The sequence below is a fragment of the Serratia sp. OS31 genome, assembly GCF_014164835.1.
Lineage (GTDB): Bacteria > Pseudomonadota > Gammaproteobacteria > Enterobacterales > Enterobacteriaceae > Serratia > Serratia liquefaciens_A.
The window spans coordinates 1-114,909 of record NZ_JACJFQ010000005.1; the positions used below are offsets into that span (position 1 = coordinate 1).

Genomic DNA, 114,909 nt, shown 5'->3' on the forward strand with positions numbered 1-114,909 from the left:
ATAATAGGATACACCGGCTGGCGTGTGCCGGGGAATGATGTGATGTTGTTTTACTTGTAAAAGCAAATGCTTGCTTTCTGTGACTAGGTTAACAAAAAAACCGCATCGGATGCGGTTTTATTTACTTACTTTTACGTAGTGAAATGAATTTTCTTCACTAACGGCACATAAATTGCAGTTTGTACCTGCATTGATTGATTAATAAGGGGGAAATCCCCCTTTAGTCATCAATATTGTCCATGATTTCATGCCGTTTATTATGATAACCCTCTTCGTTTAGCCCCTCACGCCAGTAAGGGACAGCATAAAGCTGATTACGGTCACATTGGCGCTCGCGGCGCAGGTAACGGCGCAGATCTACCACCAAACGATCTTCCCCGGCCAGCCAATACTGAATTTCTGCCTGTGGCAACGGCAATGAACAAAATTGCGTCACCAACTCGGCGGTTTTTTCGGTGCCGCCGATAATCCAGCTCAGTTCGAAGCCTGCCGGTTTTTTCAGATCTATAACGTCAGCCGCAGTGTCGACGCGGATAAAGGCATGGCCTTCGCTGCGCGCAGGTAAGCCTTCCAGCAAGGCCGCCAGCGCGGGCAAGGAGGAAGGATCGCCGGCCAGACAGTAGAAATCGGCCTCTGGCAGCATTGGTTTAGGGCCGCCGGGGTTACTGATGCCGATTTTATCGCCTGCTTTTGCCGAGCGCGCAAAGTTAACTGCCGGGCCGCTGTGATCGTGAATGGCGAATTCAATGTCGATTTCCGCCAGCTCCGGCCGTACTGCGCGAATTGAATAGGTGCGGACAATCGGGCGTATCGCATCGGCCGCCCAGCGAGGGCCATTTTCGGTCAGCGTCGGCAGGTCCGGCTGCGTCTGGCCTTCAAGCGGCAGGAAAACCTTGATGTGCGCGGCGGCGGCGTTTGCCGGGTAATAACGCAGGTCAGGGGCGGTGAAGGTGATGCGGCGCAGGTGCGGGGTAACATCGCGAATCGCGCTGACAGCAATCAGGTAGGGTGCGCGTGAGCGTGGGGCTTCGGTAGTCACGGGGTTCTCCTTATGTTCGTTTGGCGAGGAGTATAACATGCCATGTGATAATGAGAATTGTTTGCTAATTAAGGCGGCGGTGAAGCAAAGCTACCGCAAAGGTGACGACGACCGCTGGCACAAAAAGTAAGGCTCCCCCGACGCTTTTGTGCGTCGGGAAATCATGAAATCCGCTCCTATGCTCAGGCAATTAATATTATTGCTGCTGAGTACAAATACTTTTTCACTTTTAAGCTCTTTTGAAACTTGATTGCTCACTGAGAAAAGAATAAGGTCATTATTATCGCGGGCAGGTTATTGTATTAATATAATTCCGCACCTAATAAATAAGATTGAACAGTGGCGAGGGAGTATGGGCAATCCTATTCCCGGGAGGTTGTTAAGGTGTTAACGCGAGATTTTCTGCAAAATGCGGATTGCAAAACTGCATTCGGCACCATTGAGGAGTCGCTGTTACTGACATCAGAGCAGCGGGCGGCCTCGTTGGATTGTACTTTATCCCGTCGGCCGGATAACAGCCCGGTGTGGGTCTTCGGCTACGGTTCACTGATGTGGAACCCGGTGTTTGAATCCGAAGAGGTGCGGCCGGCCACGCTGCAAGGCTGGCACCGCGCCTTCTGTTTGCGGCTTACCGCCGGGCGCGGCACCTTGCACCAGCCGGGGCGGATGCTGGCGCTGAAAGAGGGCGGCCATACCACCGGCCTGGCGTTTCGCCTGCCGGAAGCCAAGCTGCGCGAAGAGCTGGAACTGCTGTGGAAACGCGAAATGGTCACCGGCTGTTATTTGCCGACCTGGTGCGATCTTACATTGGCAGACGGCGAAGTGGTGACCGCGCTGGTGTTTGTCATGAACCCGCAGCACCCGCTGTTTGAAGAAGATACCAGCCATCAGGTGATAGCCCCGTTGATCGCCAGCGCCAGCGGGCCGCTGGGGACAAACGCTCAGTACCTGTTCTCGCTGGATAATGAGCTGAAAAATCACGGCATGCAGGACGACTGCATTGGCGATTTGGTCAGCTACGTGCAGCAATGGCTGCAGCAGAATACCTCCGGCCCTATCGGCGGAGAGGCCACCGCCTGATCCCGCTCATATGACGCGTTCGAAAGGCTCAGCTTGCTGAGCCTTTTTTGTTTATATATCTAATGCCTATATTTAATAACTTTATTTTGCATAAGCATTTAATCCACACATGAAAAGTGGATATCTATGTTGTTAATTTTAAAGCCATTAGATAATTAAAGATTAAAAAACAGCTAATTTGCAACGGTGAAAAATTCACTTAGCATGAAAATGCATAACTAAAGGTTATTTCTTATTTGTCCCCTTGCATCAGACTCCGTATCACTGATGTTAACAATATTGCTCGACAGGGGGAGTGGATGAACTTTCAACAATTAAAAATTATTCGGGAATCGGCGCGTTGCAACTACAACCTGACCGAGGTGGCCAATACTTTATTTACCTCGCAGTCTGGGGTCAGTCGCCATATTCGGGAACTGGAAGAAGAGCTGGGCATTGAGATATTTATCCGCCGCGGCAAGCGTTTATTGGGCATGACCGAACCGGGAAAAGAGCTGTTGGTGGTGGCGGAGCGCATCCTGAATGATGCCAATAATATCCGTCGACTGGCGGATGTGTTCAGCAGTAACGACACCGGCCAGCTGCATATTGCAACCACCCATACGCAGGCGCGCTACAGCCTGCCGGGGGTGATCAAGGAGTTTCGTGCGCTGTACCCGCGGGTAAGGGTGGTGCTGAATCAGGGCAGTCCCGAGGAAATCGTCGCGATGCTGGCTTCCGGCGAAGCCGATATCGGCATTGCCAGTGAGCGGCTGATGAGCGATGAATCTCTTGCGGCGTTCCCTTACTACCGCTGGCATCACACCATCCTGGTGCCGGAAGGACACGAACTGACCCGGCAACCGCAGGTGACGCTGGAAATGCTCAGTACCTTGCCGCTGATCACCTATCGCCAGGGCATTACCGGCCGCTCGCGGCTGGATGGCGCCTTCAAAGCCGCCGGGCTGACGCCGGACATTGCCTTAAGCGCGCAGGATTCCGACGTAATAAAAACCTATGTCGAGCTGGGGTTGGGGGTCGGCGTACTGGCGGACATGTCGTATGAGAAAGAGCGCGATCATGGGCTGGTCAGCCTTAACGCCGAGCACCTGTTCGAACCCAATACCGTGTGGTTAGGCTTGAAACGCAGTCAGTTACAACGTAACTATGCCTGGCAGTTTATCCAGCTTTGCAACCCGACGCTGTCACTGACGGAAATCAAAGACAAAGTGTTCTCCTCGCAGTTGGAAACGGTGATCGATTACCAGATTTGAGCATAGGGCGACGGAAACAGCAGCGCAGATAGCAAGCGGGATACATGCTAGGTATTTGCGCTGTCCTGTTTCTACAGGGCCAGAAGTCTGGCGTGCAGAAGTCAATCGCTGATGGAGGTTCTGCTGTTGTACAGGCCTTTATTTTCGAGCCGTTTACTGACACTGCCAATCGCTACTTTCGTCTTTTCATTGATATCACAGCCAGAGATGGCTTGTCCTTTGACCCTTTCCGGGCACTGAAAGAGTATTTTGTTACCGGGAAAGTACCTACTCAGCATTTTGAGCCGTACAAGGTGAGGCTATGACCCCAAACCAGGTGTCTGGTTCGTAAAACAGTCGGACTCTCACGCTTGATGTCACCGTATGAAAATTTGCTAGTGCCTTCGTCGAAAAATTTATGTTCTACTCATTGGCGTCACCACCATTTTATTCCATAAAATCAGCGTGATTCAGACTGACTGGATTTATTATTCCTAAGGCGCCCTATACATGCAAATTATCTATCCTGATGATTATTCGAACTTGTGCAAACCGGATGAAACTTTTGAACTGGAGTATCTGTGTGCCCGGGAGCGCGGGATACATTGCCTGTTACTTGCCTCAGAAGCGGCAGCGATGGGTAAATATCAGTTTTCGGCTCCCTTTGAATCCGATAGCCCAGTGGTCTGGCGAGGGTGGATGCTGAACGTCGATGAATATCGTCAGTTGTACAGTGCCGTGGCTGCACGGGGAGGGAAGATGCTTGAGTCCCCTGAAGAATATATCAGTAATCACTATATAACGGGTTGGTACGAGCGCTGTAAGGCATATACACCGGAAACTATTATAACCACAGCTGATGCTGATTTTGAGAGTCTCGTCAGCCAGCTTCAATGGCCCGCTTATTTTGTTAAAGATTACGTAAAGTCCTTGACGACGTCACGGGGCTCTGTGGCCAAGGATGCACAGGAAATCGCAGAAATTCTCAGCCTTATTGCACATTTTCGAGGGAGTATAGAAGGTGGTGTTAGTCTGAGGCGTGTTGAGAAATTTGTTAATAACACTGAGCGTCGCTATTTTGCGCTTAACGGGAGGGTGTTTTCATCCGACGATCGAATACCTGAATTTGTTAATGCGATTGCGCGCTGCGTGGAGACTCCGTTTTATTCAATAGATGTCGTAGAAAATACCCGGGGAGAATTGCGCCTGGTAGAGATTGGAGACGGGCAGGTATCAGATAGTAAGGAGTGGGAAGCTGAAAAGCTGATTGCAGCTTTTTGCTTGTCAGGAGTTTAATGCATTGAAATATAATAGTTATCCACTCCGTTGAAACTGTGGTGACGGTGATTTCATTCAACCTGGTTGTCGGGACATGTCTGCCCGGCAGCACTTGTAAGGCTTTTGGTTCGTCGTCGTCTGTTACAACGTCAGATTGCCGTTGTCAGTAAAACAGTAAGCCTCTCAAGCGTGATGGAACTTCATGAGGAGGGGTACCGCCTGCATCGAAAAGATATGTTTTGTCGTAGCGCTTGCACAACTGACGCTATCCTCCCGCCTGCTTAATAATCAAAATCTCAGCTATAGACAGAAAAAGAATATCTATAGTTATTTAAGTACCTTCGCCTGCCGAGAGCTCTCACATACACTCGCGAAATTACTATAAATTCCATCCGCTTGGAGAGTTTTGATGAAAGCGTTCGTTCCCTCTTTGGTATTTTTGGCCGTGGCGGCCAGCTTCAACGCACAGGCAGCAACCCCGGCGAACACGTTGGTGATTGCCCAGTCTATCGATGACGTGGTCAGTTTTGATCCGGCCCAGGGTTTTGAGTTAACCACGGTGCAGTCATTCAACAGTCTCTACCAGCGGCTGATCCAGTCCGATCCTAAAAATCCTATCGAACTCAAACCGACGCTGGCCAGCGAATGGCAGGCGGGCAGCGATAACCGCAGCCTGACCTTCACCCTGCGGCCGGACGCCAAATTTTCCAGCGGCAATCCGCTGCGCCCGGAAGACGTGATTTTCTCACTGTCGCGGGTAGTGAAACTGAATCTGGAGCCCTCGTTTATCCTCACCCAGTTGGGCTGGGACGCCAAGAACGTCGACCAGCACCTGACCAAGGTGGATGACCGGCGGGTCAAAATAAGCTGGAGCGAAAACGTCAGCCCGGCCTTTGTGCTTAGCCTGCTTTCGGCGCCGGTGTCTTCTATTGTCGATGCCAAAGAGGCCTTGTCCCATCAGCAGGGGGATGACCTGGGTCATCAATGGCTGAACAGCCATTCCGCCGGCAGCGGCCCGTATAAAATCCGTACCTATGTGCCGCACGAAGTGGTGGTGCTCGACGCCAACCCAGGGTCACCGGAAGGTGCCCCTACGTTGAAGACCATTTTGATCAAGAACGTACCCGATCCGGCAGCCCGCCGTTTGCTGATCGAACAGGGCGACGCCGACATCGCGCGTAACCTCGGAGCGGATCAGATGGCGGCGCTGAAAGGCAAGCCGGGCGTCAAGCCGTTGGCCATCCCTTACGCCTCACTTTATTTCCTGCAGTTCAACGCCAAGGCGTCACCGGCGCTGGGCAATCCGGCGTTCTGGGAAGCCGCGCGCTGGTTGTTCGACTATAAAGGCATTGCCGACGATCTGCTGAAGGGCCAGTTCCAGACCCATCAGGCGTTTCTGCCGGAAGGTTACCTGGGCGCGCTGAAAGACCGCCCATACAGTTTTAACCCGCAAAAGGCCAAAGAGATCCTGGCGAAGGCCGGCCTGACCAACGTCAGCTTTAAGCTGGACGTCAACAATCAGCCGCCGTACCTGGATATCGCGCAGGCATTGCAAGCCAGCTTTGCGCAGGGCGGGGTGAAGGTGGAACTGGTGCCGGGCCTCAGCGCGCAGGTTTCCACCAAGGTGAAATCCCTGAACTATGACGCGACCCTGACCTCCTGGGGGCCGGATTATTTTGACCCGAACACCAACGCCGCCGCTTTCGCCTATAACCCGGAAGACGGCAGCAAAACGCTGGCCTGGCGCGCCAACTGGCAGATCCCTGCGCTGAGCAAGCTGACGTTGGCGGCCACGGCGGAAAATGACACCGCCAAACGAGTCGCGGATTATCAGCAGCTGCAGCAGGCCGTTCAGCAAAGCTCGCCGTTTGTCATCGGCCTGCAGGCACGCAGCCTGATTGCGGTGCGTGACAACCTGAAAGGCTACGAGCAGGGCATCAACCCTGACATGGTGTTCTACAGCAAGGTCAGCAAGTAATGATAAGCCGTACCGCTTCCGCCGGGCTCGCCCGGCACAGTTGGCGTTGGGGACGCAGGCTGTTGACCGGCTTGCTGTCATTGGCGCTGACGCTGCTTGGGCTGCTGCTGTTCACCTTTATGCTCTCGCATCTGGCGCCGATCGACCCCACTTTGCAGATCGCCGGCGATCATGCCAGCGAAGCCACCTATGCACAGGTGCGTCACGATCTGGGGCTGGATCAACCGTTGCCGGTGCAGTTCTGGCGCTATCTGGTGCACCTGGCGCACGGAGATATGGGGATCTCACGCATTACCGCGCAGCCGGTGCTGAGCGATCTGTTGCGTACCTTCCCGGCCACGGTGGAACTGGCGACCTGCGCCATTATCCTCGGCGCGTTCGGCGGCATCACGCTGGCCTTTCTGGCGGTGATCAAACCGGGCAGTTGGCTGGATAACGCCGCGCGCCTGCTGTCGCTGATCGGGTATTCGGTGCCGATTTTCTGGCTCAGTCTGCTGGGGCTGTTGCTGTTTTACGCCACGCTGCACTGGTCGGCGGGGCCGGGGCGGCTGGACGATATCTACCTTTACAGTATGGAGCCACGCAGCGGATTTGTTCTGATCGACACCTGGCTGTCCGGCGATCGTGACATGTTCTATAACGCCATCAGTCACCTGTGGTTACCGGTCGTGGCGCTGGCGCTGTTGTCGATGGCAGGCATCACCCGCTTGCTGCGTGCGGCGATGCTGGAAGAGTGCAATAAAGAGTATGTCACCCTGGCGCGATCCAAAGGGGCCAGCCGTACGCGTATTTTGGTGCGTCACGTGTTTCCCAACGTGCTCGGCACGCTGATCACCGTTTTGTCCCTGTCCTATGCCAGCCTGCTGGAAGGCGCGGTGCTGACCGAGACGGTGTTTGCCTGGCCGGGCGTGGGGCGTTACCTGACCACTGCGCTGTTTGCCGCCGATACCCCGGCCATTCTTGGCGCCACCTTGCTGATCGGCACCTGCTTTGTGGTATTGAACGCGCTGGCCGATGCGCTGACCTATTTAGTGGACCCGCGAACCCGATGAGCCAATATCTTTCTGAACATGAACCCCAGAGCGAACCTGCGGTCGGCTATCGCCCACGCGGCAAGCTGACCACGCTGACGCTGGGGGCGACGCTGGTGGCTGTCTTGATCCTGACCGCGCTGTTGGCCCCCTGGCTGGCCCCTTTCGACCCTAACTTGCAACACATCGAACTGCGCCTGTTACCACCGTCCTCCGGGCATTGGCTGGGGACCGACGGCTTTGGCCGCGACCTGTTGTCGCGCGTGATTTACGGCGCACGGCCAACGTTGATCCTGGTGTCGTTGATCTTGCTGCTGACCATTCCGATTGGACTGCTGGTGGGCATCAGCGCCGGTTATCTCGGCGGCTGGGTCGAGCGTATTCTGATGCGCGTGACCGATATTTTCCTCTCATTGCCGAGCCTGGTGATTGCGCTGGCATTTGTCGCGGTATTGGGCCCGGGGCTGATGAACGGCGCACTGGCGCTGGCCTTGACCAGTTGGCCGGCTTTCGCCCGGCAAGCCCGGGCTGAAACGCTGGCGCTGCGCCGCAGTGACTATCTGGCGGCGGCGCGCATGCAGGGTATCGGTGGGCTACGGCTGATGGCCGGGCATATTTTACCCCTGTGCCTGCCAAGCGCAGTGGTGCGCGCGGCGCTGAGCTTGGGTGGGATTATCCTTTCCGCCGCGGGATTGGGCTTTCTCGGCATGGGCGTGGCCCCGCCGACCGCCGAGTGGGGCTCGATGGTGGCCGAGGGCAGCAAAGTGATTTTTGATCAGTGGTGGGTCGCCGCTGCACCGGGCGGCGCTATTTTGTTCGCCAGCCTGGCCTTTAACCTGCTGGGCGATGGCCTGCGCGATAAAATGGATCCTCGTCATGGACATTGATAACCCATTATTGACCGTCGAACGCCTGTCGGTGCTGTTACCGGCTTCGCCGCCGTTGGTGAAAGGCATCTCTTTCAGCATGGGGCAGGAGCGGCTGGCGCTGGTGGGCGAGTCCGGTTCCGGCAAATCCCTGACAGCCCGGGCCCTGATGGGGCTGTTGCCGCCGCCGTTGCAGGTGCAGGCACAGCGTTTGACGCTGGGCGATGACGATCTGACGCGCTTGAACGAGCGCCAGTGGAACCGGCTGCGCGGGAACAAGGTGGCCATGGTGATGCAGGATCCCAAGCACGCGCTGAATCCGACCCAGCCGATTGGGCGCCAGGTAGAGGAGCCGCTGCTGTTGCATACCCGCCTGGGGCGCGCCGAGCGGCGGGAGAAGGTGCTGGACATGCTGGCAGCGGTTGGCTTGCCCGATCCGCAGACGCTGAGTCAGCGTTACCCCCATCAGCTGTCCGGCGGCATGGGGCAGCGAGTCATGCTGGCCATCGCATTGATCAACGATCCGCAGCTGTTGATTGCCGACGAACCGACTTCGGCGCTGGATCACCAGATGCGCGATCAGGTTTTGCAACTGATCGAAAATCTGGTGCAGCAACGTAATATGGGCCTGATTTTGATCAGTCACGATTTACAGCAGGTGGCGCATTACTGCGAACGGGTGTTGGTGATGTACAAGGGCGAACTGTTGGATCAACTGCCTGCCGATCGTTTGGCCTCCGCGACCCATCCTTACACGCGCACGCTATGGTCATGTCGGCCAAGCCGCGAGACTCACGGCAAAACCTTGCCGGTACTGGATCGCGCACTGCTGGAGTCACTGAAATGAGCCTGATTACCCTGGAAAACCTCAGCGTCAGCCACCGCCAGGGCTATGAGATACGCACCGTGGTGCATGATGTCAATCTGCACATCGAACCGGGCGAATGCTTCGGCCTGGTTGGCCCGTCCGGCTGCGGCAAGTCATCGCTGCTGTGGGTGTTGGCCGGGCTGAATGAAAACTGGAGCGGCGGTTTTCAGCTGCTGGGCCGTGATTTGCAGCCGGGCCGTCCTTTTACCGGAGCTCTGCGGCGTGAGGTCCAGATGGTATTTCAGGACCCCTATGCCTCGTTACATCCCAAGCACCGATTGCTGCGTACGCTGGCAGAACCCCTAAAGTTGCTGAAAGAGAGCCATATCGAGCAGAAAATCAGCGACGGTTTTCGCCAGGTGGGGCTGGATCCCAAACTGTTGGATCGCTATCCGCACCAGCTTTCCGGCGGGCAACGTCAGCGGGTGGCGATAGTGCGGGCGCTGTTGCTGAAACCAAAGCTGTTGTTGCTGGATGAGCCGACTTCGGCGCTGGACATGTCGGTGCAGGCGGAAATCCTCAACCTGTTGAACGAATTGAAGCAGGCGGGCGATCTGACGATGATCCTGGTCAGCCATGATGCCGACGTGATTGACCACATGTGCGATCGTTCGGTGGCGATGGCGCATGGCCGATTGGTGAGCTGAAATCAGCCCGCCGTTCATCCGGCGGGCATATTCATCTGAGTAATAAATAAAGCAATTTATAGTGGTTCTTCTACTAAGTCGCTGCCCCTACACTCGCCAAATAACGCATCCGCGTGATTCTGGAGAGTGCATCAATGAAACGGCTAATCCCAACGTTATTGTTCAGTGCCCTGGCGGCGAGCTTCGGCACGCAGGCTGCCACCCCGAAAGACACGCTGGTGGTGGTCAGTTCCCTGGAAGGCATCATCAGTCTTGATCCCGCCGAAAGCTTTGAAACCGTCAGTTCGGCCAACCTGGTCAATCTGTATCAGCGCCTGCTGACACCGGATCGCACTACGCCGGAAAAGCTGGCACCGGAGCTGGCCAGCGGCTGGCAAGCGGGGGCGGACGGCCAAAGTTTGATATTTACCCTGAAGGCCAACCAGCGTTTCGCCTCCGGCAATCCGGTACGCCCGGAGGATGTGATCTTCTCGCTGGTGCGGGCGGTGAAACTGAACAAGGCGCCGTCGTTTATTCTCGGTGAGTTCGGCTGGACGCCGGAAAACGTCGAGAGCCAGTTGAAAAAACTGAGCGATAACCAGGTGCAACTGAGTTGGTCGGCCAATATCGGCAGTGGGCTGGCGCTGCGGCTGTTAACCGCGCCGGTGGCGTCGATAGTTGATGAAAAGCTGCTCAGCGAGCACGGTCAGCAGGGGGACTTCGGCAATGCCTGGCTGCGTTCGAACTCAGCCGGTGCCGGCCCTTATCGCGTCAGCAACTATGTGCCGCACGAGGCTCTGCTGTTTAGCCGCAACGACTACGCTCAGCCGCAGGCCAAACTGAAAACGGTGCTGCTGAAAAACGTCAGCGACGCCGGTACCCGCCGTTTATTGCTGCTGAAAGGGGACGCTGACGTGGCTTATGATCTGGGGGCCGATCAGTTCAACTCGCTGCGTAACGAAAAAGGCATCAGGATCGAGCAGCGCGATTCGTCCAAAGTCTTTTACCTGGGGTTCAATACCGGCAGCAAGCAGGTGCCGGCTTTGAGTAATCCGGCCTTGTGGCAGGCAGCACGCTGGCTGGTGGATTACCAGACGATTGCCGACAACCTGCTGAAGGGGCAGTATCGCGTACACCAGGCATTCCTGCCGCAGGGGTTGGATGGCGCCCTCGACAGTCAGCCTTTCAAGCTCGACGTCGCCAAAGCCAAACAGATTCTGCATGACGCGGGTATCGCCGAAGGAACGCGTATTGATCTGATCGTCATCAACCAGCCGCCGTATACCGACATCGCCCAGGCGCTGCAGGCCAGCTTTGCCAAGGCCGGCCTGCAGTTGGATATTCATCCGGTGGTGGAGAGCGATCTGTGGGGCAAAATGCGCGGCCGCGATTTCCAGGCCATCTTCACCTACTGGGGGGCCGACTATCTGGATCCTAACACCAACGCCAGCGCCTTCGCCTACAACGTGCCGAATGGGCCGAAAACCCTGGCCTGGCGTACGCAATGGAACATCCCGACATTGAGTGCGGAAACCCGTGCAGCAGCGGCAGAGGGGGATGCTGCAACCCGCGCCGCGCGTTACGTCACGCTGCAGCGTGAACTGCAGGCCAGTTCCCCCTATGTCGTGGCGTTGCAGGGGCAAACCCTGGTAGCACTGCGCGATAACGTTAAAGATGCGCATGTGGATATCGCCAACAGCATGCTGTATCTGGATCGCGTGAGTAAGTAACCCGCCATGGTAACGGTTATTGACCGAAGCGACCGATGATACCTGCACCGCCCTTGGCGTGGCCCTGCAATTTTTCCAACAGCTGTTCGCGGGTTAATCCTGGCCCCAGCGCATGGGGCGGGAGATCGGTGGCGATCAGCACGAAGGTATAGTGGTGCAAGCCTGAACCCGCCGGTGGACATGGACCGTGATACACCGCGGTACCCGGTGAATTCTTGCCACCGATAAAGCCTTTGCCCTGAGTGAGGTCGCCTTCGGCGAAACCGCTGGCCGTGGCCGGGATGCCATAAGCTACCAGATGGCTAACGCCCAAACCGGCGCGGCCTTCGGGGTCGGACACCAGCAGAGCGAAGCTGTTGGTGCCCGCCGGCGGGTGGGTCCAACTCAGCGCAGGTGAAACGTTGTCGCCGGTGCAACTGGCATTGCCGGGTGTTGCTCCGGCATATTTCTGTGCCAGCATGCCGCCGTCCTGAAACGCCGATGAGCTGAGGGTAAAGGTGCCGGCGGCCTGCGCCGCGAACGACAGCGAACCGGTAAGTAATGCCGCGCTGAGCGCGAGTGCGGAGAAACCACGACCGATCATACAGCCTCCTGTGTGTGCTTAAATAAAGCATAGTGGCGCAGAGACAGGCTCGCTATAACAGCCGGGCCAACAGTCGGCTATAACAGCGCCAGCGACGGCATTAATCCGCCATTGGGGTGAAATAAGCTGAAATGAGAGAATTTCCCTTGATGAAGGGCGTGATATCCATGTCGGCCAGCGAAAGCAGGGTAAACCAGCCGGAAAGGGCCAGATAGAGGCCGAAAGGCAGCGGGGCATCTCTGCCGGGGCTGCGGCGTAAACAGGCCAACGTCGCAACGCATAAGCCTGTCACTGCCGCGCCGGTGACCAATATGGGCAGGGCAGACCAGCCGCTCCAGGCCCCCAGGGCCGCCAGCAATTTAAAATCGCCCTGGCCGATGCCCTCCTTTTTTCGCCGCCAGCGATAACCGGCGTTAAGCAACCACAATGACAGATAGCCGACGGTGGCCCCGGTCACCGCCTCGTTCAGCGAGGTAAAGCAGCCTTGCTGATTGGCCAGCAGCCCGGCCCATAACAGCGGCTGCGTCAGGCGATCGGGCAATAATCGGTGCCGCCAGTCGATGCAGGCCAGCGCGATCAACAGGGTTGCCACCGGCAGCAGCCCTGTTTGCTGCAGCGGTGTGAGGTTAAAAGGCAATGCCGTCAGCCCGGCGCTGATGGCTATCAACATCAGAGTGCGGGTTTTTAGCGGCGGCAGGCGTTGCCCCAGATCCCGAGACACGGAATGCATGAGCCATCTGGCGATGACCGCCGACAGTAACATGGCCGGAATAAGCAGGCCGCGATACCACAGATCCCACTGCGGGTCGTTAAACATGAGCATCCTTGCTGAACTGAAATTAGCGTTCAAAATAGCGGCAAAATGAGTTTTACAGCAGAGCAGGTGCCCGGTAATGACGCGCTTTGCGCAGGCGATCGCAATGCGTTGTTTATAGCCAGGTAAAATACGCTGAAATTGAGGGTTTCCACGCATAATCAAAGTATTACTGTGTTTTATGAAAAGATGAATGCTGATTAATCAGGCAAAATCTGCGATGAAATTTAGTGAATTTATCCTGCCCGAATGCCAATGTTCGGGCGCGATCGGGATTGACCCCTCTTGGTAAAGCGATATCAATCGTATTGGTGACGTTGTCACAAGGTAAACTGAGGTTTATCTGATGGTTTATCATCAGAAACCGATTAGACTTTGGGATTCATGATGCACTTTGGCGCCCCGGTGCCGACAGGGCCAATACCCTGGTTGTTCGCTGTGCAAAGGTCGTTGTTCTGCTGCCTGGAGTGGCCGCAGCAAAAAGGTTTATCCGCCCACTCTCGGGATGAGGGAACGGCGGTGGTGTAATGATTGAAGCTATCCCTAAAGCAAGTGACAGAGTGAAGAAAACCGTTCATACCCTCTTGGCCCCTGCCTGTTTACCGGCGGTGGCGTTGGCGTGGCTGCTGGGCAGCTTGCCCGCCGGTGCCGAATCTCCCCCTGCGCCGCCTTCCGTTAGCCATCAAGCGAATACGGACGACGCTTTGCCGGAGCTGGGTGGCAATATCTCGAATGACGCCGAACGCGAGAAAGAGTGGGCCACCATGGCCAAACAGCTGGGGGAACGTAACCTGAATAACGTCTCCGGCCAGCAGGTGCGTACCCGCGCCGAGAGTTACGCGGTGGGACAAGCCGGCGAGGTGCTGCAACAACAGGCGCAGGAGCTGCTGTCGCCGCTGGGGACCGCCAAACTGTCGCTGACTATGTCCGATCAGGGGGATTTTTCCGGCAGCAGCGGCCAGCTGTTCAGTCCTTTGTATGATGTTAATGGGCTGCTGACTTACAGCCAGCTCGGCCTGTTGCAGCAAACCGACGGTGCGCTCGGCAACTTTGGCGTTGGGCAGCGTTGGGTCGCCGGCGATTGGCTGCTGGGCTACAACACGGTGCTCGACAGCGACTTCAAACGCAATCATAACCGCGCCAGTCTGGGGGCCGAAGCCTGGGGCGACTTCCTGCGTTTTTCCGCCAATTATTACTATCCGTTATCGGCGCTGGCGCAACAGAACGATAACGCCGAATTTCTCAGTCGTCCGGCAAGCGGTTACGACATCACCACCCAGGGTTATCTGCCGTTTTACCGCCAGATCGGCGGCTCTCTCAGCTACGAACAGTACTGGGGGGAGAACGTAAACCTGTTCGGCAGCGGTAAAAAACAAAACGACCCGCGAGCGATGCAATTGGGGGTGAATTACACGCCGGTGCCGCTGGTGACGGTGAAAGCGCTGCACAAGATGGGGGAAGGCGGGGTGAGCCAGGATCAGGTTGAACTGGCGCTGAGCTATCGTCTTGGCGTACCGCTGGTAAAGCAGATATCCCCGGAGTATGTGGCCCAGGCCAAATCGCTGCGCGGCAGCCGCTATGACAATATCGAACGGAAAAATGTCCCGGTAATGGAGTTCCGCCAGCGTAAAACGCTGCAGGTCTTCCTGGCCACGCCGCCCTGGAGCCTGCAGCCGGGTGAAACGCTGCCGTTGAAGCTGGAGATTAAAACCACCAATAAAATCACCCGTGTCAGTTGGCAGGGTGACACCCAGGCACTGAGCCTGACGTCGTCGCAAAACAGCAACGATCCGAACGGCTGGAGCCTGATTGTGCCGCAGTGGGATGACACACCGGGGGCGGAAAACCGCTACCGTTTATCGGTCACGCTGGAAGACGACAAGCAGCAGTTGGTGACTTCCAACTGGATCCAACTGCAGGTGACGCCGCCGCTGACGGCCTCTTCCGGGGAGGACGAAGGTTTACCGCCGCCCAAAATGCTGCAAACGCCCACCATTCCGGCAGAGACCGGGCCGCTGAACGGCGCTGACTAGCCGTTTTTGCCCTGCAGTACCCACACGGCGGCCTCAACGCGCGATTTCAGCTTCATTTTCTTCAGCAGGTGTTTGACGTGCACCTTGACGGTACTTTCGGTGATGGTCAGCTTGCGGGCGATCATCTTGTTCGGTAGACCCTGGGCAATCAGTTTGAGAATATCGCGCTCGCGCGGCGTCAGTTGCTGAATATCCCGTTCGGCGCTCGGGCGGTTTTCACGCAGGCTGGCGGCCAGAATTGGGGTTAACGCCTCGCTTAAGACCATCTGGCCTGCGGCGGCCTGGTGCAGCGCCTTCAACAGCTCCTCCGGCTCCATGTCTTTCAGCAGGTAGCCGTCTGCGCCGCGTTTTAGCGCGCTGACCACGTCATCTTCGTGATTCGACACGCTAAACACCACAATGCGGCCAGAAAGCGCGGTCATGCGCAGGCGATCCAACGTTTCCAGCCCGTTGATGCCCGGCATATTCAGATCGAGCAGGATCAGGTCAGGATCGTGCTCCTCGGCCAGCGAAACACCTTGTTCACCGTTGCCGGCTTCGGCAATCACCTGCAGGCGCGGGTCCATGCCGATAAGCTGTTTTACGCCGTTGCGCAGCATCGGGTGGTCGTCAATCAGTAAAATGGTGGCGGCAGTTTCGGTCGTCATGGTTTCTCCCATTAGTCGATGGCGTGGTTGTCCGGCTTGAATACCACCCGGACCTCGGTGCCGCCGCCGTTGCGGGGCAAAATTTCGCAGCGGCCGTGCAGGCTTTTGGCGCGATCGCGCATAATGATCAGGCCGTAGTGGTCGGGGCGAAGGGTATCTTGCGGCAGGCCGCAGCCGTTATCGCAGACGCTCAGGGTGACTTCGCCCCGTTGATTGATCACCTGAATGCTCACCTGGCTGGCCTGGGCATGCTTGTGGATATTGCTTAACGCCTCACGGGCAATTTGCAACAGGTGGATAGCCTGATAGGTGGGCACCGTGCGCGGCGTTAACTGATAGTCGAGGCTGATGGGAATACCGAGCCGTTGACCAAACTCCTGCACCGTCGACTGCAGCGCTGCCAGCAGCCCCGGCTCCGTCAACCGCAGGCGGAAGGTGGTCAGCAGCTCGCGCAGTTGGCGATAAGCAATGTTCAGTTCCTCTCGCATCTGTTGCACCAGCCCCAGATTGGCGGGGGAAAGTTCCGCACCCTGCATTTGCAGGCAACTGAGCTGCATCTTCAGGCACGACAGCGACTGGGCGATGGAGTCATGCAGTTCACGCGCTATCGCCGCCCGCTCTTCCATCAGCATCAGTTGCTGCTGGTGGTCAACCTGGCGTTCAATCGCCAACACGCTGGTCAATTGCTCCACCAGGGTGTTCATCAACTGCTTATGGTCGTCATTCAGCGGGCGCTGGGGCGCATGTTGCGCGACAATCACCCCATAATCTCCCAGCTTGTCGCTCAGGCTCCAGCTCAGTGATGGGTGGCTGGCATGCTGTTGCTCGTCGTCGTTAAGGCAGGCGCTGCACACCGGGTTATTGCAGTATTCCGGCCGCAGCGGCTGGTTGCCGCTCAACTGCACAAACTGCTCCTGACTGTTGTTTTCATACAGCCGCACCTGAATGGCGCGCAACGGCGTCAGGGTTTGCAACTGATTGAGTATTGGCGTCAGGCGGCTGCACAGCGGCTCATTGGCGTGCAGTTGGCGGCTGGCGCGGTACAAAAAGCTTAATACCTGGTTTTTTTGTTGCAGATCGGCGGTCTTCTCCGCCACCCGTTGCTCCAGTCCGCTGTACATAGTGGCCAGTTCGTCGGACATGGTGTTTAACGCCCCGCCAAGCGAGGCCATTTCATCCTGGTGGCCACGTTGGGTGAAGCGGTGGCTGAAATCGCCGCGGCCCACCGACAGCGCCATCGCCACCAATTGCCGCCAGGGATGCAGCAGGCGCCGGCGCAGGTAACAAATGGTGCCCACCAACAGCAACAGCGTCAGGGCGATAAACACCGCCTGCACCAGCGTCACCGTCAGCAACCGGCGTTCGGTATGGCGGTCGATGTCCGAGACCAGCGCATCCAGCAGGGAGACGAAATGTGCCACCTGAGGGGCTGCGTCGGTCGGTTGACGGGCCTGGTGCAATTGCGGCAGCAGCGTCAGTCGCCAGTAGTCGTGCAGCGCCTGAAACTGTTCGGTCAAGCCTTCTTGTTCCAGCGGGTGTTGCAGGTCTGGGCTGTTTGCATCCTGATCCAGTTCGCGTATCAGGATTTCGCTGCGCGCATCCAGCGGCACCTGTGCCAGCAGGCGATAGCTCTGCATCCGCAGTGAACCGGCTTTGTTGATGGCGTGGGCGTTGCCCTGAATGCTCTGTGACATCCAGGCGGAAATGCTCATGCCGGCCACGCCCAGTATGCCGAGCAGCAACATCAAAATGGCCACCTGGTTAACGATGGAAAGCGGAGCTAACAGGCGTTTCATAGGCTTTGGATCCCCGGCGCATAGCAAAATAACGGCTGGAAACCAGAGGGCGAAAGCAGGTGGTGCCAGCGAAGGTGGTAACGATTCCGCGTTATTTTTCATCATACCCAGGCATAACCCCATACCTCTAACGAAGTACCCATTAGTTTCCACCTCGCATTGTGGGTGCGTGGCGGCGGTACGGGGGAATTTTCAATCGCTTGATTTGTTTTGTTTTTAGCGACGTTAGCGGGTTACTCATAAAGGGATGGCGAGCATTTTCCGGCATCCGGCTACCTGCATCTGGGTTGATTTACATCAACTTTGCCGTAGGGGGCGCCGCCTAGGGTGAGCGAAGTTATCATCCTGTGTCTGAGGTTTTTTATGTCGCAATCAGCAACGTCATTATCAAAATCAAAAAAAACAGGCGCGGTTATTCAGGACTGGCAGCCTGAGGATGCCGCATTTTGGCAGCAGCGTGGCCAACGCATTGCTAACCGCAACCTGTGGATTTCCATTCCTTGCCTGCTATTGGCCTTCTGCGTCTGGATGTTGTTTAGCGCAGTGGCGGTCAATTTGAACAAGGTAGGATTCAATTTCACCACCGATCAGCTGTTCCTGCTTACCGCGCTACCTTCCGTTTCGGGTGCCATCCTGCGCGTCCCTTATTCATTTGTGATCCCGATGTTCGGCGGGCGTCGCTGGACGGCCATCAGTACCTGCTTCCTGCTGGTACCCTGTCTGTGGCTGGGCTTCGCGGTACAGGATGCCACTACCCCTTATGGCGTGTTTGTCATTATTTCATTGCTGTGTGGCTTTGCCGGTGCCAACTTTGCTTCCAGCATGGCCAATATCAGCTTCTTCTTTCCCAAGGCTAAGCAAGGCGGCGCTTTAGGCCTGAACGGTGGCTTGGGTAATCTGGGTGTGAGCGTGATGCAGTTGGTGGCTCCGCTGGTCATTTCCGTCGCTGTCTTCGGCGTATTTGGCGGAACGGCGCAGCAGCAGCCGGACGGCAGTTCACTGTGGTTGGAAAATGCGGCCTGGATCTGGGTACCCTTCTTGTTGGTCGGCACGCTGGCGGCCTGGTTCGGTATGAACGATCTGGCGGCCTCTAAAGCGTCGTTGCGTCAGCAGTTGCCGGTACTTAAACGGGGCCACCTGTGGGTGCTGAGCCTGCTGTACCTCGCCACCTTTGGTTCCTTTATCGGTTTTTCCGCCGGCTTCGCCATGCTGTCCAAAACTCAGTTCCCGGACGTGGTCATTTTGCACTATGCCTTCTTTGGACCTTTCCTGGGGGCGCTGGCACGACCGGTGGGAGGCGCGTTATCCGACCGCTTTGGCGGTATCCGCGTCACGCTGATTAACTTTGTGCTGATGGCGGTGTTCGCCGCCTTGCTGTTCCTCACCTTACCGGGGGCAGGGCACGCAGGATCGTTTATCGCGTTTTACAGCGTCTTTATGCTGTTGTTCCTCACCGCCGGGTTGGGCAGTGGCTCTACCTTCCAGATGATTGCCGTTATCTTTCGCAAAATCACCGTCGACCGGGTTAAGGCGGCCGGGGGCAGTGATGAAAGTGCTCAGCGCGAGGCCGTCACTGATTCTGCCGCTGCATTGGGCTTCATCTCAGCGATTGGTGCTGCCGGTGGTTTCTTTATTCCGCAGGCTTTCGGTACCTCGCTGGCGCTGACCGGTTCGCCGGCGGGCGCGATGAAAATCTTCCTGGTGTTTTATGTTGTGTGCGTGTTGGTGACCTGGTTTGTTTACGGCCGTAAAAGATAGCCACGTACTGACAACTTCTGCGCCTGCCCGTCAGGGGAGGCGCTTTTTATCCCACGTTTTAAGTGAAGCTTTTTACCTCCCCAGTGAAATCCTCGTAGTTTTAGGTAATATTCTTATTATTACGTACTGCTTTTTCCTTTGTTTATAGATATATCTCTCCCACTTTGATTTTTTCCTGTCTTTGCGAAAAATGTTATTCCGACATTATTTTTTCATTTCTACGTCGAATTCCTTACGGAAATAACGCACTGTGAATGCTGCCTTACGTGGCAATGAAATTCTGTTTCTTCACGCTGGCGGAGATTCATTTCATCAAGTTAACAATACACCTTTGTATTTGATGCTATATTTTAACTAAGCATTCCGAGAGGGACTAAATCAGATAACTCTCATTCTGTTTTAGCAGGCTTTTTGTAGGCTATCTGACAATCAGATTAGGTGGAAAAACAGATGATATTGTTTGATGGTGGGATGAAATTTCATAATTTCATTTAAATAACATTTTTTTAACATGTGTATAGTTTTTGTTTTAAAACAATAAGGTAATCCAGTTTTATTGCCGGAAATCATGATGAGAAACCATGTTTCCAACAGGGAAATAAAGACATTCAAAGAAACATAGCCTCCTTTTGAGAGGTGTTGTAAAAAATGAAATCAGTAATTTTTTATAAAAATAAATATCCCATGAATGCAACCTGTTGAGTTTACATTTAATTTCTTGAACATTTTTTCATATTTCTATACAAAGTGTGCAGGACAGGCACGCTAAGGAAATTAAAAGTGAATCTTGATAAAAGAATAAAGATTAGGAATCTAGATGTTCTGACACCGTCCAGGGAAAAATTTCGCCTACGTTGGAAGGAGTATCAGATACTTTCACTTCTTGTCGCCAGATCCCCAGAACTGGTTAGCCGTACGGAAATTATAGAAAACATTTGGAAAGGGACTTATTGTTCGGATTCAACGATAAATCAAACAATTAAATCAATTCGTCAAAAGATCGGCGATGCTGAGCATACACTTATCAGAACCATTCCTCGTTTAGGTTATAAGGTGGAGAACAAGGCCGTTTTTCACTTTATTTCTGAAGAGGAGGAATATGTCGACGATGAAATATGGGGTGTCGACAATAACGATAATAAAGATATTCAAGCGGAACTTTCTGAAAGTAACGATAAGCAGGATGAAACTTTAGCTGACGAAATAGAGCTCAATGATGAAAATATGGCTCCTGTTGATCCTCCGGCAACGCCAGTAACGCTTAAAAATACATCAATCAGAAAAAAGATACCGGCTTCAGCGGGTTTTTTCTCCGTACCCGCCGTCAGAGTTGTGAAATACCTGTCGGTATTCGTATCGTTGCTCATTATTTCACATTTTTCCTACGTGCTGGGGAATCAAACCCGCCCGCCGATTATCAATGATATTCAAAACAATACCCGTGTAGTGCTGACGCTGACGCTGAATAACTCCCACACCAACAGTCCGCAAACCCTGCTTTGCCTGTATCAGGGGGAAAGTCTGGAGCAGGCCACCATCGAATGCGTCGATCCTAAACTAGGAAGGTTGAAACAGCCGGTGAAATACGAAACTTCGGATGCGCAAGGGACGGGTAAGATTAATCTCATACTGCCGAATAAAACCATGGAATATCAGGTCGCTTACGATGTTAAAAATTAGCACGCGATGATATTTCACCTTTATCGATAATTTTACATTTGGCACATATTTTTATTTCATTATTTGTTATTTGAAAGCCGGGTTCGTTTTGTCCAGTCTGGTTTCCATGTTCTAACGCGAATTAGCGTCCTGCCTCAATGGTGCGGTGGGGAATAATGGATAAACCGGGCTGAGTGACAAATTATGGATAAGCGTAAAGTAGCGATCATCGGGGGTTCCGGCTTTATCGGAACGCGTTTGGTTAAGCGTCTGAGTACGCGTGACGACCTGGTGTTGACCATCGTGGATAAAAAGCGGAGTGAGCATTTTCCCGAGCTCTATCAGTTTGGCGATGTAACCCAGCCCCAGACCCTGCAGGAGCCGTTGGCAGGGTGTGACGCCGTGATCAACCTTGCGGCTGAGCATCAGGATAATGTTGATCCTATCTCACTGTATTATCAGGTTAACGTTGAGGGGGCGCGCAATGTCTGCATGACAGCATCGGCGCTGAATATCCAACAGATTATCTTTACCTCCTCCGTGGCGGTTTATGGTTTCGTGACCCGGGAGACCGGCGAAGAAGGGGTTTTCGAGCCCTTTAACCATTACGGCAAATCCAAATTGGAAGCGGAATATGTCTATGAAGCCTGGCGTAAAGCCGATGGCAGTAACAAATTAACCATCATCCGCCCGACGGTGGTGTTTGGCGAAAACAATCGCGGCAACGTTTATAACCTGTTCCGCCAAATTGCCAGCGGCCGCTTTGTGATGATAGGCAGCGGCAATAATATGAAGTCCATGGCCTACGTTGAGAATATTGCCGCCAGACTCGAGTACGCACTGGATCAACAGGCCACTTATCAGGTCAGTAATTATGTTGATAAACCTGACTTCACCATGAATCAGCTGGTGGACGTTATTTCTTCATCATTAGGCAGAAATAATAAGACTATTCGCATTCCTTACCTATTTGGGATCTGCGGGGCAACGGCATTAGATGTAGTGAGTAAAATAAGTCGCCGAAAATTTCCTATTAGCCGCGTCCGGGTGCAGAAATTCTGTGCCAGAACACAATTTAAAAGCAATGTGCAATGTGATTTCGTGGCGCCGGTCGAACTTGATTCGGCAATCGAAAAAACAATTAAGCATGAGTTTTCCTAGGGATAACTTTATTACGAGTTAGGGTTATTTATTTTACGCCTCTGACAAGCAGATAAATCTGTATTAAACGGGATTGGCTGATGCTGACTTATATCCTGGGGCTGTCAATTTTATTTTTGTTAATAGCGCATTGGGAGCTGTAACTCAAGGGCGGTAGCGTGCTTATTCGCTGGAGGAACAATGTTATATCAACTGAGCGTGATATTTATTTTGGCGCTGGTGCTGGTGGTTATTGCCCGCCGCGCCGCGTTGGCGGTGGGGTTAGTGGATAAACCCAATGCGCGCAAGCGTCATCAGGGGCATGTTCCGCTGGTTGGCGGGATTGTCATTTACCTCGTGATGACGCTGGTGACCTTTTGGCAGCCCGAATGGTTGCCGCACAGTACCACCTACTTGCTGAGCATTACGGCGCTGGTGCTGCTGGGCGTTCTGGATGACCGCTTTGATCTGCCGGTGACGCCACGCGTCATCGTGCAGGGAGGGATTGCGCTGGCGATGATGCTGGCGGCAGGGATGCAACTCACTTCTTTGGGTTACCTGTGGGGTCATCAGGAACTGCAGCTGGGTTACGCGGCCTTGTTGATCACGCCGTTGGCGGTGTGGGGGGCGATCAACGCCTATAACATGGTTGACGGCATCGACGGCCAACTGGGCGCGCTGTCCTGCGTCACGTTTATGGCGCTGGCCATCCTGTTCGGGCTGGCCGGGCATGAAGAGCAGGCGTTGTGGTGTCTGAGCCTGATTGCGGCGCTGGCGGCCTACCTGCTGTTTAACCTCAGCGTATTCGGTGCGCGCAACAAGATTTTCATGGGGGATGCCGGCAGCATGGTGATTGGGTTTAGCGTGCTGTGGTTGCTGATTGCCGCCACGCAGGGCGAAGACGCTGTGATGCGACCGGTGACCGCACTGTGGCTGATTGCCATTCCGCTGATGGACATGGTGACGGTGATGACGCGTCGTTTGCTGCGTCGACAGAGTCCCTTTAAGGCTGGGCGCGATCACCTGCATCATATTCTGATGCGCCGTGGCCTTAATGCACGCCAGGCGCTGAGCATGAGCTGCATGTTGGCGGTGACGCTGGCCTGCGTCGGGATCTGCAGCGAAGTGCTGCAACTGCCCGATCACCTGATGCTGCTGGCTTTTGTATTTTGTTTCTTCGGTTATTTTGTCCTGCTGCACGAACCCCGTCAGGCCAGAGTTTTTACCGATAACCCTACCGCCGATCGTTAATCCTCCCACGGGCCGCTATGGCGGCCCGTTTTTCACGGTACCGTTATGAACCTTCATTTGCCTCATTTGATGCCACTGGTGCTGTCCAGCGTTTTGCTCAGTGGTTGCACCGCTTTTCCGGGTTCACACCTGCCGACCCATGGCAAAGACACAGTGACTCAACAAGACGACGATTTCGATCTGGATAAACAGGTTCAGGTGTATCGCGTCACGCCGATGTTGCTGGAAAAAATGCGTCGCATAGAGCCGGTAGCGCGCCCCAACCTGGCGTTGGATCAGCGGTTGCAAAGCTATCAGTACCGCATCGGCGTTGGCGACGTGCTCAACGTTACCGTCTGGGATCACCCGGAGCTGACCACCCCGGCAGGGCAATACCGCAGCGCCAGCGATACCGGCAACTGGGTGCATGCCGATGGCGCCATCTTCTATCCGTACATCGGCAGGGTGCAGGTGGTGGGCAAAACCGTTACCGAAGTGCGCAACCAGATTGCCAGCCGCCTGGCAACCTATGTGGAAAGCCCACAGGTGGACGTCAGCATCGCCGCCTTCCGTTCACAAAAGGTGTATGTCACCGGGGAAGTGAAAATCTCTGGGCAGCAGGCCGTGACCAACGTACCGCTGACCATTTTGGATGCGATCAACGCCGCCGGCGGGCTGACTGATAACGCCGACTGGCGCAACGTGGTGCTGACGCATCAGGGCAAAGAACAGCCGATTTCGCTGCAGGCGCTGATGCAGCGCGGCGACATCAGCCAAAACCACCTGCTGACGCCTGGCGACATCCTCTATGTGCCGCGCAACGACGAACTGAAAGTGTTTGTGATGGGCGAAGTCGGCAAGCAGTCGACGCTGAAAATGGACCGCAGTGGCATGACGCTGACCGAAGCCCTGGGCAGTTCCGAAGGGATCAGCCAGACGGTGGCCGATGCTACCGGGGTGTTCGTGATCCGCCCGAACGGCGGCAAGCAGCCAAAACGGCTGGCGTCGCTGTACCAGTTTGACCTGTCGGATGCCGCCGCACTGGCGATGGGCACCGAATTCCAGCTGGAGCCTTACGACGTGGTGTACGTCACCGCGGCACCGATCGCACGCTGGAATCGCTTGATTAGCCAGCTGGTACCGACCATTTCCAGCTTCAACGACCTCAGTGAGGCCACGTTGCGGGTACGTAACTGGTAACCCCGTAACGGTGACTAAAGGAAGACCGATGATGAAGAACAATGCATTGCCGATTGTGATGGCCGAACAGGACGACAAATTGGAGTGGGAGCGCCTGATTGGCCCGCTGTGGGACAACCGCTGGCGCATTCTGCTGGTGACCGGCGTAGCCGGGATCCTGGGCTGTGCCTATGCGTTGATGGCAACGCCAATCTATCAGGCCACGGCTTTGGTGCAGGTGGAAAAACAACTTTCGGGCGACTCGCTGCTGCGCGAAACGCTGGACAGTTCGATCGGCGGAGTCGGTCAGAACTCGGCGACCCAGGACGAGGTGTCGCTGGCGAAATCACGCTACGTGATTGGCAAAACCGTCGACGACCTCGGCCTGACGGTGCGCATCAGTCCGGACTATTTCCCGCTGTTCGGCAAGGGCATTGCCCGCCTGAGCGGCGAAGTGACACCGGTACTGCGTATTTCCTCGATGAAGGTACCGGCGGTGATGCAGGGCCAGGAACTGACCCTGACCGTTGATGATCCGCAGCATTACTGCCTGAGCCATGACGGCAAAACCTTGTTCAGCGGCGTTGTAGGGCAAACGCTGCAGCAGGGCGGTTGGTCGGTCAACGTGAGCGAGCTTGAGGCACTGCCGGGCACCACCTTCACCGTGGTTAACGTGCCGCGCCAAAAAGCGGTGGACGATCTGCGCAATATTCTGGATGTCGCGCCTGGCGGCAAGGAAAGCGGCATCATGACCTTCAGCCTGGCGGGGGAGGATCCGCAGCGTGCGGAAGCGGTGCTCAAAAGTATCACTGATAACTATCTGCAGCAGAATGTGGATCGCAAAACCGAAGAAGCCCAGCGCATGCTGGCCTTCCTGCACGAACAGTTGCCACGGACCCAGACCTCGCTCAATAACGCCGAGAATCAGCTTAATCAATTCCGCCAGCAGAACGACTCGGTAGACCTGTCGCTGGAGGCCAAGTCGGTGCTGGACACCCAGGTGCAGCTTGAAGGGCAACTTAATGAGCTGACCTTCAAAGAGGCGGAAATTTCCAAACTTTATACCCGGGTACATCCGGCCTATCGCGCCCTGTTGGAAAAGCGCGCCACGCTGGAGGCGGAAAAAGCGCGGCTTGGCAAACAGGTGCAAACCCTGCCGAAAACCCAGCAGGAAATTTTGCGCTTAACCCGCGACGTGCAGGTGGATCAGCAGGTCTACATGCAGTTGATGAACAAACAGCAGGAGCTGAGCATCAGCAAGGCCGGAACCGTGGGCAACATTCGCATCATTGATGAGGCGGAAACCGGCCTGCGTCCGGTACAGCCGCAGAAAGCGATGATCGTCTTCTTCGCGCTGCTGATGGGCGGTGTGCTGTCGGCGTCGGTGGTGGTGTTGCGTACGGCGCTTCACCGTGGCATCAGCGACACCGATACGCTGGAAAAGCGCGGTATCAGCGTGTATGCCACGGTGCCGCTTTCGCCCTGGCAGCAGAAACGTAACCGTATTCAACAGCAACTGTTGACCAAACACAGCAGCGACAAACTGCCGATCCTGGCGCAGGAGGAACCGGAAGATTTGTCCGTTGAGGCCATCCGCAGCCTGCGTACCAGCCTGCATTTCGCCATGATGGAGGCCAAAAACAATATTCTGATGGTATCCGGCGCCAGCCCGGCCAGCGGGAAAAGCTTTACCAGCACCAACCTGGCGGTGGTGATCGCTCAGGCAGGGCAGCGGGTGCTGCTGATCGACGCCGACATGCGCAAAGGCTTTCTGCATCGTTGGTTGATCAACAGCGCCAAGGCCGGTCTGTCAGATATGCTGTCCGGGCTGATTGCGCCAGAAATGGCGGTGAAGAAGACCGACATCGCCAATCTGGATTTCGTGCCGCGTGGCCAGGTGCCGCCCAATCCGTCTGAACTGCTGATGCATCAACGCTTTGCCGATTTCCTGCGCTGGGCAGGTCAGAATTACGATCTGGTGCTGATCGACACGCCACCGGTGCTGGCGGTGACCGACGCGGCGATTGTTGGGCATCACGCCGGTACGGCGCTGATGGTGGTGCGTTTTGAGGTCAACACCGTCAGACAGATTGAGACCAGCATCCGACGTTTCGAACAGAATGGCGTTGCCATTAAAGGGGTGATCCTCAACGGCATGGTGAAAAAGACCGCCACCGATGCCGGCTACTATGCCTTTGCTTACCCCAGCCATCAGGAAAAGGTTCAGTAACCCTATGAAAGCGATGCTGATGAACTCCCTGTGGTTAATGTTGGAGCGAGTATCGCTGAGCCTGTCGGGGATTTTCGTTTCGGTTTACGTCGCGCGCTATCTGGGGCCGGCGCAGTACGGGCTGATTAACTATTTGCTGTCGGTGATCGCCATCGCGGTTCCGCTGGTGCAACTGGGGGCCGACGCGGTGTTGTTCAACCGTGTCGCCCGCCAACGGCACAGCGGCATTCGGTTGATGCTGGCCTCTATGCGTCTGCGGCGGCAACTCTTTGCGCTGATCGCGGTGCCGCTGATGGCTTGGGCGCTGTTAACGCAGGATCGCACCAGCCAGATCATGATGGCGCTGATGCTGGCCAGCGCTTATTTCTCGGTGCAGGACGTTTACAAAATCTATTATGACGCCCTGTTGAAATCGAAGCTCAACACGCTGATCAACAATGTGGCGCTGCTGCTGTCGATCGTGGTGCGGCTGGCGCTGGTGAATGCCAAGCTGCCGCTGGAATGGTTTGCGGTGCCCTATGTGCTGAGCAGCCTGATCCCCTATGGGGTACGTTGGTTGCTGTTTCGCCGCGAGAAAGGGGGAATGCGGCCCATCAGCCTGCGTCATCAACGGCGCTATGGCCGCTATCTGCTGAAGGTCGGGCTGCCGTTGGCCGTGTCCGGGCTATCGATTGTCATCTATACGCGTATCGACCAGATCATGATCGGTAACTATCTCGGGGAACACAGCGTCGGGCTGTACAGCGCTGCCATCACCCTGAGTCAGGGATGGGTCTTTGTGCCCATTGCGCTGATTACCTCGATGATGCCGGGGGTGGCCAACGCCGGTTCCCTGACCGAGCAGGAAGGGCGGATCCGGCTGCTGTATCTGGTGGTACTGCTGCTTTCGATGCCGGTGATATTACTGCTGTCGCTATTCCCTGGCCCGATAGTGAAGCTGATGTTTGGCGACAGTTACCGTGAAACTGCCACCATTCTGGCGCTGTGTTCGGTGACATCGCTGTTCTCGGTGATGGGCACCGTCTCTTATCGGGCGATCGTGCTGTTTGGTGGTTATCGGTTTATCGCGATAAAAATGCCATTGGCCGCTTTGGTCAACGTGCTGATGAATCTGGTGTTGATCCCACGTTATGGCATTTTGGGCGCGGCGATATCAACGTTTATCACCGAATTTATTTCATTTTTTGTACTTAATGGCTTTTTTAGAAAAGGACAAATTACCCGGCTGCAGGTCACCTGCTACCGTTGTTTACCGCAACTAATAGGGAAGGTGCGAGAACTTTATGCTAAATAATCTGGTGAAGGGTTTTTACCGTAATATACCCGACGCACTATATCATCAGCTAAAATATGCTCTATTTTTTCGCAAGCTACCGCATCTGGCTAAACCGGTGGGGTATAGCGAGAAACTGATGCGCAGGAAAGTCTATCCTCTGGCGATGTATACTCAATTGTCCGATAAGTATCTGGTCAGAGAGTATATCGAGAAGCTGTGGGGGAAAGAATATCTGATTGAACTCTATGCTCAGGGTGAGAAATTAACTGAGGAAATGTACCAGTCATTGCCTGACGCCTTTGTGATTAAGGCGAATCACGGCAGCGGTTATAACAAGCTGGTGTTTGATAAAAGTCAGACCAGCTTTAATGAATTGCGGGTGCTGACCAACAGCTGGCTGCGACAGAACTTTTATCAGGTCTATCGCGAACGTCATTATAAGGATATTTCGCCGTGCATCATGGTGGAAAAAATGTTGCTGGAAGACGGAAAAACCCCGAATGACATCAAGATCCACTGTTTTAACCGCAACGGGGAAGTGCGTTTTTTCATCCAGATTGATTACCAGCGTTTTATTGACCACCGCCGTGATTTTTTCGATGCCCAATGGAACCGCACCGAGATCCGCATGGGGGTGCCCAACAGCGAAGTGCCTATGGATAAACCCTGTCGCCTGGATCAGATGCTGAAGTTGGCACGCCAGGTAGCAGAACAGTTTTCTTACGTAAGAGTGGATTTCTATCAGGTGCAGGAAAGGATCTATTTTGGCGAGTTAACATTTACTCCCGGAGCCGGCCTGCAACGATTCACACCGGAAATTATTGAACAGGAATGGGGAGGTTATTTCCAGGAGTAGTTGAGTCACCGGTAGGCTGCGCGTATTTCACCGCGTCAGGACGGGGGTGTAACCGGACAAGGATATTCTGGGATAACAAGTTATTCCGTTGGCGTTAGCATTGTTTTGCCAAATGATAATATATTGTTGAGGTAATAAATGGACTTATCGATTGTCATTCCCGTTTTTAATAACTCAGCCAGTTTGGCCACCACATTAGTCAGGATGACCAATGCCTGCTCCGGTTTCGACTACGAAATTATCGTGGTTGATAATGCGTCGGACAAACAAGAGTTGGATAATATACGCAGCCTGCTGGTCGCCAATCGCCGGGCGCGGCTGCATGAAAGTAAAGTACGGCGTAATACGGCAGCCTCTTGCAATGTCGGTTTTCGGTTAGCACGTTCGGACGTGGTTTTTTTTCTCGAGCCGGAGGATTCGTTTAATACCAACTATATTATTCGACGCTTGAAACGTCATCAGGACACCCGAATAGACATTATCTTCGGTAACTACGTCACGGTAAGTGATAAGAATATTCGCAGCTATCGCTTCGATTATAAAGAAGGCGTGGCGGGAGCGGATTTTTTATTTCTCGATATGGGTGATATTCGCACCTCAACCATCAGCCTGCGTAAGAAGGAAGACCGACGTTTTTTATTTCCGGAATTCCTCTACAAGTATCAAGACTGGGGATTTTTGGTCAACGCCACCAATCTGGGGGCCAGGGTGGCCTTCGACGAGGGGCGCGGCGTGTTTATCCGTTGCGGCGATGCCGATACGGACCGCTGCCGGATGAACATCGATGCCAGCGAGCAGTTTATCGATGCTTACCTTAATGCCAGCGGCCGCTATATCAGCGGTTTTGCCTGCAAACACCTGCTGGCCTCGCTGTACAGCGAAAACCTGCAGGCCTTCACCTATTACTCAGCGCGCACCGAGCGCGATGCCCTGAGCAGCAAATTCAGGGCGATCAAACTGTACGGAGACTGTCTGGCCAGACTGGGACTGTTTCCACTCGGCGGGCGACTGTTGCGTACCGCCCGCGAGGGATTTCGGAGATGACATGCAGCAACGAAAAGTAGCGATTGTGATTGAGAACATCGCCGAAAAAGGCGGTACCGAGCGGGTAGCCAGCAGTCTGGCCAATGCGCTGACGACACGCTTGGGGCATCAGGTGGATCTGGTGTCGATCAGCGGCGACCGGGCATTTTACCCGCTGGACGAGTCAGTGACCTTGCGCTTTATGCCGGGCAGAACGCTGTTGTGGCCCTGGCTATTGGCATGGTTTTTACGACGCGGCCGCTATGACGCAATTATCACCGTTTCGATGGGCAAACTGTCGTCGATCATGGTGCCGTACCTGCGCTTGCTGTGCCCCAATAGCCGGTTGTTACTGAGCGAACACGTCAGTTTCCACCAGTATGCCTGGCCGATGAAGTGGCTGAAGGTGCTGGTCTACCGGCTGGGCGACCGCACGGTACTGCTGACGAAGAAAGATTTGGCCACCATTAGCCGCTGGGTGCCCAGCCGTAAATGCCGGGTGATCGAGAACGTTTCGCCATTCCCGGTACAACCGCCGCAACCGACGCTGCAACAGCCGGTGGCGCTGGCGGTGGGGCGGTTATGCCCACAGAAAGGGTTCGACCGGCTGATCGCCGCCTGGCAGCGGATCGCCCCGCAAGCGGGGGATTGGCAACTGCATATCGTCGGCGACGGCCCGGACCGGGGGCCACTGCAACAGCAGATTGACGCGGCCGGCCTGGGCCAGCGGGTGAAGCTGCTGCCGGCAACGGCAGACATCGCCCGTCACTATCGTCAGGCCGCCATGCTGTTGATGACCTCGCGTTACGAAGGCTTGCCGATGGTGTTGATTGAAGCGATGAGCTTTGGCCTGCCCCTGGTGGCCTTCGACTGCCAGACCGGCCCGGCGGAGCTGATCGATAACGGTGAGAACGGTTATCTGGTGGCGGAGGGCGACATCGAGGCCTTCAGCCAATGCACGCTGGCGCTGATTGACGACGCTGAGTTGCGTCAGCGCTTTTCCCTTCACTCGTTGGCACGGGCGCAGCAGTTCATTCCCGAGCGTATTTATCCCCAATGGCAACAGCTTATTGCTGGAGGTTAAGATGGAAAAAGTTTCAGTCATCATGCCGGCTTACAATGCCGCAGGCTTTATCAAAGAGTCGATCCTCGGGGTGCTGAATCAGACATACCAGGATTATCACCTGTATGTGATCGACGATGCTTCCACCGACCATACCGCCGAGGTGGTGAAACCGTTCATTCACGATCGTCTGACTTACATCCGCAACGACACCAATCAGGGCGTGGCCGAGACCCGAAATATCGCGATTGAAGCCGCACGCGGCGATTATATTGCGTTCTGCGACAGCGATGACGTCTGGCACCCGAACAAGCTGGCGCGCCAGGTCGGGATCCTCAAAACCAACCGCTACGACGTGGTGTGCTCCCATTATTACACCTTTGAAGATGACCCGACGCGGGTGAAAAACTACCGTGGCGCCGGTGAGATCATCGCCTATAAAGACATGTTGAAAAGCAACTGGATCGGCAACCTGACCGGCATGTACAACCAGCGTCAGGTCGGCAAGGTGTACCAGAGCAAAGTGGGCCATGAGGATTACGTTATGTGGCTGTCGGTGCTGGAGAAGGCGCGGAACCACATGGCTTACTGCATCCCCGAACCCCTGGCTTTTTATCGCCTCTCCGCGCAGTCGCTGTCCGGCAATAAATTTCGCGCGGCCGATTGGCAGTGGCAGATATATCGCCGTCATCTGGGGCTTTCCTATCAGAAGTCCTGTTATCTGTTCTTCTCCTATCTGTACAGCGCGGTGATGAAAAGACAATGAATTTCAGCAAGCTAACCTTAGCCTGCCTGCTGGCAGGCGCCGGCTGGGCAGGGCTGGCCAATGCGGCCGGCTGCGACGGAAACCTGCTCAAGGATCCCGGCTTCGAGCAGGGGGGCACCGGGTGGTCGTTGGCCTCGGCGCAGGTGGTGGCGGGGGGGCATGGCGGTCAGCGCAGCCTGTTTTATCAAAATCACAACCCGGCCAATTACCACAACATGCTGCAAAGCCTGGCGGTCAAGCCGGGTCAACAGCTGGCGTTTGGTGCCTGGGTACGCGGTGAAAACCTCAGGGGCAAGGGCGAAAATCAGGGCGCCGGCGTGTTTGTCGAAAGTTATGACGACAGCGGGCGTTTTTTGGCGGGCAGCTATCCGCAGGGGCTGCTGGGTACCAGCGGCTGGCAGCCGGTGACCGGCGATTTTCGGGTGCCGCCACGGGCGGTGAATGTGGTGCTGGGGGTCTATTTGCGCCAGGGCACCACCGGCAGTGCCTGGTTCGATGACGTCTACGCCTGCCTGCAGCCCGTGGCACCGGAGTTGTACCAGATGCGCAGCAGTAACGGCGCGGCCTCCAGCCTGATTGAAGTGGTGGATCCGCAGCAGGTGCAGGTGGACAGCACCCTGGTCGATGACAAAAACACCGCAGTGAAACGTGACAGCCGCCGTTATGCCATCAGTGGACAGCAAAAGGTGGAATTCCCACTGCCGGCCGATCTGGCCGCCGGCGAGTATCGTTTGCAGCAGCAGGTGACGGACGTGGCTTCGCAACGCAGCCAGCGCAGCGAAATGCCGATCAGCGTCGGTCGCCCGCAGCCCAAGGTCGCGCTGGATGCTCAGGGTTACGTTTTGAAGCAAGGCAAGCGCTTCTTCCCGCTCGGCATCTACATGTACGGCGAGATGGCGACGGACGAGCACCTGGCGCGCATCCGTGATGCCGGTTTCAATACCTTGCTCAATTACAACTATGGCACCGGACGCGACCCCTATAACTATTTCCGCAAAACCCAGCAATACGGTTTGCAGGTGATTTTTTCACTCAAGGACATGTACGCCGGCACCCGCTTCGCACCGGAAACCAAGATGAGCTATCCGCAGCTGACAGCCAGCTATGTGGAAAAATTCAAGCATCAACCCAACCTGCTCGCCTGGTACATCAACGACGAACTGGGCCCGGAATATGTGCCGCAGATTGAGCAAAAACACCTGCAGGTCAAGCAGCTGGATCCTGACCATCTGACGTTCCAGGTGTTGGACAAGACCGGAACGCTCAATGCCTATTTCAACAGTTCGGACGTGCTGGCCAGCGACCCTTATCCGGTCGGCAGAGACGCCGATCTGACGCGGACGCTGGAGTACAGCCGTATTACCAGTCAGGTGGCGCGCCAGGCCAAAGGGGCGTGGCTGGTGATGCAGATTATGGATCATGCCGCTTACGCGCCTGACCGCAAACCGCGTCAGCCTACCGAGGCGGAGATCCGCAATCAGGCCTGGTTGGGGTTGATCGGCGGGGCCAGAGGCATCCTGTTTTATTCCTATACCGATCTGTTCTACAAGCGCCAGCGCGGCGGGTTCAGCCAGCAGGAATTTGATGCTATCTGGCGCGGCGTCGCCGGTGTAGCGCAGCAGATTGTCAGCTTTGAGCCTTACCTGCTTTCCGGTGAAAGCCGCTTATTGCAAGGCAACAATACCGCCATCCCGGCCCGGCTGTTTATCCAAGGTGAACGGGGCCTGGTGCTGATCGCCAACCCTTACTATCGCCAGATGTCGGCAAGGTTTGATCTGCCTGCGGGTTGGCAGGCCGAGGGGCAGCGGCAGATTGAGGCCGAGTTGCCGTCGATGGGCAGCCGTGCGGTATGGGTACAACGTGAAACAGAAAAGAAAGGATAACCGGTCATGAATATTACCCTGAGCCTGATTATTCCGGTTTACAAGGTTGAGGCTTATATCGAGGCGTGCCTGGATTCGGTGTTGCAACAGCTGCCTGACTGGGCGGAGGCGATCATCGTGGATGACGGCAGCCCGGACGGCGCCATCGGCATTGCCGAGGAAGTGCTGTGTCGCTATCCGCAGCACAGGCTGCGGGTCAGCATTCTGCGCCAGGAAAACCAGGGGTTGAGCCAGGCGCGCAACAACGGCATTGAACATGCCGAGGGGCGCTACGTTGGTTTTTTGGACTCCGACGATGTGCTGCTGGAGGGCTACTTCAGCATTTTGGGCCGCCTGCTGGCGGATAACCCCTTGGCCGACATCGTGGCCTTCAACGCCCAGCGCTTTTCAACCTTCAATAACGGCAAGATCCAACCAGAGGGCACCATGGCTATCGTGCCCGGCAATGCGGCTCCGCAGCAGCGTGATGACCATATGGCGCTGCTGGCAGACAGCTTTAACCGCAGCATGTGGTTCGCCTGGGCGCGGATTTATCGCAAAACGCTGTTCGATGAGGCTCGCTTCCCGGCGGGGCGAAACTTTGAAGATATTCAGCTGATCCCACAGCTTTACCTGAAGGCCGATCGCATCGTGGTCTGCGATACGCCATTGGTGGGATACCGCGCCAACCCTAACGGCATTACGCGCGCGCCAAAGCGACGCGATCTGGACGATCTGGATTACGCACTCGACGGCGCTGACAGCGGGCGACGGCAGGGGCTGGGGCATGGGCTTTACTCGATCCTCTACGTCACCACGCTGAAAGCGCGTTTGTTGGTGGGGCTGGATTTCTTCGGGGCGCGCGACGCGCTGCGCGAAACCCGCGAGCTGAAGCGCCGTTATTCCGGCCTGCGCGGCGAGGAGCGCAAAATGCTGAGCCGTAAAAACCGGCTGTTTTACCGTAGCCCGCTGGCTTACTACCTGATGGCCCGGCTGTACAACCTGCGCGGCTAGCGGCGCACCATTCGCCTCTTTCCCGTTTTCGTTAAAGCAGCGGCATGCTGCACCCATGTCAATTGGGGCGACCCTTTCGCCCCCAACAGGCAGAATAAAACTATGAGTATCACCGTCAGCGTCATCATACCCACCTATGGCCGCAGCGAACTGCTGGCTCGCGCCATCGATAGCGTATTGGCACAAACCCATCGCCCGTTGGAAATCATCGTGGTGGATGACAACCCGCAGGGCGACGCCCATCGCCTGGCGACCCACGAGCGCCTGGCCGGCTACATTGAGCGGGGTGAGATTATTTATTACCCGCGCAAGCGCAATGGCGGCGGCGCGCTGGCACGTAACAGCGGGATCCTGCGTTCGAGCGGGCAGTACATCAGCTTTCTGGATGACGACGATTACTACCATCCACAGAAAATCGCCCGCCAACTGGCATTTATGCAGCAGGGCGATTATGACGTCAGCCTGTGCGATATGGATATTCTGAAAAACGGACAGATCGGCGCCGAGCATTACTACCGCGCGCGCTGCGAAGGGCTGGAGGACTTTATGCTGGCCGGCGTAGCCTACACGCCAATGATCATGATGCGACGCAGCACGGCGATTGCGGTGCGCGGCTTTTTCAACACGCCTCGCTACCAGGACCATATCTTCCTCTACCGGCTGCTGGCGGCCGGAGCGAAGATCGGCACGCTGCATGAACGACTGGCGGTGCACAACGACCATGACGGCGAACGCATCACCTCCAGCCCGAAGGGCATTATTGGCTACCGCAACAAAATGCAGTTTGAGCAGCGGCTGATGCCACAGGTTTCACCTCGGGCACGCAAGATCATGCGCCTGCGCCATACCTGCATTACTTCACGCATCATTACCGACGGCAAGAGTCGCCTGGCAGGCGTTTTCTATGGGCTGAAGGGCATTGTTTACGTCAATAGCGGCTTGATGGCGGGGGTGTATATGAAAAATATCATCCGCAATGTATTTTTCCGCGGCGTGCCGTTCTGAGCTGCGTTTCGCGTGCTCCGTTACCCTTAAGAGACTCCCCCTTTCAGAGGATGATTATGCGCTTTGAACGTTCGACGCTGATCGGCAGCGTACTGTTGCTGACGGTACCGCTTTTCGCTTTGCTGCACAGCATAGGAACGCTGCGGGCAGGAAAGAAGAACTCGGCGGCTTATTTGCTGATTGCGCTGTGTTTTTTCTTTTTCTTCATTAAAATCCCGCCGCTGGCGGATCTTTACCGCCACTTTGCCAACTACGATGCCATCAACTCGGCGACCCGCCTGAGTGATGTCATTCAGGGCAAGGTGGACGTGGTGCTGTATGCCAATTTCTATATTTTCAAAACGCTGGGCATCCCGTTTTTCATTATTCCGGGGCTGTACGTCGCGCTGTCGGTTTACTGCTATCTCAGCGCGCTGAATATCGTCATGCTGCATTCCGGCAAGGCGTTCACGGCGCGGCAGTTTGTGCTGCTGCATCTGGCGGTGCTGTTTTTGATTAACCCGTTTATCATTGCCATGGGGTTACGCTTTGGCTTCTCGATGGCGGTGATGACCCTGGCGATGGTGCTGTTTTGCCATAAGCTCAACCGCCCGCTTGCCGCCGGCCTGATGCTGTTCGCCATGCTGACCCACTTTTCCAGCATGCTGCTGGTGGGCGTGTTCCTGTGCAGCCGGGTGATGCGCCTGAACCGCCTGCTGACGGTGGTGTTCAGCGCCATCGCCTTCCTGACCGCCAAGTTTGCGCTGCCGTTTATCGTTTCCCATATTACGATCTCCGGCATCAACAGTTACTCCGACGTCTATACCTCCGGCATGTACGCCAGCGACTACCTGACATCCGGCAATGCCAACGGCATGATTAACTTCCTGATCGTGTTATTCCCGGCGCTGTTTCTGGGTGTCTTTATGCTGGGTAACCCCATGAGCAACCAGGCGGGGGACATCAAGAACTACGCGGCCTGGCTGGTGGTGTTTGTGTTCCTGTGTTCCAGCTCGCTGCAGGCGGCCAGCCGTTATGCCAGCGTGGCCTCGGTGTTCTTGCTGTTTTATTACGTGGCCCATCGGGGATCGTTCATCCGCGGCAGATTCAACTACTTCTTCCTGTGCTTTATGCTGATGGCCACCGGTTATAACCTGATAGAGAACATTTATGTCCCACGTCGCCCGATCATGCTGGGGCAGATGTGGCAGTCGTTCTATAAAACCCCGCTGCTGAACCTGTTCTATGGCGAGCAGGAATATGAGCAGTATCTGCAATTTATCAACCGCGACAGCGGCGAGTGGATAGGGCATGAGATGGATTTAGGCTAATGCGTTTTTTATTCCAGTAACCCTCACTTCGCCAAACAGGAAGCGGGCGTCAGTCCGCTTGAGGCCGTAGACAAAGTGCTCTGTTGTTTAATGGTAGGGGCGCTGCATGCTGCGCCCAATAGCATAATCAATGAGTTAAATCGGGTCGAACATGTTCGCCCCCTACCGGTTTAGCCTTTTCGAGTGTTAGTCAGCAGTCCGCTTCCTACCCCCAAATACCCCGACTTACCCCGCAGCATATCCCCTCGAACATCTGACTCATCATTTCTATAATATTTTCAATTAATTAAACCCAATGCTTGCCATGATACTTTAGGGGTATCCACGCCTCTGCCGCCGTTATTCTCCCTCCGTTCTCTTGATCGCAATCAATTTGCCCAACTTCTGGCCTCAGTAGGCTGGCGGCAGATTGAGCAATGTCATTACCCGTCGTATTTCAAGCCGCAGCGTTGTTACCTGCGCTCGCTCACTCCAGTTACTTACTTGAGTAAGCGCCTGGAGATGAGCGAGCTGGCCGCCTGGCTGTGACTTGAAATCCATAGGGTAAAAAAATATTAAAAAGCCCTCAGGAGAATTCCGGATGAGCAAGTTTCTAGACCGATTCCGCTATTTTAAGCAGTTGGCGGAACCCTTTTCTGGCGATCATGGCCAGACGTTGAACACCAACCGCGACTGGGAAGACGGCTACCGCAGCCGTTGGCAGCACGACAAGATTGTGCGCTCCACCCATGGGGTCAACTGCACCGGCTCCTGCAGCTGGAAAATTTATGTGAAAAACGGCCTGGTCACCTGGGAAACCCAGCAGACCGATTACCCACGTACCCGTCCCGATCTGCCAAACCATGAACCGCGCGGCTGCCCACGTGGCGCCAGCTATTCCTGGTATCTGTACAGCGCCAACCGGCTGAAATACCCATTGATGCGCAAACGCCTGATCAAACTGTGGCGCGAAGCCAAGGCGCTGCACAGCGATCCTGTCGAGGCCTGGGGATCGATCGTCAGCGATCCTGAAAAAGCCAAAAGCTACAAAGTGGCACGCGGGCGTGGCGGTTTCGTCCGTTCCAGCTGGCAGGAGGTTAACGAGCTGATCGCCGCTTCCAACGTCTACACCGCCAAAACCTTCGGTCCGGATCGCATCATTGGCTTCTCGCCAATCCCGGCGATGTCGATGGTGTCTTACGCCGCCGGCGCCCGCTACCTGTCGCTGATTGGCGGCACCTGCCTTAGCTTCTACGACTGGTATTGCGACTTGCCGCCGGCCTCGCCAATGACCTGGGGCGAACAGACCGACGTGCCGGAATCCGCCGACTGGTATAACTCTTCCTACATTATCGCCTGGGGTTCCAACGTGCCTCAGACGCGCACCCCGGACGCGCACTTCTTCACCGAAGTCCGTTACAAAGGCACCAAAACCGTGGCGGTCACGCCGGACTACGCCGAAGTCGCCAAGCTGTGCGACCAGTGGCTGAATCCGAAGCAGGGCACCGACAGCGCCATGGCGCTGGCGATGGGCCACGTGATGCTGAAAGAGTTCCACCTGGATCGTGAGGTGGGCTATTTCCGCGATTATGTGCGTCGTTATACCGACATGCCGATGCTGGTCATGCTGGAGCCGCGCGAAGAGGGGCATTATGCCGCCGGTCGCCTGCTGCGCGCCGCCGATTTGGTCGACGGCCTGGGGCAAGAAAATAACCCTGAATGGAAAACCGTTGCCATTGATCAACGCAGCGGCGAGCTGGTTGCTCCACAGGGGTCGATCGGTTTCCGTTGGGGCGAACAGGGCAAATGGAACCTGGAACAACGCGCCGGTCAGGACCAGCAGGAAGTGGAGTTGCAACTCAGCCTGCTGGGCGCGCATGACGAAGTGGCCGAGGTGGGGTTCCCTTACTTTGGCGGCATCAAAAGCGGCTCTGCCGAGGGCGGGAACTTCAACAGCGTGGCGCTGGACGAGATCCTGCTGCACAAGCTGCCGGTCAAACGCCTGCGCCTGGCAGACGGCAGCGAGGCGCTGGTGACCAGCGTGTACGATTTGACCCTGGCCAACTACGGCCTTGAGCGTGGCCTGAATGACGCCAACTGCGCTACCGACTACGACGACGTCAAAGCCTATACCCCGGCCTGGGCCGAGCAGATCACCGGCATTTCCCGCCACAACATCATCCGCATTGCGCGCGAATTTGCCGACAACGCCGAAAAAACCCATGGCCGTTCGATGATTATTGTCGGTGCCGGTGTCAACCACTGGTACCACATGGACATGACCTACCGTGGGCTGATCAACATGCTGATCTTCTGCGGCTGCGTTGGCCAGAGCGGTGGCGGCTGGGCGCACTACGTCGGCCAGGAAAAGCTGCGACCGCAGACCGGCTGGCTGCCGCTGGCGTTTGGCCTCGACTGGCAACGTCCGCCGCGTCATATGAACAGCACCTCGTTCTTCTATAACCATTCCAGCCAGTGGCGTTATGAAACCGTGGGGACCGAAGAGCTGTTGTCGCCGATGGCGGACAAATCACGCTTCGGCGGAAGCCTGATCGATCTCAACGTGCGTGCCGAGCGCATGGGCTGGTTGCCGTCCGCACCACAGCTGGGCACCAACCCGCTGCATCTGGCGGCGCAGGCGCAAGCCGCAGGACAATCGCCGGTGGAGTACACCGTCGACGCCTTGAAGAAAGGGACGCTGGGCTTTGCCGCCGAGCAGCCGGACAACCCACAGAACTTCCCGCGTAACCTGTTCGTCTGGCGCTCTAACCTGCTGGGTTCCTCCGGCAAGGGTCATGAGTACATGCTCAAATACCTGTTGGGCACCGAAAACGGCATTCAGGGCAAGGATCTGGGCCAGCAGGGCGGTGCCAAGCCGCAGGAAGTGGAATGGCTGGATAACGGCGGCGAAGGCAAGCTGGATCTGGTGGTGACCCTGGATTTCCGCATGTCCAGCACCTGCCTCTATTCCGACATCGTGCTGCCGACCGCCACCTGGTACGAAAAAGACGACATGAATACCTCGGATATGCATCCGTTTATTCACCCGCTGTCGGCGGCGGTCGATCCGGCCTGGGACTCCAAGAGCGACTGGGAAATCTACAAGGGCATCGCCAAAGCCTTCTCCGAAGTCTGTGTCGGGCATCTGGGGCAGGAAACCGACGTGGTGACGCTGCCGATCCAGCATGACTCCGCCGCCGAGCTGGCGCAGCCTTACGGCGTCAAAGACTGGAAAAAGGGCGAATGTGAACTGATCCCCGGCAAAACCGCGCCGCATATCATGGTGGTGGAGCGCGATTACCCAGCCACCTATGAGCGTTTCACTTCACTGGGGCCGCTGCTGGATAAGCTGGGCAACGGCGGGAAAGGCATTGGCTGGAACACCCAGGACGAAGTCGACTTCCTGAAAAAGCTCAACTACGTCAAAACCGCAGGCCCGGCAGCGGGGCGGCCGAAAATTGAAAGCGCCATTGATGCCGCCGAAGTGATCCTGACGTTAGCACCGGAAACCAACGGGCAGGTGGCGGTCAAGGCGTGGGAAGCTCTGGGCAAAATGACCGGCCGCGATCACCGCCACCTGGCGCTGAACAAGGAAGACGAAAAAATTCGCTTCCGTGATATTCAGGCCCAGCCGCGCAAAATCATTTCCAGCCCTACCTGGTCAGGGTTGGAAGACGAACATGTGTCGTATAACGCCTGTTATACCAACGTGCATGAGCTGATCCCATGGCGCACCATCAGCGGCCGCCAGCAGCTGTATCAGGACCACGAGTGGATGCGCGCCTTTGGCGAGAGTTTGCTGGTGTACCGTCCGCCGATCGATACTCGCGCCGCGCAGCCGTTGCTGAACCAGAAACCGAACGGCAACAGGGAGAAGGCGTTGAATTTCCTAACGCCGCACCAAAAGTGGGGCATCCACTCCACATACAGCGACAACCTGTTGATGCTGACCCTGTCGCGCGGCGGGCCGATTGTCTGGATGAGTGAAGACGATGCCAAAGAGCTGGGTATTGAGGACAACGACTGGATCGAGGCCTTTAACGCCAACGGCGCACTGACCGCACGGGCGGTGGTCAGCCAGCGTATTCCGGCAGGCATGACCATGATGTACCACGCGCAGGAGCGTATCGTGAATATCCCCGGTTCGGAAATCACCAGCCAGCGCGGTGGTATTCACAACTCGGTGACCCGCGTCTGCCCGAAACCGACCCATATGATCGGCGGCTACGCGCAGCTGGCCTACGGTTTCAACTATTACGGCACCGTCGGCTCGAACCGTGACGAGTTTGTGGTGGTACGCAAAATGAACCGCATCGACTGGTTAGACGGTGAAGGCAACGACGACTCGCAGGGCAGCCAGCAGGAGAAAGCAAAATGAAAATTCGTTCACAAGTCGGCATGGTGCTGAACCTGGACAAATGCATCGGTTGCCATACCTGTTCGGTGACCTGCAAGAACGTCTGGACCAGTCGCGAGGGCATGGAGTACGCCTGGTTCAACAACGTTGAAAGCAAACCCGGCGTCGGTTACCCGCACGCCTGGGAAGATCAGGAAAAATGGAAGGGCGGTTGGATCCGTAAAATCAACGGCAAGCTGGAACCGCGTATGGGCAGCCGCGTCGGCCTGTTGTCGAAGATTTTTGCCAACCCGGACGTGCCTGCGCTGGACGATTACTACGAGCCTTTCGACTACGACTATCAGAACCTGCATACCGCGCCGCAGGGGAAGCATCAGCCGATCGCCCGTCCGCGCTCCTTGATCACCGGCCAACGTATGAAGAAGATCGAAAGCGGCCCGAACTGGGAAGAGATCCTCGGCGGCGAATTCGAGAAACGCTCGCAGGACAAAAACTTCGACAATATGCAGAAGGCGATGTACGGCCAGTTCGAAAACACCTTCATGATGTACTTGCCGCGCCTGTGCGAACACTGCCTTAACCCGGCCTGTGTCGCGACTTGCCCAAGCGGCGCCATCTACAAGCGTGGCGAAGACGGCATTGTGCTGATCGATCAGGATAAATGCCGCGGCTGGCGTATGTGCCTGACCGGCTGTCCGTACAAAAAAATCTATTTCAACTGGAAGAGCGGCAAGTCCGAGAAGTGCATCTTCTGCTACCCGCGTATCGAATCCGGCCAGCCGACGGTGTGTTCGGAAACCTGCGTTGGCCGTATCCGCTATCTGGGCGTGCTGCTGTATGACGCCGATCGCATTGAGCAGGCCGCCGCTGCCGAGAACGAGCAGGATCTTTATCAGCGCCAGTTGGATATCTTCCTGGATCCGCACGACCCGGCGGTGATTGCCCAGGCGTTGCAGGACGGCATTCCGCAAGGCGTGATCGAGGCCGCGCAGCAGTCGCCGGTGTATAAAATGGCAATGGACTGGAAGCTGGCGCTGCCGCTGCACCCGGAATACCGCACGTTGCCGATGGTCTGGTACGTCCCGCCGCTGTCACCGATTCAATCCGCCGCCGATGCCGGTGAGCTGGCGCACAGCGGCGTGTTGCCGGACGTGGAAAGCCTGCGTATCCCGGTGCAATATCTGGCCAACTTGCTGACGGCAGGGGACACCGCGCCGGTGCTGCTGGCTCTCAAACGCATGCTGGCAATGCGCCACTACAAACGGGCGGAAACCGTTGACGGCGTACTGGACACCAGTGCGCTGGAGCAGGTGGGGTTGACCGAAGCGCAGGCGCAGGAAATGTACCGTTATCTGGCGATCGCCAACTATGAAGACCGCTTTGTGATCCCGTCCAGCCACCGCGAGTTGGCACGTGAAGCCTTCCCGGAAAGCAAAGGTTGCGGTTTCAGCTTTGGTGACGGCTGCCACGGCAGCGACGGTAAATTCAATCTGTTCAACAGCCGCCGCATAGACGCCATTGATGTGACGCAAAAAACCACTCGCCAGGAGGATGCCTCATGATCAGCCTGAAAGTGATTGCCCGGCTGCTGGACTACCCGGAGCAGGCGCTGTTTGACCATCAGCAGGCGTTGGTCGAGGCGCTGGAGCCGGCCAGCGAACTGGATTTACACCACAGCGCGCAGCTGATCCTGTTTATTCGCCGTTTTTGCGCTCGCCCGTTGCTGGACGTGCAGGCTGAATACTGCGAACTGTTTGATCGTGGCCGCGCCACCTCGCTGCTGCTGTTTGAACACGTGCATGGTGAATCGCGCGATCGCGGTCAGGCGATGGTCGACCTGATGGCGCAATACCGTGACGCGGGGTTGGAGATCGACAGCCGCGAGCTGCCGGACTTTTTGCCGCTGTATCTGGAATACCTGGCCAGCCGCAACCAGGCCGAAGCGCGCGGCGGGTTACAGGATATCGCGCCGATCCTGGCGCTGTTGGGCGCACGTTTGCAGCAGAGAGAAAGCCCGTATGCGGTGTTGTTTGATCTGTTGCTGACACTGTCCGGCACCGAGGTAAAAAGCGCCAGCCTGGAAAGCCAGGTGGCGGGGGAAGCCAGGGACGACACGCCGCAGGCGCTGGACGCGGTCTGGGAAGAGGAGCAGATCAAGTTTCTCGGTGAGGAAGGCTGCGCTTCGGCACAGCAAACGGCGCATCAGCGACGCTTTGCCGGCGCGGTGGCGCCACAGTACCTGGACCTGACGGATGCGCTAACCGGAACCAAAGGACGCTAATCATGCAATTTTTAAATCAATTCTTCTTCGATATTTACCCCTATCTGGCAGGCGCGATTTTCCTGATAGGCAGCTGGTTGCGTTACGATTACGGGCAGTACAGCTGGCGTGCCGGCTCCAGCCAAATGCTGGATAAAAAGGGCATGCGGTTGGCATCCAACCTGTTCCATATCGGTATTTTGGGTATCTTCGCCGGGCATTTCCTCGGCATGCTGACTCCGCACTGGATGTATGAAGCCTTCCTGCCGATCGACGTGAAACAGAAGCTGGCGATGATTGCCGGCGGTGCATGCGGCGTGATGACGCTGGTCGGCGGGGCGCTGTTACTGAAACGCCGCCTGACCAACCCGCGGGTGCGTGCGACCAGCAGTTTTGCCGACATTATGATCCTGACGCTGCTGGTAGTGCAGGTGTGTCTGGGGCTGCTGACCATTCCGTTCTCCGCCCAGCATATGGACGGCAGCGAGATGATGAAGCTGGTGGCCTGGGCGCAGGCGGTGGTGACCTTCCACGCCGGAGCGTCACAGCATTTGGCTGGCGTTGCGTTGATCTTCAAATTGCATATGGTGCTGGGCATGACGCTGTTCGTGCTGTTCCCGTTCTGCCGCCTGGTGCATATCTGGAGCGTGCCGGTGGAATACCTGACCCGTCGCTATCAACTGGTACGTAACCGCCGTTAAAGACAATTGGCCCCTGAAAATAAGCCCATCTGGCGAAATAAACTTTGCTGATGGGCTTTTTTATTGCTGATGGGATTATTGATAGCTCAGGTTGACCTGCACGAAGCTGATAAAACTGCCGGCGCTGCTCTGGCCTTTGGGGCTATAAATGCGCGCGGTCAGTGGGAACGTCGCCTTGCGGGCCTTATCGATATCCACCGACAGGCTGGCGTTATTGGCCAGCGTCAGGCTGCTGTTGGCATTGCTCAGTTGCAAGGCCACGCCGGTGGCGGTCCCGCTGCTGGCAAAGGCTTTGTTGTCATCGGGGGCTGGCGTGCCGGTGAAGGTAGCGGTAACCCTGTTGGTGCTGGGGGGGCAACTGTTCAACGTCAGGCTGAAGGCTTTCCATTCGCTACCGGTTCCGGCCTGTAATAGATCTCGCCGCTGAACCTTGCCCAAATCCAGCGTCTGGTTGAGGCTGGCATCCACCGTACAGGGCGTGGCGGTGATCCGGCCGCTGATCGTGACCTCTGCGGCCGGTAAAGATGGTGCCCAGAGAGCGCTGAAAACAGCCAGCGCGATAATGCGGTTTTGCATCCTGAAATCTCCCTGCAACTGGATTATTGGTAGGTGAAGGACACCAGAATATTGCCGCTGACGGTGCCCGTGGTCGACGCACCCATGGCGTAAATCTGAACCTTTTGGGAAAACTTTGCGGTGCGAGCCACGCTATCGACGGCCACTTGCCGGGTGGCGTTAGGCCTGATCTCGCTACCGGCGCTATCGAGCATGTAAAGGACCACCTGGGTCGCGGTACCGGTATTTTTAAAACTGTCAGCCGACAAGGGGGAAACCGTACCGCCATAGGTGGCCGTAACTTTGGTGACACCCTCAGAGCAACCTTCCAGCTCCAGGTCAAAATTCACAAATGGGCTTGTTTCTCCCTTCTTTGATAATTTAAGTACATCAATATCCGGTAGTACCACGTTATGCGGGTTGCTGCCTTTAACGGTGCAAGAGCTGGCAATGACGTTGCCGGTGATATTGACCGCTACTGAGTCGGCCTGCGTCAGTGGGGAGTGCAATAGGCCGGATAATGCCAGGAAAAACATTTTGTTAGTGATTATTTTGCGCATATTCCTCTCCTTGGGCTCCTTGCGGTAGAGGCACCATTATTGATAGGTGATATTCAGGGTAGCGCTGCTGTTGGCCTTGCCGGCGGTCACCTGTTTGTTGGTCTGGTAATAGCGCGCGGTGAAGGGCAGGGTTTCCTGACCGCCGGGGGAGGTTTTCAGCAGGATATTATTGTTGATTTTCAGAGGTACATCGCCGTACAGCAGCTGTACGCCAACGCCTGTGGCAGTGCCGGTCTGCCCGGCGTTGGTCAGGGCCAACACGCTGGTGTCGCTGGCCTCGCTATTTTGCGTGCCGGCCAGGGAGACGTTGATTTTGGCGTCTTTATCGCAGGTCAGGCCGACATTGAAGCCTTTATCGCCGGTGGTAACGCCGACGCCGGTGAATTTGATATCAAGAACGTCGCCCAGCGGGACATTGATACTGGTGCTGTTTAGGCTACAGGCAATTTGGGTGACGGTACCGCCGCCATCAATGTTCAGTTGACTGGCATTAGTGAGCTCTCCTGTAGTCAGATAGGCCAACGGTGAAGCGAATGACAACTTACCGTTGGTAGTTCCGCCAACGTAAATCAGCTCCATTTTAAACAGCAGGTCTTTGGCGTAATATGTATATTGTTGCCCACTAGGGGGGGTGTAAGTGTTGCTTGTGGGGACAGGATTCCACTGTGCAAAAATGCCTATACTTCGCACCCGGAACCCAATGCCCGGGATATTGCTCTGGAAAACATCGTTGTATCCGCAACCAGGGATTGTGCATTTGCATACCGAGAAGCCTCCGTGTATGAGCTATAAGCGCAAAAAATACTTATAAAAACTGAACCTGCCGGAGTGCTTTCGCTGGACCAAATCACCGTACCTGGGGCGGTATCGCGTTGCACAACCAAACTGGCCGGCAGCGACAGATGCATTATCTGTGTTGTGGGGCCTCCCCAACATCCGGCGATTGCGCTGCTATTGTTCCCTAATACCAAAGCAATTAGTACGCAGAACGGTATGATTTTTTGAACGATAAATAGCCTGTTTTTGGCTGTGTTACGTTTCACTATTTTCATGCTCATTGACACACCCCATTTGTTTGCACCACGCCGCCCTGCGGTAGTGTGCTTGGCAATTGATAATCCACTCGACATCGCTCGCCGTTGCCATTCCCCCATTTCGCCTGCAGGCTCCCCTGTGGAGCCAGGCCACTGAGGTACACCTGGCCGCCATCGCCAACAATGCTGCCCTGTGCCGTACTCTGGTCGGCATCGCTGACCGTGGCACCAAAGGGCACCGACTGGCCGTTGGCCTGCGTCAGGGTTATCAGCGCCCGGGCGCCGACCCGCGGCCGGAAGTCCGCCCGCACCAGCGCCCCGCGCGTCGGCGTCACCCGCTGGCTGCTCTGCGGCAGGTCCACGTCCTCCGCCAGCGTCCCCGCATCCAGCGCCACCTCGCTGCGCCGGTACGGCGACAGGTAAGGCACCAGCGCATAGCCGCGCCAGTCGGTGCGCACCCCGGTCTGGTTGGTGACCGTCGCCCCTGATGCCCCAGGCGCCGCCACCAGGGCGGCGGTGTCCCCCAGCGGCTGGCCCAGCGTGATGCCGTTGGCGTGCGCCACCACGCTGCCGCTCAGCCCGTAATTGAGCCGGCGGCTGTTTTTGTCATAGCCATAGCCGCCGGTCACTTCGCCGTAGGTGCCGCGATAATCCAGATTGGCGTTGCCGCCATAGCCCTGCCCGCGGCTGCCATAGGTTTGCTGCACGCCCCAGCTCAGGTTGTTGTCCGCCAGTGCCATGCCGCTCAGCCCCAGGTTGTGGCTGGTGGCGCCGCCCTTGGCGTTGTTCAGGCTGTAGTTGACCCAGGCGCTGTTGTTGTCCCACAGGCTCAGCGGCACGTTGATGTTCAGGGCAATCTGCTGGTCGTTGCTGCGGGTCGTTCCCTGGGTATTGCGGTTAAGGCTCCAGTTAATGCCGTAGCTGATGCCGCGCCAGCTGTTGCTGTAGCCCAGCCCCAGCGACGCCAGGCTGCGTTCGCTGTTCCAGTAGTCTTCCCGCACCGCGCTGAGCGACAAGGTGCCGCCGTTGCTGCCCAGTTGCTGGTTCATGCTCAGTTCGGCCCGGTTGCGCCGCCGCTCGTTCATCCACAGCGGGGTTGCCCCGCTGCGCCAGCCGTCCAGCACCTCGGGCAGGGAATAAAACCCGGCGGTGGAGTAGCGGTAGCCGGCGATGGCAAAGTTGGTGCCGGTCTGCACCAGGTTCTTGCTGTAGCGGGCCCGCCAGGACTGGCCGCCGACGGTAGCCTTGCCGTTGGGCTGGCTGCGTGACTGGGTCATGTCCAGCGACAACGCGCCCCAGTCGCCAAGGTTGTTGCCGACCCCCAGCGCCGCGGCCTGATAATGCTGTGCCGCCTGCACCCCGCCATACAGGGTGGTGTTCCACGGCATGCCGTAGATGACGGTGCCCTGCACCAGGGCGCTTTTGTCGACGCTGTTGTCGTAGCTGCGGTATTGCCCGCCGGTCAGGCTGTACTTCAGCCGGCCTTCGCGCTGCAGCACCGGCAGGGACGCGAAGGGCACCACCAGGTGCTGTTCGCTGCCGTCGGCCTCTTTGACGGTCACCTGCAAATCCCCGCTGCCGCCGGTGGGGTACATGTCGTTAATCACAAAGGCGCCGGGGGCGACAAAGGTGCGGTAGATTTCATAGCCGTTCTGGCGCACCACCACCTGGGCGTTAGTGCGGGCGATACCGCGCACCACCGGGGCGTAGCCGCGCAGGCTGTCGGGCAGCATCTCGTCATCCGACGCCAGCTGCACGCCGCGAAACGGCACCGCGTCAAATACCTCGGCCGGGGCATTGCTGTCGCCCAGGGTCAGCTGGCTGCGCAGGCCCACCAGGTTACGCTGGGCGTAGGTGTACACCGTACTCCACTGGTCCTGGCCGTCGCTGCTGCGGCTCCAGGTGGTGTAGTTGCGCAGCCGCCAGGGGCCGATATTCAGGCCGGGGCGCAGGTTGGCATACTGGCTGTTGCTGTTTTGGTTGCCGCCGCTCCCGTTTTGGGTTGTGGTGCTGCTGGCGCCGCTGAGGCTGTAGTTGAGCAGCAGGGCGGTGATGCCTTCGTCCCACTGCGACGGCGGCACGTAGCCGCGCGGCTGCCGGGCCAGTGCGGCCTGGGGAATGCTCAGCGCCAGCTGCTGGCTGTCGAACAGCAGGCGTGCCGACGCCTGCGGGATGGCGGCCAGGTCGGCGCAGGCGGCCTCCGGGGTGCCGAGCGCCGGGAACTGGGCTACCCGTACGCCGTACGCGGCCAGGTCGGCCAGGCTCAGGCAGGGTTGCAGCCCCTGGCCGTCGGCCCCGGCGGTAAAGGTCAGCATCCGGCTGTCGACCTGCTGGTCGTTCACCAGAATATCAACCCGGTAGTCGCCCGGTAGCTGGCTGCCGTTCTCTTCAAAGGTTGCCAGGCTGGTGACCCCCTGCTGCGGGCCGTCCAGCTCCAGCAGCGCCGGGTTGAAGTAGTCCCGCGCCTGCGCCGGATTACCGAGGGCCAGCGCAATCAGCAGCGCCAGCCGGCGGGGAACCGCCGTTCTCCGTTTCTGTTGTCTTCTCACGTCACTTCCTTGTTATTGGGGCCGCAAAGCGCCCTGAGGGTGAGGAACCTCCGGTCGCTTACTCCTGCAGCCGGCCCTGCTGCAGCGTGCCAATGCCGCCAAAGTCATTGATGACCCGCCAGCTGACGGCGCTGCCCGCGTCCGTCGGCAGGGTAAAGGTGGCGGTGGCGTGCGGTGCCACATAGGTGCTGTCCTTCACCTCCTGACCGTTGACCCTGACGCTCTGGAAGTTCATGTAAAACGGCGTGGGGTTGCTGACCGCCAGCCGCGCACCCTGACGGCGCCAGGTCAGCTGGCCGGCCACGTCGTCGGGCAGTCCTTTCAGGGCGGCCGGGCGATAAATCAGCTTGATGCGGGTTTTGACGGCAATCTGCAGGGTGTTGTCGCGCCGCTCTGTCGAGGGGATGGTTTTGACATTCAGCCAGTACAGGCTTTCGCGGTCTTCCGGCAGGGTACCGCCGACGCGCACCACGCGCAGCACGTTCTGCCGGCCGGCGTCCAGACGAAACAGCGGTGGGGTAAGGATAAAGGGGGCCTTTTCAGTGCTGCCTTCCTGCGGCTCGACCCAGGATTGGATCAGGTAGGGCAGCGCGTCGGGGTTATTGACGCTGAGCGAGGACTCTTTCTTGTCGCCGTCGTACACCAGCCGGGTGGCGCCAACCACCACGCCGGCCTGCGCCAGACTGCTGAGCATCATCAGGCCGCTGCACAGCGCGGCAAAGCGGTATTTCATGCGGTGGTCTCCAGAAGGGGACGTCAAAAAAGGACGGCAAACGCCGTCCTGACAGAGCACTCAGTTGTAGACGATGGTGAAGTTGGCGCTGGTATTGGCGATACCGGCCCCGACGCTGGCGGCGGTGGCGATATAGCGGGCGGTGAAGTCCAGCGCGTTGGTCACGTCTTTGGCGGTGTCCGCCGGGTCACCTTTTTTCAGGTCATAGCTGCCGGACAGGCCGCGCAGCGGGACCGGGTTACCGTCCTTGTCGGAGATTTGCACGCCGACGCCGGTGGCCACGCCGGTGCCGGTGGTGAGCGCCAGCACGTTGTTATCGCCGCTGACCGGGATACCGTCGAAGTTGACTTTGGCGGTGGCAACCTCCGGGCAGGACTTGACCACCAGGGTGAACTTGGTGGCCGGGCCAGTGGCACCGGCCGCGCCGAAGGCTTTGGCGCTGATTTTGCCCAGCGGTACCGTCAGGTTGGCGCTCGCGGTATCGACCACGCAGGCGGTGTCGGTGATGGAGCCGGTGAAGTTGACGGTACCGTCAGCGGCGAAGGCAGAAGAGGTGGACAGGATGGCGGTTGCGGCCAGGGTGGTGACCAGTAATGTTTTTTTCATGAGCATAATTCCTTGATGCCTGTGACTCAGCACAGCGATTCCATTAACCCGTTGAAAGGGTTTCCTTTTTTGTCGTTTGGTCCGGCGGTTTTCCTGCGTTAAAAAGGCAACTTTTTGAACCAAACTGTTACATTGCGTTTTTCGTGCGGATAATGGCGTCATTAGCCACCTGAAATAGCGTAAAACACCATGGACGGTGTTTATTCAGTGCGAATGACCAGGTTTTATTTATTCGTTTAAGTATGCGAAGGAAGCAGCAGCCGTTTTTTGAGGGGGAGTGGCATAACGCGGGTAAATATGAGTGCAGAGGATTTTATGGGTAACTAATTGATATTCTAATAGTTGAAGGGGGAGTCAAAAGGAAATGCAGACAGGTATTGACATTTTTTCAGGGGAAAATTAGCTTATGTGACAGTTTGGTTCAAAAGGTTACATTTTTCGCTTCATTTTCGTCCGGTCCGTCCTCCTCCCACAAATGTTTAAATCGTCCTGCATTGGCAGCGGTATACAGCACGGTATGCTGAATATTGCGGTGGCCCAAATAATCCTGAATCACCCGGGTGTCGGCGCCGTTATCGGCCAGGGCATAGCCGCAGGCATGGCGCAGCATATGGGGGTGGGCGGCGACCGTCAGCCCGGCCTGCCTGCCATAGGCCTGCAGCATGCGGTAGATGCGCTGGCGTGACAGGCGGTAGCCCTTTTGCGACAGGAACAGCCACTCTTCGTCTTCCAGGTTGCGGTACGACGGGCGTTTTTCCAGCCAGCGGGCCAGCAGGGTTTTCTCGGTGGCTTCCAGCGGGTGGATGGTGGAGAGGCCGTTTTTGAGGCGGTTGATGTAGAGACTGCCGCTGTCCATGTCCAGGTCGTTGATGCGCAGGCTGTTGAGTTCACTGACGCGACAGCCGTGGATAAAGCCCATCCAAATCAGGCAGCTGTCCCGTTCGGGGGCGCGGCCGGCGGCGGCCTGTTGCAACAGGCGATTGACCTCGGTGCGGGTCAGGTGTTTACGGTGAGCGTGGGATTTTTGCATGGTATTTCCTCGAAAAGACCGGGTTCGGCAAGAGGCCGAGCCCGGGCGTCGCCAGTTAATAACAGATGACGGGCAAGGAGTATAGTGCAGGTTGGATAAACCCGTGCGGCGGCGGGGGTGCTGAAACACACGGTTCTCCGCGGTTTTTACGATGCTTCATCCGCTTTTGGGCTTCCCGGTTGTTTTCCGCCTATTCTTAATTTATCTCCCCTGAGTGAGTTCCTATAGACCTCCGTTCAACCTTGCTCTAGGCTGTGGCCGGATAAACAGACGTGATTTATCGGCTCAGTTAAATGAACGGAATCAATCAGTAAGAATGCCACTTGGGTTTTTCTTTATGCTGATGTCAAACAAGGGTATGGCTGAGGATAGCGGGGTTTGAATCATTAACCGTGCTTGATAGTTGGCCAACAGAATAATGGACAAGCAGGCTGAACAACGATAATGACCCTAAATAGCCTTTCCCAAAGCTTATTGCCTCTTAAAATTATTGCGACCGGCGCGGCGTTGCCGCCGCAGTGCGTCGAATCCTCTGCGCTGGACCGTCGCCTGAACAAGTCAGCCGGTTACGTGGAAAAACGTTCGGGCATTATTCATCGTTTCCATGCCGACAACGAGGCCAGCCAGGCCGAATTGGCCGTCGCTGCGTTGGATGATGCCCTTGCCCGCCATGCGATCCCGCGGGACTCCATCGATCTGCTGATCTCCGCTTCGGCCATCGCGGTGCAGGCGTTGCCTTTCAGCGCCGCCCATATTCTAAAACTGGCCCGACTGCGGCCGGGTATTGCGGGCTTTGATATCAACACCAGCTGCGTGAGTTTTATTTCCGCATTGCAGGTGGCGGCGGGGTTACTCAATACGGGCGTTTATCGGCGTATTGCCATTGTCTCTGCCGATATTGCTTCGCGCGGTATAGACTGGGAAGACGAAGAGTCTTCATTGATCTTCGGTGATGGCGCGGCCTGTGCCATTGTCGAACGCGGTGACGGGCGTAGCGGTATTTTGTCCTACCTGATGGAAACCCACCCGGAAGGCAGCGATCTGTGTGAAATCAGGGCCGGGGGGACGCGCTGTAATCCGCGTGCCGGCATGAACGACAGTGACTTTCTGTTCCATATGAAGGGCAAGCAGCTGTTCCGCCAGGCTTCTGCGCTGATCGAAAGCTTCCTTGGCCGCTTGCTGTCGGCCGCGGGGCTGAACCTGACACAAATTGCCACCGTGGTGCCGCATCAGGCCAGCCATCTCTCTTTGGAACATATGCGCAAGCGGCTGCATGTTTCCCCGCAGGCCCTGGTGGATATCTATCGTTACCGGGGCAATCAGGTGGCGGCTTCCATCCCTTCGACCCTGCACGAAGCGGCAATAACCGGCAGGTTGAACGCCGAAGGTCCGGTGATGCTGATCGGCACCGCCGCCGGTTTGACGTTGGGCGGCATGGTACTGCTGCCATGAAGGTGCTGGTGACCGGAGCGACCAGCGGGCTGGGGCGTAACGCCGCCGAGTGGCTGTTGGCCGCCGGGCATCAGGTGCATGCCACCGGACGGGATATTGCCGCTGGGCGGCAGTTGGCGGCACTGGGCGCCAGGTTTTCCGCGCTGGATCTGACCCTCGCCGACGACGGGCAGTGTGAGCAGTTAATGGCGGGCCATGACATCGTCTGGCACTGTGCCGCAAAATCTTCACCCTGGGGCAGCCGCGAGGCGTTTGAGCAGGCCAATACCCGCGTGACGGAAAAACTCGCCGGCGCCGCCGGACGTTGCGGGGTTCAGCGGTTTATCCATATTTCGACGCCGGCGGTTTATTTCGATTTCAGTCACCGCCACAACGTCACCGAGGCGGATATTTCCCGACGCTTCGCCAATCATTATGCCGCCAGCAAGTTTGTTGCCGAACAGAGCATTGCGGCGGAGGTGTCCGCCTTTCCGCACACCACCTACCTGATCTTGCGCCCTCGCGGCCTGTTCGGTCCCCATGACCGGGTCATCGTGCCAAGGATACTGGCGCAGCTGCGGCGCGATAAAGGCGTGCTGCGTTTGCCGGCCGGCGGTTCCGCTTATCTGGATCTCACCTTTGTGCTCAACGTGGTGCATGCGATGGATCTGGCCAGCCGTCAACCAGGCTTGCCCTCCGGCAGTATTTTCAATATCACCAACCAACAGCCGCAGCGGCTGGCCGATATGTTGCACCAACTGCTCAACCGGCAGTTGGGCTGGCAATACGCCGTCAAGGCGGTGCCATATCCCTTATTGTCGGGCGTTGCTACGGGGATGGAGCTGTTGGCCCACGTCACCCGCAAAGAACCGATGCTGACCCGCTATAGCGTTGCGGCGGCCTATTTCGACATGACGCTGGATAACACCCGGGCGATAGAGGTGCTGGGTTATCGGCCGCGCTACAGTCTGGAGCAGGGGATCGAACTGACGGCGCAGTGGCTAAAGCAGCAAGAGATGAGCGCAGATGGCTAATATCACTACCTTTGAAATCGGTTATTGCACTCATCTGGGTTGCATGGCGCTGCGTGGTTCGGCGATGCGCACCTGTAAATTTCCTTCCCGGGCCTATCTGCTGGAGGTCGGCGAGCGCCGCTGGCTGTGGGATACCGGTTATGCCAGCCATTTTGAGCATTACACCGCCAGCGGCATTTTTCGGCTTTATCGCCAGGTGACGCCGGTCTATTTCAGTCCGCAGCAGGCCCTGTTGGAACAGTTGCGCAGTCTGGGGCTGAACACTGGCGATATCGAGGCGGTGATCATTTCGCACTTTCATGCGGACCACATTGCCGGTCTGCAAGACTTCAGCAGCCTGAAGATGATTTGTTCCGGCGAAGGGTGGCAGCAAACCCGAGAGCTGCGCGGTTTTGCCGCGTTAAAAAGGGCGTTTGTGCCCGGATTGATTCCGGAAGGTTTTGAATCTGCGCTGCAGTTCGTCGAGGGATTTCCGCTGCAAAGCCTGCCTGCCGCATTGGCCCCTTTCCAACAGGGCTATGCGCTGCCGGGCAGCGACGGAGAAATCGTTATCGTGCCGCTGCCGGGGCACGCCGCCGGGCACCTTGGGGCCTTTGTGCTGACCGATGCCGGCTGGACGTTGCTGGCCAGCGACGCCGCCTGGTCGCCGCTGAACTATCAGCAACTGCGTGGCCCTTCGCGGTTGGCTAACCTGATCATGGACAATCCGCGCAGCTATTACGACACCCTGGGCGCGCTCAACCAGCTCTATCTTGGCGGCGCTGCGGAGATCCGCCTGTGTCATGAGGGGGATTTATGATCCCGCTGATGACGCTATGGCACTACCTGCGTGCGCGGCGACTGCGCTTTACCCAACGGGCGGCGCTGGAGGCCTATCAGGCGCGCCAGTTGAAGCGGTTTGCCCGGCGCGTATTGGCGAGCAGCCCCTATTTTCAGCCCTATAGTGCATTGCCCCTGACCGAGTGGCCAACGATGGACAAGGCGGTGATGATGGCCAATTTCGATAGGATGAACACCGCTGGTCTGCGATTGGAGGAGCTTTTGGCCTGTGCCCGGCGCAGCGAAAGCGATCGCGATTTCAGCCCTAAAGTGGGCAACTACAGCGTCGGTTTATCTACCGGCACCTCTGGGCGGCGCGGCGTGTTCGTCGTCAGCCCCCAGGAGCAGCAGATTTGGGCCGGGGGCATGCTGGCAAAAATGTTGCCGCAGGGGGTATTTGCCGGGGAGAAGGTCGCGCTGTTCCTGCGGGCCGACAACAACCTGTACCACAGCGTCAATAACCGTTGGCTGAGCCTGTCGTTTTACGATCTGTTCGCTCCCTTTGCCGAACATTTGCCGCAGATTGAGCGTGGACAGCCGACGATTATCGTGGCGCCGGCCCAGGTGTTGTGCGCCCTGGCGGATGCCGTTGAACGCGGTGAACTCAAGCTCAGCGTCAAAAAAGTGATTTCAGTGGCCGAAGTGCTGGAACCGCAGGATCGCCAACGTTTGCAACGGGTGTTTGCGCAGGTGGGGGAAGTGTATCAAGCCACCGAAGGTTTTTTGGCCGCGACCTGCAGCCACGGCACTTTGCATCTGAACGAAGAGTTTATTCATGTCGAACCTCAGTGGATCGACGAACGGCGTTTTACCCCGTTGATTACCGATTTTACCCGCCGTACCCAACCGATAGTGCGCTATCGCCTGGACGATATTCTGGTGAAGCGCGAACAACCCTGTCCCTGCGGGCAGGCGACCATGGCATTGGATCGTATCGAAGGGCGCTGCGATGACCAACTGCTGTTGCCGGCCAGGCAGGGCGCAACGCAGCAGGTCTTCGCCGACCTGTGCCGCCGCGTGATAGCCAATGCGTTGCCGGCGGTAGCGGATTACCGGCTGAAGCAGCAGGGCGGCAGTGAGCTGTATCTGACGGCCGATTGCAACCAGGAGGCGTTGGCGAGCTGCCAACGGCAATTGATCGCGCTGTTCGAACAGCAAGGTATTGCCACGGAGCAACTGGCGTGGCACCTGCAAACGCAGGCGATCATGCCGCAGTTCGATGCCAAGCGCCGCCGCATTGTTCGCTTGCCGGAGGCCGGATGAAAATCGTTGTTTATCGCCTGTGGCAGATGTTGCTGGGGTGGGGATTTGTCGGGGTTATCTACCACGGCAGCGATCGCTGGCAAGGTGCCGGCCACTTGCTGACGCCCGGCTGGGTTGACCGGGCGATCCCGTTCAGCCCGCATGCCATCTGGCTGTATCTGTCGTTTTTCCTGATTATCCCGCTGTGCTATCTGCTTTGCCCGTTGAACCGGCTAAAATGGCTCAGAAGTACCATGCAGCTCAGCGCCTTGCTGGCGGGCGCCATTTATCTGCTGTGGCCGACGACGATGGACTATCCGCGCGTTCAGCCGGGTTCGGTGAGTGCTGATTTGCTGGCGGCGCTGATCGGCGTTGATTCGTCGCAAAACTGCCTGCCTTCACTGCATATCGCCTTGACGGTATTGGCGGTGTGGGCGGCGGCGGAAAGCCATAAAAAACTGCGCAGCGCGTTGCTGATCGTCTGGGGGCTGGCGATTGCCTTTTCCATCTTGCAATTGCGTCGCCACCTGTTTGTAGATTTGCTCAGTGGGGCGGCGTTGGCGTGGGGCGTGGGCTACGTCTGCCAGCGAGTTCAATGGATTGGCTGGGGCGTACGGCAGGGGGAAGAGTCATGATCGATCTGGTGATACCTATCGTGTTTATGCTGTTGGTGGTGCTGGGGGAAGCCCTGTGGCTGCAGTGGCGGCGCAAGGGCAGCGTCGATTGGCATGACGTGATTTTCAACCTCAACTCCGGGCATATCATGCTGTGGCTGTTTCGCGGTTTGGAAATTGCCTGCTACGGCTACGTGGTCACGCATTTCAATCAGGGCTGGCTGGACGGTTGGCCGCCGGTGCTGATGTGGCTGTTTGCGATTCTGGCCTGGGATTTCGGTTTTTACTGGCTGCACCGGTTACACCACCGTTTCCGCCTGCTGTGGGCGGTGCATGTGGTGCATCACCAGGGCGAGCATTTCAATCTGTCACTGGGCGTGCGCAACTCGTGGTATTCGTCACTGACCTCCATCCCGTTCTTTATGCTGTTGGCGTTGGCGGGCGTGCCGCTGTCGGTGTTTATCACCGTTTCTATCCTGCATTACAGCATTCAGCTGTTTAACCATAATTCGGTGACCCCAAAACTCGGCTTTCTGGAGCACATTCTGGTGACGCCGGCGCATCACCGGGTGCACCACGTTAAAGACCTGGCCTATTCCAACCGGAATTTCGGCGGCAGCTTTATCTTCTGGGACAAGCTGTTTGGCACCTTTTGCCCGGCTCTGCCGACGGAACCTTTTACCTATGGCGTGCGTGGCGACAAATCTTCCGCCAATCCGTTTTGGGCCAGTAACCTGCCGTTTATGCGCTATTTCAAGCTGCCTTTCCAACCTTCGACCCAGAGCGGGCGTTTCCGCTGTTCCGCCGGGTGCCTGGTGAGCGGGGCCATGCTGCTGTTTGCTCTGGTGCTGGGCTATGTTTATCGTTTTGGTTACGGCTATGACGGGGTGACCGGCGAGCAGGCGGCGTTGTTTGTGCTGTTGGCGACCGGGGCGATCGCCTTGGGAGGGATGGCTGAAGGTCGCCGCTGGGGCGTAGGCGTTTGGCTGTTGGTGACGCTGGCTTTCCCCTTGTGGTTATTGAAAGTGCCCGATGGGCAGTCCGTATTCTGGTGGAGCCTGGCCGGTGTCATTGTGGTTCACGGTTGCGCTGTCGCGGTCGGCTGGGGACGCCAAAAGGAGGCCGCGTATGGCTGATTTGCCGCCGCTGAGTTTTCCCGCTGAGGGGGAACAGGCGTTTCATCGGGAATTGAAACGACGGGCGCATGCTTATCTGAGCGGTCGCGACGATCACCGTTTTGCCGATGCGGCCCGTTGGGCCAAGGCCACGATTTTGCTGCTGCTTTGCGTGGGCTTCTACCTGCTCAGTTTGATGCAGCACCGGCCTTTGGCCTTTATGCTGTGTTACTTCGCTTTTGTCATGATGGGCATGTTGCTGAACGTCAACGTTAATCACGATGCATCACACAACGCCTTCGCCCGCACGCCGTGGGTCAATCGTCTGGTCGGGCGGCTGATGACTCTGCCGCTGGGCGTCGATCCGGATTACTGGCGAACCCGACACGTCAGCTATCACCATGTGTATGCCAACGTCGAACATTACGATCTGGATACGGAAGAGAACGGTTTCTTTCGCCAAACCCCGTTTCAGCGCTGGCGAGCCTATATGCGCTATCAGCACCTTTACTGGCCGCTGATTGCCGCGCTGTCGCTGCCGTACATTGCGCTGGTGTTCGATTGGTCGGATCGCTTGGGCAAGACGCCGCTGGCGGCGAAGGGCGTATTGCCCGGACGCAAGGGCTGGGCGGTGTTCATTGCCGGGAAAATAGGTCATCTGTTGCTGGTGCTGGCGATCCCGTTGGTGGTGGGGCAACAAAATGGCATCGGCTGGCCAACGGTGCTGGTCGCCTATCTGCTGAGCCAAATGCTGGCCTCGCTGTGGGTGGTGTTTTTGCTGTTGGGGACCCACTGGGCGCAGGCTGAATTTTATGCGCTGCCGGCAGGCGGCCAGATGCCGCAGGGGTGGTATCGGCATAACTTCGCCACCGCCTGCGATTGGGAAACCTCGCCGAAGTGGCTGCACCATCTGACCGGCGGGCTGAATTATCACCTGACCCACCATTTGTTCCCCGGCTGGAATCATCGTCATTATCCGGCGCTGGCCGTCATACTGGCGGAGGTGGCAGCAAGTCACAACATGGATTATCGCTGCATCGGCTATCGTGAATTATTGCGACAGCAGCAACGTTTTTTACGCGCCATGGGGCAACCACCGCAATGAAAATGCCGGACACCACACCGCTACCGCCCTTGGCGTTCCAGCGAGAGGCGAGTGAGATCCACCAGGACCTGATGCGGGCCAGCCAGGCCTACCTGGCGACGCGCGGCGATCACCGTTTTGCCGACGGCAGAATGTTCGCCAAGCTGTTGGCGCTAATACTGTTGTGCGCCGGTTTTTACGCACTGAGCCTGCAGCAGCAACATTTCTGGGCTTACTTTGGCTGCTATGTCGGCTTTATTTTTTCCGCCATGATGCTGACGATCAATGTGGTGCACGACGCCTCGCATAATGCCGTTTTCAAACGCGCACGGTTGAATCACTGGCTTAACTTTTTCGTCAGTATGCCCTTGGGGCTGGATGCCGACTGCTGGCGGGTGCGGCACGTCATCTTCCACCATGCCTATAACAATATCGAAGGTTACGATCCGGATATTGAACCTAACGGCGTATTGCGGCAAACGCCGTTCCAGCGTCGCAAGGCATTTATGCGCCTGCAGCCCTACTATTGGCCGATCGTCGCGGCGCTGACTTTCCCTTATTACATCTGGTTGTTCGACTGGCTGGATCGCGCCGGTAAAACGCGTATGACGCCGAAGATGATGTTCCAGGGCCGGAAGGGGTGGGGGATTTTCCTGTTGGGCAAGCTGGCGCATTTTACCCTGGCGCTGGCCATTCCTCTGTGGCTGATGCCGCCGGCGGTCAGTGCCGGAATGGTGTTACTGACCTATCTGCTCAGCCAGATGCTGTCGTCACTGGTGTTTGTGATGCTGATTGTCGGCACCCACTGGGCCAAGGCCAACTTTTATCAGGCCCCCGAACAGGGACGGCTGGCGCACGGTTGGTACCAGCACGTTTTTGCCACCACCTTTGACTGGCAAGCTTCTCCGGCGTGGCTGGGCTATTGGCTTGGCGGGGCTAACCTGCACCTGACGCACCATCTATTTCCCCATTGGAATCACCGGCACTACCCGGCGCTGGCCAAGATCATTGCCGAGGTGGCCGCGCAGCACGGCCTGGATTATCAATGCCTCAGTCTGAAAAGGTTACTGGGCATGCAGCAACGTTTTCTCGGGGCGATGGGGCGTAAGTCAGCTGATCGTTGATAAATGCAAACCTTGTAACATATTGAATTTGCGAGACGTTACGCAGTTCGCTAATTGAACAGACTGTGCGGCTCACGTAGACTCTGTATCACTGACAATCAGCCACAGGAGGTGGAGTATGCGCAGTTTGCCGATCCGTTTATCCAATAAAATTGATGACGATCTGAATGATATAGCCCGGCGCCATGGGATGGAGAAAACCGAGGTGATCAAGATGGCCTTTGCGTTGATAGCCATAGCCGATAAGCACTGGATGAAACAGAACGGGACGTCCCTTGGCATAGTGCGGGAGAATGGCAAAGAGCTGGAGGCCGTGGGGCAAGTCGTGGGGATCTTCCCATGAGTATCGAAGACACCAATCTACGCGATGAAGCCGGTAGGGTTTATCTGGAGCAGATGTTGGTCTTTGATGAAATGGAACGTTTGCGCTTGGCGCGCCAGGTGCTATGCGGGATCTTCGTGATAAGCGTGGGCGTTTTTACCGCCCACGCTTATTGGGATCAAAGCGAGCCTATCAGGCAAGTGTTCGAACTGTTGAAAATTGGTGCGCTGCCCTTGGTAACGCTGGTTATTTCCTTCTACTTCCCCAACACCTCGGCCAGATAGCGCTCAGGTTATTCCGACTTCATGCCCGCGGCGGTCATCAGCAGGCGGAACATCGAGGCGACCAGGAACAGCCCCAGCACGCTGGCGCTCCAGATAATCACCAGCCAGCCAACGCGTTTCCACCAGGGGGCCGGTGCGCTTGCGGTTTTATCTTGCATACTGTTTTCCCTCATCAATGGTAACCCTGTTCATGGCTGACCTTGCCGCGGAACACGTAGTAGCTCCAGAAGGTGTAGACCAAAATAATCGGGATGATAAACAGCGCGCCGACCAGCATAAAGCCCAGGCTTTGCGGCGGTGCGGCGGCGTCCCACAGGGTGATGGACGGTGGGATCAGCAGCGGCCAGATGCTGATGCCCAAGCCGCTCAGGCCGAGGAACACCAGCAGCAGGGTCAGCAAGAACGGCGAATAGTGCGCCGCGTTGTCCACGCCGCGCTGGATCCCCCAGGCGCTGAGTAACACCAGCACCGGAACCGGCAGCAGCCAGAACAGGTTCGGCAGCGTAAACCAGCGGCTGGCGATCTCGGGATGAGCAATCGGCGTCCAGATACTGACCACCGCCAACACCAGCAGTAAAGTGACTAGCAGCGGCGTCGCCAGCCGATACATGCGAGCCTGCAGGTCACCGGCGGTCTTCATTACCAGCCAGGTACAGCCCAGCAGTGCGTAGGTCACCACCAGCCCCAACCCGCAAAACAGCGCGAACGGCGTCAGCCAGTCAAGGGCTCCACCGGCATAGCTGCGGCCGTTGACCGGGAAGCCATTGATGATGGCGCCCACCACCACCCCCTGACTGAAGGTGGCGAAGAGAGAGCCCCAGATAAACGCCTTATCCCAGATATGCCGCTTTTCTTCCTTGGCCTTGAAGCGGAATTCAAAGGCCACGCCGCGGAAGATCAGCCCGAACAGCATCAGGGTGAGCGGAATGGCCAGCGCATCGAGGATCACCGCGTAGGCCAACGGGAAGGCACCAAACAGCGCCGCACCGCCCAGCACCAGCCAGGTTTCGTTACCGTCCCAAACCGGTGCTACGGTGTTCATCATCACATCGCGGTCACCGCTGTCCTTGACCCAAGGGAACAGAATACCGATACCCAAATCAAAGCCGTCCATTACCACGTACATCATGGTGCTGAACACGATGATCACAAACCAAATCAGCGGAAGATCAATGCCCATGCTCAGCTCCTGTCATCCAGAGTTTCTTTTACCGCAGACAGCGGGCGAGCCGGTCTGCCGTCCGTGTCGTCTTCATGGCTTTCATGCTGCTGCGGTCCTTTACGGATCAGACGCATCATATAGGAGTACCCCACGCCGAACACCGAACAGTAAACGATGATAAACGCCAGCAGGCTGATGCTCATGTGCAGGTCACCGTGCGCGGAAACCGCATCTTTGGTACGCAGCAGACCATAGACCACCCACGGCTGTCGGCCGATTTCGGTGGTGAACCAACCCGCCAGCAGCGCCACCAACCCGGATGGCCCCATCCACAGGATGAAGTACAGGAAGGGGCGGGACTGGTACAGCCCGCCGCGCCAGCGCAGCCACAGGCTCCAAACCCCGGCGAGGATCATCAGCATGCCCAGCGCCACCATGATGCGGAACGACCAGAACACCACGGTGGAGTTGGGGCGATCCTCCGGCGGGAAGGATTTCAGCGCCGGGACCTGTTCGGTCAGGCTGTGAGTCAGGATCAGGCTGCCAAGATAGGGCACTTCCAGCTTGAAGCGAGTCTCTTCACGCGCCATGTCCGGCCAACCGAACAGGATCAGCGGCGTCGCCTCTCCCGGCGGGTTTTCCCAGTGGCCTTCAATGGCGGCAATCTTCGCCGGCTGGTACTTCAGCGTATTCAGGCCGTGTGCATCACCAATCAGGGCTTGTACCGGCGCGACGATCAGCGCCATCCACATCGCCATCGACAGCATTTTGCGCATTGCCGGTGTGTCACGCCCACGCAGCAGATGCCAGGCGGCGGAAGCGCCCACGAAGAAGGCCGAAGAAAGGAATGCGGCGGTCGACATATGCAACAGACGGTACGGGAATGACGGGTTGAAGATCACTTTCAGCCAGTCGACCGGCACCACCTGGCCGTTAATTATTTCGTGGCCCTGCGGCGTTTGCATCCAGCTGTTGGACGCCAGGATCCAGAAGGTGGAAATCAGGGTGCCCAGCGCCACCATGCAGGTCGCGAAGAAGTGCAACCCTGGGCCGACGCGGTTCCAACCGAACAACATCACCCCAAGGAAGCCGGCCTCCAGGAAGAAGGCGGTCAGCACTTCATAGGTCAGCAACGGGCCGGTGATACTGCCGGCGAACTCGGAGAAGAAGCTCCAGTTGGTGCCGAACTGATAGGCCATCACCAGCCCCGAAACCACCCCCATGCCGAAGTTGACGGCAAAAATTTTCGACCAGAAATGGTACAAGTCGCGATAGGCTTCATTGCGTGTTTTCAGCCATAGCCCTTCCAGCACCGCCAGGTAACTGGCCAAGCCTATGGTGATTGCAGGAAAAATAATATGGAAAGAAACGGTGAAGGCGAACTGTATTCTGGCAAGTTCCAGTGCATCAAGACCCAGCATGGCGCCTCCTTGGGTTGGACATAAAATAACCTCTTCAGTATAGCTGCAATTTTTTTGTGGAAAGCTTGGCGCCAAGTTAAGCACGGAGTACAGTGACTATAATAGTGACAGTTATTTCACTTTTTCATATAACAGTTAAGGCCTATGACCAGATACGAGCAGCTCGCACAGCAAATACGTGAACAGATCCAGAACCGGGTATGGCGGGCGGGGGACAAGCTGCCGTCGCTGCGGGAGAGCGGCAAGCGTGCAGGGCTGAGCCTGATGACGGTGGTGCAGTCGTATCAACTGCTGGAGAGTCAGGGCTGGATCGTCGCGCGACCGCAGTCCGGCTATTACGTGGCGGCACGCCCGCAACCGCTGCCGCAGCCGGCGCGCGGGGAAAAACTGCTGTTGAGTGAGCAGGTTGACATCAACACCTTTATCTTCGACGTGTTGCAGGCGTGCAAAGATCCCGAAATTATCCCCTTCGGCTCGGCGTTTCCCGATGCCACGCTGTTTGCTCAGCCGAAGCTGGCGCGGGCGCTGAGCAGCGTAGCGCGCAAATTCACCCCGCACAGTTCGCTGGCTAACCTGCCGCCCGGCAATGACGCGTTGCGCCGCAACATTGCCCAGCGTTATGCGTTGAGCGGCATGCAGGTCGCCCCGGATGAAATCGTGATTACCGCCGGTGCTATGGAGTCGCTGAGCCTTAGCCTGCAGGCGGTGACGCAGCCGGGGGATTACGTGGCGATCGAGTCCCCGGCCTTTTACGGGGCATTGCAGGCGCTGGAGCGGCTGCGGTTAAAGGCGGTGGCGATCGCGACCCATCCGCAGGACGGCATCGATCTGGATGCGTTGGAACATGCCTTGGAACAGTACCCTATTAAGGCCTGCTGGCTGATGACCTACTTCCAGAATCCATTGGGCGCCTCGATGCCGGCAGAGAATAAACAGCGGCTGGTGGGCATGCTGCGCGAGCGGCAGATATCGCTGATTGAGGACGATGTTTACGGCGAACTGTATTTCAGCGCCGAGCGCCCGCAGCCGGCCAAGGCGTTAGACCGCGGCGGGCAGATTTTGCACTGTTCGTCGTTTTCAAAATGCCTTGCACCGGGCTTTCGCGTGGGCTGGGTGGCGGCGGGGCGCTATGCGCAGCAGATCCAGCGTTTGCAACTGATGAGCACGGTATCGACCAGCGTGCCCACCCAGTTGGCGATCGCCGATTATCTGCTGCATGGCGGCTACGACACCCATCTGCGGCGCTTGCGTCGGCTGCTGGCTCAGCGTCAGAGCATGATGCGCCAGGCGATTGCCCATCACTTTCCACCTACCGTAAAGGTCAGCCAGCCTGACGGCGGCTATTTTCTGTGGGTAGAGCTGGATCCTGCGCTGTCGTCGATGGAACTGTACCAGCGCGCGCTGGCGTTAGGTGTGAGTATCGCGCCAGGCAGGATGTTCACCACCGGCAACCATTTCAACCACTGCTTCCGCCTGAACGCCTCTTTTGACTGGAGCGACAAGCACGAAGCGGCGATTCAGACCTTAGCCAAACTTATCCGGCAGCTTGAACCCTCAGGCTAAACACGCCCAGTGACCGGAAATCGCAATAGAAAAATTCATATTGCGATTTCCGGCAATAGAATGCCGGTTTCGTTGTTAGACAGCCCCCCGGACGCCGATTACTCTGCGATAAATTTTGTCACATTTATCAACGGGTAAACGAGGGGCGGCGGGTGAGCAGAATAAGAAATCAACTGAATAAACGGGTGCAAAAACCACGGACCGCGCTGGCCATCGCCTGCGCGCTGGGCCTGGCATTTAGCGCCCAGGCGGAAACCTTGGCGGAAGGCATTACTCCGGCCAGCGACGCCAGCCTGGTGCCGGCGGCGGCCAAGCTGCGCAAAGACACCGTGGTGGCCGGTATTCTCGAGCCTCAGGGCAATTTTAATCCCTATCTGTTCAGCAATGGCTGGGATGAGAACGTCACCGACGTGATCTTTACCCGGCTGATTGGTCTGGACAGCCAGGGCAAACCGGTGGCGCGGCTGGCAGAGTCCTGGCAGGTCAGCCCGGACAACCGGGTCTACACCATCAAACTGCGGCCTAATCTGCTCTACAGCGACGGCTCGCCAATCAAAGCCGAAGATATCGCCTTTACCCTGACGCTGCTGCATGACCCTGCCTATGACGGAGATACCGACATTGCTCCGGCGCACATTCAGGGCGGGGCGGAGTACAAGAACGGCACCGCCCCCAGCATCAGCGGGCTGAAGGTGATCGACGATCGTACGCTTCAAATCACCACCACCCAGCCGGGGGCGACTACGCTGCAGCTGATCGGCGGGCCGGTGCTGTCGAAAGCCTATTACGGCAAGGAATACCAGCGCGGTAAGCTGGAGAGCGTGCGTGCGCTGAACGGCAAGCCGTTAGGCAACGGGCCCTATATTTACGATAAATACGTACCGGGACAGGAAATCCGGTTCCACGCCAACCCGAACTTCTATCTCGGTACGCCGGCCGTGGCGCGCTTTATTTACCGGGTGACCAATCCCTCAACCAACTTCCAGCTGTTCCAGACCGGCGAAACCGACTACGACGCCTTTACTTCCAAGCCCGATGACATTGAACAGCTGAAGCTGCTTGGCTTCGCCAATATCAATTTGTACAGCTCCAGCGACTACAGCCGGGTGGATTTCAACTTTAAACGTCCGGCACTGCAGGATGCGCGCGTGCGCCAGGCACTGATCTATGGTCTGGATCGGCAAAAGCTGATTACCGTGGTGTACCAGGGTTACGGTTCGGTGGCCAATCAGCCGATCTCGCCCGTATCCTGGGCATACGATCCGCAGGGCATCAACCCCTACGCCTACGATGTCAACAAAGCCAAGCAACTGCTGGATCAGGCCGGGTGGAAACCGGGAGCGGACGGCATTCGCCAGAAGGACGGTAAAAAGCTGGAGCTGACGCTGTTGGTGACCAAAAAGCTGATTAACGATGCGCTGGTGCCGATTGCCAAAGACAACTATCGGCAGATTGGCGTGCTGTTGAAGCCGCAGGTGTTGGATTTCAATGCGCTGCTGGCGCAACGCAAGGCCGGTAATTACGATCTGGCGTCGCTCAGTACCAGCGGGCTGAATGACCCGCATGACGGGGTGCGTGACTTCATCAGCCAGGTCAGTGAAACCGGCTATCACAATTCGCAGGTCGACAAGCTGATTGGCGAGGCTAACGCCACGCTGGATATCGAACAGCGTAAGCCTTTATACCATAAGCTGTATCAGGTATTGGCCGAGGATCCGCCGGTGATCTTGCTGGGTAACCGTAAAGTGCTCAGTGCCAGCAGCGCGCGCGTCACCGGCTTTAAACCGGACGTATACAACGGCCTGACCGGCAGCCTGCCGGACGTCAAGATCGCTCAGTAACGGCAAGGCGCCGCTGCGCCGGTTTGGGCCGCGGTGACGGAAAACACCATGAGAAATTTTATCCTGCGCCGCTTGCTGCAAACACTGCCGATGATGCTGCTGGCGTCGCTGCTGATTTTCTTTATTTTCGCGCTGACTCCCGGCGACTTTATCGACGGCAACATCAACCTGACGCCGCAGCGCGCGGCTGAGCTGCGGGCGCTCTACGGGCTGGACCAGCCACTGTTCAGCCGCTATCTGCACTGGCTCGGCCAACTGCTGCAGGGCGATCTTGGCTTTTCGCTGCAATACCAGATCCCGGTCAGTACCCTGTTGAACCAGTATATCTGGAACTCCTTCCTGCTGGCGTCGGTGGCGCTGGTGCTGTATTGGGGCATTGCGTTGGCGGTGGGCGTGGCCTCGGCAATGAAACCCTACTCGTTGTTCGACCATCTGGTGACCGTGGCGGTGTTCGGTGCCATGTCGTTCCCGACCTTTTTCCTCTGTCTGTTGCTGATCAAATGGTTCGCCGTCGATCTGCACTGGCTGCCTGCGGGTGGCATGCTGCGCACCGGTAGCGAAGCCAGCGGATTGGCGTGGGCACTGGACGTGGCGGCGCACCTGTTGCTGCCGGTGCTGGCGTTGGTGATGCTGCAGGCCGGTACCCTGACGCGCTATTTCCGCGCCAGCATGCTGGACGTGATCCGCATGGATTATATCCGCACCGCACGCGCCAAGGGGCTGAAGGAAAAGACGGTGATCCTGCGGCATGCGCTGCGTAATGCGCTGTTGCCGATCATCACCTTGTTGGGCTTTGAGCTGCCCGCGCTGTTTTCCGGCGCGCTGATCACCGAAAAAATCTTCAACTGGCCGGGCGCCGGGCACATCCATATCGATTCTCTGGCGGCGCGCGACTATCCGGTATTGATGGGCTTTACGCTGTTTCTGGCGGTATTGACCATTTTAGGCAATCTGCTGGCGGACATTTTGTACGCCTATGCCGACCCGCGCATTCGTTTGAGGTAACTATGTTGGCATCCTTGTTTTTCGGGCGACGTCGCCGTTGGCGGCAAGCGCAACTCCCGGCGCTGGCGCAGCTGTCGCCGCCGCCGACTGCCCAGGCCTGGCAGCGGCTGCGGCGTCACCGCCTGGCGATGATTTCACTGCTGCTGTTGGTGTTGATGGCGGTGCTGTGCCTGTTCGGTCCGATGCTGTCACCCTGGCAGGACGATGCCGGCGATGCGTTGAGTATCAACCAGGCGCCTGGCGCAGAACACTGGCTGGGCACCGATTTTCTCGGTCGCGATATTTATACCCGTTTGCTGCTGGCGGGGCGAATTTCGCTGACCATCGGCCTGGTGTCGATGCTGTTGTCGGTCACGCTCGGCTACCTGCTGGGGGCGCTGTCCGGCTATCTTGGCGGCGTGGTGGATAAGCTGATTATGCGCTTTGCCGATCTGTTGATGACCATTCCCAGCCTGCCGCTGCTGATCATTATGGGCGCGATGCTGTCGGAGCTGGACGTTTCGCCGGACTATCGTATTTACATGGTGATGATCATGCTCAGCCTGCTGGGTTGGCCGTCGCTGGCGCGGCTGGTGCGCGGGCAAATTTTGTCGTTGCGCGAGCGTGACTTCATGCTGGCCACCGAGGTGCTGGGTTTGTCCACCTGGCGGCGTATCTTCGGCCACCTGCTGCCCAATACCATTCCGATCCTGGTGGTGGTGGCGACCATGGGCGTCGCTAATGCCATTCTCAGCGAATCGGCGCTGAGCTACCTGGGGTTGGGCGTGGTGCCACCAATGCCGTCGTGGGGCAACATGATGGACGCCGCCAACAGCCTGATCGATTTTCAACGTCGCCCCTGGCTGTGGATGCCACCGGGGTTGGCGATTTTCATCACCGTCGTGGCGATTAATATTCTGGGTGACGGCCTGCGGGACGCGCTTGATCCAAAAATGAATGGGGTAAGACGATGAGCCAACCGCTGGTGGTCTTTAATCAACTGTCGGTAGCCTTCCAGGGCGAACAGGGGCGGGTGCGGGCGGTGCAGCAGGTGAGTTTTGACCTGCATGCCGGACAAACGCTGGGAGTGGTCGGCGAGTCCGGCTGCGGTAAAAGCGTGACCGCGATGGCGCTGATGGGGCTGTTGCCACCACCGCTGGCGCAAATTGACGGCGGTGAAATCCATTTCGACGGCCAGGATTTGTTGAAATTGCGGCCCCAGCAAATGGCCGATTTGCGCGGCAACCGTTTGGCGATGATTTTTCAGGAACCGATGAGCGCATTGAACCCGGTATTGACGATTGGCGAGCAGTTGGTTGAACCGTTAATCCGTCATCGGGGCGCGACGCCGAAAGCCGCCTGGCGGGAAGCCACGGCGCTGATTACCGAAGTTGGTCTGGCGCGTGCCGAACAGCTGATGGCCAGCTATCCGCACCAGCTTTCCGGCGGCATGTTGCAGCGCATCATGATCGCCATGGCCATCAGTTGCCGACCGGCGTTGCTGATTGCCGACGAACCCACTACCGCGTTGGATGTCACCGTACAGGCGCAAATTCTTGCGCTGCTGCGCGAGCAGGCGCGTAAGCACAATATGGCGATGATGCTGATTACTCACGATCTCGGGGTGATTGCCCAGATGGCGGATCGTTTGGTGGTGATGTACGCCGGGCGTATTGTCGAGCAGGGGGCCACGCATGAAGTGTTGGCCAATCCGCAGCACCCTTACACCCAGGGATTGATGGCCTCGCGGCCGGTGGCGGGGCAGCGGCGGCGGCGGTTGTATTCGATCCCCGGCCAGGTGCCCGATCTGGCCAGTTTGCCGGACTACTGCGCCTTTGCCGAACGCTGTGACAAAGCGAGCGCTCGCTGCCGTGACGGCATTCCGCCATTGTATGGCGATCGGCGGCGGCAATCCGCCTGTTTCCTGAATGCCGGGGGGCGTATTCATGTCGGCTGAACCCTTGGTGGAGGTGAAAGGGCTGAAGAAATATTTCCCGCTGCGTGAAGGGCTATTCGGTCAGACCACCGGGCAACTGCGGGCGGTGGATGATGTCAGCTTCAGCATTCGCCGGGGAACGGTTTTTGGCCTGGTGGGGGAGTCCGGCAGCGGTAAAACCACCGTAGGCCGAACCCTGCTGGGGCTGCATGAAAAGACCGCCGGTGAGGTACTGTTCAAAGGACAGGCGTTAGATGCGCTCAGCGTCCGCGAGCGGCGCGCGATGCGCCCGAAGATGCAGCTGGTATTTCAAGACCCGTACAGTTCCCTGAATCCGAGAATGCGGGTAGGCGATGCGATTGGCGAAGCCCTGCTGCAGCACGGCTTGGCGCAAAAGAGCGAGCTGCAAGACCGGGTGATGGATACCCTGGAAATCTGCGGGTTGTCGGCGCAGCATTACGGGCGATTTCCCCATGAGTTTTCCGGCGGCCAGCGGCAGCGCATCGGTATCGCCCGGGCACTGATTTTGCAGCCGGAGTTTATCGTCGCCGATGAGCCGATTTCGGCGCTGGATGTCTCTATTCAGGCACAGATCATCAACCTGTTTTCCGATCTTCAGGAACAGCAGGGGGTGACTTTCCTGTTTATTTCGCACGATCTCGGGGTGGTCGAGCATCTGTGTCAGGACGTGGCGGTAATGTACCTTGGGCAAATTGTCGAAAGCGCCGATCGCGATTCGCTGTTTCGCCGGCCGCTGCACCCTTACACTCAAGCACTGTTGGCTGCGGTACCCAGTTTGGATCCGCACCGTCAGCCGCAGGCGATGGCCCGGGGAGAATTACCTGACCCCGCCCAGCCACCGCAAGGCTGTCGCTTTCACACTCGCTGTCCGCAGGCCACTGCGCAATGCCGGGAACAGGCCCCGGCGTTACGGCAGGTGGCGGCAGGTCACCGGGTGGCCTGCCATTATGTCGGCTGAGCTTAGGCCAGATAATGTTTCAGCGCGCGCCCGGCCTGATGGATGGCCGAGTGCACCGCCGGTACCTCGGCGATCGGGTTGAGCAAGCCATAGTCGTGGATCAGGCCGTTATAACGGGTGGAGGTGACTTCCACCCCGGCGGCATTGAGCAGGCGGGCATAGGCTTCGCCTTCGTCACGCAGCACGTCCAGTTCGGCGGTTTGCACCAGCGCCGGCGGCAGGCCTTTCAACTGTTCCAGCGTGGCGTTAAGCGGTGAGGCGTAGATCTCTTTGCGCTGGGCTTTATCGGTGGTGTAGTTGTCCCAGAACCATTTCATCATGTTGCGGGTGAGGAAATAGCCCTCGCCGAACTGGTGGTAAGACTCGGTATCGAAATTGGCGTGGGTCACTGGCCACAGCAGGATCTGGCTGCGCAGGGCAGGCGTGCCTTTATCTTTGGCCATCAGGCTGACCACCGCCGCCATATTGCCGCCGGCGCTGTTGCCGACTACCGCCAGACGTGAACCGTCAACGTTGATTTTCTCGCCGTACTCGGCCACCCATTCGGTCGCCGCGTAGGCCTGATTGATGGCGACAGGGTAATGAGCTTCCGGCGATCGGCTGTAGTTAACGAACACCGCCGCCGCGCCGGAGCTGTGTACCAGATCGCGCACCAGCCGTTCGTGGGTCGGGAAGTCTCCCAGCACCCAGCCGCCGCCGTGGAAGAACATGAACACCGGCAGCTTCTCCTTTACTTTGGCCGGCCGCACGATGTGCAGCAGGATATCCTGGCCATCGACGTGAATGGTTTTTTCGCTGATTTCGACTTCACGCAGAGGGACTTCGGTACCGCTTTGCAGGCCCTCCATCACCTTACGCGCCTCTTTCGGCTTCAGCTGTTCCAGGGGTTTGGCGTCACTGGAATTCAGCGCATCAAGAAAGGTACGGATATCGTGCTGTGCTGCCGGCTGGGTAAGATCAACAGTTTTCTTGGACATCTTGGTTCCTCTGGCACAGGGGGATGAAAACCTTCTGGTGAGATCACAGTGTAGTAGAACAGAGTGTCGATGGGCTTAGTGGTGTGTGCCCTGTTGCAAAAGGCGCGTCACGCCACGCTTTTCACCGCTTCGGTTTGACTTTTCAGATGGGCAGCGATATTTTTTAATCACCGTGGAACACGTGTTCCATTGATGCAAATGACCGGTCATCACCGGTGCCTTTCTTTTAGCGCTGAACGCCGTGCGGGAAACATAACCCTATGATTGTGATTGCAAACTCTGAAGGACACCCGGGTATCGGCCTGTCTGCCGAACGGTTACGACAGGGGCAGAATGGCCTGCGTGCCATCGTCGAGGGTATCAAGCTGGTGGAACTGGATCCGAGCGTACGTACGGTGGGCTTCGGTGGCTGGCCCAACGTCCTGGGTGAGATGGAGCTGGATGCTTCGGTGATGGACGGCGACAGCTTGCGCACCGGTGCGGTGGGGGCGTTACAAGGCTACCTGCATCCGGTGGAAGTCGCTTATCGGGTGATGGAAGATCTTAACCATGAAATCCTGGTGGGCGCCGGAGCGGCACGTTTCGCCGCTGAGATCGGCGCGTTGGCGGGTGACAACCTGATTGCCGACTCCAAACGGGTCTGGTGGGAAAAACTGGAGCAGGCGATGGACGCCGAACAGCTTCGCAACTGGCCGAATATCCCACTGGCGGGGCTGTCCAATAATGCAACCGATCCTGAGCGAGTGCGCGACACCACGGTATTTTTAGCCATGGATGGTGGGCGCACGCTCAGCGCGGCGACGTCAACGTCAGGCTGGGCGTGGAAATACCCGGGGCGGCTGGGCGACAGCCCGATCATCGGCAGCGGCTCCTATGCCGACAGCCGCTATGGCGCCTGTGCCTGTACCCACACCGGGGAAATGACCATTCGCTGCGGTACCAGCCGCGCAGTCGTGCTGTATATGAAGATGGGAATGACGCTGGAACAGGCGGTGTATGAGGCGATTGAAGATCTGAATTACCTGAAGGATGGCTACACCGAAGGGGTGACGATTCATGCCATCGATAAGGACGGAAACCACAAGGTCGTCAGCCTTAACTGCCCGGGGCCGATTCAGTATTGGCTGTGGCAAAGCGGTATGGCGGCGCCGGAATTGCGCGACGCGGAGATTATAACGACCCGCTGACCAGGTGCTCTGTTGTTATGGGAGGGGCGCTGCATGCTGCGCCCAATAGTATCATCAATGAGTGACATGGGGCGAACCGGTTCGACCCTACCGGTTTAGCATGACGCGCGAACCACCAACTCGGTGGGAATGGTGATCTGCTGCGGCGCAGCCTGCGGGCTGTCGCTGCGCAGTTCGACCAGCCGAACGATGGCGGCGATCATTGCGTCCATATCGCGCCGTACCGACGTGAGCCGGTAACTCGGCCAGGCTGCCATCGGGATATCGTCGAAGCCGTAAACCGCGACGTCCTGAGGGATCTGCAGTGAAGTGTGCAAACGAATATAGTCCATCACCCCCATCGCCATGGAGTCTGCGGTGCAGAAAATGGCCTGCGGAGCCGCAAGCGCGCCCAGCAGCTGCGGCGCGAGGTTAAATCCGCTCAGGTAGCTGTAGTCGCCGCTCAGCTGCGCGACAATCTCTAACTGCTGCTGTGCGGCATGAGCCAGAAAAGTTTGCTGACGCAGCTGTTCGCCGTGGGCGCTGCTGCGGCCACCGAGCAGGGCCACCCGGCGTTGACCCTTTTGCGCCATCAGCGCCGCCAGCTGTTGCAGGCTGGGCGACTCATCGGCGTTGAGGGCATCGCACAGGGCGTCGCCCGCCAGACCGTTGAGCATAATGGGGGTTGCGATGCGAAACAGGTCTTTCGCCGCGCGAGCGCTGATGTTGTCGGCGAACACCACGGCAGAATCGACATGGTAAGAGATGGTTTGCTTCAGGTAGTTGGCCGGATCGTCAATGCCTTCCAGCCGGATCATCACCGCCTGCCGGTTGCTCTTTTGCAGTTGTTCAACCAGACGATCGAAAAACTCCAGATCGGACAAATCGTGAAAGTGGTTCACCACCACCGCGACAAAGCCGGTTTTGCCGCTGTGCAGGCTCTGGGCGATGGCGTCTGGCGCGTAGCCTAACTGGCTGGCGACGCGCATCACCAGCTCGCGGTTTTTTTGCGAGACCCGGCCCTGATTGGAAAAGGCGCGTGATACCACGGTGCGTGAAACGCCGGCCACGCGGGCGACATCGTGAGAGGTGACTTTTTTCATCGGCATACGGCAGCTACTCTACGGAATTCGGGGCGCTGCAACAGGGGCTCGCAGCGGCGATATGGTCTCACAGAATGTCGGCCGGCAACACTGTTTCCCCGCGTTGTACCAACCGTTGACCGGTTTGCGCATCAAAGAAGTGTAAAGCGGCGGTATCCAGCGTAATGGCCAACGGCTGACCCTGGGCATACTGCAGTTGTGCGTGCTGCTTGACGATGTACTGCGCACCGTTGTCACCCTGAACGAACAGGTTGCTCTCTGCGCCCAGGTTTTCACTGTACACCAGCGTGCCACGCAGGTGGGGTTCTACCCGAGGCGCACTGATGCTGCACGCCTCCGGACGACAGCCCAGCGTCAGCCAGTCGCCTCCTCTTGCTGCCAGCGCCGGGAATTCGGCGGTGCTCAAGGGCAGCAGCAAACCAGAGTCTCCCTGCAATACGATCTGCTCGCCTTGCACCAGTACCTGTACGTCGAACAGGTTCATCTGCGGCGAACCGATAAATTCGGCGACAAAGCGATTAATCGGCCGGTGATAAAGATCCAGCGGCGTACCTATCTGCTGCACTTTCCCCTGATTCATGATGACCACTTTGTCCGCCATGGTCATGGCTTCCACCTGATCGTGCGTGACGTAAATGATGGTCGCGCCGATCGCCTTATGCAGAGCAGACAACTCCTGACGCATGCGGTTACGCAGTTTGGCGTCGAGGTTGGAGAGCGGTTCGTCAAACAAAAACACCTTGGGCCGCCGAACAATCGCCCGGCCCAACGCCACGCGCTGGCGCTGGCCACCGGAAAGCTGGCCGGGTTTGACCTTCAGGAACTCCGTCAGGTGCAGCATTTCGGCCACGGCGGCAATCTGCGTGGCAATCTCCGCCTTGGCTATGCCTTTGATTTTCAAAGACAGCGCCATGTTTTCGTAGACTGTCATATGCGGGTACAGCGCATAGCTCTGGAAAACCATGGCGATATCACGGTATTTGGGCAACACCTCGTTCATGCGTTCGCCGTCGATCAACAGTTCGCCGGAGGAGAGGGTTTCCAGCCCGGCTATCATCCGCAGCGTGGTGGACTTGCCGCAGCCGGACGGGCCGAGCAGCACCACAAACTCGCCTTTCTCAACCCGCAGATTAACGTCGCTGGCGGCCTGGTAGCCGTTGTCATAGCGTTTGTTGATATCAACCAGTTCTACGTAAGCCATGATCAGCGCTCCGTCTGGGCAAGCAGGGCACTCAATCGCGCCAGCAGCAGCACGCCGAATGAGGACGCGCCGTTGGCGTACAGCTTACGGTGCGGCATATCGGTAGACATGGCGGCAATATCCAGATGCGCCCAGCGCTGGCCCGGTTGGACGAACTCGCCGATAAAGGTCGCTGCCACGCAGGGGCTGCCGTGCGGATCTTCACCGCCGTGACGGTAATCGGCAAATTCAGACTTCAGTACCCCGCGATACCAGCCGCCGTGTGGCATCGGCCACACCGGCTCGGCGCTGGCCTTGCCCGCTAGGGTGACCTGCGCCAGAAAGTCGTCGTCGTTACCCATCATGGCCGCATACTCCTTGCCCAGCGCCACGCCTGCGCCGCCGGTCAGGGTAGCGATGTCGAGCAAAAAGTCGGGCTGGAAGCGCTGCTGGGCATAGCTGATGACGTCCGCCAGCACCATGCGGCCTTCGGCGTCGGTTGAAATGATTTCCACCGACTTGCCGTTGTGCATGGTCACCACGTCGCCGGGGCGCTGTGCGCGGGAAGAGGGCATGTTTTCTACCAGACCGCACAGGCCAATCACGCGGATCGGCAGTTGCAGCGCGTCGATGATACGCATGGCACCCACCACCGCTGCCGCGCCCCCCATGTCGAATTTCATGGTGCTCATGCGTGCCGCGCCTTTAATGCTGATGCCGCCGCTGTCGAAGGTCACGCCTTTACCGACCAACGCAAGCGTATGCCGTGCATTGGCGGGATGGTGATCGAGGATCAGTAATTGCGATGCGCGGGCGCTGCCTTGACCGACGCCCAGCAGGCCACCGAAGCCCAGCTGCGCCATCTGCTCCTCATCCAGCATCTCCTGGCGCAGATGAGTAAAGGGCAATGGCGCGACGGCCGCCACGAAGCTTTCCGGATAGAGAATATTGGCCGGCTTATTCATCAGCTCACGTCCGATGATCACGCCCTCGGCATGCAGATTGGCCCAGTCGCACAGCGCCTGCGTTGTCGCATCATGGCTGGCCAGGGGATGGGTTGGGTCGGTTAGCCTGGCGCTGGCATGGTGCTGATAGCGATAAGCGCCCAGACGCAGGCCGAACAGCAGCCAGCGCCAGGTTTCTGTACCGGCCGATAAGCCTTGATCCAGTGTCAGACGCAGGTGCTGTAGCCCGAAGTCTTTTTGCCCGGCGGCGATGCCGGCACCGGCATCCTGTAGCGCCGCAGGCGTCAGGGAAGGGCCGATATTGAGCGCAAAACGGCCATCGCCCAGCGGATAAAGCACGCCGACGGCGGCCTGTTGCAGGCCGGCGTTTTGCAGCGTCACCGGCAGTGAACCTTCCGCCGCGGTAAACAGGATGACTTGCTGGCGCGCTGCTGTGCCGTTTTCAATAAAAATATCAATGAATTGCATAAGTTTACCCTTTGACCGCCCCACGGGTGAGGCTTTCCATCATTTGTTTGGACGAGAAGATAAAGGCGATCAGCAGTGGGACGATCGCCAGGAAACTGCCGGTCATCACCAGGTTCCACGGCGTGGCGGTAGCGCCGCTCAGGCTGCGCAGCACCAGTTGGAGAATTTGCTTGTCCGGCGACTGCAATGCCACCAGCGGCAACATAAAGTTGTTCCAGGTATCGACCACCACCACGATCGCCACCGTCAGCAGCGCCGGGCGCATCAGCGGCAGGCCGATACGCAAAAATATCTGCAGTTCATTCAGGCCGTCCATGCGCGCACTGTCCAGTATTTCGCTGGGCAGTGAGGAACTGACGTATTGCCGCACCAGGAAAATCCCGAAGATGTTCACCCCGGCGGGCAGCCAGACGGCGGCAAACTGATCGAGCAGGCCAACGCTTTTAATCACGAAGAAGTAGGGCACCAGATTGACCACGCTGGGCACCATCATGGTCAACATGAGGGTCGTGAATAACACCTTTTTGCCCTTGAACTGATAGACGCTGAAGGCGTAGCCCGCCGCGGCGGAAACCAGCACGCTGGTCAAGGTGGCCATGGCGGTGACATACAGGGTGTTGAGCAGCGAGCGGGTGAAAGGCACCTGTTGCTCCAGCCCCCGGTAGTTTTCCAGCAGGTGGCTGCCGAAGCGCAGTGACATGCCCATGATGCTGCGGGTGTCCTGTGTCGCCAGCAACGCCGACCAATAGAACGGGAACAGCGACAGCGAGGCGAACAGCGATACCAGCAGGTAAATCACCAGTTTGCCGGTGTCGAAACGGCGACCCTCAGCGATCATTCTTCAGTCCTCCACGGTTGCCGAAACCCCAAAACACCAGCGCACTGACCAGCGCAATCAGCAGGAACAGGATCCAGGAGATGGCCGAAGCGGTGCCCATATCCAGATAGGACCAACCGGTCTTGTAGACGTACATCGATACCGTCAGGCCGCTGTTGTCGACGCCACCGGTGCCCTGCGTCAGGATCATGGGTTCATTGAACAGCTGCATGTTGCCGATCAGCGTCATCAGCGTGGCGAAGAAAATAAAGGGGGCCAACAGCGGCAGTGCGATATAGCGGAATTTTTGCCAGCGGCCTGCACCGTCCAGCTCGATCGCTTCGTACAGGTCCGGCGAAATAGAGGCCAGGCCGGTCATGTAAATCACCGTATTGATACCGGTGAACTTCCAGGTCACCTGATTGGCGATGGTGAAGCGGATCCAGTCGCTGTCGAAGAAGTTGATCGGCAACGCGGCGGCCAGCGCGCTCAGGTGCAGCTTTGCGGCCAATCCACTTAACAGCTCGTTGACCATACCGACCGGCGAGAACAGGTTGAAGACAATCAGGCTGACGGCGACGGAAGAGGTGATGTAGGGCAGGAAGATCGCCGCCTTCAAAAAACGTCTGCCGCGCACGATGATGTGCAACAGTGAATAAGCCAGGGTGATGGCGAACAGATGCTGGCACAGGCCGGACACCAACGTGATTTTAATGGTGTTGGCCAGCGACACCCAGAAGGCGTCATCGGTGAAGGCATAGTAAAAGTTATCCAGCCCGACAAACTTCATCGAACTCAGGCCTTTTACCGGGTTCCAGGATTGGAATGAGAGAAACGCCGAGAAAAAAATCGGGAAGGCGTTGAACACCGCAAACAGCAGCATGAACGGCAGCAGCAGCAGGTAGGCGGTGCGGTGATCGTGCAGCAGCCCTTTGAAAAATCGCTTACGCATAGACTCCCCGAACCGACGGAAAACGAAAAAAAGCGGCCGCTAAGCCGCCGCAGGCTGATGATTACAGGGCGCGCATCCGCCGCTCCAGCAGCTTATTGGCATCGCGCAGCGTGCTGTCGATATCCTGATGCTGCACCAGGATCTTCTTCGCCGCTTCGTTGAGAATTTCGTTGGCAATATTGTCTTCCGGCGAGGAAGCCACGGGTTTCAGGTCCGGTACCAGGCTGGCGTAGTAACGCATTGAGTGCTGGCCGCCGAGAATGCTGCTGGGCGTGTCGAAGTAGGGCGCGTTGTACACGTCGAGGCGAGCAGGCAAGGTACCGGCGGTTTTCGCGGCGTCAATCACCACGTCACGCTGCATAAAATATTGAATGAATTGCCAGGCCGCCTGAGCATTTTTGCTTTGCTTGGGGATCACCAGCGTGGTGCCGCCTGCGTTGACCTTGATATTGCCCGGCACGCCGGTCACCCGCCACAGACCGGCTTTCGCACCGTCCGGATCCAGTTCCTGCTCGATGCGGCCTTCATCCCACGGGCCATCGATATCGGCGAACAGTTTTCCCTGCCGGTACAGCTTGATGTATTCCTGCGAGTTGGTGGAGCCGTCGAGGGAGGCTGCCAGCCCTTTGTCATACAGCGTTTTGATCACCGTCATCAGCTGTTTGATCTGCGGTGAGTCCAGGTTGGGCTTGCCGTCTTTGGTGTAGACCGGCTTGCCCGGTTCGCTGTTCATACCCACCACCAGAGGATTGATCAGGCTGGTGGCCGCCGGCAGCAGGTAGGCGCCTTGCTCTTTTTTCAGCTTCTCACCGAAGGCGATAAAGCTGTCCCAGCTTTGGGTGATGTCCTCAATCTTTACGCCTGCCTTCTGCACCATGTCATTACGGTAGATCATGATCACCGGCCCGGTGTCGTAAGGCACGCCATAGATATTGCCGTCATTACCCTTTGCCAGGCTGATCATCGAAGGATCGAACTGCCAACCCTGGCTATCAATGCTGAATGGCGGGGCGCTCAGGTTATTCAGGCCGCCGGAGTTGGCGAAGCTGCCGAGTTTGATGGTGCTGACGCTGAAGATATCGGCGGCGCCCTGGCCAACGGCCAACGCGGTGGTCAGCTTTTGATGGCAGTCGGCGAAGCCGCATTTGATCGACTGCACCTGAATATCCGGATGCGCCGCCTCAAAGTCTTTAATCACTTTGTTGATGTAATCATTGGGTAAATAGTTGGCGAAGGTAATGCTGGTGTTGGCGCTGGCGGAAAGGGGCAGGCCCAGCAGCACGACCAGTGCAACCCCGGTGAGACTTTTATTATTACGCAAGCAGACTTGAGCCATGATAACCCCGATCCTGTGCAGTCGATGTGGTGTGTGTTTTTTCATCATGGAACACGTGTTCCATTGAAATTAACCTATTATCGCGTCAGCGGACTGTCAACATTTTGTTCGGCAAGTTAACAAATATGAGATCTGACGCGGCCGTTGCCCAGGTTCACGCCCGATTTTGGCCCAGACAGGGTCACGCAGGACCTGTAATGACGCGGGTTTGCCCGCATCTGGTGCATTTTCTGCACCCGAATGGGGCAAAAGTGTGACGGGGAGCAAATCAGGCCAAATTATTTTTGCGAGCGCGATCAGAAATATCGAAGTTTTTTGTCATTGAATAGGATTTCGCAGCCAATGATGATTTTTCGCCTTATTTTTCCAATTATTCATTAGCAATGCATATTTATTGAATAAGTATGCATTATAAGCCGTTGTTTTACCGAAAAAAAACGCGTTTTTCGCCAAAAATCCCGTTTTGGCACGATAGCTGCTCTACACTCTTTATCAAACGGCATGTATTTTAACTGCTCGTTAACATTTATTCCCCGTTACAGGACCTGATACCCGGTATAAATAGCGAAAAACGCGGTTGATGTAACAGATTTGTTTCTGAATAGGCGGTGAAAGGCAGAGTTATCACCGGCTAAAAAACGGATCGAACGGCGCGGTTTTTTATGTTTTGTTGTGGACCATCCAGGCTGGAGCGGCCCTTACAGTCAAAATTCAGTCTTTGCTGAAGTTATGAGGTCATTATGGAACAGCCAATCGCAGTTACCCGCCAGTCTTTCGACGACTGGATGGTCCCGGTTTATGCCCCCGCTGATTTTATTCTGGTACGGGGAGAAGGCTCGCAGGTATGGGATCAGCAAGGTAAGTCTTACATCGATTTTGCTGGCGGCATTGCGGTTAACGCGCTGGGCCATGCGCACCCGGTCGTGACCGCAGCGCTGGTGGAGCAGGCGGGCAAACTTTGGCACCTGGGCAACGGCTATACCAACGAGCCGGTGCTGCGGTTGGCCAAGCTGCTGATTGACGCCACCTTTGCCGATAAGGTGTTTTTCTGTAACTCCGGGGCAGAAGCCAACGAAGCGGCGCTGAAACTGGCGCGTAAACGTGCACTGGATAACGGCAACCACAGCAAGAACCAGATTGTGGCATTCAACAACGCCTTCCACGGCCGCACGCTGTTTACCGTGTCTGCCGGCGGCCAGCCCAAGTATTCCAAGGACTTTGCGCCATTGCCGGGCGGCATCACCCACACGCCATTTAACGATCTGGCCGCCGCCGCAGAAGTGATTAACGACAACACCTGCGCGGTGATCGTCGAACCTATTCAGGGCGAAGGCGGTGTATTGCCGGCCGATGCTGCTTTCCTGCAAGGCCTGCGCGAGCTGTGCGATCGCCACGGTGCGCTGCTGATTTTCGACGAAGTGCAAACCGGCATGGGCCGTACCGGCGACCTGTACGCCTACATGCAATACGGCGTAGTGCCAGACGTGCTGACCACCGCGAAAGCGCTGGGCTGCGGCTTCCCGATCGGCGCCATGCTGACCACTGACGAACTGGCCAAAACCCTGAGCGTTGGCACCCACGGCACCACCTACGGCGGTAACCCGCTGGCGACGGCGGTGGCGGGCGCGGTGTTCTCCGTCATCAACACGCCGGAAGTGCTGGAAGGGGTTAAGCAACGCCACCAGTGGTTCCTCGACGGCCTGAACAAGATTAACCAGCAGTATCCGATTTTCTCTGAAATCCGCGGCGGCGGCCTGTTGATTGGCTGCCAGTTGACCAAAGACTACGCCGGCAAGGCGAAGCAGATCACTCAGTTTGCCAACGAAGAGGGCGTGATTGCCCTGATCGCCGGTCCGGATGTGGTGCGTTTCACCCCTTCACTGGTCATTCCTGAGCAGGATGTGAAAGAGGGGCTGGCGCGATTCGCGCGAGCCGTGGCGCGGATTTGCAGCTAACACACAGGCTGCGCCCTTACCGGCGCAGCCTGATTCAGACGAGGTTCGCATTATGATGATTATTCGCCCTATAGAGCGTCGCGATTTGGCTGACTTACTGACGCTGGCCGGTAAGTCCGGTATCGGTCTCACTTCCCTGCCACAAGATGAAGATACCTTGTCGGCACGCATTGAGCGGGCGTTAAAAACCTGGCAAGGCGAACTTCCGCGTGGTGACCAGTGTTATCTGTTTGTGCTGGAAGACAGCGAGCGCCAGCAGGCGGTAGGGGTTTGCGCGATTGAAGTGGCCGTCGGGCTGACAGAACCCTGGTACAGCTTCCGCGTCGGTACGCAGGTGCATGCATCCAAACAGTTGAACGTGTATAAATCGGTGCCGACGCTGTTCCTCAGCAACGATCACACCGGCCATTCCGAACTGTGCACGCTGTTCCTCGATCCGGACTACCGTCACGGCGAAAACGGCAAGCTGTTGTCGAAGGTACGCTTCCTGTTTATCGCCGCTTTCCGTGAGCGTTTCTCCGCCCGGCTGATTGCCGAAATGCGCGGTTTCTCTGATGAAGAGGGCCGTTCGCCGTTCTGGGAGAGCGTCGGGAATCATTTCTTTTCCATCGAGTTCGCCAAAGCGGACTACCTGAGCGGCACCGGCCAGAAAGCGTTTATCGCCGAACTGATGCCGAAACACCCGCTGTACGTCGATTTCCTGGCTGAAGACGCGCAAAAAGTGATTGGCGAAGTGCACCCACAGACGGTGCCTGCGCGCCGGGTACTGGAGTCCGAAGGCCTGCGTTATCAGGGCTATGTCGATATCTTCGACGGCGGCCCAACGCTGGAGGCGGAAATCGATCAGATCCGCGCGGTCAAACAAAGCCGCTTGGTGAAAGTGGTGCTGGATGAGACCCCGATGCGCGCTGATGCGCCGCCTCTGTTGGTGGCCAACGATCATTATGAGAATTACCGCGCACTGCTGGTCAATGCCGATCTGTATGACGACCGTCTGCATCTCAATGCCGCTACCGCCGAGGCGCTGGGCGTTGAACAAGGCAGCCCGGTGCGGGTCATCCCCCTTATTGCACAGGAGAAAGCGTAATGTCACATCCTGCACTCTTTATTAATGGCGCCTGGCAGCAAGGCCATGGCGCTGCGTTCAGCAAAACCGATCCGGTTGATAACCAACCGCTGTGGCAGGCCAACGCCGCCGACGGCAGCGATGTTGCTGCCGCCTGTGAAGCGGCCCGCGCCGCTTTTCCGGCCTGGGCTCGTACCCCATTCGAACAACGCGAACAGCTGGTGAAGCGTTTTGCTGCCTTGCTGGAAGAGCACAAGTCTTCTTTGGCGGCGGTGATCAGCCGTGAAACCAGTAAACCGCGTTGGGAGACGCTGACCGAAGTGCAGGCGATGATCGGCAAAGTGGCGATTTCATTGCAGGCCTACCAGGCGCGTACCGGCGTGAGCCAGACTGCGATGGCGGACGGCGCTTCGGTGTTGCGCCACCGCCCGCACGGAGTACTGGCGGTGTTCGGCCCTTATAACTTCCCCGGCCATTTGCCGAATGGCCACATCGTGCCGGCGCTGCTGGCGGGCAACACTGTGGTGTTTAAACCGAGTGAACTGACGCCGCAAACTGCCGAGGAAACCCTGAAGCTGTGGCAACAGGCCGGGCTGCCTGATGGGGTGCTCAATCTGGTGCAGGGCGGGCGTGAAACCGGCGAGGCGCTGGCCGCCAGCGCGGACATCGACGGCCTGCTGTTTACCGGCAGCGCGGGCACCGGTTACCACCTGCATCGCCAGTTGGCGGGACAGCCTGAAAAGATCCTGGCGCTGGAAATGGGCGGCAACAACGCGCTGATCATCGATCAGATCGAGGATCGCGATGCGACGGTTAACCTGGCGATTCAGTCGGCGTTTATTTCCGCCGGCCAGCGCTGCACCTGCTCGCGCCGTATTCTGGTAAAACGCGGCAGTGAGGGCGATGCCTTTATCGAGCGTTTGGTGCAGGTGGCGAGTGCGCTGCGTGTCGGGCGCTGGGACGCTGAACCGCAGCCATTTATGGGCGGCGTGATCTCTTCGGCGGCGGCGGAAAAAATGCTGGCGGCGCAACATCACCTGCTGGCGCTGGGCGGCAAAGCCCTGCTGACCATGCAGCGTCTGGAAAGCGGCAGCGCGCTGCTCAGCCCGGGCATTATTGACGTGACCGGGGTGCGGGACGTACCGGACGAAGAGTATTTCGGCCCGCTGACCACCATCATTCGCTATAACGACTTTGATGAGGCGCTGCGTATCGCCAACCAGACGCGTTATGGCCTGTCGGTTGGGCTGGTCTCCCCGCAGCGTGAGCAGTTTGATCATCTGCTGCTGGAAGCACGTGCCGGTATCGTCAACTGGAACAAACCTTTAACCGGGGCTTCCAGCGCGGCACCTTTCGGCGGTGTCGGGGCGTCTGGCAACCACCGCCCGAGCGCCTACTACGCGGCAGATTACTGCGCCTGGCCAATGGCGTCATTGGAAAGCGAAAGCCTGACGCTGCCGGCCAGTCTGTCACCGGGGTTGTCGTTTAATTAAATTTTACCCGTCGCCTTTCAAGCCGCAGCGGGGCGAATAAGTTCGCCCCGTTTAACGCGGGCACAGCATGTAGCGCCCCTACAATAACTGGGGATGAGCAAACTGCTCGCCTGGCTGCAACTTGAAATTCATAGGGTATGTTTTGAGTAGGGCCGAGCCTGCTCGGCCCAGGAGAACAGCATGTCAGGATATGAAGTCAATTTCGATGGTCTGGTGGGCCTGACGCATCACTATGCCGGGTTGTCGTTTGGCAATGAAGCCTCGACCCAGCATCAAAACAGCGTGTCGAACCCGAAACTGGCGGCCAAGCAAGGGCTGTTGAAGATGAAGGCGCTGGCGGATCTCGGCTTTCAGCAGGGGGTATTGCCGCCGCAGGAACGGCCGCACCTGCCGATGCTGCGCAAGTTGGGCTTCAGCGGCAGCGACGAAACGGTATTGGCGCAGGCAATGAAGCAGTCTCCGCGCCTGTTGTCTGCGCTCAGCTCGGCATCTTGCATGTGGACCGCCAATGCGGCCACGGTTTCACCTTCGGCGGACAGCGCGGATGGCAAAGTGCATTTCACCGCGGCCAATCTGAACAACAAATTCCATCGCGCGATTGAGGCCGAGACCACCACCGGCGTGCTGCGGGCGATTTTCAACGATCCACGCCATTTCGCCCACCATGAGGCCTTGCCGCAGGTGGCGCTGTTTGGCGACGAAGGCGCGGCCAACCACAACCGGCTGGGCGGCGATTATGGCAAGCGCAGCGTGCAGATGTTCGTCTACGGCCGCCAGGAGTTTGGTGGAGAAATCGCCCCGACGCGCTATCCGGCACGCCAGACGCGCGAGGCCGGGGAGGCGATTGCCCGTCTGCACCAGTTGGATGAGCAACATACGGTGTTTGTGCAACAGAACCCGGCGGTGATCGATCAGGGCGTATTCCACAACGACGTTATCGCCGTCAGTAACCAGAATGTATTGTTCCACCATCAGCAGGCGTTTTATCAGCAGCAGGCACTGGATGAAGTGCGTCGCAAAATGGCGTCGCTGGACAGCGAACTGGTGGCGATTGAGGTGCCGACGGAGCGGGTTTCCGTGGCGGATGCGGTAGCGACCTATCTGTTCAACAGCCAAATTCTGACTAAGCCTAACGGCAAGATGATGATTGTGGTGCCGGAAGAGTCGCGTCAGCATCACGGCGTGTGGGGCTATCTGAGTGAGATGGTGGCCAGTGGCGGACCGATCGATGAAATCAAGGTGTTCGATCTGCGTGAAAGTATGCGCAATGGCGGTGGGCCTGCCTGCCTGCGATTACGTGTGGCGCTGAACGAGCAGGAATTGCGGGCGGTCAATCCGCGCGTGATGATGAACGATACGCTGTTCGCTACGCTCAATGACTGGGTTGACCGCTATTACCGGGATCGCCTGACGCAGAACGATTTGGCGGACCCGCAATTGCTACGCGAAGGGCGCGATGCGCTGGATACCCTGACGACCATCCTTGGACTGGGATCGGTTTATCCTTTCCAACAATAGGCGATGTCATCATGTTTGATTTGTTGGCTTTGACGCTGGAAGGGCAAACGCCCGTAGAGCAACAGGGCGAAAATGCGGATTTACACTGGCGTTGGCTGGGGGAAGGCCTGCTGGAAATCACGCCGCGCGAGGGATACCGGCAGGCGATAGTGCTGTCGGCGGGGATCCACGGCAATGAAACGGCGCCCATTGAGCTGCTCAATCAGCTGGTCAAGGATTTGCTGGGCGGGGGGCGGGCTTTGGCGGTTCGGCTGCTGGTGATATTGGGTAATCCACCGTCAATGCGCGCCAATAAACGCTACCTGCACAGCGACATGAACCGGATGTTTGGCGGCCGCTATCGCGATTTCAGCCACAGCGACGAAACCGTGCGGGCGCAGCAGCTGGAGCAGGCAGTCGCCGCGTTTTTCGACGGTGAGCAAGCGACGCGTTTCCATTATGATCTGCATACGGCGATCAGAGATTCGTGCCTGCCGCGCTTTGGTATTCTTCCTTTTCAGACCCGGCCTTACAGTGCCGAGATGCTGGCATTGCTGGACGCGGCCGATTTGGATGCGTTGGTGATCCACAGTGCGGCGGGCGGCACCTTCAGTAATTTCACCAGTGAGCATGCCGGCGCCGCCAGCTGTACGCTGGAACTGGGCAAGGCACGGCCGTTTGGTAGCAATGATTTACAGCAATTTGCGGCCATTAACCGTGCTCTGCAGGCGGCAGTCAGTGATGAAGCCTTGCAGCAGCGAATGGGGGAGGCTCTGCGGGTGTTCCGCGTTGAGCGATCGCTGATCAAACGTAGCGAAGCGTTCAAGCTGCATCTCAGTGACGATACCGCCAATTTTACCGAGCTGGAGCAGGGGACGTTACTGTGTGAACAACCGGGGGAGGAGTACCGGGTTCAGCATGCCAGAGAATGGATTTTGTTCCCAAATCCCCAGGTCGCACTGGGATTGCGTGCCGGTATGGTGCTGATTGAAGCGCCGCGCAGCACGCTGTATTGACCTGTCAATATTGAATACGTTTTTATACTTACAGTATTTAAGGTTGTAGCGATGTCGGCTGCAACCTTAAATAACGATGGTATATCCTGCTGCCAATTCCCCTTACTCCCCCTTCTTTATAGTCTCTCTCTCGATACTTATATTTTTAAGTTGAATTTATTTTTGCCGTCATTTTTTGATGGTTTGAATCGATTTAATTATTCGAAGCGGTAAAAGATGGGCTTAAAACGTGGCGAATCACACTAAATCACCGCAATGACTTTGCTCAGTTAAAAATGTGAAATAAGTAACGTTATTAATAACCACGCTAAGATTCATGGTATTTATGAATCGAATGGAAAGCATACAAAAGGAAACTAAATTGCACCGATTTGGTGCATTGCACCAAGTTGGTTATAAGATATGTAATAAATATCAATATGAATCAATGGTTTGATTGGTCTTCTTTTTGTAATATTTGGTTACAAATAAACATGCTTTATCCACGGTGTTTTATGAACTTTTTTATTTTAAGTTTGGATTCATGATGCTAATGTCACATGGCTTCTTAATTAGAGGCGCTCATAAAACACTAAATGATAAAGATCACAGCCCAAACCATAAATTGGGCGTGATGGGCAGAAATTAAAATTATAATATCTAGGAAAATAAATGATGAAACGCAGTGTATTAGCCTTAGCTATTGCCTTAGGGGCAATGACCTCCTTTGCCAACGCGGCAGAAATTTATAATAAAGATGGCAATAAACTCGACCTGTACGGTCGCGTAGCCGCCAAACATGTTTTCAGCGATGACAAATCCGAAGATGGCGACAAGACTTATGTCCGCTTCGGTTTTAAAGGCGAAACGCAAATCAATGACCAACTGACCGGTTACGGCCAGTGGGAATACAACGTCCAGGCCAACCACGATGAAGCGCAGGGCACAGCAGGCACCAAAACCCGTCTGGGCTTTGCCGGCCTGAAGTTCGCCAACTACGGTTCATTCGACTACGGCCGTAACTACGGCGTGGTGTACGACGCAGAAGCCTATACTGACATGCTGCCGGAATACGGCGGCGACTCCTACAGCTACACCGACAACTTTATGACCGCCCGTTCCAACGGTCTGGCAACCTACCGTAACCGCGACTTCTTCGGCTTGGTGGAGGGTCTGAACCTGGCGTTGCAGTACCAGGGCAAAAACGACAGCGACAGCCGCGGTGTGACCAAACAAAACGGCGACGGTTACGGCATGTCTCTGGATTACCAGGACATCGGCGGCTCCGGCATCGGCGTAGCGGCGGCATTCTCGGATTCCAACCGCACCAGCGATCAGAAAAAATCTGCTTACGGTAAAGGCGACAGCGCAACGGCCTGGACCACGGCGATTAAATACGACGCCAACCAGGTTTACCTGGCTGCCATGTACGCCGATACGCGCAACATGACGCCAATCAGCGGCAACGGTGTTTCTGGCTTCGCCAACAAAACGCAGAACTTCGAAGTTGTGGCTCAGTACCAGTTTGAAAACGGTCTGCGTCCTTCTCTGGCCTACGTGCAGTCTAAAGGCAAGGATATCGAAGGGATTGGCGATGTTGACCTGGTGAAATACGTGGAAGTGGGTGCGACTTACTACTTCAACAAAAACATGTACACCTACGTTGACTACAAAATCAACCAGTTGAACGACGATAACAAACTGAAGCTGAGCACCGACGACGTCGTGGCAGTGAACCTGACCTATCGTTTCTAAGTTTCAACACCATTACCTTCTTCCTGTGTCGGGATAAAACGGTAATCAGGCAGAGCGAAAGCTCTGCCTTTTCTATTGGGTTGTTAACCTTTGGGGGCTTGCCCCATCACTTCGATGGCGGAACGCAATGTAGCAAAGCGTTGCTGGTTGGTTTCATGTTCAATCTCGCTAACCAAATGGGCCAGAATATTATTGCCGGAAACTTTTTTGTTGAGATTGATCAGTTGAATGACTGCACCGCCGACCACCAGGCTGACGTCGCGCAACAGGGCTTCATAGTGTTCGTTTGAGAAGGTAGAAACGGGCATCGCGCCATCTCCATATCGTTCGGGTGAGGCAATTTAGCAAAATAGCGGCATAAAGCATCGTCGACATGCCTGCTTTCCAGTGAATTCAGAAATTCCTCAGAGGAAATTAGTATAAAAGTCTTTTGGCGATTTACATCGGCGCATATTCGTTGGCGGGTAGCCAAAAACCATCGATAAAATCTTCAAACGGGAAGCAGCCGGCGTGGCGCAGGTTTTGTTCTTTCATACTGATCAGGCACTGGCGTTCGTCACGCAGCACGTCAACCACGATATCGGCGCAGCCGCCGTCCAGATAACAGACAAACATCACCAAGGCGTACATCGCTTCTTATGTCCTTTCTCCTATCCTTCCATGCTCTTATTGTAGGTAACTTCGGCGATTGTTTCATGTCAGGTGCTGCACAAAAGTACAGATTGGCAACGAAAGTTGGCACTTTCGGATTACTCTAACTGCTTAATACTGCAGGACCAATTGAATATCCCTCTTGCAGTGCTAAGCTTAACAAGCCTTAAGTCAATGCAACATTGTAACCATCGAAAGGAGTGAATATGGGTTTGTTTAACTTCGTCAAAGAAGCGGGCGAGAAACTGTGGGACACAGTGACCGGCAATGCGACAGCCGAAGATCAAAGCGCCAAACTGAAGGACCATCTCAATAAAACCGGCTTGCCGGGTATCGATAAGGTTGATGTGCAGGTGGTTGACGGTAAAGCCGTGGTAACCGGGGATGCGGTCAGTCAGGAGTTGAAAGAGAAGATCCTGGTGGCCATCGGTAACGTGGCAGGTATCAGCGGCGTGGAAGACAAGGTAGCGGTTGAACAAGCCGCCGCCGAAAGCCGTTTCTATACCGTGAAGAAAGGCGACACCCTGAGCGCGGTTTCGAAAGAAGTGTATGGCAACGCGAATCTGTATAACAAGATTTTCGAAGCGAACAAGCCAATGCTGTCCAGCCCGGACAAAATCTATCCGGGACAGGTACTGCGTATTCCGCAGTAACACCCACAGCAGCACGACACACTGCCTGGCCCGATTTGTTATCGGGCTTTTTTTATGTTTACTTGCATAAGTTAGCCTAATTATTTTATTGTCTTAATAAGACTTTTGAATGCATCGTAATCTTGGTCATCTCAGTTCTGGGGGAGTGTTGACCCTGGTGAGGAAAGTTGATAGCGTCTTGCCACTCTTGAGGTCTGAGTGGCATTGGGCGCGGAATCTGACAAACCCGCAATGGCGGGCTTTTATCAATCACCCTTCACAAAAACGTTAACGCGTGATGAGTTAAGATAGATTCTGTGAAACAACAACGTAATACCTCACAAGATAAAAACTACCGTGAAACTTTGGGAGACGCACAATTCGCCGTCATTGTGCTGGCGATAGCGTCCTGTTCCCTGATCATTTTTACGCTTTCAGTCACGCTATGGCTGACGTGATGTCGTTCAATACAGGAGATAAAATGGAGCACAATCTCCACGATGAAACCAAGCTGTTGGCCGTTATCGGTTTACTGGTTTCCGTGTTGTTAGTGGTATCAATTCTTTTTGGTGTGACTTACTTTTCCGATCTAAAGCATGCACGCGATGAAGTCGACATCAAAGGCTGCTATATAAAGGCGTCGTAGCCTTCTGCCTCCCGGGTTGCGTTCTGGTCGCTGGCTCATGGTAAGCTGGCGTCCAGCTACTCACTCAACCCGTGTGTCGTTCTGGAGGCGTTTACCATGAGCAATTCCCGCCCAACCTATTCATCCTCTTCCCGTGATTGTCCTGTGGTTGACGGCATCCGTCAGATCCAACGTATTGCCGTGCGCAACGCCGAAGTTGGTGGTATCCCGATAAGCCGTGCCTTGCCCACCCGTGAACGGCGTACGCTGGGTGCATGGTGCTTTCTCGACCATGCTGGCCCCTCGGTATTCAGCGGTACCTCGCAAGGGATGGACGTCGGCCCACACCCGCATATCGGTCTGCAAACCTTTACCTGGATGATTGAAGGGGAAGTGCTGCACCGGGATAGCCTGGGCAGTGAGCAGGTGATACGACCCGGGCAGGTTAATCTGATGACGGCAGGGCGAGGTATAGCGCATACCGAACAGTCGACCGGTGAACAACGGCGTTTGCATGCCGCGCAATTGTGGATTGCGCTACCCGCAGAACATGCCGATACGGCGCCGCGTTTCGATCATTATCCCGACTTGCCGTGCTGGCTGCGCGATGAGGTCAAACATACTTTGCTGGTGGGGGAGTTCGAACAATATCGCTCTCCGGTGTCGACTTTTTCGCCGTTAATCGCCATGGATTTGGAATGGCAGGCTGACGGCTATTTGCAATTACCTTTGCGAGAAGATTTTGAAATAGGCTTATTGCCCCTTATTGGTGCATTTGAGGTTAATGATGAAAAATTTTCACCTGATGAATTTGCCTATTTAGGTATAAATCTTAACCGTATCGAGTTACATGGCAAGAAGGGCAGTCGCGCATTATTAATCGGTGGGCTGCCATTAGACGAAGAGATTCTCATTTGGTGGAATTTTGTCGGTCACAGCAAGCAAGAGATTACTCGCGCACAGCATGATTGGGAGCAGGGGAATTCACGTTTTCCCGATGTCGTCGGCTATTGTGGCCCCCGTATGACCGCGCCACGCCTGCCCTGGAGCGATGATTGAGACTCTCGTGCTATAACAACGGGATATTTTTATTCATTTCGCTCTATTAACGTTAAATTAATGTGATCGGAATTCCATGTTTTCGCACCGATATAGTTTATCTGGTAAATAGTGATCTGGCGCAAATAAATGGTCGGAGCAGTGGATTAAGATAACTTTCAAGAAGTGATGTTATCTACCGCTAGTCAGAAGCCTGTGAGGTTAATATGAGCCAAGTACTCTATCGTGCAAGATTATCCCATGTTGTTATTGCAACGGCGGCGTTCTGGATCTCTATCGCAGCCATGCTGGTTGTTGTTCTGAGCTAACTCTGAATGATTATGCAATAAACCCGCTGCGGCGGGTTTTTTTATGTCGATATATTCGTAATATTCTCAGTGCGGTTATACTTATAAAACCCAATCGCTGATTAACCCTGCAGATTACAATGATAATTCTCTCTAATATAGTGGTGTTGCTTATTGCCGCGATCCATTTGTATATCCTGATCCTGGAAATGTTCCTATGGCAGAAGCCTACCGGCAGGCGAGTGTTCGCCACCACAGCAGAGTTTGCTGCGGCCACGCGGGTACTGGCGGCCAACCAAGGATTATATAATGGTTTTCTGGCGGCAGGATTGGCCTGGGGCGTCTGGCGTGAGGAGCCGGCGGTGCAACTGTTCTTTCTTGGGTGCGTGCTGGTGGCGGGCGTGTTTGGTGGGCTGACCGCGAGCCGCAAGATCCTCCGTGTACAGGCGCTGCCCGCATTGATCGCTATTTTAGTGGTGCTGTGGGCGCATTAGCCCGCCGTTAGCGGCGGCGGGAAAGGGGATCAGGCGGTTTTCTGATGAATGACGTGCAGCGGCGGGGCGATGTGCAGGTCGACGCTTAAATCCTGACGGAAATCATAAGGCGTGATGTTGAAGCGCTTTCTAAACATATAAGTGAAATGCGACTGCGAGCCAAAACCGAAATCCAGGGCGATGTCGAAGATGGAGGCGTCACTGGTACGCAACTGGTAAACCGCCCCGGCTAACCTGCGTTCGCGAATATACTTACCCAGCGAAATCCCGGTCGCTTCTTTGAACAGCTTCTGCATGTGCCACAGGGAGTAGCCGGAATATTCGGCCAGCTCTTCAAGATGGATCACTCTTCCAAGGTGAGTTTCGACCCATTTACTGAGGGCGCAGACTAATGAGAGGTGGTGTTCTTGTATCATCAGTGCGTCTGTGTGAGATCTACATAGCGCTGAAGTATACACAACTTGCCGCCATGGACAAAAAGAGCGCCGTCACCCAGGCGAAATTATTCGGAAAAACTATTGTCAGGCAGCTTGTCAGGCGGAAGGAAAAACGGCTAATCTGAGGTTGCCCGCTACCGCTGATACCGCAGTGGTTCTGGCCGCAAAAAATAACCGCCAAAGCAGAGTCAGCCGTGACAATTCAGCGTTGATGGGGTGATCGCATGTTAATGACAGTGATTATTACTCTGGTTGTGATTGTAGGCGTTGTCGCTTTTATGGTGACGCCGGTGATGAGAATGAATAATGCGGAAGGTGTGGGAGGTGAAGAGCCGTGATTTCAGGGAACAACATGACCCCAAGCCGGGGTTGACCGAAAACCGAAAAAGCCTGGGCGCAGCAGTGACCCGGGCTTTTTATTGGTGAGCTTGCGTGGATTAGACGTTTTTTCGCTCTACGGTTTCTTCGCCCCAGTACAGCTGGTCGGCACTGGTTTTGGTGAAAGCCAGTTGCAACGCTTCGTCACTGCCTTCCTCCCAGATTTTCTGTGCCAGAACCTCATCGTTTTTTGCCAGCTCAAAAATTGCCTCCGCGATCTCAACCGAGGTTTCACGCACGGTTGCCCAGGATTTCACATTGTGGTTTGCCATAACTTTCTCCTGTTGGGGGTGTGGCTGAAGGATGCGCCGATAAGCGCGTCGCTTAAACATTAAGTATAGGCCAATTCAACCGGGCATTTTGGCGCCCGATGCGCAATAACGTTGAAAATTCAGCGGCAAACGGCCAGGGGGCGGCAAAGCGTCAGGTGACATGCTATTCTGTGCGGCGACTGAATCAAGAAGGAAAGTAATTATGTCCGACATGCTGAGCAACGATCAGGAATTGGCCTCCGACCTGGTTGCCTGCCAACTGGTGATCAAACAGATTCTGGATGTTATCGACGTTATCGCGCCGACCGAGGTGCGCGACAAGATGGCAAGCCAGCTGAAAAGCATCGATTTCTCCACTCATCCTGCCGGCGCCGATCCCGTGACCCGCAGGGCGATCGAAAAAGCGATTGCGCTGATTGAGATGAAGTTTACCCGCAACTGATGGGGAAACCGCCGCTTAGCGACGGTTTCGGGCGGTGGTGATCAATCCACCACCGTTTCGACTTTTTTGAACAACGGACAGTCGGCCACGCCAATGACGCCGTTGTCCCCGTGCAGATACTGAGCAATCACCACATTGCGTGCGGTCATGTATTTACACTGCAATCCCAGGCCAGCCACGTTCTTGTTGCTGCCGACCAATACGCCATATCCCGAAAACAAAAATACGCCATACACCACTGCCAGTAGCAGCAACCCTTTAATCAGCTTACTCATTATGACTCCTGGTTATTTACCGTCGTTGCGATATAGCCACGCGCCGACGCAGGCTGCAACGGTAACAATCTGAAAAGTCATCGTCAAAACGGATTCTAAACGACAGGTTAAACTTCGTTTAAGTTAGCTGTGGTAGCATGGATAACAGATTATCAAGATAACAATGAGGCTGCTAAATTTGTTGCGAAAAAAAGTCCTCGTGATAGTGGCGTTTCTAGCGGCCTGTCTGTTTTTTTATCTGCTGGCGCTGGATAGCTACTGCGATGAGGGAGGCTCCTTTGCGTTGGGGGTGTGTTCCGTTACCCGTTTCATTCCCTGGTGAGATGCGCAGCGGTGCATAACAATTTACTATCAGGATGTTCGTGCCCGCACCGGGAGTGCTAAGATGTCCGCCTGTTTTTAGCAGTAGATAGGGTTGTCCATGTACGATTTAGGTTTTGGTTCGAATAGCCTGCTTTCGCTGGCCCTCGCGGTGCTGGCGCTGTTGGTGGGATTATGGGTCTGGTTCCTGGTGAATCGTGCCAGTGTGCGCGCCAATGAACAGGTCCGTCTGCTGCAGGAAATTGCCGAGCAGCAGCGTCAGCAGACTGCATTGTTGAAAAGCCTGGCGCAAAGCGCACGTGGCGATAGCCTAACCGACGATGACGATCTCAGCCCGGCGCTGGATTTCAAAGGTTTTATCCCCGAGCGTTAATCAAACTTTCTGCCGGGTGGCGTGCCGCAGTGTGTGCCACCCGCATCGCCTAGAAAAACTCCATTCCCTGATAGGGCATTGCGCGACACGCCGCCAACCGACTGGCCAGATCGCCGCCGTGAATTTCCAATTGGTGTCCGTCCGGATCAAGAAAGTACAGCGACTCCCCCTCGCTACGGTTGGTTTTCCACTCCTCAACCCCTGCCTGGCGCAGCCGCGATGCAACCTTGGCAAAATCTGCCGGTTCCACGCTGAACGCATAATGGGTGTAATCCTTCGCTGAATTTATGGCTCGCGCCTCGTCCCATGATAAACACAGCCATAGCTCCCCCAGGGACAGGTAGGCGCCATGCTGCCAGCGAGCATGCGGGGCAAAACCCAACAGGTCGCTGTAAAAATTGAAGCTGCGGTTGACGTCGCTTACTGCAAGCGTCAGATGGTTGAGGCCAGTCAACATGTCGGCATTCCTGCGCAAGAAAACAGGGAAAAAGTGTAATCAGCGCTCAGGAAAAGATAAAGCCGAAAAAACATTAGTAGAGATAATGTGGAAAGCCCTCGCGTTGTCATAAATCTGTCGTATTGGCATCGTAATGTAGCGCCAACTCTACGAAAGATGGATAAAGCCGATGATTAAATGGTATGAAGAAAGCGACGCCGAGGTGAACCGTAGCATTGCGTTGATCACCGGAGAAAATCCGGATAAATGGTATCCCTACGGCGGCGTGAAAGGTAAAGACTATTGCAAGAATCCCTCCGATGCCTGGCCGATTATCTGCGCCAATAAAATCAGCCTGAATGCCGACAGCCAGGGCGATAATCCCCAGTGGCAGGCGAGCATGATCACCCAACGCGGCGAATGGCAGGCAGACAGCAGCAGCCCGCTGCGCGCGGCAATGATCTGCTTTTTACTGAGTCAGCAAACCAACGAGCTGGTCCGTTGAAACACCAGAATTACTGATGATTTTTCCCTTTTTATGACAACAGAACTGTCTCTGGCGGAGCCTGTTTATGAAGCGCATTATTAAAGGTGATAAAAACTTGTCTCATCTGGTGATTGCCCACGCGGCAATCGATCGTCATGCCGAAAGCTTTGGTCAGCGCCGACAGGGCTGGCCGTCAACCTACCTGATAAAATATCAAAACGATCGCGTGGCGGTAGAGGTGGTAACACGCCGCCAGTCCTACGTCGCCACGCTGATGATTGGTGCCCGCAACCTGACCAAACTTTGCGGTCTGTCCAGCTAAAAACCTGCCTTTACTGCCGTTAGTCCCAGCATAAAATAGCGCCTTGGCCGACGTCGCCGGGGTGCTTCTCCTTGATGCTCACGGGGTTAAGTGTTAAAAAGCCGCCCGCAGATACATTTATTGAATGGCGAAATCTTGTGCAACAGCGTCAGGATCCCACGCCATATGAGGATAAGATGGGCGGTCAGCAGCAGGATACCCCGCTAAAACGCGGTTTAAAAAACAGACACATACAACTTATCGCCCTGGGCGGCGCCATTGGCACCGGCCTGTTTCTCGGCATTGCGCAGACCATTAAAATGGCCGGTCCTTCGGTCTTGCTGGGCTATGCCATCGGCGGGTTCATTGCCTTCCTGATTATGCGTCAGCTGGGGGAGATGGTGGTCGAGGAGCCGGTTGCCGGGTCGTTCAGCCACTTCGCTTATAAATATTGGGGCGATTTCGCCGGTTTTCTTTCCGGTTGGAACTACTGGGCGATGTTCATTTTGGTCGGCATGGCCGAACTGACCGCCGTCGGTATTTATATTCAGTACTGGTGGCCGGACATCCCGACCTGGGTTTCCGCCGCGGTGTTCTTTGTTCTGATTAATTTGATCAACCTGGTCAATGTCCGACTGTATGGCGAGACCGAGTTTTGGTTTGCCATCATCAAGGTGGTGGCGATTGTCGGTATGATCCTGTTCGGTGCCTGGCTGCTGGCCAGCGGCAACGGCGGTCCGCAAGCCAGCCTCAACAACCTGTGGGAGCAGGGGGGCTTTATGCCGCACGGCATCAGCGGGCTGGTGATGGCGATGGCGGTGATCATGTTCTCGTTCGGCGGCCTGGAGATGGTCGGTATTACCGCGGCCGAAGCCGCCGATCCGCGCCGCAGTATCCCCAAGGCCACCAATCAGGTGGTGTACCGCATCCTGATTTTTTATATTGGTTCGCTAACGGTCCTGCTGTCGCTTTATCCGTGGGACAAAGTGGTCGAGGGTGGCAGCCCGTTCGTGATGATCTTCCATGCGTTGGACAGCAGCCTGGTGGCGACCCTGCTTAACGTGGTGGTCCTGACGGCGGCGCTGTCGGTGTACAATAGCGGCGTCTACGCCAACAGCCGCATGCTGTTCGGCCTGGCTACGCAGGGCAATGCGCCCAAGGCGTTGACCCGGGTGAACAAGCGTGGCGTGCCAGTGTTGTCGATTGCGCTGTCGGCGCTGGTGACCTCTGTCGGCGTTCTGATCAACTATGTGATGCCCGGCAAGGCGTTTGAATTGCTGATGGCGCTGGTGGTGTCCACGCTGGTGATTAACTGGGTGATGATTTGCCTCGCGCATTTGCGCTTTCGCGCGGCGAAAAACCGTCAGGGCGTGATCCCGAGCTTTAAGGCGCTGTGGTATCCGTTCGGCAACTATTTGTGCCTGGTGTTCCTCAGTCTGATCCTGGTGATCATGTATTTCAGCGAGGGGATCCGTATCTCGGTGTTGCTGATGCCGGTGTGGATCTTGCTGTTGTGGGTAGGGTTCAAGTTGACGCGTCGCAAAGGCACTAACGTTAGGCGTTAAGGTTTAAGGGAGGCGCATTTTGCGCCTCCGATTCACATTTAGCCGCGTGGCATGAAGGCATTGCCCGGTGCGGATCGGCCCAATCCCAACAGCTTCCTGCACAGCAGGAATACCGTGGTGATGACATCGATAGCGACCACGCTAAGCATCAACACGGCCAGCATGAAAAAACTCACCATCGCGCCAAACAACAGCACCACCGGTGCCGGCATTCGTACGCGGCGCAGCTTCATCGCGGCATACATTTTCCAATACTGCATCTGCGCCAGCATCGCGCTACGGATACGGCCCATGCGAACACGTGATTTGCGTGATGTAGAACGGCTCATAACTTCTCCTTTTCTGAATGTCCTATAAGTAAAACACAAGGATCTTAAGAGATGCTTAACAGGCTCTAGGCGGCCCTGGCATTCTCACAGGGACTGTGACACTACAATATCCCAAAAGGTCCCCGCTGAGATGAGCACGGTTCACAAAGCGCACCTATCGACTATCTTGTTATGTTATCGAATCAGCCCGTGCAGGGTGTCCGCAGTGGTCGGGAGAGCAACTTGAAGATAACCAATCGTTACTATGATGCCGGCAAAGCGCACCATACCCCGCAAGGCTTTCGTAACCCGGAGCCTACTCTGCGCCGGGAAGGGGATTTGAAGCGCTGGCAGGATGAGCGCAAGCAGCAAGGCTTGCCCAAGCCGCCGCAAATGGGTTACCAACAGTTTACCCAACGCTGGTGGCAGCAGGCCGATCTCAGCGGTAGCGACAACGGTATCTGGTGGTTGGGGCATGCCTCAATGCTGCTGCGTCTTGAGGGCCGTTATATCCTGATTGACCCGGTATTGTCGCAGCGCGCATCGCCGTTAAGTTTTTATGGGCCGAAGCGCAAGACCCCAACGCCGCTGACGGTACAGCAGTTACCGACGGTAGATGTGGTATTGATCTCGCATAACCACTATGACCATCTCGATCGGCGCACCATCAGGCAGTTGGCGCGCCGTTTTCCGCACGCGACCTTTATCGTCCCGTTGGGGTTGAAGAGTTGGTTTCGGCGTTATCGCCTGCAACGGGTCGAGGAGCTGGACTGGTGGGATAGCCTGCAGTTGGGTGACCTGACGTTTCACAGTACGCCGGCGCGCCACTGGAGCATGCGCACCCTGTGGGACCGCAATCGCTCTTTATGGTGCGGTTGGGTGATTCATCATCCGGCACTGCGTTTCTATTTTTCGGGCGACAGCGGCTATTCGGAGCGGCTGGCGGAGATTGGCGCTCGTTTAGGGCCGTTCGACGTGGCGGCGTTGCCGATAGGCGCTTATGCACCACGTTGGTTCATGCAGGAACAGCATATGGATCCGCAACAGTCGGTGACGTTGTATCAGCAATTAAATGCGCCGAAGGTCATTCCAATCCATTGGGGGGTTTTTGAATTAGCCGATGAGTCATTGGATGAGCCGCCGCAGCAATTAAAACTGGCGTTGAGTTTTGCCGGGATAGAGCAACATCGGTTCCGGCCAATTAAAATTGGCGAGCGTATCCTGCTTGAGCCTAACTCTTAAGCGTTAATCCGTGGCAAACGGGGCTGCTTTCGCCTCCGCAACCGTCCGCAAGCCAGTCCCACCGCAGGTTGTAGCGATGTGTCCGGCTTGCCGGACGGCAATATCCGCAGCTTGGCCTAACCGGTTGACCTGAATAGGACCGACGCGTGATAAAAGATAAAATAAATACGTCAATTCGCCGTTGCTCTTGAACGCGCAAATACCCGCTCGGTTTTTAAGATTTAATTTCGCTATAGGTTCGCACTAACCTCAAGGTTATTGCCGTTATTTAACGGCGTTGCGGGGGATGTATTTCTCTGTGGATGCACGACGACAGTGCGTAAATTCTGATTTTGCATGCTTATGCACCCAAAAGTGGCACGCTATTTGATTTTCATGGTAGTGCGTCGGCTGCATAAATTGTGGTCAGTCGGAGAGCCTGGCAATAATTTATCCTGGTATTATTGTGCTGTTGCAGGTGAAGGGATTGCCGAGGAGTGGGCTATGCCAGCGTTGAGCCGTCCGGATGGCAACCCAATGGTCGGATCAGCCGGTCTCCAATGCGCCCGTTCATCGATATTCAAATGTCGTATAAGAAATTCCATAAAGATTCAAATTTTTTAACGTTCTAAGCGTCTGGCTGGGGTTATATGTTGCAACATTCATGAGTCAATCGGATGAAAGAATTGTTAAAATTCAGCCAGGATGCGGAGTGTAGCGCCGTGTAAGTGTTAAGCAGAAAATAGCTAAGGCTTCAACATCTTTTAGCCTATTTAAGCTTATGTTGCTCTCGACCGTTTCAAATATGTGCGACAGCTCCATCAGTGATTAAAAATGGCTTGCCATCGAATACAGAGTATGTGATAACGCATCTGGGTAAAACGAGGTACAGTTCTGTATATGTGTGGCATTTTCAGTAAAGAAGTTCTGAGTAAAAACGTTAGCGTTGAATACCGCTTCTCTGCCGATCCTTATCTTAGTGCCTCAAGCAGTAACGACTCTAGTTTGTCTATGTAACGCCTACGGGCGGTTTAAACAATCCAAAGGAAATACTCAAGATGGCAAAGATCAAAGGTCAAGTTAAGTGGTTCAACGAATCTAAAGGTTTCGGTTTCATCACTCCAGCTGACGGCAGCAAAGACGTGTTCGTACACTTCTCTGCAATCCAGGGTAACGGCTTCAAAACCCTGGCTGAAGGCCAGAACGTTGAGTTCGAAATCCAAGATGGCCAGAAAGGCCCATCTGCAGTAAACGTTACTGCAATCTAATCAGCGTCAGCTGTACAAAAAACCCGCCTTGGTGCGGGTTTTTTCGTTTCTGTTATTCGCCGGTGATAATAATGGCCGCGTACTGATTGCGTCCGGTGATGCCAGGGTGACTGGGATCCTGTTCGCGTCGATGGCTGTTGCGCCGATAGCTGGTGTATTTAAACCGCTGTGGCTGGAGCGGGTCGGTATTCGGCGTGCAGATAGTGCAGCTCCCGGCATGATCCACGGCGGCGAACCCCAGTTCACGCAGTTTGGATTCGGCGATGGCGGCCAGATCCAGGTGACGATAGTGGGGGCTGATTAAGCTGGCGGGCAGCGGTAACTGCTGTTTGAACCGCTCGACCAGTTCTTCGTTTACCTCATAACAGCATGGGCCGGCCGCAGGGCCGATAGACGCGACCCAGTTGGTGGTTGAGTCATCTAGGGCGATACGCGCCGCCAGTTGCTCCAGAACGCCATCCAGCAGCCCTCGCCAGCCGGCATGCACGGCAGCAATGGCCGAGCCGTCGTGGCGGCTGAAAATCACCGGCAGGCAGTCTGCCGTTAACACGCTGAGCAGAATGCCCGGTTGGGTGGTATAGAACCCATCGGCTTCACCGCACGCCTGTGCTGCCTGCGTGACGTCAACGATGCGTGTGCCGTGTACCTGCTTTTTTTTCGGCAGGGTGGCGCGGTAGGGCTGAAGATGCCCAGGCAGCAGCGCACTCTTGTTGCCGAAACCGTGTCGAATAGCGGGAACGCGGTTGAGAAGCGGGGAGTAATCAGTCATAAAACGTCTTTGCCTGCGTCAGAAAACTTAACGTCAGTGTAGTCAGTTTTTTTCCTGCTTGGCTAGCCCCCATGGGATGCGCCTTGCATCGCACAGAAGCCTTCTTTAGACTAGCCGCGCCGTATCTCTCTGGAACCCAAGCCATGTCTTATCAGTGCCCTCTGTGCCATCAGCCGCTTCATTTTTCCTCACCGCAATGGCGTTGCGGCGCTAACCATCAGTTTGACCGAGCCAAAGAAGGCTATGTCAACCTGCTGCCGGTACAGCACAAGCGTTCGAAGCAACCCGGCGACAGTACGGAAATGATGCAGGCGCGGCGCGTGTTTCTGGATGGCGGTTTCTATCGGCCTTTGCAGCAGCGGGTAGCCGAGCTGTTGGATGAGGCGTTGGCGCCCGATGCGCAGGCGCTGCTGGATATCGGCTGCGGCGAGGGGTACTACACGGCGGAAGTGGCTGCCCGATTGACGCAACGACGCGATATGACCCTTTATGGGCTGGATGTTGCGAAGGTGGCTATCCGCTATGCGGCCAAGCGTTATCCTGCGGTGTCATTCTGCGTAGCGTCGAGCCATCGTCTGCCGTTTGCCGACGCTTCTTTAGACGCCATTCTGCGTATTTATGCGCCCTGCAAGGCAGAAGAGCTGGCTCGGGTGGTGAAACCCGGCGGGGTCGTGGTGACGGTATCGCCTGGCCCACGTCATCTGTATCAGTTAAAAGAGCAGGTTTATCAGCAGGTGCAACTGCATGCCGAACAGAATGAGCAGTTCGCGGGCTTTGACTGTGAGCGGGTCGAGTCGCTGGCCTACCCGATGACGCTGCCGGGCGAGCAGGCAGCCAATTTGTTGCAGATGACGCCTTTTGCCTGGCGGGCTTCTCCGGAGGTCCAGCAGCGCCTGAGCGCCAGTGAAGCCTTCCCCTGTGAGACAGATTTCGTTATTGCCCTTTATCGCCGCCGGGCCGATTAACGATTCGCGCAAGCAGAAACAAAAAAACCTGCCGTTGGCAGGTTTTCTTTGCGTGCTGACGACTCAGGCGAGGTAGCCCAAATGCTCCAGCAGAATATTGACGCCGATGGCGATCAGCACCACGCCGCCAAGGATCTCAGCGCGTTTACCGAGTAACGGCCCAATAAAGCGGCCAATCATCATGCCCAGCGTCGCCAAAATCATGGTGGCCATGCCGATGGCCATGGCGGTGTGCACAATGTTCACCTGCAGGAAGGCCAGGCCGACGCCGATAGCCATAGCGTCCAGGCTGGTGGCGATGGCGGTGGCCACCAGTAGCCAGAAGCCGTGGCGCTTCACTTTTTCTTCTTCTTCCGGTCGGTTTCTGACGCCTTCGACAATCATGCGCATACCGAGAATAAACAGCAGCGAGAAGGCGACCCAGTGATCCCATTCCATGATGTATTGGCTGGCGAACAGGCCGATGCCCCAGCCGATAATCGGCGTAATGGCTTCAACCACGCCGAAGATGAGTCCGGTGCGTAGCGCTTCACGAAAACGGGGCTGATGCAGGCTGGCACCTTTGCCGATCGATGCGGCAAATGCATCCATAGACATGCCAAAAGCGAGAATGAGTGTAGCTGACAAGTTCATGTAAAATAGCCTCGGCCGGGCGGCTCCATATACACGTAACCCACCCCCAACCATACGACGGAGTTACGTGTCTATGGTCTCGCCAACCTTACCTGGCTGCCCGCACCACGTTTTAATGAATAAAACGAGTATGTTGATACGGGCGTTTCTGGCGTTTAATTGTCCAGAAACCGGCTACTCCCCAATGACGGCGCAACCATACCATATTATTTCCGTTGGCAACAACCCTTATTCCCCATGGATATTTATTTGGAATTGATAATTATTTTCATTAATGAAATATGCAAGACGGAATATAATGTAGGCGAGTGCAATAATGTTGCATAAATAATAATCAGGTAGCCTGGTGCGCTGGTGATTAATTATCCACATTCAGCGCGTGGTGAGAAAAGAGATTCTATTGGGATTGTTTTTACTTACTGATTTTCAACAAAAAAATGGTAGATCTTTTCAAGATCGTCTAATTGAGTGACCTGAATCAGCAGTCTGCGCCGCTCGAGATCTATGACCAGGATACCATCCTCGGATAAATTCATGGCTTTAATGCGGTTATATTCAATAAACGCATTAGCATAAAAGAAACCCTGCGCTTTAAACAGCAGCTTGGGCCAGCGGATATAGGATATGTAGACGGCGATCAGTGCTAAAGAAATAAGCAGATAGGTGGTTAATGCAGCACCCTGCGTCGTGACATTACGATAAATCAGAATGGCAATCAGGCCGACAAAGATCAGACAATCAATCCGGTTACGTCGCTTTAGCTGTACCTTGAGCAGCGTTTTGCCCTTCAGCAGGTTCATCCCGAATTCGTCGTAAATCGCATACAACAGCATCAGCGCGGTGAAAATCAGTAATACGCCATCGGTCAGCGACATCTTTCAACTCCACAAAAAAAACCGGGGGTTGCCCCCCGGCGAGACTGCTGACAAACATATAATGTTTGGCGGCAGGCGCTAAAGGTTTTGAAAATAAACCAGGAAAATCAATTTATTGGTTTTCGACTGATAACACAAAGGGGGAAAAACCACGCTTTTATCCCCCTTTGTCAATAACCTGACCGGGGGTTGCCCCCCGGCGGTTAATCGTCTTACAGGCCCAGCAGGCCAACCCAGTAGCCGAAGATACCGATGGCAAAGAAGCCGATGATGATCCACAGCGCATTCACTTTCCTGCGCAGCAGCCACATACAGCCAAAGGTCAGCAGCAACGGCACCAGACCCGGCATCAGTTGGTCAAGGATGGTCTGCACCGTGGTCACCGTGGTATGCCCGGTCTGGTCGGTGATTTTGGACACCACCAGCGGAATATTCACGTGCGTCCACTTGTTAACCAATGCCCCCATGACAAACAGGCCGAGAATGGACGCTCCTTCCGTCAGTTTTTGCAGGAAGCCGCCGCCCATATCGTTAACAATATCCACCCCTTTACGGTAGCCGTAGGCCACGCCGTAATAGCGGGTCAACAGGCGCACCAGGTTGAACAGGACGAAGAACAAAATCGGACCCAGCAGGCTGCCGCTCATGGCGATACCGGCACCAAGCGCGGCGAATACCGGACGAACGGTACCCCAGAAAATCGGGTCGCCTACGCCGGCCAGAGGCCCCATCAAGCCGACTTTGATGCCGTTGATGGCCGCATCGTCGATCGGCGCACCGTTAGCGCGCTGTTCTTCCATCGCCATGGTAACGCCAAGCACCGGCGCCGCCACGTAAGGGTGGGTGTTGAAGAACTCCAGATGGCGTTTAATCGCCTGTTTGCGATCGTCGTTATTTTCCGGATACAGGCGACGGATCACCGGCACCATGGAGAAGCAAAAACCCAGCGCCTGCATACGTTCGAAGTTCCATGAACCCTGGAACAGGTTCGAACGCATAAACACACCGCGAATATCGGCTGGCGTGAGTTTCTTTTGAGCTGTTGTATCAACCATTTCTCTCACCTATTCCTAGTCCAGTTCGTTATCGAGGTCGTTGGCGCTAGCCGGGCCGGCTTGCACAACTTGTGACTTGTTGTATTTCGGGCTGAGCTGGATATACAGCACGGCCATCACCACGCCGATAACGCCGAGCGCGACCAGGTTAAAGTTGGTGAAGGCGGCGGTAACGAAGCCGAGGTAGAAGAAGGGCATCAGATAGCCGGCACGCATCATGTTGATCACCATGGCGTAACCGACTACCACGATCATCCCGCCGGCGATGTTCAGGCCGCTGGTGACGACTTCCGGGATCGAGTTAAGCAGCGCGTGAACGCCAGAGGTGCCGACCGAGATAGCGACGATAACCGCCGGGATAGCGATACGCATCGCCTGCAACAGCAGGGCGGAAATATGCAGCCAGGTGATGGCGCGCAAACTGCCGCGTTCTGCCGCACTGTCCGCTGCGTGCTGGAAGGCGACGGTCAGGGTACGCACGATGATGGTCAGAACTTGTCCGGCCGCCGCCAGCGGGATGGCCAGGGCAATACCGGCACCGACGCTTTGTCCGCCGGCAATAACCAAAATGGTGGAAATGATGGACGCCAATGCCGCATCTGGCGCAACCGCCGCACCGATGTTCATCCAGCCCAGGGCGATCATCTCCAGCGTACCGCCGATGATGATACCGGTTTTCATGTCACCGAGGATAAAACCGATCAGGGTACAGGCGACCAGCGGACGGTGAAATTGAAACTCGTCGAGAACGGAACCCATCCCGGCGATACAGGCAACGATAAATATCAGTACAATCTGAAGAGTGGTAATCTCCATTGCACTTCTCCTATGACCAAAGATCTCTGAGTAAAATAATTACTGGCTGTCGCCATTAATTGAGTTTGTTAATCAGGTCCATCATTTTTAACCGGCTGTCGGACGAGACTTTACGCACTTCCAATTCAATACCGCGCTCGTTTAATTTCTTAAACGCTTCGATATCTTTTTCGTCAACCGACACGGCATTGTTCACCTGAGTTTTGCCCTGGCGGAACGCCATGCCACCGATATTCACCGATTTGATATCCACACCGGCTTCCACCAGGCGCCAAACGTCGGTCGGGTTGGTAAACAGCAGCATCACGCGATCGCCGGCGTATTTCGGGTTATTCCACACGCGAATGGCTTTCGCTACGTCAACCACGTGTGCGGTGACGCCCGGCGGAGCAACCTGAGTCAGCAAGGTTTTGCGGACGTGGTCGGCGGCAACTTCGTCGCTGACCACGATAATGCGGCTGACGTCGGTTTCCTTGGTCCAGCGGGTCGCTACCTGGCCGTGGATCAAGCGGTCATCGATACGGGCCAGGCCGATTTTCATATGGTCATTGGGCCCCAGCGGCGCTTGTGGGGCTGCGGGTTTGGCGGCGGGAGAACTCTGCGGTGCCGCGGGCTTAACACTCTCTTCTGCCGGTTTTTTCAGCGCTTTCACGCCCTCACGGCCGGTTTCCAACGCCAGGGCGACCAATTCGTCGAAGCTGGGGTTGTCGTCTCGTGCCATGAACGTTTCCACCAGCATGGGAATGTTAACCCCGGTGACGACCTCATAGTTTTCTTTATCGACGGCGATGCGGCTGGCCGCATTGAACGGGCTGCCGCCCCAGGTATCCACCAGGAACAGGACGCCACCGCTGGTGTCTAGCCCGCTGATTTTCCCGCTGTATTTCTCGATTAACGTTTCGGCATTTTCACCGGGGACGAAATCTATAAAAGCGACGTTGTCCTGTTCGCCCAATAGCATCTCCGTCGTTTTCAGCAATTGTTCCGCTGCGGTCCCGTGTGTGCCGATGATAATAGCTATTGCCACTCGCTACCTCCTCATTGAACTTCGTGCACGGATTGTGTCGGTCTTTAGTTCATTTGCTTCCTGGCAGTCACTTCCGCGGTTCAGATACATTATGGTAGAAATCTGGAAACCCGCTCTTAACATTTCTCGCGCAGTTTCAAATGCCTGTGCGCGTTGTTCCACGTTAGCGCCATTTATTTTAGTGAGTGAAAAAATAAATTTTGTGACGTTGCTCTGTTATTGAGCGCTCGGATAAGTCCTAACTCGGTGTTTGCGGAATTAAACAACAGAGCTGTTACAAGAGAATGCAGAAGGTAAAAAAGCTTCTTTGCCGGCCAAAAAATTCCTGCTAGAGTATTTCCTCTTTCATATTTAGGAGTGAAGGGCCTCAGCCCACCCTATGGACTGTCACCGAAGTTACTGTTTTTCAAGGTTCCACCCGCCACCCGCTGGCGTTGCAAAAATCACACGGCCGCTCGGTCATTCCCCGGTACTACAATCCCGTTATCTTGCTGTTGCTGTCTGCGCTTATTCTGCGTTGGCATTCTCACGCCTGAGCCTTGCTCGGCAATCCTGTCTTTTTTCCGGAGTCTGATATGGAATTTTTAATGGACCCCTCAATTTGGGCTGGGTTACTGACACTGATCGTGTTGGAAATTGTACTGGGTATCGACAACCTGGTGTTTATCGCCATTCTGGCCGATAAGCTGCCGCCGAAGCAGCGTGATAAAGCGCGTATCCTCGGATTGTCGCTGGCGCTGTTTATGCGTTTGGGCCTGCTGTCGGTGATTTCCTGGATGGTTACGCTGACCACGCCGCTGTTTAGCGTCGCGGACTTCAGCTTCTCCGGCCGCGATCTGATCCTGCTGTTCGGTGGTGTGTTCCTGTTGTTCAAGGCCACCATGGAGTTGCACGAACGGCTGGAAGGGCAGACGCATCAGGATGGCGCCAACCGCGGTTACGCCAAGTTCTGGGCGGTGGTGGTGCAAATTGTGATCCTTGACGCAGTGTTCTCGCTCGACGCGGTGATTACCGCCGTGGGGATGGTGAACGACCTGCCGGTGATGATGACCGCCGTGGTTATCGCTATGGTAGTGATGTTGGTGGCGTCCAAACCGCTGACTAACTTCGTGAATGCGCATCCGACTATCGTGGTGCTGTGTCTGAGCTTCCTGTTGATGATCGGCTTGAGCCTGATCGCCGAAGGCTTTGGCATGCATATTCCGAAAGGTTATCTGTACGCTGCGATTGGCTTCTCGATCCTGATTGAGCTGTTTAACCAAATCGCGCGCCGTAACTTTATCAAGCATCAGGCACATCGCCCGATGCGTGAACGTACCGCCGAGGCGATCATGCGCCTGATGGGCCAACAGCGTGCGCAGCAGACGGATGAAGCGACACCGTTGCCGGTGAATGAAACCTTCGCGGAAGAAGAGCGCTATATGATCAGCGGCGTGTTGACGCTGGCTTCGCGTTCCCTGCGTAGCGTGATGACTCCGCGCACCGAAATTTCATGGGTGGATTGCGATCGTTCCCGCGAAGAGGTGCGCGAACAGCTGTTGGATACCCCACACAGCCTGTTCCCGGTTTGCCGTGATTCTCTGGATGAAATTATCGGCGTGGTTCGCGCCAAGGATCTGCTGGTGGCGGTAGAACAGGGCGAAGATATCGCCGAGTTCGCCGCGCGCACGCCGCCGATCGTGGTGCCGGAAACCATGGACGTGATTAATCTGCTGGCAGTGCTGCGTCGTGCCAAAGGGCGACTGGTGGTAGTCACCAATGAGTTCGGCGTGGTGCAGGGGCTGGTGACGCCTTTGGACGTGCTGGAAGCGATTGCCGGTGAGTTCCCCGATGAAGACGAAACGCCGGATATCGTGGTGGAAGCCAACAGCTGGCTGGTAAAAGGCGGTGCCGATATGCACTCGCTGGAGCAGGCGTTGAACTGCGAAGATCTGGTCAGCCCGACGGCGGATTACGCCACCTTGGCGGGGTTCCTGCTGGCCCATTACGGCCAAATGCCGGTGGTGGGTGACGTGGTGGAGCTGAACCGGCTGCGGTTCGAAGTCATTGAGGTGTCAGAGTACCGCATTGAGCTGGTGCGCATCACCAAAGTGGAGCCTCACGACGAGGAACATCAGTAACACAAGCCGGAGGCATCACGCCTCCGGTTTTTTTTCTTGCGCTGCCTTTTGCTCCTCCCGCTGACTCCCCGTCCGTAACCGCGATTCGTACTGCTGTAGCCACAGTGGGAATACATGGATCGGCATTGGCTTGGCAAAATAGAAGCCTTGCAGGGCATTCACGTCGTGCGAGCGCAAATATTCAACCTGTTCGGCGGTTTCTACCCCTTCAGCTACCAGTTTCAGTTTCAGGCGCTGCGCCAGCGTAATAATGGTATCGGTAACGGTGGCGTTAATGGCATCGGTACCGATGGCGGCGGTAAACCCGCGATCGATCTTCAACACGTCCGGGCTGAGTTTTTTCAGGTAGCTGAGCGAGCTGTGCCCGGTGCCAAAGTCATCTATCGCCAGCATGATGCCCATTTCCTTCAGCGTTTTAATCTGCTCATACTGAATTTCCGACAGCGCTGTGCGTTCGGTCAGCTCCAGCATCAGTGACGGCATCGGTTCGGCAGGCAGCCACAGACGGCGAATGTCATCGATGATGGTCACCGCGTTGAAATGCTCGGCGGCGACATTGATGCTGATATAAAACGACGGACGCGGCGGGAATAACTGCAGGTTTTCCACCACGGTGCTCATCAGGTAGCGGGTCAGGGGGATGATTAACCCATGCTGTTCCGCCAAGGGGATAAACACGTCCGGGGAGATCCAGCCCTGGCGTTTGTTTTTCCAGCGCAGCAGGGTTTCAACCCCAACGCAGCGGCCGGTTTCTGCGTTGATGATCGGCTGACAGTAAACGCGGAATTCGCGATGGGAGATGGCGTGTCCTATATGGTATGACAGACTCATGCGGTTGGCGGTGAGCAGGTACACCACGTAGGCTGCCAGCAGGCTGATCAACAACGACAACGGAACATGGCGCGGCAGCGCCGCCAGCGCCAGCATATTGGTCTGGGGCCCGTACAGCGAGATAGAAAAGGGGTATTGCGTCGACTTTGCGGTATAGCGCAGGTCGTTCGTCAGGCTGGCACTGCGCAGGATCTCGCGGCGGCCGTATTCCAGACTGTAGTCACCGACGTTCAGCACCACCCGTTGTGCATAGGGCTCCTGAGGCTCGAGCAGAAAGTTTGCCAGCAGTTCAATATTGAAGACGTGCAAGACGCCGTTACGGTGATTGTTGTCCTCTTCTGGTGTCCACATAATCAGGGTGGGGACACCTTTGGCGACCGACAGCGAAGGGCGCAGCGCCAGCTTCGCGCCATCGTTTGCTATTGTGGGCAAAATAGCGCTGAAAATATATTTGCGGGAACCAAACAGGCTGGAACAGTAAATAACGCCATCCTTGACCAGTAGCATTGCCCGAAGCGCCTGGTTTTGTGCGGCGCGAAAGCGCAGCGTTGGCATTACGGTTTCACAAGTGGAGGTCAGCAGGGGCATGGAGCGTTTGGCCTGTTGTTCAGCCGGGACAAGCAGATTGTTGATCTTGGTGACGGTGCGGTGGGCAAGCACCTGACGATTGTACTCGATGCTGCCGATTTCCTGGTAATAGCGGGTGTACAGCGACAGCAGCAGAATAGCCAACCCAACCGCCCCGGCCAGCAGCCAACGGTAATAGCGGTATTTGGTCACGGTAAGTTGGGTCATCAACATCGCTAAATCCTTGTTCGGTAAGCCAGCCCAGGATCACCGTCAGGCCAAACAGTCCCAAATGATACTCGGCTAATTCTAGCCTGTTGTTATACAAGAAGTGATGGTAACCCAGTAAATTATTTAAATTTGGCGAAACAGAGGGTGAAATTGCAGGTTAACCGCAGGATCAATGTGACGTTGCCGGCAGTTTTTATGAGTGACATTGTCACATGATCGGCGTTAGCGGATTGATTATCAACGCATCGCACTAAGAAAAACCCCGCCGGAAAGGCGGGGTCAGACTGCTGACAGAGTTCTTTGCAGTTAAAAGTTCTGATCTGAGGACCAATAAAAACAAAGGATTGGGTCTTCAGGTTTACCCCAAACACCCGAAAACCACGCTTTTCGGGTGTTTGTCATCAGACTAACCCCGCCGTACAGGCGGGGTCAGTATTAATCACACTGTACTTTGATGGCCAGACCGCCACGAGAGGTTTCTCGGTATTTGGCGTTCATGTCTTTGCCGGTTTCGTACATGGTTTCGATCACCTTATCCAGTGACACGCGAGGTTCGCTGGTGCGTCGCAGGGCCATGCGCGCCGAGTTGATTGCCTTCACGGAGGCAATGGCATTACGCTCGATGCAAGGCACCTGAACCTGGCCGGCAACCGGGTCACAGGTCAGCCCCAGGTTGTGTTCCATACCGATTTCTGCCGCGATGCAGACCTGTTCAGGGCTGCCACCCAGCAGTTCGGCCAAGCCGGCCGCTGCCATCGAACAGGCCACGCCCACTTCCCCCTGGCAGCCTACTTCGGCGCCGGAGATAGAAGCGTTCATTTTGTACAGCGCACCGACAGCGCCCGCCGCCATAAAGTAACGGATGTAAATATCCGGGCTGACGGATTCGATAAAGTGGTCATAGTAAGCCAACACGGCCGGGACGATGCCGCAGGCGCCGTTGGTTGGCGCGGTGACCACTCGGCCACCCGCCGCATTCTCTTCGTTGACCGCCAGCGCGAACATATTGACCCAGTCAATAACGTTCATCGGATCGCTGGACAGCTTGTCGGAGGAGACCAACAGACGACGCAATGCGGAAGCACGACGCGGTACGCGCAGTGGACCAGGCAGCACGCCTTCGGTATTCAGGCCACGGTCGATACAGGCGCGCATGGTCTGCCAGATGTTGCCGAAGTATGTTTCGATATCCTGCTTGCTGTGCAGCGCCAGTTCGTTCTGCATCACCATGCCGGACAGCGACAGCCCGGTTTCACGGCAATGCTCAAGCATTTCACGCGCATAATTGAACGGGTACGGAACGCTCAGTTCGTGCGCGTCGGTTTTGCCGAAATTCTCTTCATCGACGATAAAACCGCCGCCGATAGAATAGTAAGTCTTGCTGTAAACTTGTTTATCCCCGGCGAAGGCGTGGATTTGCATGCCGTTCTCATGCAGCGGCAGGTTATCGCTGCGGAACACCATGCCGCCGTCACGCGGGAAATCTACCTCATGCAGGCCGCTGGCCAACATCAGTCTTTGACGTTGTTCTACATCGCGAATAAAGCCCGGGATGCTATCGATATCAACGGTATCAGGCATATTGCCCGCCAGGCCGAGGATGATAGCGATATCGGTATGGTGACCTTTACCGGTCAATGAGAGTGAGCCGTAAACATCTACGGCAACACGCGTGATAGAAGGCATCAGGCCTTTATTTACCAGATCGTCGACAAACTGTTTGCCGGCTTTCATCGGTCCAACCGTATGAGAGCTGGACGGGCCGATGCCGATCTTAAACATGTCGAAAACGCTAATCACGCTAAAACTCCTTAGAGGCATATTGTTATGGCTGCATCGGTTAAAAACCGTGCAGGGAACAGCGATATTGTAAAAGGGCCGTACGGGTTCGGTTGCCTTTTTCGCATGAAATAAAATAATCCGTGGTGTCAGTCCTGTTTATGATTGCCGCAGGCGTTCGGCCAGTCGTAGAACAGCCGCCACCTAAACTCGGTTAATGGCAATCGCGCCAGCTTCCGTTGCTGAACGCGGCCGGCTTAAACCCTGCTGAAATAGTGGTTTATTCCGGACGGCGGTATTTTACAGGTATTTCGTAAGGTTGAAGAGAGGGTTTACAGTTTTTTTAAAACTCTGATAGCCAGAACGGTAGTTGAAAAAGCAAACAAATGAAGTGATGCCGATCGCTTTACCCGTGCCGCTGGTGCAGGTAACCGTTTGGCTTGTGATCGGCGTCACGAAATTAGCGCTAAATGCTGACCTGTTGCGCCAGTCGGCGAATGATGGCGGCGGTCAATCCCCAGACAAATTGGCTCTGGTACCAGGACAAATAAATACGGTGCGAATGGCCGGCACGCTGAATATCCAGCGGGTAATAGCGTGAGAGCGTCAGCGCTTCGTGCAGAGGCATTTCGAAAACGTCGGCCACTTCGTCTTCATTGGCGCTAAATTGTACGTCGGGTGAGATCAGACCGACAACCGGGGTGACCTGGAAACCGGTGCTGCTGTCGAGCGGGGCCAGTTGGCCAAGAATGGTCACCGCCTGGGGCGGGATTGCCACTTCTTCCTGGGCTTCACGTAGGGCGGTAATAATCGCCGACCCGTCTTCGGCATCGGTTTTACCGCCGGGAAACGCCACCTGGCCCGGATGTTTTCGCAAGGAATCGGCGCGCCGGGTGAGCAGCAGCGTGGGCTCAGGTCGGCAGATAATGGGTATCAGTACCGCCGCCGGGCGGACGTTATGCGAAATCTGCGATGCCTGCGGCAGTTGCAGTTGGAAGCGGCTGATAAAAGCCGCCAGCGAGGTAGGGTAACTCGGTGGGTTCACGAAGCGATGACCTCCCCCAGCTGCGGCAAAATGCGGCCGACTTTATCGAAGGTTTCCTGATATTCCGCCTGTTCCTGGCTGTCGGCCACGATACCGCCGCCGGCCGCGCAGTAAATGCGGCCCTTTTCGGTAAACAGCGTGCGGATGGTGATATTGGTGTCCATGGTGCCGCAGGCGCTGATATAGCCGATACTGCCGCAGTAGGCATTGCGCCGCTGTGGTTCCAGCTGTTCGATAATTTCCATCGCCCGTACCTTGGGCGCACCGGTAATGGATCCACCCGGGAAGCATGCGCGCAATAGCTCAGTCGCCGGCGTGTGTTCGGGCAGGATGGCGGTAATGGTACTGACCAGATGATGCACAGCCGGGAAAGGCTCTACCACGAACAACTCGGGAACTTTGACGCTGCCCGGCTCGGCGACGCGGCCGATATCGTTGCGCAGTAGATCGACAATCATCAGGTTTTCCGCGCGATCTTTGGCGGAATTCGCCAACCGTTGCGCCTGTTGCGCATCTTGCTCGGCATCGGCCAGCCGCGGCAGGGTGCCTTTGATAGGTCGGGTCTGGATCTGCCGGTTCTCCAGCCACAAAAAACGCTCGGGCGAAACGCTCAGTACGGCGTTGTCCGGAAGACGTAAAAAAGCAGAGAAGGGGGCGCGATTACTGGCGTTCAGTTGCAGAAAGGCTTGCCATTCATCACCCTGATAATCTGCGGAAAATCGCTGCGCCAGATTGATTTGGTAGCAATCGCCGCTGCGCAAATAATGCTGGATGCGTTGGAATTTTTCGCCGTACTGCTGCCGCGTCATGTTGGCTTGCCAACGGCTGACCAAGGCAAAAGCTTGCCGGGGTTCAGGCTGCTGGCTGCATAGCCACAGCCAGCGCTGTTCAACGTCCTCATAGCTAAGTAACGTCAGCGTCTTCCCGTGGTGATCGGCAATCAGCGCCCAGTCATATATCCCCACCGCCATGTCCGGCAGCGCGATATCCACCTGCGCCAACTGCGGGAGTTTTTCCACCCTGCGACCCAGATCGTAACCGAACAGCCCAAGGGCTCCTCCCTGGAACGGCAAGCCGGCATTCGCTGCCGGCTGCCAGTTTTGCCTTTCCAACTGCTGTTGCAGCAACTGGAAGGGATCTTCCTGTGATTGCTGCTCTTCCGCGCCGTTACAAATTTCTGTGATTTTCCCTCGGGTAGTCAGAGTCACTTTGGGGGCCGCGACCAAAATATCGAAACGGTTATGCGAATGTTCGGCAAAGCCGGAATGCAGCAGCATTGCCCAGGGGTGTTGAGCAAGAGGAGCAAACAGCTCCAGCAGGGTGGTGGGGGTGTAGGATAAAGATTTTAGATTCGGTGCAGTTGCGCTCATGGGCCTCAATAAACCTGACTGACGGGGCGGCTGTTTATGATGGCTATTCTGCCATATTCGCCCGATGGGCGCATGTCCTGGCATGTGTGCGTACAAAGCACAGTTCACATAAACAATGAATCAACAAATTTGCAAATGAAGCATTTTTTGCGACTTCAACTATAATCCAATATGTTAAAAAATGCGTTATCAATTAAAAGCTCGGATATATCCTATCCTTTGGAATCGATTTTTATAAAGTGAACTCCGTAATTGGTTTTATTGCGTTATTACTTTTGATTGAGATCACAAAAAATATCAGGAGAACTTATGTCATCGCCTGATAATACCGGTATCTGAACGATAACTGCCTAAAAAAGAGCACGTTTCGACTAAAACTATAAACAGTAACAAGACGCATTTAGACCCATTTTACCGCCGGGCCACTGCATTCTAATTTAATTGCACCCTGATATTTTTAAAAAATAGAAATATTCATTCGTTACTTTTTGCGAAGAGCTGCCTATGCCCCTAATGCTGAGTGTCATTGTCCCGTTACACAACGTGGGTGAACTGTTTGAGCCGTTTTTGGCCTCGCTGTTAGCCCAACAGGAGCGGCGGCTGGAGGTGATCATCGTCAACGATGGATCCACCGACGGCTCCGGTGATATCGCCCACCGCTATGCTCAACGGTATCCTCATATTACCGTTATTGACCAGCTTAATGCGGGCGTATCCTGTGCGCGCAATGCCGGGTTGGCTGTAGCACGCGGAAAATATGTGGCATTTCCTGACGCCGATGATTTACTGGCGCCGGAAATGTACGCAACCCTGATTGAAATGGCTGAAGAAAATCAATTGGATGTCATGCAGTGCAACGGTGAACGTTATTTCACCGGGCAAGATGAACTGCAACCGATTATTCCGCAAAACCGCTTGGGCGACACTGGCGTTATTAGCGGAGTGAAATGGTTGGAACGTGCGCTAAAATCGAGAAAA

General features: G+C 56.2%; 108 protein-coding genes and 1 riboswitch (1 of these 109 only partly in view). Of the genes, 69 read left to right on the forward strand and 39 right to left on the reverse strand.

From position 1 onward, the window contains the following. Positions 1–220: 220 nt before the first annotated feature. Positions 221–1,039 carry a siderophore-interacting protein gene (locus H5P17_RS06045; protein WP_182821857.1) on the reverse strand — a complete coding sequence of 273 codons (819 nt, stop codon included), beginning with the start codon at positions 1,037–1,039 and terminating at the stop codon, positions 221–223. Positions 1,040–1,423: 384 nt separating this feature from the next. On the opposite strand from H5P17_RS06045, the gene H5P17_RS06050 reads away from it, so the two are divergent. The 10 genes from H5P17_RS06050 (at position 1,424) to H5P17_RS06095 (ending at position 11,728) form a co-directional block, all read left to right on the forward strand. Then, entirely contained in the window at positions 1,424–2,119 is a 696-nt protein-coding gene (locus tag H5P17_RS06050; protein ID WP_020827469.1) for a gamma-glutamylcyclotransferase, read from the forward strand. 299 nt (positions 2,120–2,418) lie between these two features. Next, positions 2,419–3,372, forward strand: coding sequence for an HTH-type transcriptional regulator Cbl (cbl, locus tag H5P17_RS06055; RefSeq protein WP_182821859.1), 954 nt, complete (start codon positions 2,419–2,421; stop codon positions 3,370–3,372). Between the two features lie 92 nt (positions 3,373–3,464). Beyond that, the gene (locus tag H5P17_RS06060; protein ID WP_156033830.1) at positions 3,465–3,677 is read left to right on the forward strand and encodes a hypothetical protein; all 213 of its coding nucleotides are present in this window, start codon (positions 3,465–3,467) and stop codon (positions 3,675–3,677) included. A gap of 184 nt (positions 3,678–3,861) precedes the next feature. Then, positions 3,862–4,647, forward strand: coding sequence for an ATP-grasp domain-containing protein (locus H5P17_RS06065; RefSeq protein WP_044552015.1), 786 nt, complete (start codon positions 3,862–3,864; stop codon positions 4,645–4,647). Positions 4,648–5,038: 391 nt separating this feature from the next. Beyond that, on the forward strand, positions 5,039–6,607 hold the full coding sequence (locus H5P17_RS06070) for an ABC transporter substrate-binding protein (RefSeq protein ID WP_182821861.1): 1,569 nt from the start codon (positions 5,039–5,041) through the stop codon (positions 6,605–6,607). Then, positions 6,607–7,659, forward strand: coding sequence for an ABC transporter permease (locus tag H5P17_RS06075; protein ID WP_182821862.1), 1,053 nt, complete (start codon positions 6,607–6,609; stop codon positions 7,657–7,659). The genes H5P17_RS06070 and H5P17_RS06075 overlap by 1 nt, the downstream gene beginning before the upstream one ends. Further along, positions 7,656–8,525 carry an ABC transporter permease gene (locus tag H5P17_RS06080; protein ID WP_044552012.1) on the forward strand — a complete coding sequence of 290 codons (870 nt, stop codon included), beginning with the start codon at positions 7,656–7,658 and terminating at the stop codon, positions 8,523–8,525. Before H5P17_RS06075 ends, H5P17_RS06080 begins: the two co-directional genes overlap by 4 nt. After that, on the forward strand, positions 8,515–9,351 hold the full coding sequence (locus H5P17_RS06085) for an ABC transporter ATP-binding protein (protein ID WP_182821864.1): 837 nt from the start codon (positions 8,515–8,517) through the stop codon (positions 9,349–9,351). Before H5P17_RS06080 ends, H5P17_RS06085 begins: the two co-directional genes overlap by 11 nt. Next, on the forward strand, positions 9,348–10,019 hold the full coding sequence (locus H5P17_RS06090) for an ABC transporter ATP-binding protein (RefSeq protein WP_044552010.1): 672 nt from the start codon (positions 9,348–9,350) through the stop codon (positions 10,017–10,019). Before H5P17_RS06085 ends, H5P17_RS06090 begins: the two co-directional genes overlap by 4 nt. A gap of 134 nt (positions 10,020–10,153) precedes the next feature. Then, positions 10,154–11,728, forward strand: a complete 1,575-nt coding sequence (locus H5P17_RS06095; RefSeq protein WP_182821866.1) for an ABC transporter substrate-binding protein — start codon at positions 10,154–10,156, stop codon at positions 11,726–11,728. Between the two features lie 16 nt (positions 11,729–11,744). Here the strand turns inward: H5P17_RS06095 and H5P17_RS06100 are convergent, their stop codons facing one another. After that, complete coding sequence (locus H5P17_RS06100) at positions 11,745–12,311, reverse strand: YbhB/YbcL family Raf kinase inhibitor-like protein (RefSeq protein ID WP_044552008.1); 567 nt, start codon at positions 12,309–12,311, stop codon at positions 11,745–11,747. A gap of 100 nt (positions 12,312–12,411) precedes the next feature. Further along, positions 12,412–13,128 carry an A24 family peptidase gene (locus H5P17_RS06105; RefSeq protein WP_182821868.1) on the reverse strand — a complete coding sequence of 239 codons (717 nt, stop codon included), beginning with the start codon at positions 13,126–13,128 and terminating at the stop codon, positions 12,412–12,414. A gap of 524 nt (positions 13,129–13,652) precedes the next feature. Here H5P17_RS06105 and H5P17_RS06110 point away from each other — a divergent pair. After that, positions 13,653–15,158, forward strand: coding sequence for a YchO/YchP family invasin (locus H5P17_RS06110; RefSeq protein ID WP_182821876.1), 1,506 nt, complete (start codon positions 13,653–13,655; stop codon positions 15,156–15,158). Here H5P17_RS06110 and narL read toward each other — a convergent pair. Both narL and narX read right to left on the reverse strand, forming a co-directional pair. Beyond that, complete coding sequence (narL, locus tag H5P17_RS06115) at positions 15,155–15,805, reverse strand: two-component system response regulator NarL (RefSeq protein WP_044552006.1); 651 nt, start codon at positions 15,803–15,805, stop codon at positions 15,155–15,157. The two genes, H5P17_RS06110 and narL, sit on opposite strands and share 4 nt — an antisense overlap. A gap of 11 nt (positions 15,806–15,816) precedes the next feature. Then, positions 15,817–17,601: a nitrate/nitrite two-component system sensor histidine kinase NarX gene (gene narX, locus H5P17_RS06120; RefSeq protein ID WP_182821878.1), complete on the reverse strand. Its 1,785-nt coding sequence runs from the start codon at positions 17,599–17,601 to the stop codon at positions 15,817–15,819. A gap of 363 nt (positions 17,602–17,964) precedes the next feature. Here narX and H5P17_RS06125 point away from each other — a divergent pair, with 363 nt between their 5' ends. The 19 genes from H5P17_RS06125 to narI all read left to right on the forward strand — a co-directional run bounded on the left by H5P17_RS06125 (position 17,965) and on the right by narI (position 44,269). Further along, positions 17,965–19,359, forward strand: coding sequence for a NarK family nitrate/nitrite MFS transporter (locus H5P17_RS06125; protein WP_044552004.1), 1,395 nt, complete (start codon positions 17,965–17,967; stop codon positions 19,357–19,359). Between the two features lie 780 nt (positions 19,360–20,139). Beyond that, positions 20,140–21,039, forward strand: coding sequence for a winged helix-turn-helix domain-containing protein (locus tag H5P17_RS06130; RefSeq protein ID WP_182821879.1), 900 nt, complete (start codon positions 20,140–20,142; stop codon positions 21,037–21,039). Positions 21,040–21,222: 183 nt separating this feature from the next. After that, a complete protein-coding gene (locus tag H5P17_RS06135; RefSeq protein ID WP_044552002.1) occupies positions 21,223–22,179 on the forward strand; it encodes an NAD(P)-dependent oxidoreductase in 957 nt (318 codons plus the stop codon). A 180-nt stretch (positions 22,180–22,359) separates the two neighbouring features. Beyond that, positions 22,360–23,409, forward strand: a complete 1,050-nt coding sequence (wecA, locus tag H5P17_RS06140; RefSeq protein WP_182821881.1) for a UDP-N-acetylglucosamine--undecaprenyl-phosphate N-acetylglucosaminephosphotransferase — start codon at positions 22,360–22,362, stop codon at positions 23,407–23,409. A gap of 45 nt (positions 23,410–23,454) precedes the next feature. Beyond that, positions 23,455–24,588, forward strand: a complete 1,134-nt coding sequence (locus tag H5P17_RS06145; protein WP_182821883.1) for a polysaccharide export protein — start codon at positions 23,455–23,457, stop codon at positions 24,586–24,588. 28 nt (positions 24,589–24,616) lie between these two features. Beyond that, positions 24,617–26,797 carry a polysaccharide biosynthesis tyrosine autokinase gene (locus tag H5P17_RS06150; protein ID WP_182821885.1) on the forward strand — a complete coding sequence of 727 codons (2,181 nt, stop codon included), beginning with the start codon at positions 24,617–24,619 and terminating at the stop codon, positions 26,795–26,797. Between the two features lie 4 nt (positions 26,798–26,801). Then, the gene (locus H5P17_RS06155; RefSeq protein ID WP_182821887.1) at positions 26,802–28,091 is read left to right on the forward strand and encodes a flippase; all 1,290 of its coding nucleotides are present in this window, start codon (positions 26,802–26,804) and stop codon (positions 28,089–28,091) included. Then, positions 28,081–28,929 carry an ATP-grasp fold amidoligase family protein gene (locus tag H5P17_RS06160; protein ID WP_182821889.1) on the forward strand — a complete coding sequence of 283 codons (849 nt, stop codon included), beginning with the start codon at positions 28,081–28,083 and terminating at the stop codon, positions 28,927–28,929. Before H5P17_RS06155 ends, H5P17_RS06160 begins: the two co-directional genes overlap by 11 nt. Positions 28,930–29,067: 138 nt before the next feature. Then, positions 29,068–29,973, forward strand: a complete 906-nt coding sequence (locus H5P17_RS06165; protein WP_182821891.1) for a glycosyltransferase — start codon at positions 29,068–29,070, stop codon at positions 29,971–29,973. A 1-nt stretch (position 29,974) separates the two neighbouring features. Then, complete coding sequence (locus tag H5P17_RS06170) at positions 29,975–31,036, forward strand: glycosyltransferase family 4 protein (RefSeq protein WP_182821893.1); 1,062 nt, start codon at positions 29,975–29,977, stop codon at positions 31,034–31,036. 1 nt (position 31,037) lies between these two features. After that, positions 31,038–31,781 carry a glycosyltransferase family 2 protein gene (locus tag H5P17_RS06175; protein WP_044551994.1) on the forward strand — a complete coding sequence of 248 codons (744 nt, stop codon included), beginning with the start codon at positions 31,038–31,040 and terminating at the stop codon, positions 31,779–31,781. Next, a complete protein-coding gene (locus H5P17_RS06180; RefSeq protein WP_182821895.1) occupies positions 31,778–33,664 on the forward strand; it encodes a carbohydrate-binding protein CenC in 1,887 nt (628 codons plus the stop codon). Before H5P17_RS06175 ends, H5P17_RS06180 begins: the two co-directional genes overlap by 4 nt. A 6-nt stretch (positions 33,665–33,670) precedes the next feature. Next, on the forward strand, positions 33,671–34,657 hold the full coding sequence (locus H5P17_RS06185) for a glycosyltransferase family A protein (protein ID WP_182821897.1): 987 nt from the start codon (positions 33,671–33,673) through the stop codon (positions 34,655–34,657). Positions 34,658–34,759: 102 nt separating this feature from the next. Then, positions 34,760–35,662, forward strand: coding sequence for a glycosyltransferase family 2 protein (locus tag H5P17_RS06190; protein WP_182821899.1), 903 nt, complete (start codon positions 34,760–34,762; stop codon positions 35,660–35,662). A 56-nt stretch (positions 35,663–35,718) separates the two neighbouring features. Beyond that, positions 35,719–36,972 (forward strand): EpsG family protein, encoded by a 1,254-nt coding sequence (locus tag H5P17_RS06195; protein ID WP_182821901.1) that lies wholly within the window; start codon positions 35,719–35,721, stop codon positions 36,970–36,972. 580 nt (positions 36,973–37,552) lie between these two features. After that, a complete protein-coding gene (locus H5P17_RS06200) occupies positions 37,553–41,329 on the forward strand; it encodes a nitrate reductase subunit alpha (protein WP_182821903.1) in 3,777 nt (1,258 codons plus the stop codon). After that, positions 41,326–42,870, forward strand: a complete 1,545-nt coding sequence (narH, locus tag H5P17_RS06205; RefSeq protein WP_182821905.1) for a nitrate reductase subunit beta — start codon at positions 41,326–41,328, stop codon at positions 42,868–42,870. Before H5P17_RS06200 ends, narH begins: the two co-directional genes overlap by 4 nt. Beyond that, positions 42,867–43,589 (forward strand): nitrate reductase molybdenum cofactor assembly chaperone, encoded by a 723-nt coding sequence (narJ, locus tag H5P17_RS06210; RefSeq protein WP_182821907.1) that lies wholly within the window; start codon positions 42,867–42,869, stop codon positions 43,587–43,589. The genes narH and narJ overlap by 4 nt, the downstream gene beginning before the upstream one ends. A gap of 2 nt (positions 43,590–43,591) precedes the next feature. Then, positions 43,592–44,269, forward strand: a complete 678-nt coding sequence (narI, locus tag H5P17_RS06215) for a respiratory nitrate reductase subunit gamma (protein ID WP_044551986.1) — start codon at positions 43,592–43,594, stop codon at positions 44,267–44,269. 75 nt (positions 44,270–44,344) lie between these two features. Here the strand turns inward: narI and H5P17_RS06220 are convergent, their stop codons facing one another. From H5P17_RS06220 to H5P17_RS06250, 7 genes are all read right to left on the reverse strand, one after another. Continuing rightward, positions 44,345–44,845, reverse strand: coding sequence for a fimbrial protein (locus tag H5P17_RS06220; RefSeq protein WP_182821909.1), 501 nt, complete (start codon positions 44,843–44,845; stop codon positions 44,345–44,347). 23 nt (positions 44,846–44,868) lie between these two features. Continuing rightward, positions 44,869–45,384 carry a fimbrial protein gene (locus H5P17_RS06225; RefSeq protein ID WP_044551985.1) on the reverse strand — a complete coding sequence of 172 codons (516 nt, stop codon included), beginning with the start codon at positions 45,382–45,384 and terminating at the stop codon, positions 44,869–44,871. Positions 45,385–45,420: 36 nt separating this feature from the next. Next, positions 45,421–45,963, reverse strand: a complete 543-nt coding sequence (locus H5P17_RS06230) for a fimbrial protein (protein ID WP_182821911.1) — start codon at positions 45,961–45,963, stop codon at positions 45,421–45,423. A 475-nt stretch (positions 45,964–46,438) separates the two neighbouring features. Beyond that, positions 46,439–48,967, reverse strand: coding sequence for a fimbria/pilus outer membrane usher protein (locus H5P17_RS06235; protein ID WP_182821913.1), 2,529 nt, complete (start codon positions 48,965–48,967; stop codon positions 46,439–46,441). Between the two features lie 58 nt (positions 48,968–49,025). Beyond that, complete coding sequence (locus H5P17_RS06240; RefSeq protein ID WP_182821915.1) at positions 49,026–49,700, reverse strand: molecular chaperone; 675 nt, start codon at positions 49,698–49,700, stop codon at positions 49,026–49,028. A gap of 60 nt (positions 49,701–49,760) precedes the next feature. Further along, positions 49,761–50,306, reverse strand: a complete 546-nt coding sequence (locus tag H5P17_RS06245) for a fimbrial protein (RefSeq protein WP_182821917.1) — start codon at positions 50,304–50,306, stop codon at positions 49,761–49,763. A 421-nt stretch (positions 50,307–50,727) separates the two neighbouring features. Then, on the reverse strand, positions 50,728–51,336 hold the full coding sequence (locus H5P17_RS06250) for a tyrosine-type DNA invertase (RefSeq protein WP_182821919.1): 609 nt from the start codon (positions 51,334–51,336) through the stop codon (positions 50,728–50,730). Between the two features lie 444 nt (positions 51,337–51,780). On the opposite strand from H5P17_RS06250, the gene H5P17_RS06255 reads away from it, so the two are divergent. The 10 genes from H5P17_RS06255 to H5P17_RS06300 all read left to right on the forward strand — a co-directional run bounded on the left by H5P17_RS06255 (position 51,781) and on the right by H5P17_RS06300 (position 60,405). Beyond that, positions 51,781–52,788, forward strand: coding sequence for a 3-oxoacyl-[acyl-carrier-protein] synthase III C-terminal domain-containing protein (locus H5P17_RS06255; protein WP_182821921.1), 1,008 nt, complete (start codon positions 51,781–51,783; stop codon positions 52,786–52,788). Beyond that, the gene (locus tag H5P17_RS06260; protein ID WP_182821923.1) at positions 52,785–53,801 is read left to right on the forward strand and encodes an NAD(P)-dependent oxidoreductase; all 1,017 of its coding nucleotides are present in this window, start codon (positions 52,785–52,787) and stop codon (positions 53,799–53,801) included. The genes H5P17_RS06255 and H5P17_RS06260 overlap by 4 nt, the downstream gene beginning before the upstream one ends. After that, complete coding sequence (locus tag H5P17_RS06265; RefSeq protein ID WP_182821925.1) at positions 53,794–54,600, forward strand: MBL fold metallo-hydrolase; 807 nt, start codon at positions 53,794–53,796, stop codon at positions 54,598–54,600. Before H5P17_RS06260 ends, H5P17_RS06265 begins: the two co-directional genes overlap by 8 nt. Further along, positions 54,597–55,883 carry a F390 synthetase-related protein gene (locus H5P17_RS06270; protein WP_182821927.1) on the forward strand — a complete coding sequence of 429 codons (1,287 nt, stop codon included), beginning with the start codon at positions 54,597–54,599 and terminating at the stop codon, positions 55,881–55,883. The genes H5P17_RS06265 and H5P17_RS06270 overlap by 4 nt, the downstream gene beginning before the upstream one ends. Next, on the forward strand, positions 55,880–56,497 hold the full coding sequence (locus H5P17_RS06275) for a phosphatase PAP2 family protein (RefSeq protein ID WP_044551975.1): 618 nt from the start codon (positions 55,880–55,882) through the stop codon (positions 56,495–56,497). The genes H5P17_RS06270 and H5P17_RS06275 overlap by 4 nt, the downstream gene beginning before the upstream one ends. Then, on the forward strand, positions 56,494–57,612 hold the full coding sequence (locus H5P17_RS06280; RefSeq protein ID WP_182821929.1) for a sterol desaturase family protein: 1,119 nt from the start codon (positions 56,494–56,496) through the stop codon (positions 57,610–57,612). The genes H5P17_RS06275 and H5P17_RS06280 overlap by 4 nt, the downstream gene beginning before the upstream one ends. Then, entirely contained in the window at positions 57,605–58,696 is a 1,092-nt protein-coding gene (locus tag H5P17_RS06285; protein WP_182821931.1) for an acyl-CoA desaturase, read from the forward strand. The genes H5P17_RS06280 and H5P17_RS06285 overlap by 8 nt, the downstream gene beginning before the upstream one ends. A 2-nt stretch (positions 58,697–58,698) precedes the next feature. Further along, positions 58,699–59,799, forward strand: coding sequence for an acyl-CoA desaturase (locus H5P17_RS06290; protein WP_182822110.1), 1,101 nt, complete (start codon positions 58,699–58,701; stop codon positions 59,797–59,799). Between the two features lie 118 nt (positions 59,800–59,917). Beyond that, positions 59,918–60,142 (forward strand): hypothetical protein, encoded by a 225-nt coding sequence (locus tag H5P17_RS06295; RefSeq protein WP_182821932.1) that lies wholly within the window; start codon positions 59,918–59,920, stop codon positions 60,140–60,142. Continuing rightward, complete coding sequence (locus H5P17_RS06300; RefSeq protein WP_182821934.1) at positions 60,139–60,405, forward strand: hypothetical protein; 267 nt, start codon at positions 60,139–60,141, stop codon at positions 60,403–60,405. Before H5P17_RS06295 ends, H5P17_RS06300 begins: the two co-directional genes overlap by 4 nt. Before the next feature lie 8 nt (positions 60,406–60,413). On the opposite strand, the gene H5P17_RS06305 is transcribed toward H5P17_RS06300, so the two are convergent. Genes H5P17_RS06305 through H5P17_RS06315 form a run of 3 tightly spaced genes read right to left on the reverse strand, consistent with a single transcriptional unit; the run spans position 60,414 to position 62,988 of the window. Beyond that, positions 60,414–60,563 carry a DUF2474 domain-containing protein gene (locus H5P17_RS06305; protein ID WP_071827050.1) on the reverse strand — a complete coding sequence of 50 codons (150 nt, stop codon included), beginning with the start codon at positions 60,561–60,563 and terminating at the stop codon, positions 60,414–60,416. 14 nt (positions 60,564–60,577) lie between these two features. Next, complete coding sequence (gene cydB / locus H5P17_RS06310; RefSeq protein WP_182821936.1) at positions 60,578–61,585, reverse strand: cytochrome d ubiquinol oxidase subunit II; 1,008 nt, start codon at positions 61,583–61,585, stop codon at positions 60,578–60,580. A 2-nt stretch (positions 61,586–61,587) separates the two neighbouring features. Continuing rightward, positions 61,588–62,988 (reverse strand): cytochrome ubiquinol oxidase subunit I, encoded by a 1,401-nt coding sequence (locus H5P17_RS06315; protein ID WP_044551969.1) that lies wholly within the window; start codon positions 62,986–62,988, stop codon positions 61,588–61,590. Between the two features lie 144 nt (positions 62,989–63,132). Between H5P17_RS06315 and H5P17_RS06320 the strand changes: the two genes are divergently transcribed. The 6 genes from H5P17_RS06320 to H5P17_RS06345 all read left to right on the forward strand — a co-directional run bounded on the left by H5P17_RS06320 (position 63,133) and on the right by H5P17_RS06345 (position 70,291). Then, entirely contained in the window at positions 63,133–64,551 is a 1,419-nt protein-coding gene (locus tag H5P17_RS06320) for a PLP-dependent aminotransferase family protein (protein ID WP_182821938.1), read from the forward strand. Positions 64,552–64,703: 152 nt separating this feature from the next. Beyond that, positions 64,704–66,392 carry an ABC transporter substrate-binding protein gene (locus tag H5P17_RS06325; protein ID WP_182821940.1) on the forward strand — a complete coding sequence of 563 codons (1,689 nt, stop codon included), beginning with the start codon at positions 64,704–64,706 and terminating at the stop codon, positions 66,390–66,392. Between the two features lie 48 nt (positions 66,393–66,440). Beyond that, the gene (locus tag H5P17_RS06330) at positions 66,441–67,397 is read left to right on the forward strand and encodes an ABC transporter permease (RefSeq protein WP_182821942.1); all 957 of its coding nucleotides are present in this window, start codon (positions 66,441–66,443) and stop codon (positions 67,395–67,397) included. Positions 67,398–67,399: 2 nt separating this feature from the next. Then, on the forward strand, positions 67,400–68,350 hold the full coding sequence (opp4C, locus tag H5P17_RS06335) for an oligopeptide ABC transporter permease (RefSeq protein ID WP_182821944.1): 951 nt from the start codon (positions 67,400–67,402) through the stop codon (positions 68,348–68,350). Continuing rightward, positions 68,347–69,333, forward strand: coding sequence for an ABC transporter ATP-binding protein (locus tag H5P17_RS06340; protein WP_044551964.1), 987 nt, complete (start codon positions 68,347–68,349; stop codon positions 69,331–69,333). Before opp4C ends, H5P17_RS06340 begins: the two co-directional genes overlap by 4 nt. Next, positions 69,323–70,291, forward strand: coding sequence for an ABC transporter ATP-binding protein (locus H5P17_RS06345; protein WP_044551963.1), 969 nt, complete (start codon positions 69,323–69,325; stop codon positions 70,289–70,291). Before H5P17_RS06340 ends, H5P17_RS06345 begins: the two co-directional genes overlap by 11 nt. A 2-nt stretch (positions 70,292–70,293) precedes the next feature. Here the strand turns inward: H5P17_RS06345 and H5P17_RS06350 are convergent, their stop codons facing one another. Then, positions 70,294–71,268 carry an alpha/beta hydrolase gene (locus H5P17_RS06350; protein WP_044551962.1) on the reverse strand — a complete coding sequence of 325 codons (975 nt, stop codon included), beginning with the start codon at positions 71,266–71,268 and terminating at the stop codon, positions 70,294–70,296. Between the two features lie 260 nt (positions 71,269–71,528). On the opposite strand from H5P17_RS06350, the gene H5P17_RS06355 reads away from it, so the two are divergent. After that, the gene (locus H5P17_RS06355; RefSeq protein ID WP_020827414.1) at positions 71,529–72,455 is read left to right on the forward strand and encodes a N(4)-(beta-N-acetylglucosaminyl)-L-asparaginase; all 927 of its coding nucleotides are present in this window, start codon (positions 71,529–71,531) and stop codon (positions 72,453–72,455) included. Between the two features lie 95 nt (positions 72,456–72,550). Here the strand turns inward: H5P17_RS06355 and H5P17_RS06360 are convergent, their stop codons facing one another. The 6 genes from H5P17_RS06360 to H5P17_RS06385 all read right to left on the reverse strand — a co-directional run bounded on the left by H5P17_RS06360 (position 72,551) and on the right by H5P17_RS06385 (position 79,255). After that, entirely contained in the window at positions 72,551–73,543 is a 993-nt protein-coding gene (locus H5P17_RS06360; RefSeq protein ID WP_182821946.1) for a LacI family DNA-binding transcriptional regulator, read from the reverse strand. 61 nt (positions 73,544–73,604) lie between these two features. Continuing rightward, complete coding sequence (locus H5P17_RS06365) at positions 73,605–74,738, reverse strand: ABC transporter ATP-binding protein (protein WP_182821948.1); 1,134 nt, start codon at positions 74,736–74,738, stop codon at positions 73,605–73,607. Positions 74,739–74,740: 2 nt separating this feature from the next. Next, positions 74,741–76,150, reverse strand: a complete 1,410-nt coding sequence (locus tag H5P17_RS06370) for a M17 family metallopeptidase (RefSeq protein ID WP_182821950.1) — start codon at positions 76,148–76,150, stop codon at positions 74,741–74,743. A 4-nt stretch (positions 76,151–76,154) separates the two neighbouring features. Next, complete coding sequence (locus H5P17_RS06375) at positions 76,155–76,988, reverse strand: carbohydrate ABC transporter permease (protein ID WP_020827410.1); 834 nt, start codon at positions 76,986–76,988, stop codon at positions 76,155–76,157. Continuing rightward, positions 76,978–77,919, reverse strand: coding sequence for a carbohydrate ABC transporter permease (locus H5P17_RS06380; RefSeq protein ID WP_182821952.1), 942 nt, complete (start codon positions 77,917–77,919; stop codon positions 76,978–76,980). Before H5P17_RS06380 ends, H5P17_RS06375 begins: the two co-directional genes overlap by 11 nt. A gap of 61 nt (positions 77,920–77,980) precedes the next feature. Next, positions 77,981–79,255: an ABC transporter substrate-binding protein gene (locus H5P17_RS06385; RefSeq protein WP_182821954.1), complete on the reverse strand. Its 1,275-nt coding sequence runs from the start codon at positions 79,253–79,255 to the stop codon at positions 77,981–77,983. A gap of 740 nt (positions 79,256–79,995) precedes the next feature. On the opposite strand from H5P17_RS06385, the gene H5P17_RS06390 reads away from it, so the two are divergent. The 6 genes from H5P17_RS06390 (at position 79,996) to ompC (ending at position 88,016) form a co-directional block, all read left to right on the forward strand. Next, positions 79,996–81,210: an aspartate aminotransferase family protein gene (locus H5P17_RS06390; protein ID WP_182821956.1), complete on the forward strand. Its 1,215-nt coding sequence runs from the start codon at positions 79,996–79,998 to the stop codon at positions 81,208–81,210. Between the two features lie 52 nt (positions 81,211–81,262). Beyond that, positions 81,263–82,297 (forward strand): arginine N-succinyltransferase, encoded by a 1,035-nt coding sequence (gene astA / locus H5P17_RS06395; protein WP_044551956.1) that lies wholly within the window; start codon positions 81,263–81,265, stop codon positions 82,295–82,297. Next, positions 82,297–83,769, forward strand: a complete 1,473-nt coding sequence (astD, locus tag H5P17_RS06400; RefSeq protein ID WP_044551955.1) for a succinylglutamate-semialdehyde dehydrogenase — start codon at positions 82,297–82,299, stop codon at positions 83,767–83,769. The genes astA and astD overlap by 1 nt, the downstream gene beginning before the upstream one ends. A 180-nt stretch (positions 83,770–83,949) precedes the next feature. Beyond that, positions 83,950–85,287: an N-succinylarginine dihydrolase gene (astB, locus tag H5P17_RS06405; protein ID WP_182821957.1), complete on the forward strand. Its 1,338-nt coding sequence runs from the start codon at positions 83,950–83,952 to the stop codon at positions 85,285–85,287. A gap of 11 nt (positions 85,288–85,298) precedes the next feature. Continuing rightward, positions 85,299–86,282, forward strand: coding sequence for a succinylglutamate desuccinylase (astE, locus tag H5P17_RS06410; RefSeq protein WP_182821959.1), 984 nt, complete (start codon positions 85,299–85,301; stop codon positions 86,280–86,282). 651 nt (positions 86,283–86,933) lie between these two features. Next, positions 86,934–88,016 carry a porin OmpC gene (gene ompC, locus H5P17_RS06415; protein WP_304621575.1) on the forward strand — a complete coding sequence of 361 codons (1,083 nt, stop codon included), beginning with the start codon at positions 86,934–86,936 and terminating at the stop codon, positions 88,014–88,016. Positions 88,017–88,099: 83 nt separating this feature from the next. On the opposite strand, the gene H5P17_RS06420 is transcribed toward ompC, so the two are convergent. Beyond that, positions 88,100–88,324 (reverse strand): biofilm development regulator YmgB/AriR family protein, encoded by a 225-nt coding sequence (locus H5P17_RS06420; protein WP_182821961.1) that lies wholly within the window; start codon positions 88,322–88,324, stop codon positions 88,100–88,102. Between the two features lie 130 nt (positions 88,325–88,454). Further along, complete coding sequence (locus H5P17_RS06425) at positions 88,455–88,646, reverse strand: YebW family protein (RefSeq protein WP_012145560.1); 192 nt, start codon at positions 88,644–88,646, stop codon at positions 88,455–88,457. Between the two features lie 227 nt (positions 88,647–88,873). On the opposite strand from H5P17_RS06425, the gene lysM reads away from it, so the two are divergent. The 4 genes from lysM to H5P17_RS06445 all read left to right on the forward strand — a co-directional run bounded on the left by lysM (position 88,874) and on the right by H5P17_RS06445 (position 91,764). Beyond that, entirely contained in the window at positions 88,874–89,320 is a 447-nt protein-coding gene (lysM, locus tag H5P17_RS06430; RefSeq protein ID WP_020827318.1) for a peptidoglycan-binding protein LysM, read from the forward strand. A 460-nt stretch (positions 89,321–89,780) separates the two neighbouring features. Beyond that, positions 89,781–89,945 (forward strand): hypothetical protein, encoded by a 165-nt coding sequence (locus H5P17_RS06435; RefSeq protein WP_020827317.1) that lies wholly within the window; start codon positions 89,781–89,783, stop codon positions 89,943–89,945. Between the two features lie 96 nt (positions 89,946–90,041). Continuing rightward, a complete protein-coding gene (locus tag H5P17_RS06440; RefSeq protein WP_044551950.1) occupies positions 90,042–90,983 on the forward strand; it encodes a pirin family protein in 942 nt (313 codons plus the stop codon). A gap of 427 nt (positions 90,984–91,410) precedes the next feature. Next, positions 91,411–91,764, forward strand: coding sequence for a DUF1304 domain-containing protein (locus tag H5P17_RS06445; RefSeq protein ID WP_044551949.1), 354 nt, complete (start codon positions 91,411–91,413; stop codon positions 91,762–91,764). A gap of 29 nt (positions 91,765–91,793) precedes the next feature. On the opposite strand, the gene H5P17_RS06450 is transcribed toward H5P17_RS06445, so the two are convergent. After that, positions 91,794–92,180 (reverse strand): helix-turn-helix domain-containing protein, encoded by a 387-nt coding sequence (locus H5P17_RS06450; RefSeq protein ID WP_041414657.1) that lies wholly within the window; start codon positions 92,178–92,180, stop codon positions 91,794–91,796. A 458-nt stretch (positions 92,181–92,638) separates the two neighbouring features. Next, positions 92,639–92,851, reverse strand: a complete 213-nt coding sequence (locus tag H5P17_RS06455; protein ID WP_044551947.1) for a YccJ family protein — start codon at positions 92,849–92,851, stop codon at positions 92,639–92,641. A gap of 202 nt (positions 92,852–93,053) precedes the next feature. Here H5P17_RS06455 and H5P17_RS06460 point away from each other — a divergent pair, with 202 nt between their 5' ends. Further along, positions 93,054–93,293: a DUF2766 family protein gene (locus tag H5P17_RS06460; protein WP_004945684.1), complete on the forward strand. Its 240-nt coding sequence runs from the start codon at positions 93,054–93,056 to the stop codon at positions 93,291–93,293. Positions 93,294–93,334: 41 nt separating this feature from the next. On the opposite strand, the gene H5P17_RS06465 is transcribed toward H5P17_RS06460, so the two are convergent. Beyond that, positions 93,335–93,568: a YobH family protein gene (locus H5P17_RS06465; RefSeq protein WP_020827312.1), complete on the reverse strand. Its 234-nt coding sequence runs from the start codon at positions 93,566–93,568 to the stop codon at positions 93,335–93,337. 163 nt (positions 93,569–93,731) lie between these two features. On the opposite strand from H5P17_RS06465, the gene H5P17_RS06470 reads away from it, so the two are divergent. After that, on the forward strand, positions 93,732–93,890 hold the full coding sequence (locus H5P17_RS06470; protein ID WP_044551945.1) for a PhoP/PhoQ regulator MgrB: 159 nt from the start codon (positions 93,732–93,734) through the stop codon (positions 93,888–93,890). A gap of 99 nt (positions 93,891–93,989) precedes the next feature. Beyond that, entirely contained in the window at positions 93,990–94,262 is a 273-nt protein-coding gene (locus tag H5P17_RS06475; protein WP_044551944.1) for a YebO family protein, read from the forward strand. A gap of 49 nt (positions 94,263–94,311) precedes the next feature. On the opposite strand, the gene fos is transcribed toward H5P17_RS06475, so the two are convergent. Beyond that, complete coding sequence (gene fos, locus H5P17_RS06480) at positions 94,312–94,719, reverse strand: fosfomycin resistance glutathione transferase (RefSeq protein WP_182821963.1); 408 nt, start codon at positions 94,717–94,719, stop codon at positions 94,312–94,314. A 169-nt stretch (positions 94,720–94,888) separates the two neighbouring features. Here fos and H5P17_RS06485 point away from each other — a divergent pair, with 169 nt between their 5' ends. From H5P17_RS06485 to H5P17_RS06495, 3 genes are all read left to right on the forward strand, one after another. Continuing rightward, complete coding sequence (locus H5P17_RS06485; protein ID WP_182821965.1) at positions 94,889–95,203, forward strand: phage protein NinX family protein; 315 nt, start codon at positions 94,889–94,891, stop codon at positions 95,201–95,203. A gap of 67 nt (positions 95,204–95,270) precedes the next feature. Continuing rightward, positions 95,271–95,507: a DUF4060 family protein gene (locus tag H5P17_RS06490; RefSeq protein ID WP_020827308.1), complete on the forward strand. Its 237-nt coding sequence runs from the start codon at positions 95,271–95,273 to the stop codon at positions 95,505–95,507. Between the two features lie 176 nt (positions 95,508–95,683). Beyond that, complete coding sequence (locus H5P17_RS06495; protein ID WP_182822112.1) at positions 95,684–97,051, forward strand: amino acid permease; 1,368 nt, start codon at positions 95,684–95,686, stop codon at positions 97,049–97,051. 38 nt (positions 97,052–97,089) lie between these two features. Here H5P17_RS06495 and H5P17_RS06500 read toward each other — a convergent pair whose 3' ends face one another. Then, on the reverse strand, positions 97,090–97,380 hold the full coding sequence (locus tag H5P17_RS06500; RefSeq protein WP_044551939.1) for a hypothetical protein: 291 nt from the start codon (positions 97,378–97,380) through the stop codon (positions 97,090–97,092). Positions 97,381–97,602: 222 nt separating this feature from the next. On the opposite strand from H5P17_RS06500, the gene H5P17_RS06505 reads away from it, so the two are divergent. The 3 genes from H5P17_RS06505 (at position 97,603) to cspE (ending at position 99,848) form a co-directional block, all read left to right on the forward strand. Beyond that, positions 97,603–98,601, forward strand: a complete 999-nt coding sequence (locus tag H5P17_RS06505) for an MBL fold metallo-hydrolase (protein ID WP_182821967.1) — start codon at positions 97,603–97,605, stop codon at positions 98,599–98,601. Between the two features lie 879 nt (positions 98,602–99,480). Beyond that, positions 99,481–99,597 carry a DUF2627 domain-containing protein gene (locus H5P17_RS06510; protein ID WP_071593021.1) on the forward strand — a complete coding sequence of 39 codons (117 nt, stop codon included), beginning with the start codon at positions 99,481–99,483 and terminating at the stop codon, positions 99,595–99,597. A gap of 41 nt (positions 99,598–99,638) precedes the next feature. Then, positions 99,639–99,848, forward strand: a complete 210-nt coding sequence (cspE, locus tag H5P17_RS06515; protein ID WP_002221949.1) for a transcription antiterminator/RNA stability regulator CspE — start codon at positions 99,639–99,641, stop codon at positions 99,846–99,848. Positions 99,849–99,900: 52 nt separating this feature from the next. Here cspE and pgeF read toward each other — a convergent pair whose 3' ends face one another. Beyond that, a complete protein-coding gene (pgeF, locus tag H5P17_RS06520) occupies positions 99,901–100,617 on the reverse strand; it encodes a peptidoglycan editing factor PgeF (RefSeq protein ID WP_182821969.1) in 717 nt (238 codons plus the stop codon). A gap of 143 nt (positions 100,618–100,760) precedes the next feature. On the opposite strand from pgeF, the gene rlmA reads away from it, so the two are divergent. Beyond that, the gene (rlmA, locus tag H5P17_RS06525) at positions 100,761–101,582 is read left to right on the forward strand and encodes a 23S rRNA (guanine(745)-N(1))-methyltransferase (RefSeq protein WP_182821970.1); all 822 of its coding nucleotides are present in this window, start codon (positions 100,761–100,763) and stop codon (positions 101,580–101,582) included. Positions 101,583–101,645: 63 nt separating this feature from the next. Here the strand turns inward: rlmA and mntP are convergent, their stop codons facing one another. From mntP to manX, 5 genes are all read right to left on the reverse strand, one after another. After that, on the reverse strand, positions 101,646–102,215 hold the full coding sequence (gene mntP, locus H5P17_RS06530) for a manganese efflux pump MntP (protein WP_182821972.1): 570 nt from the start codon (positions 102,213–102,215) through the stop codon (positions 101,646–101,648). A gap of 7 nt (positions 102,216–102,222) precedes the next feature. Next, a riboswitch (yybP-ykoY riboswitch) is annotated at positions 102,223–102,410 on the reverse strand. 221 nt (positions 102,411–102,631) lie between these two features. Continuing rightward, positions 102,632–103,090, reverse strand: a complete 459-nt coding sequence (locus H5P17_RS06535; protein WP_182821974.1) for a DUF986 family protein — start codon at positions 103,088–103,090, stop codon at positions 102,632–102,634. 212 nt (positions 103,091–103,302) lie between these two features. Further along, complete coding sequence (locus H5P17_RS06540; RefSeq protein WP_012145539.1) at positions 103,303–104,145, reverse strand: PTS mannose transporter subunit IID; 843 nt, start codon at positions 104,143–104,145, stop codon at positions 103,303–103,305. A gap of 15 nt (positions 104,146–104,160) precedes the next feature. Next, positions 104,161–104,961 (reverse strand): PTS mannose/fructose/sorbose transporter subunit IIC, encoded by an 801-nt coding sequence (locus H5P17_RS06545; RefSeq protein ID WP_182821976.1) that lies wholly within the window; start codon positions 104,959–104,961, stop codon positions 104,161–104,163. Positions 104,962–105,016: 55 nt separating this feature from the next. Further along, on the reverse strand, positions 105,017–105,988 hold the full coding sequence (gene manX / locus H5P17_RS06550) for a PTS mannose transporter subunit IIAB (RefSeq protein ID WP_182821977.1): 972 nt from the start codon (positions 105,986–105,988) through the stop codon (positions 105,017–105,019). Positions 105,989–106,563: 575 nt separating this feature from the next. Here manX and H5P17_RS06555 point away from each other — a divergent pair. Continuing rightward, complete coding sequence (locus tag H5P17_RS06555; protein ID WP_182821979.1) at positions 106,564–108,108, forward strand: TerC family protein; 1,545 nt, start codon at positions 106,564–106,566, stop codon at positions 108,106–108,108. 15 nt (positions 108,109–108,123) lie between these two features. On the opposite strand, the gene H5P17_RS06560 is transcribed toward H5P17_RS06555, so the two are convergent. The 4 genes from H5P17_RS06560 to pabB all read right to left on the reverse strand — a co-directional run bounded on the left by H5P17_RS06560 (position 108,124) and on the right by pabB (position 113,931). Further along, the gene (locus tag H5P17_RS06560; RefSeq protein WP_182821981.1) at positions 108,124–109,740 is read right to left on the reverse strand and encodes an EAL domain-containing protein; all 1,617 of its coding nucleotides are present in this window, start codon (positions 109,738–109,740) and stop codon (positions 108,124–108,126) included. A 432-nt stretch (positions 109,741–110,172) separates the two neighbouring features. After that, entirely contained in the window at positions 110,173–111,537 is a 1,365-nt protein-coding gene (gene sdaA / locus H5P17_RS06565; RefSeq protein ID WP_044551889.1) for an L-serine ammonia-lyase, read from the reverse strand. Between the two features lie 445 nt (positions 111,538–111,982). Continuing rightward, positions 111,983–112,561: a CoA pyrophosphatase gene (locus tag H5P17_RS06570; RefSeq protein ID WP_182821983.1), complete on the reverse strand. Its 579-nt coding sequence runs from the start codon at positions 112,559–112,561 to the stop codon at positions 111,983–111,985. Continuing rightward, positions 112,558–113,931: an aminodeoxychorismate synthase component 1 gene (gene pabB, locus H5P17_RS06575; protein WP_182821984.1), complete on the reverse strand. Its 1,374-nt coding sequence runs from the start codon at positions 113,929–113,931 to the stop codon at positions 112,558–112,560. Before pabB ends, H5P17_RS06570 begins: the two co-directional genes overlap by 4 nt. Before the next feature lie 504 nt (positions 113,932–114,435). Here pabB and H5P17_RS06580 point away from each other — a divergent pair. Beyond that, positions 114,436–114,909: the beginning of a glycosyltransferase gene (locus H5P17_RS06580; protein ID WP_182821987.1), read on the forward strand. The gene runs 534 nt beyond the window's last position; 474 of the gene's 1,008 nt are visible here — the first part of the coding sequence; it begins with the start codon at positions 114,436–114,438; its stop codon lies off the right edge, out of view.

Excerpts from the sequence above, each read along its gene's own strand:
- astD (WP_044551955.1), top strand. The coding sequence starts at position 82,297 with ATGTCACATCCTGCACTCTTTATTAATGGCGCCTGGCAGCAAGGCCAT.
- H5P17_RS06330 (WP_182821942.1), top strand. The coding sequence starts at position 66,441 with ATGAGAAATTTTATCCTGCGCCGCTTGCTGCAAACACTGCCGATGATG.
- H5P17_RS06440 (WP_044551950.1), top strand. The coding sequence starts at position 90,042 with ATGAGCAATTCCCGCCCAACCTATTCATCCTCTTCCCGTGATTGTCCT.
- H5P17_RS06085 (WP_182821864.1), top strand. The coding sequence starts at position 8,515 with ATGGACATTGATAACCCATTATTGACCGTCGAACGCCTGTCGGTGCTG.
- H5P17_RS06080 (WP_044552012.1), top strand. The coding sequence starts at position 7,656 with ATGAGCCAATATCTTTCTGAACATGAACCCCAGAGCGAACCTGCGGTC.
- H5P17_RS06125 (WP_044552004.1), top strand. The coding sequence starts at position 17,965 with ATGTCGCAATCAGCAACGTCATTATCAAAATCAAAAAAAACAGGCGCG.
- H5P17_RS06110 (WP_182821876.1), top strand. The coding sequence starts at position 13,653 with ATGATTGAAGCTATCCCTAAAGCAAGTGACAGAGTGAAGAAAACCGTT.
- H5P17_RS06165 (WP_182821891.1), top strand. The coding sequence starts at position 29,068 with ATGGACTTATCGATTGTCATTCCCGTTTTTAATAACTCAGCCAGTTTG.
- H5P17_RS06425 (WP_012145560.1), bottom strand. The coding sequence starts at position 88,646 with ATGTACGCCTTGGTGATGTTTGTCTGTTATCTGGACGGCGGCTGCGCC.
- H5P17_RS06490 (WP_020827308.1), top strand. The coding sequence starts at position 95,271 with ATGAAGCGCATTATTAAAGGTGATAAAAACTTGTCTCATCTGGTGATT.
- narH (WP_182821905.1), top strand. The coding sequence starts at position 41,326 with ATGAAAATTCGTTCACAAGTCGGCATGGTGCTGAACCTGGACAAATGC.
- H5P17_RS06255 (WP_182821921.1), top strand. The coding sequence starts at position 51,781 with ATGACCCTAAATAGCCTTTCCCAAAGCTTATTGCCTCTTAAAATTATT.
- H5P17_RS06135 (WP_044552002.1), top strand. The coding sequence starts at position 21,223 with ATGGATAAGCGTAAAGTAGCGATCATCGGGGGTTCCGGCTTTATCGGA.
- H5P17_RS06485 (WP_182821965.1), top strand. The coding sequence starts at position 94,889 with ATGATTAAATGGTATGAAGAAAGCGACGCCGAGGTGAACCGTAGCATT.
- H5P17_RS06200 (WP_182821903.1), top strand. The coding sequence starts at position 37,553 with ATGAGCAAGTTTCTAGACCGATTCCGCTATTTTAAGCAGTTGGCGGAA.
- H5P17_RS06540 (WP_012145539.1), bottom strand. The coding sequence starts at position 104,145 with ATGGTTGATACAACAGCTCAAAAGAAACTCACGCCAGCCGATATTCGC.
- H5P17_RS06175 (WP_044551994.1), top strand. The coding sequence starts at position 31,038 with ATGGAAAAAGTTTCAGTCATCATGCCGGCTTACAATGCCGCAGGCTTT.
- H5P17_RS06435 (WP_020827317.1), top strand. The coding sequence starts at position 89,781 with ATGGAGCACAATCTCCACGATGAAACCAAGCTGTTGGCCGTTATCGGT.
- cspE (WP_002221949.1), top strand. The coding sequence starts at position 99,639 with ATGGCAAAGATCAAAGGTCAAGTTAAGTGGTTCAACGAATCTAAAGGT.
- H5P17_RS06250 (WP_182821919.1), bottom strand. The coding sequence starts at position 51,336 with ATGCAAAAATCCCACGCTCACCGTAAACACCTGACCCGCACCGAGGTC.
- H5P17_RS06370 (WP_182821950.1), bottom strand. The coding sequence starts at position 76,150 with ATGCAATTCATTGATATTTTTATTGAAAACGGCACAGCAGCGCGCCAG.
- H5P17_RS06190 (WP_182821899.1), top strand. The coding sequence starts at position 34,760 with ATGAGTATCACCGTCAGCGTCATCATACCCACCTATGGCCGCAGCGAA.
- H5P17_RS06445 (WP_044551949.1), top strand. The coding sequence starts at position 91,411 with ATGATAATTCTCTCTAATATAGTGGTGTTGCTTATTGCCGCGATCCAT.
- H5P17_RS06145 (WP_182821883.1), top strand. The coding sequence starts at position 23,455 with ATGAACCTTCATTTGCCTCATTTGATGCCACTGGTGCTGTCCAGCGTT.
- H5P17_RS06285 (WP_182821931.1), top strand. The coding sequence starts at position 57,605 with ATGGCTGATTTGCCGCCGCTGAGTTTTCCCGCTGAGGGGGAACAGGCG.
- cbl (WP_182821859.1), top strand. The coding sequence starts at position 2,419 with ATGAACTTTCAACAATTAAAAATTATTCGGGAATCGGCGCGTTGCAAC.
- H5P17_RS06345 (WP_044551963.1), top strand. The coding sequence starts at position 69,323 with ATGTCGGCTGAACCCTTGGTGGAGGTGAAAGGGCTGAAGAAATATTTC.
- H5P17_RS06290 (WP_182822110.1), top strand. The coding sequence starts at position 58,699 with ATGCCGGACACCACACCGCTACCGCCCTTGGCGTTCCAGCGAGAGGCG.
- astB (WP_182821957.1), top strand. The coding sequence starts at position 83,950 with ATGTCAGGATATGAAGTCAATTTCGATGGTCTGGTGGGCCTGACGCAT.
- H5P17_RS06280 (WP_182821929.1), top strand. The coding sequence starts at position 56,494 with ATGATCGATCTGGTGATACCTATCGTGTTTATGCTGTTGGTGGTGCTG.
- H5P17_RS06390 (WP_182821956.1), top strand. The coding sequence starts at position 79,996 with ATGGAACAGCCAATCGCAGTTACCCGCCAGTCTTTCGACGACTGGATG.
- H5P17_RS06225 (WP_044551985.1), bottom strand. The coding sequence starts at position 45,384 with ATGCGCAAAATAATCACTAACAAAATGTTTTTCCTGGCATTATCCGGC.
- H5P17_RS06270 (WP_182821927.1), top strand. The coding sequence starts at position 54,597 with ATGATCCCGCTGATGACGCTATGGCACTACCTGCGTGCGCGGCGACTG.
- H5P17_RS06065 (WP_044552015.1), top strand. The coding sequence starts at position 3,862 with ATGCAAATTATCTATCCTGATGATTATTCGAACTTGTGCAAACCGGAT.
- H5P17_RS06090 (WP_044552010.1), top strand. The coding sequence starts at position 9,348 with ATGAGCCTGATTACCCTGGAAAACCTCAGCGTCAGCCACCGCCAGGGC.
- astE (WP_182821959.1), top strand. The coding sequence starts at position 85,299 with ATGTTTGATTTGTTGGCTTTGACGCTGGAAGGGCAAACGCCCGTAGAG.
- H5P17_RS06260 (WP_182821923.1), top strand. The coding sequence starts at position 52,785 with ATGAAGGTGCTGGTGACCGGAGCGACCAGCGGGCTGGGGCGTAACGCC.
- H5P17_RS06230 (WP_182821911.1), bottom strand. The coding sequence starts at position 45,963 with ATGGAGCTGATTTACGTTGGCGGAACTACCAACGGTAAGTTGTCATTC.
- H5P17_RS06105 (WP_182821868.1), bottom strand. The coding sequence starts at position 13,128 with ATGTTTAACGACCCGCAGTGGGATCTGTGGTATCGCGGCCTGCTTATT.
- H5P17_RS06240 (WP_182821915.1), bottom strand. The coding sequence starts at position 49,700 with ATGAAATACCGCTTTGCCGCGCTGTGCAGCGGCCTGATGATGCTCAGC.
- H5P17_RS06070 (WP_182821861.1), top strand. The coding sequence starts at position 5,039 with ATGAAAGCGTTCGTTCCCTCTTTGGTATTTTTGGCCGTGGCGGCCAGC.
- H5P17_RS06355 (WP_020827414.1), top strand. The coding sequence starts at position 71,529 with ATGATTGTGATTGCAAACTCTGAAGGACACCCGGGTATCGGCCTGTCT.
- H5P17_RS06420 (WP_182821961.1), bottom strand. The coding sequence starts at position 88,324 with ATGCCCGTTTCTACCTTCTCAAACGAACACTATGAAGCCCTGTTGCGC.
- H5P17_RS06220 (WP_182821909.1), bottom strand. The coding sequence starts at position 44,845 with ATGCAAAACCGCATTATCGCGCTGGCTGTTTTCAGCGCTCTCTGGGCA.
- H5P17_RS06265 (WP_182821925.1), top strand. The coding sequence starts at position 53,794 with ATGGCTAATATCACTACCTTTGAAATCGGTTATTGCACTCATCTGGGT.
- H5P17_RS06455 (WP_044551947.1), bottom strand. The coding sequence starts at position 92,851 with ATGGCAAACCACAATGTGAAATCCTGGGCAACCGTGCGTGAAACCTCG.
- opp4C (WP_182821944.1), top strand. The coding sequence starts at position 67,400 with ATGTTGGCATCCTTGTTTTTCGGGCGACGTCGCCGTTGGCGGCAAGCG.
- H5P17_RS06170 (WP_182821893.1), top strand. The coding sequence starts at position 29,975 with ATGCAGCAACGAAAAGTAGCGATTGTGATTGAGAACATCGCCGAAAAA.
- H5P17_RS06555 (WP_182821979.1), top strand. The coding sequence starts at position 106,564 with ATGGAATTTTTAATGGACCCCTCAATTTGGGCTGGGTTACTGACACTG.
- mntP (WP_182821972.1), bottom strand. The coding sequence starts at position 102,215 with ATGAACTTGTCAGCTACACTCATTCTCGCTTTTGGCATGTCTATGGAT.
- H5P17_RS06500 (WP_044551939.1), bottom strand. The coding sequence starts at position 97,380 with ATGAGCCGTTCTACATCACGCAAATCACGTGTTCGCATGGGCCGTATC.
- H5P17_RS06315 (WP_044551969.1), bottom strand. The coding sequence starts at position 62,988 with ATGCTGGGTCTTGATGCACTGGAACTTGCCAGAATACAGTTCGCCTTC.
- H5P17_RS06320 (WP_182821938.1), top strand. The coding sequence starts at position 63,133 with ATGACCAGATACGAGCAGCTCGCACAGCAAATACGTGAACAGATCCAG.
- H5P17_RS06300 (WP_182821934.1), top strand. The coding sequence starts at position 60,139 with ATGAGTATCGAAGACACCAATCTACGCGATGAAGCCGGTAGGGTTTAT.
- H5P17_RS06305 (WP_071827050.1), bottom strand. The coding sequence starts at position 60,563 with ATGCAAGATAAAACCGCAAGCGCACCGGCCCCCTGGTGGAAACGCGTT.
- H5P17_RS06510 (WP_071593021.1), top strand. The coding sequence starts at position 99,481 with ATGTGTGGCATTTTCAGTAAAGAAGTTCTGAGTAAAAACGTTAGCGTT.
- H5P17_RS06560 (WP_182821981.1), bottom strand. The coding sequence starts at position 109,740 with ATGTTGATGACCCAACTTACCGTGACCAAATACCGCTATTACCGTTGG.
- narI (WP_044551986.1), top strand. The coding sequence starts at position 43,592 with ATGCAATTTTTAAATCAATTCTTCTTCGATATTTACCCCTATCTGGCA.
- H5P17_RS06340 (WP_044551964.1), top strand. The coding sequence starts at position 68,347 with ATGAGCCAACCGCTGGTGGTCTTTAATCAACTGTCGGTAGCCTTCCAG.
- H5P17_RS06075 (WP_182821862.1), top strand. The coding sequence starts at position 6,607 with ATGATAAGCCGTACCGCTTCCGCCGGGCTCGCCCGGCACAGTTGGCGT.
- H5P17_RS06450 (WP_041414657.1), bottom strand. The coding sequence starts at position 92,180 with ATGATACAAGAACACCACCTCTCATTAGTCTGCGCCCTCAGTAAATGG.
- narX (WP_182821878.1), bottom strand. The coding sequence starts at position 17,601 with ATGAAACGCCTGTTAGCTCCGCTTTCCATCGTTAACCAGGTGGCCATT.
- narL (WP_044552006.1), bottom strand. The coding sequence starts at position 15,805 with ATGACGACCGAAACTGCCGCCACCATTTTACTGATTGACGACCACCCG.
- H5P17_RS06380 (WP_182821952.1), bottom strand. The coding sequence starts at position 77,919 with ATGCGTAAGCGATTTTTCAAAGGGCTGCTGCACGATCACCGCACCGCC.
- H5P17_RS06535 (WP_182821974.1), bottom strand. The coding sequence starts at position 103,090 with ATGTCGCTGACCGATGGCGTATTACTGATTTTCACCGCGCTGATGCTG.
- H5P17_RS06375 (WP_020827410.1), bottom strand. The coding sequence starts at position 76,988 with ATGATCGCTGAGGGTCGCCGTTTCGACACCGGCAAACTGGTGATTTAC.
- fos (WP_182821963.1), bottom strand. The coding sequence starts at position 94,719 with ATGTTGACTGGCCTCAACCATCTGACGCTTGCAGTAAGCGACGTCAAC.
- astA (WP_044551956.1), top strand. The coding sequence starts at position 81,263 with ATGATGATTATTCGCCCTATAGAGCGTCGCGATTTGGCTGACTTACTG.
- H5P17_RS06495 (WP_182822112.1), top strand. The coding sequence starts at position 95,684 with ATGGGCGGTCAGCAGCAGGATACCCCGCTAAAACGCGGTTTAAAAAAC.
- H5P17_RS06100 (WP_044552008.1), bottom strand. The coding sequence starts at position 12,311 with ATGATCGGTCGTGGTTTCTCCGCACTCGCGCTCAGCGCGGCATTACTT.
- H5P17_RS06275 (WP_044551975.1), top strand. The coding sequence starts at position 55,880 with ATGAAAATCGTTGTTTATCGCCTGTGGCAGATGTTGCTGGGGTGGGGA.
- H5P17_RS06295 (WP_182821932.1), top strand. The coding sequence starts at position 59,918 with ATGCGCAGTTTGCCGATCCGTTTATCCAATAAAATTGATGACGATCTG.
- H5P17_RS06460 (WP_004945684.1), top strand. The coding sequence starts at position 93,054 with ATGTCCGACATGCTGAGCAACGATCAGGAATTGGCCTCCGACCTGGTT.
- H5P17_RS06475 (WP_044551944.1), top strand. The coding sequence starts at position 93,990 with ATGTACGATTTAGGTTTTGGTTCGAATAGCCTGCTTTCGCTGGCCCTC.
- H5P17_RS06245 (WP_182821917.1), bottom strand. The coding sequence starts at position 50,306 with ATGAAAAAAACATTACTGGTCACCACCCTGGCCGCAACCGCCATCCTG.
- wecA (WP_182821881.1), top strand. The coding sequence starts at position 22,360 with ATGTTATATCAACTGAGCGTGATATTTATTTTGGCGCTGGTGCTGGTG.
- H5P17_RS06545 (WP_182821976.1), bottom strand. The coding sequence starts at position 104,961 with ATGGAGATTACCACTCTTCAGATTGTACTGATATTTATCGTTGCCTGT.
- H5P17_RS06180 (WP_182821895.1), top strand. The coding sequence starts at position 31,778 with ATGAATTTCAGCAAGCTAACCTTAGCCTGCCTGCTGGCAGGCGCCGGC.
- pabB (WP_182821984.1), bottom strand. The coding sequence starts at position 113,931 with ATGAGCGCAACTGCACCGAATCTAAAATCTTTATCCTACACCCCCACC.
- H5P17_RS06350 (WP_044551962.1), bottom strand. The coding sequence starts at position 71,268 with ATGTCCAAGAAAACTGTTGATCTTACCCAGCCGGCAGCACAGCACGAT.
- narJ (WP_182821907.1), top strand. The coding sequence starts at position 42,867 with ATGATCAGCCTGAAAGTGATTGCCCGGCTGCTGGACTACCCGGAGCAG.
- ompC (WP_304621575.1), top strand. The coding sequence starts at position 86,934 with ATGATGAAACGCAGTGTATTAGCCTTAGCTATTGCCTTAGGGGCAATG.
- H5P17_RS06360 (WP_182821946.1), bottom strand. The coding sequence starts at position 73,543 with ATGCCGATGAAAAAAGTCACCTCTCACGATGTCGCCCGCGTGGCCGGC.
- cydB (WP_182821936.1), bottom strand. The coding sequence starts at position 61,585 with ATGGGCATTGATCTTCCGCTGATTTGGTTTGTGATCATCGTGTTCAGC.
- H5P17_RS06160 (WP_182821889.1), top strand. The coding sequence starts at position 28,081 with ATGCTAAATAATCTGGTGAAGGGTTTTTACCGTAATATACCCGACGCA.
- H5P17_RS06385 (WP_182821954.1), bottom strand. The coding sequence starts at position 79,255 with ATGGCTCAAGTCTGCTTGCGTAATAATAAAAGTCTCACCGGGGTTGCA.
- H5P17_RS06095 (WP_182821866.1), top strand. The coding sequence starts at position 10,154 with ATGAAACGGCTAATCCCAACGTTATTGTTCAGTGCCCTGGCGGCGAGC.
- lysM (WP_020827318.1), top strand. The coding sequence starts at position 88,874 with ATGGGTTTGTTTAACTTCGTCAAAGAAGCGGGCGAGAAACTGTGGGAC.
- H5P17_RS06365 (WP_182821948.1), bottom strand. The coding sequence starts at position 74,738 with ATGGCTTACGTAGAACTGGTTGATATCAACAAACGCTATGACAACGGC.
- rlmA (WP_182821970.1), top strand. The coding sequence starts at position 100,761 with ATGTCTTATCAGTGCCCTCTGTGCCATCAGCCGCTTCATTTTTCCTCA.
- H5P17_RS06195 (WP_182821901.1), top strand. The coding sequence starts at position 35,719 with ATGCGCTTTGAACGTTCGACGCTGATCGGCAGCGTACTGTTGCTGACG.
- H5P17_RS06150 (WP_182821885.1), top strand. The coding sequence starts at position 24,617 with ATGATGAAGAACAATGCATTGCCGATTGTGATGGCCGAACAGGACGAC.
- H5P17_RS06185 (WP_182821897.1), top strand. The coding sequence starts at position 33,671 with ATGAATATTACCCTGAGCCTGATTATTCCGGTTTACAAGGTTGAGGCT.
- H5P17_RS06155 (WP_182821887.1), top strand. The coding sequence starts at position 26,802 with ATGAAAGCGATGCTGATGAACTCCCTGTGGTTAATGTTGGAGCGAGTA.
- H5P17_RS06470 (WP_044551945.1), top strand. The coding sequence starts at position 93,732 with ATGAGGCTGCTAAATTTGTTGCGAAAAAAAGTCCTCGTGATAGTGGCG.
- pgeF (WP_182821969.1), bottom strand. The coding sequence starts at position 100,617 with ATGACTGATTACTCCCCGCTTCTCAACCGCGTTCCCGCTATTCGACAC.
- H5P17_RS06465 (WP_020827312.1), bottom strand. The coding sequence starts at position 93,568 with ATGAGTAAGCTGATTAAAGGGTTGCTGCTACTGGCAGTGGTGTATGGC.